Annotated in this window: 61 protein-coding genes, 2 tRNA genes and 1 pseudogene (2 of these 64 only partly in view); 50 read left to right on the forward strand and 14 right to left on the reverse strand. The window is 45.5% G+C overall.

Annotation, left to right across the window (positions count from 1 at the left end; genetic code table 11):
- The 3 genes from AHMF7616_RS16715 to AHMF7616_RS16725 form a co-directional block, all read left to right on the forward strand.
- Positions 1 to 400, forward strand: partial view of a hypothetical protein gene (locus tag AHMF7616_RS16715; protein WP_115373920.1) — the 3' portion only. Its footprint begins 206 nt before the window's first position; only the last 400 of its 606 coding nucleotides appear in the window; its start codon lies beyond the left edge, outside the window; it ends in the stop codon at positions 398 to 400.
- Between the two features lie 83 nt (positions 401 to 483).
- Positions 484 to 2412, forward strand: coding sequence for a peptidylprolyl isomerase (locus AHMF7616_RS16720; RefSeq protein ID WP_115373921.1), 1929 nt, complete (start codon positions 484 to 486; stop codon positions 2410 to 2412).
- A gap of 295 nt (positions 2413 to 2707) precedes the next feature.
- The gene (locus AHMF7616_RS16725) at positions 2708 to 3193 is read left to right on the forward strand and encodes a hypothetical protein (protein ID WP_115373922.1); all 486 of its coding nucleotides are present in this window, start codon (positions 2708 to 2710) and stop codon (positions 3191 to 3193) included.
- A gap of 64 nt (positions 3194 to 3257) precedes the next feature.
- On the opposite strand, the gene ltrA is transcribed toward AHMF7616_RS16725, so the two are convergent.
- A complete protein-coding gene (ltrA, locus tag AHMF7616_RS16730; RefSeq protein WP_115372869.1) occupies positions 3258 to 4574 on the reverse strand; it encodes a group II intron reverse transcriptase/maturase in 1317 nt (438 codons plus the stop codon).
- Between the two features lie 570 nt (positions 4575 to 5144).
- On the opposite strand from ltrA, the gene AHMF7616_RS16735 reads away from it, so the two are divergent.
- From AHMF7616_RS16735 to AHMF7616_RS16750, 4 genes are all read left to right on the forward strand, one after another.
- On the forward strand, positions 5145 to 5681 hold the full coding sequence (locus tag AHMF7616_RS16735; RefSeq protein ID WP_115373424.1) for a hypothetical protein: 537 nt from the start codon (positions 5145 to 5147) through the stop codon (positions 5679 to 5681).
- Positions 5682 to 5832: 151 nt separating this feature from the next.
- On the forward strand, positions 5833 to 6135 hold the full coding sequence (locus tag AHMF7616_RS16740; RefSeq protein WP_115373923.1) for a nucleotidyltransferase family protein: 303 nt from the start codon (positions 5833 to 5835) through the stop codon (positions 6133 to 6135).
- Entirely contained in the window at positions 6125 to 6457 is a 333-nt protein-coding gene (locus AHMF7616_RS16745; RefSeq protein WP_115373924.1) for a HepT-like ribonuclease domain-containing protein, read from the forward strand. Before AHMF7616_RS16740 ends, AHMF7616_RS16745 begins: the two co-directional genes overlap by 11 nt.
- A gap of 85 nt (positions 6458 to 6542) precedes the next feature.
- Complete coding sequence (locus AHMF7616_RS16750) at positions 6543 to 7208, forward strand: hypothetical protein (RefSeq protein WP_115373925.1); 666 nt, start codon at positions 6543 to 6545, stop codon at positions 7206 to 7208.
- A gap of 223 nt (positions 7209 to 7431) precedes the next feature.
- On the opposite strand, the gene AHMF7616_RS16755 is transcribed toward AHMF7616_RS16750, so the two are convergent.
- Both AHMF7616_RS16755 and AHMF7616_RS16760 read right to left on the reverse strand, forming a co-directional pair.
- Positions 7432 to 8082, reverse strand: a complete 651-nt coding sequence (locus AHMF7616_RS16755) for a YceI family protein (RefSeq protein WP_115373926.1) — start codon at positions 8080 to 8082, stop codon at positions 7432 to 7434.
- Between the two features lie 57 nt (positions 8083 to 8139).
- Positions 8140 to 8589, reverse strand: coding sequence for a MarR family winged helix-turn-helix transcriptional regulator (locus AHMF7616_RS16760; protein WP_115373927.1), 450 nt, complete (start codon positions 8587 to 8589; stop codon positions 8140 to 8142).
- A gap of 327 nt (positions 8590 to 8916) precedes the next feature.
- On the opposite strand from AHMF7616_RS16760, the gene AHMF7616_RS16765 reads away from it, so the two are divergent.
- From AHMF7616_RS16765 to AHMF7616_RS16775, 3 genes are all read left to right on the forward strand, one after another.
- Positions 8917 to 10065, forward strand: coding sequence for a low temperature requirement protein A (locus AHMF7616_RS16765; RefSeq protein ID WP_115373928.1), 1149 nt, complete (start codon positions 8917 to 8919; stop codon positions 10063 to 10065).
- A 283-nt stretch (positions 10066 to 10348) separates the two neighbouring features.
- On the forward strand, positions 10349 to 10654 hold the full coding sequence (locus AHMF7616_RS26195) for a hypothetical protein (RefSeq protein ID WP_147275710.1): 306 nt from the start codon (positions 10349 to 10351) through the stop codon (positions 10652 to 10654).
- 457 nt (positions 10655 to 11111) lie between these two features.
- The gene (locus AHMF7616_RS16775; protein WP_115373930.1) at positions 11112 to 11831 is read left to right on the forward strand and encodes a hypothetical protein; all 720 of its coding nucleotides are present in this window, start codon (positions 11112 to 11114) and stop codon (positions 11829 to 11831) included.
- 355 nt (positions 11832 to 12186) lie between these two features.
- On the opposite strand, the gene AHMF7616_RS16780 is transcribed toward AHMF7616_RS16775, so the two are convergent.
- On the reverse strand, positions 12187 to 13200 hold the full coding sequence (locus AHMF7616_RS16780; RefSeq protein ID WP_147275711.1) for a dipeptide epimerase: 1014 nt from the start codon (positions 13198 to 13200) through the stop codon (positions 12187 to 12189).
- Between the two features lie 367 nt (positions 13201 to 13567).
- Here AHMF7616_RS16780 and AHMF7616_RS16785 point away from each other — a divergent pair, with 367 nt between their 5' ends.
- The 3 genes from AHMF7616_RS16785 (at position 13568) to AHMF7616_RS16795 (ending at position 17419) form a co-directional block, all read left to right on the forward strand.
- A complete protein-coding gene (locus tag AHMF7616_RS16785; protein WP_233507614.1) occupies positions 13568 to 14845 on the forward strand; it encodes a dicarboxylate/amino acid:cation symporter in 1278 nt (425 codons plus the stop codon).
- 74 nt (positions 14846 to 14919) lie between these two features.
- Positions 14920 to 15444, forward strand: coding sequence for a hypothetical protein (locus tag AHMF7616_RS16790; protein ID WP_115373933.1), 525 nt, complete (start codon positions 14920 to 14922; stop codon positions 15442 to 15444).
- Between the two features lie 568 nt (positions 15445 to 16012).
- Positions 16013 to 17419: a serine hydrolase domain-containing protein gene (locus AHMF7616_RS16795; RefSeq protein WP_115373934.1), complete on the forward strand. Its 1407-nt coding sequence runs from the start codon at positions 16013 to 16015 to the stop codon at positions 17417 to 17419.
- Positions 17420 to 17577: 158 nt separating this feature from the next.
- On the opposite strand, the gene AHMF7616_RS16800 is transcribed toward AHMF7616_RS16795, so the two are convergent.
- Positions 17578 to 17664: transfer RNA gene (locus AHMF7616_RS16800), tRNA-Leu, on the reverse strand.
- A gap of 194 nt (positions 17665 to 17858) precedes the next feature.
- Between AHMF7616_RS16800 and thpR the strand changes: the two genes are divergently transcribed.
- Both thpR and AHMF7616_RS16810 read left to right on the forward strand, forming a co-directional pair.
- Complete coding sequence (gene thpR / locus AHMF7616_RS16805) at positions 17859 to 18446, forward strand: RNA 2',3'-cyclic phosphodiesterase (protein ID WP_233507615.1); 588 nt, start codon at positions 17859 to 17861, stop codon at positions 18444 to 18446.
- Between the two features lie 59 nt (positions 18447 to 18505).
- Positions 18506 to 19000 carry a CinA family protein gene (locus AHMF7616_RS16810; protein WP_115373935.1) on the forward strand — a complete coding sequence of 165 codons (495 nt, stop codon included), beginning with the start codon at positions 18506 to 18508 and terminating at the stop codon, positions 18998 to 19000.
- A gap of 213 nt (positions 19001 to 19213) precedes the next feature.
- Here the strand turns inward: AHMF7616_RS16810 and AHMF7616_RS16815 are convergent, their stop codons facing one another.
- The gene (locus AHMF7616_RS16815) at positions 19214 to 20101 is read right to left on the reverse strand and encodes a cytochrome c (protein ID WP_115373936.1); all 888 of its coding nucleotides are present in this window, start codon (positions 20099 to 20101) and stop codon (positions 19214 to 19216) included.
- A 114-nt stretch (positions 20102 to 20215) separates the two neighbouring features.
- Between AHMF7616_RS16815 and AHMF7616_RS16820 the strand changes: the two genes are divergently transcribed.
- From AHMF7616_RS16820 to AHMF7616_RS16840, 5 genes are all read left to right on the forward strand, one after another.
- Positions 20216 to 20881, forward strand: a complete 666-nt coding sequence (locus AHMF7616_RS16820) for a class I SAM-dependent methyltransferase (RefSeq protein ID WP_158546192.1) — start codon at positions 20216 to 20218, stop codon at positions 20879 to 20881.
- A gap of 208 nt (positions 20882 to 21089) precedes the next feature.
- Positions 21090 to 22916, forward strand: a complete 1827-nt coding sequence (locus tag AHMF7616_RS16825) for a M61 family metallopeptidase (protein ID WP_115373938.1) — start codon at positions 21090 to 21092, stop codon at positions 22914 to 22916.
- 46 nt (positions 22917 to 22962) lie between these two features.
- The gene (locus tag AHMF7616_RS16830) at positions 22963 to 23316 is read left to right on the forward strand and encodes a hypothetical protein (protein WP_158546193.1); all 354 of its coding nucleotides are present in this window, start codon (positions 22963 to 22965) and stop codon (positions 23314 to 23316) included.
- 249 nt (positions 23317 to 23565) lie between these two features.
- Positions 23566 to 24564: an MBL fold metallo-hydrolase gene (locus AHMF7616_RS16835; protein ID WP_115373940.1), complete on the forward strand. Its 999-nt coding sequence runs from the start codon at positions 23566 to 23568 to the stop codon at positions 24562 to 24564.
- A 427-nt stretch (positions 24565 to 24991) separates the two neighbouring features.
- Positions 24992 to 26458: a sodium:solute symporter gene (locus tag AHMF7616_RS16840; RefSeq protein ID WP_115373941.1), complete on the forward strand. Its 1467-nt coding sequence runs from the start codon at positions 24992 to 24994 to the stop codon at positions 26456 to 26458.
- Positions 26459 to 26510: 52 nt separating this feature from the next.
- On the opposite strand, the gene AHMF7616_RS16845 is transcribed toward AHMF7616_RS16840, so the two are convergent.
- Entirely contained in the window at positions 26511 to 27266 is a 756-nt protein-coding gene (locus AHMF7616_RS16845; RefSeq protein ID WP_115373942.1) for a hypothetical protein, read from the reverse strand.
- Between the two features lie 587 nt (positions 27267 to 27853).
- Here AHMF7616_RS16845 and AHMF7616_RS16850 point away from each other — a divergent pair.
- The 4 genes from AHMF7616_RS16850 to folK all read left to right on the forward strand — a co-directional run bounded on the left by AHMF7616_RS16850 (position 27854) and on the right by folK (position 34080).
- A complete protein-coding gene (locus tag AHMF7616_RS16850) occupies positions 27854 to 28705 on the forward strand; it encodes a hydroxypyruvate isomerase family protein (RefSeq protein ID WP_115373943.1) in 852 nt (283 codons plus the stop codon).
- Between the two features lie 46 nt (positions 28706 to 28751).
- Entirely contained in the window at positions 28752 to 31820 is a 3069-nt protein-coding gene (locus AHMF7616_RS16855; protein WP_115375662.1) for a PVC-type heme-binding CxxCH protein, read from the forward strand.
- A gap of 456 nt (positions 31821 to 32276) precedes the next feature.
- Entirely contained in the window at positions 32277 to 33128 is an 852-nt protein-coding gene (locus AHMF7616_RS16860; RefSeq protein ID WP_199474256.1) for an alpha/beta hydrolase family protein, read from the forward strand.
- Between the two features lie 466 nt (positions 33129 to 33594).
- Entirely contained in the window at positions 33595 to 34080 is a 486-nt protein-coding gene (folK, locus tag AHMF7616_RS16865) for a 2-amino-4-hydroxy-6-hydroxymethyldihydropteridine diphosphokinase (protein ID WP_115373944.1), read from the forward strand.
- Between the two features lie 153 nt (positions 34081 to 34233).
- On the opposite strand, the gene fabD is transcribed toward folK, so the two are convergent.
- The 5 genes from fabD to AHMF7616_RS16890 all read right to left on the reverse strand — a co-directional run bounded on the left by fabD (position 34234) and on the right by AHMF7616_RS16890 (position 41221).
- Positions 34234 to 35109: an ACP S-malonyltransferase gene (gene fabD / locus AHMF7616_RS16870; protein WP_115373945.1), complete on the reverse strand. Its 876-nt coding sequence runs from the start codon at positions 35107 to 35109 to the stop codon at positions 34234 to 34236.
- 275 nt (positions 35110 to 35384) lie between these two features.
- Positions 35385 to 36149 carry a T9SS type B sorting domain-containing protein gene (locus tag AHMF7616_RS16875; RefSeq protein ID WP_115373946.1) on the reverse strand — a complete coding sequence of 255 codons (765 nt, stop codon included), beginning with the start codon at positions 36147 to 36149 and terminating at the stop codon, positions 35385 to 35387.
- The gene (locus tag AHMF7616_RS16880) at positions 36113 to 37300 is read right to left on the reverse strand and encodes a fibronectin type III domain-containing protein (RefSeq protein ID WP_147275712.1); all 1188 of its coding nucleotides are present in this window, start codon (positions 37298 to 37300) and stop codon (positions 36113 to 36115) included. The genes AHMF7616_RS16875 and AHMF7616_RS16880 overlap by 37 nt, the downstream gene beginning before the upstream one ends.
- Before the next feature lie 95 nt (positions 37301 to 37395).
- The gene (locus AHMF7616_RS16885; RefSeq protein WP_147275713.1) at positions 37396 to 38130 is read right to left on the reverse strand and encodes a hypothetical protein; all 735 of its coding nucleotides are present in this window, start codon (positions 38128 to 38130) and stop codon (positions 37396 to 37398) included.
- 349 nt (positions 38131 to 38479) lie between these two features.
- Positions 38480 to 41221, reverse strand: coding sequence for a T9SS type B sorting domain-containing protein (locus tag AHMF7616_RS16890; RefSeq protein WP_115373949.1), 2742 nt, complete (start codon positions 41219 to 41221; stop codon positions 38480 to 38482).
- Positions 41222 to 41519: 298 nt separating this feature from the next.
- Here AHMF7616_RS16890 and AHMF7616_RS16895 point away from each other — a divergent pair, with 298 nt between their 5' ends.
- From AHMF7616_RS16895 to AHMF7616_RS16915, 5 genes are all read left to right on the forward strand, one after another.
- Positions 41520 to 42191, forward strand: a complete 672-nt coding sequence (locus AHMF7616_RS16895; protein ID WP_115373950.1) for a succinate dehydrogenase cytochrome b subunit — start codon at positions 41520 to 41522, stop codon at positions 42189 to 42191.
- Between the two features lie 18 nt (positions 42192 to 42209).
- A complete protein-coding gene (locus tag AHMF7616_RS16900) occupies positions 42210 to 44123 on the forward strand; it encodes a fumarate reductase/succinate dehydrogenase flavoprotein subunit (RefSeq protein WP_115373951.1) in 1914 nt (637 codons plus the stop codon).
- Between the two features lie 221 nt (positions 44124 to 44344).
- Positions 44345 to 45100: a succinate dehydrogenase/fumarate reductase iron-sulfur subunit gene (locus tag AHMF7616_RS16905; RefSeq protein ID WP_115375664.1), complete on the forward strand. Its 756-nt coding sequence runs from the start codon at positions 44345 to 44347 to the stop codon at positions 45098 to 45100.
- A gap of 163 nt (positions 45101 to 45263) precedes the next feature.
- Positions 45264 to 45788 (forward strand): NADPH-dependent FMN reductase, encoded by a 525-nt coding sequence (locus tag AHMF7616_RS16910; RefSeq protein ID WP_115373952.1) that lies wholly within the window; start codon positions 45264 to 45266, stop codon positions 45786 to 45788.
- 144 nt (positions 45789 to 45932) lie between these two features.
- Positions 45933 to 46376 carry a hypothetical protein gene (locus tag AHMF7616_RS16915; protein ID WP_115373953.1) on the forward strand — a complete coding sequence of 148 codons (444 nt, stop codon included), beginning with the start codon at positions 45933 to 45935 and terminating at the stop codon, positions 46374 to 46376.
- Between the two features lie 236 nt (positions 46377 to 46612).
- Here AHMF7616_RS16915 and htpG read toward each other — a convergent pair whose 3' ends face one another.
- The gene (htpG, locus tag AHMF7616_RS16920; RefSeq protein WP_115373954.1) at positions 46613 to 48436 is read right to left on the reverse strand and encodes a molecular chaperone HtpG; all 1824 of its coding nucleotides are present in this window, start codon (positions 48434 to 48436) and stop codon (positions 46613 to 46615) included.
- A gap of 375 nt (positions 48437 to 48811) precedes the next feature.
- Here htpG and AHMF7616_RS16925 point away from each other — a divergent pair, with 375 nt between their 5' ends.
- A complete protein-coding gene (locus AHMF7616_RS16925; protein ID WP_115373955.1) occupies positions 48812 to 51136 on the forward strand; it encodes a LysM peptidoglycan-binding domain-containing protein in 2325 nt (774 codons plus the stop codon).
- 508 nt (positions 51137 to 51644) lie between these two features.
- Here the strand turns inward: AHMF7616_RS16925 and AHMF7616_RS16930 are convergent.
- Positions 51645 to 52985: an MFS transporter gene (locus AHMF7616_RS16930; protein WP_115373956.1), complete on the reverse strand. Its 1341-nt coding sequence runs from the start codon at positions 52983 to 52985 to the stop codon at positions 51645 to 51647.
- A gap of 405 nt (positions 52986 to 53390) precedes the next feature.
- Between AHMF7616_RS16930 and dnaE the strand changes: the two are divergent.
- The 20 genes and pseudogenes from dnaE to AHMF7616_RS17025 form a co-directional block, all read left to right on the forward strand.
- A pseudogene (gene dnaE, locus AHMF7616_RS16935) lies at positions 53391 to 57025 on the forward strand (DNA polymerase III subunit alpha).
- 82 nt (positions 57026 to 57107) lie between these two features.
- A complete protein-coding gene (locus AHMF7616_RS16940; protein WP_115373957.1) occupies positions 57108 to 58088 on the forward strand; it encodes a hypothetical protein in 981 nt (326 codons plus the stop codon).
- 108 nt (positions 58089 to 58196) lie between these two features.
- Positions 58197 to 58291, forward strand: a tRNA-OTHER gene (locus AHMF7616_RS26470).
- Positions 58292 to 58606: 315 nt separating this feature from the next.
- A complete protein-coding gene (locus AHMF7616_RS16945; RefSeq protein ID WP_115373958.1) occupies positions 58607 to 58810 on the forward strand; it encodes a hypothetical protein in 204 nt (67 codons plus the stop codon).
- Between the two features lie 65 nt (positions 58811 to 58875).
- Complete coding sequence (locus AHMF7616_RS16950; protein ID WP_115373959.1) at positions 58876 to 59250, forward strand: PIN domain-containing protein; 375 nt, start codon at positions 58876 to 58878, stop codon at positions 59248 to 59250.
- A 27-nt stretch (positions 59251 to 59277) separates the two neighbouring features.
- Positions 59278 to 60351, forward strand: a complete 1074-nt coding sequence (locus tag AHMF7616_RS16955; RefSeq protein ID WP_115373960.1) for a hypothetical protein — start codon at positions 59278 to 59280, stop codon at positions 60349 to 60351.
- A gap of 282 nt (positions 60352 to 60633) precedes the next feature.
- Entirely contained in the window at positions 60634 to 60873 is a 240-nt protein-coding gene (locus AHMF7616_RS16960; protein WP_115373961.1) for a hypothetical protein, read from the forward strand.
- Between the two features lie 669 nt (positions 60874 to 61542).
- A complete protein-coding gene (locus AHMF7616_RS16965) occupies positions 61543 to 64563 on the forward strand; it encodes a T9SS type A sorting domain-containing protein (protein ID WP_115373962.1) in 3021 nt (1006 codons plus the stop codon).
- 283 nt (positions 64564 to 64846) lie between these two features.
- Complete coding sequence (locus AHMF7616_RS16970) at positions 64847 to 69382, forward strand: T9SS type A sorting domain-containing protein (protein WP_115373963.1); 4536 nt, start codon at positions 64847 to 64849, stop codon at positions 69380 to 69382.
- A gap of 1023 nt (positions 69383 to 70405) precedes the next feature.
- On the forward strand, positions 70406 to 74932 hold the full coding sequence (locus AHMF7616_RS16975) for a T9SS type A sorting domain-containing protein (RefSeq protein ID WP_115373964.1): 4527 nt from the start codon (positions 70406 to 70408) through the stop codon (positions 74930 to 74932).
- 262 nt (positions 74933 to 75194) lie between these two features.
- A complete protein-coding gene (locus AHMF7616_RS16980) occupies positions 75195 to 79841 on the forward strand; it encodes a T9SS type A sorting domain-containing protein (RefSeq protein WP_115373965.1) in 4647 nt (1548 codons plus the stop codon).
- Between the two features lie 462 nt (positions 79842 to 80303).
- Entirely contained in the window at positions 80304 to 86303 is a 6000-nt protein-coding gene (locus AHMF7616_RS16985; protein WP_115373966.1) for a T9SS type A sorting domain-containing protein, read from the forward strand.
- Positions 86304 to 86603: 300 nt separating this feature from the next.
- Positions 86604 to 91079 (forward strand): T9SS type A sorting domain-containing protein, encoded by a 4476-nt coding sequence (locus AHMF7616_RS16990; RefSeq protein WP_115373967.1) that lies wholly within the window; start codon positions 86604 to 86606, stop codon positions 91077 to 91079.
- 396 nt (positions 91080 to 91475) lie between these two features.
- A complete protein-coding gene (locus AHMF7616_RS16995) occupies positions 91476 to 92672 on the forward strand; it encodes a hypothetical protein (RefSeq protein WP_147275714.1) in 1197 nt (398 codons plus the stop codon).
- Positions 92673 to 92767: 95 nt separating this feature from the next.
- Positions 92768 to 96034, forward strand: a complete 3267-nt coding sequence (locus tag AHMF7616_RS17000) for a T9SS type A sorting domain-containing protein (protein WP_115373969.1) — start codon at positions 92768 to 92770, stop codon at positions 96032 to 96034.
- 308 nt (positions 96035 to 96342) lie between these two features.
- A complete protein-coding gene (locus AHMF7616_RS17005; protein ID WP_115373970.1) occupies positions 96343 to 96963 on the forward strand; it encodes a hypothetical protein in 621 nt (206 codons plus the stop codon).
- Between the two features lie 108 nt (positions 96964 to 97071).
- On the forward strand, positions 97072 to 100935 hold the full coding sequence (locus AHMF7616_RS17010) for a T9SS type A sorting domain-containing protein (protein WP_115373971.1): 3864 nt from the start codon (positions 97072 to 97074) through the stop codon (positions 100933 to 100935).
- Positions 100936 to 101189: 254 nt separating this feature from the next.
- Positions 101190 to 105803 carry a T9SS type A sorting domain-containing protein gene (locus AHMF7616_RS17015; RefSeq protein WP_115373972.1) on the forward strand — a complete coding sequence of 1538 codons (4614 nt, stop codon included), beginning with the start codon at positions 101190 to 101192 and terminating at the stop codon, positions 105801 to 105803.
- 310 nt (positions 105804 to 106113) lie between these two features.
- Positions 106114 to 110703, forward strand: coding sequence for a T9SS type A sorting domain-containing protein (locus AHMF7616_RS17020; protein ID WP_115373973.1), 4590 nt, complete (start codon positions 106114 to 106116; stop codon positions 110701 to 110703).
- A 348-nt stretch (positions 110704 to 111051) separates the two neighbouring features.
- Positions 111052 to 115343, forward strand: the 5' portion of a protein-coding gene (locus AHMF7616_RS17025; protein WP_115373974.1) for a T9SS type A sorting domain-containing protein. 292 nt of this gene lie beyond the right edge of the window; 4292 of the gene's 4584 nt are visible here — the first part of the coding sequence; its start codon is at positions 111052 to 111054; its stop codon lies off the right edge, out of view.

Consider the following 115343-nt stretch of genomic DNA (forward strand, 5'->3'; position numbering starts at 1 on the left):
TATTCTTTTTACCTGTTATTTCAGCATCGACCAGGATTATTTTATTGATTTAGAAAACCGGATTATCGCCGAAATCTGGGAACAAACCACCGACCAAATCTGGCTGGCCGGTAAAACCACTTTGCTAAACCACGGTACTCTAACGGTGGGCCCTTGCCAGATCAGCCGCCAAGGAATTCTTGTAACCAAAGGCAATGCTCTCCCGATAAAACAACAGCAAATAGCTTGGGCCGATTTACAGTACCAGGTACTTCATGACCGGCTGGTATTAAACAACCAGAACGATTACGCGGTATATACCAACCTGTACTTTAAAAATACCTGGAATATTGATGTTTTAATTGCCTTACTGGATTGGATTACCCAGGAAAATGGACTAGGAAACCTGCCCGCTACCTGAGCCTTTGGAAATAAAGAAACTGCTTCTGCCGGGTCTGCATATTTGCGGCGTTTTCTGTATCTTCCTACCCGAGAGTTATTCCTATGAGATACTTATACTTGCTGTTAGTTTACTTATTGGCTATAAGTTGCCAGGTTGCCGGCCGGCAAAAGGCCTTTACGTTAGGTAACAAATTTAACGATTCTACTATTCGCATTATTTACACCGCCCAAGACGAGCGGCAAACCGATAAGCTTTTACCTTTTTTAACAGACACCAATGCGCGTTACCGTCAGGAAGCGGCTATGGCCTTGGCATCGGTGCAGGATTCGCTGGCTTTTAAGCCGTTGGTATCTTTACTCTCCGATCCCGAATTTGTGGTACGGCAGGCCGCCGCTTACGCCTTGGGGCAAACGGGTAAAGCAACCTCCCAAGAAACTATACTGCAAGCCATTGAAAAAGAAGAAAACAACACTGTTAGCGCCGAACTTTTAGAAGCCTTAGGCAAATGCGCCACCCAACAAGGTCTTGATGCTTTAATTAAATTTGATTTTTCCGAACCCGAAGTGCAAGCGGGCCAGGCCTGGGGTATTTACCGGACGCATGCCCGGCAGTTAAATTACGACTCAGCCATTCTTAAAATGGTTACTTTCTTAACGGCTCCCAACCCGGAAATTCGACTGGCGGCCGCTCACTTTCTGGCCCGTACGCCCCAACTCGATCTTTCGGCGTATACTGCTGCTTTGGCCAACACGGCCCAGATTGATCCCAGTGTAGAGGTGCGCATGGCCGCTGCCCAGGCGCTTACCAAAGCAAAATCACCCGGCTTAGCCAATGAACTGACCGGCATTCTGGAAACAGAACCGGATTACCGCGTACGTTTAAGTGCCCTACGCGCCACCGCTAACCTGGAATACACCGTAGCTAAACCTATTTTGTGGCGGGGACTGGCCGATAAAAATAGCAACACGGCCCTAACGGCCGCCGAAATAATTGCTACTAAAGTTACTCCCGACCAAGCCGACGAGCTATTACAAAAAGCCGGGCAAACGTTGCGATGGCGCATCCGGGCGACGTTGCTGGGAGCGGCCCTTAAACAACACCCGAATAAAAAAGAAGTATTAACCACCATTCAGGAAAGATACGCCCAAAGTAATAACGACTACGAAAAAGCCGCTTTACTCACAGCCGCCGCCCAAGATATAGCCGGAGCTGAATTTATAGAGAAAGAATTCTTTGCTACGCAAACACCAGTTATCCGGACATACGGCATTGAAGCTTTAACGCAAATCCGCAACGATAAAAATCTGCCGACTAGCCAGAAAAAGCACTTTGCCGATTTGTTTAAAAAAGCTATTGCTTCCGGCGACTTAGCCGTAGTGGGCATTACCGCGGGGCTGCTTCGCCAGCCGGAACTTAACTTTAAAACCGAATACACAGACCTAACTTTTTTAAAAAACGCCTTAGCCAAACTGGTTTTACCCCGCGACAACGAAGCTTACCAGGAAGTAGTGAAAACCATTGCTTTTCTGGAAGGCCACCCCGAGCCACCTCCCCCGAAGAACCCGTTTTCGCACCCGATAGATTGGATTTTAATTCAGAGTTTACGGGCAAAGCAAGAAGTAAGCATCCAAACCAATCGGGGAGAAATTATCTTGCAATTGTTCGTGGAAGAAGCGCCCGGTACGGTGGCCAACTTTGTGCAATTAGCCCGTAGTGGCTTTTTTAACGGCAAAAACTTTCACCGGGTGGTACCCAATTTTGTAGTACAAGGCGGCGACCCCCGCGGCGATGGCTGGGGCGGCACCGATTACTCTATCCGCTCCGAACTCCCCGATTTGCATTACCGCGAAGGCTATCTGGGCATGGCTTCGGCGGGCAAAGATACCGAAAGCTGCCAATGGTTTATCACCCACTCCCCCACTCCTCACTTAGACGGTCGCTATTCTATTTTCGCGCGGGCTACGACAGGCCTGGAAGTTTTGCCTTTACTGGAAATAGGTGATAAAATCCAGGAAGTGCGTTTGCGGTAATTTTTTTAAATTTTTATTTCGGGCCGGCTTTTATGTAAGTCTACTTCCAATCTTCTTTTTCAGCCAGGCACAAATTTGCGAATTAATAAAAGATGAAGTGGCTAATTGCAATAAGGCAATTTTCGTATATTAGCCAATAGCTGTAACGTTACCTGTACCTTTACTTACTTGTTATAAGTTGTTAAACTTCCAGTTATAGTGCAGATAACCGGAACAACTCCGTTTATCCAGTAGTTATGCCATATTGTAAAATAATCAAAAGAGAATCGTAGTGAACGTCTTATTTCATTTAACAGTGGGAATCGGTATTGCTACTATATTGACGGACACTAAAAAAACTAGCCCAGAGGCAAAGCTGACAGACACGTTAAAGATTGAAATTAGCGCTTTTATTGTCGGCATTATTTCCCACGGCGCATTAGATTATATACCTCATTGTTATCCAATAAATTCAAGGGTCGATGTAATACTCGGATTAGCTTTTATTATTGTTCTTACTTTGTTAGCAAACAATAAATATAAAGGAATAATTGGCCTTACCTTAATTGGTTGTATTTTCCCTGACTTAGTTGACCTTTCACCAGCTATTATTAATAAAAATTTAGGATTTAATTTACCAATTCTTGACAAAGTATTCCCTTGGCATTGGCATGTATACTCTGGTTCAATTTATAATTATAGTTGTGGTGTGTCAACAATTAATCACCTATTAGTAATAGTAGCAGTTGGTATCGTATGTTGGTATAGGCGAGCAGACTTTAGTAATTTATTTTTAAATTGAGAAGAAACAACCAGGCATAATCGAGTAGACGGCCCCACCAGTGTTGGCTGATGGGGAGCGCCTCTCACACCACTGTACGTACGGGTCTCGTATACAGCGGTTCGTTAAGTTGGGGGGCTACTTGTTTGTAGTAATCGAACAACGATTCATAACCTTTCTTGACCAACCGTTTCAGCGTGATAGTGGTCACCAGGATGGGGCTTTGCGCTACTGCCCAGCCCCCTTTCCGGGTCTGGCTCCAGGCATAGGCTTCCCCTTTTGAGACGCCTAATCGGATCAGGTTCTTTCTTTTCCGCTCGGGTTTCTTCCAGTCATGCCAGATGCAATGGCGCAGCCGGTTTCTGAGCCAACTATCCACTTGCTTTAACTTCCCCTGAATGCTGGCTAGACGAAAGTAGTTTACCCAGCCTCGCTGCACTTCCTTGAGTTGCTGAACGCGCTGCTCAAAGGCACTGGGCGTGGTCTTGCGGGTAATCCCTTTCAGGTTCTGCTTCAGCCTGGCCCAAGCCTTTTCTGCTACCACCAACTGGTATTTACCTTTCTCCCCTTTCCGGTAAGTGGGTACAAACCGGTAGCCTAGTATCTGAAAATCTACGGGTCGTCTAATGCCGCTCTTTTCCCGGTTGATGGGTAGCCTTAGCTTATTCTTCAGGAACAGGAAAAGGTTGTTGCCCACCTGCCGGGCCTCCGACTCACTTTTGGTATAAACACTAAAGTCATCGGCATAGCGCACGTACCGCAAGCCTTGCTTTTCCAACTCTTTATCCAGCTCGTGAAGCAGAATATTGGAGAGCAGCGGACTCAACGGACTGCCCTGTGGTACCCCTTTCCGGCGTTTGGTTAACTTTCCCCCAATAAGGATAGGGGCCCGAAGCCATTTGCGGATCAGGCGCAGCGTGAGCGGGCATTTTACTTTCTGGTATACCAGTTGCAGGAGCAGGCAGTGCTCTACTTCATCAAAGAAGCTTTTCAGGTCCATATCGACAATATGCTGATAGCCTTCATTAATGTTCTTCTGGGCTTGCCACACCGCCTGATGGGCGTTGCGGTTGGGCCGGAAGCCGTAGCTGTACTCTTTGAACTCCAGCTCGAAAAGCGGGGCTATGGCTTGGTTGACTGCTTGTTGTAGCAGCCGGTCGGTTACGGTAGGAATGCCTAACCGGCGCTTCTGGCCGTTGCTCTTAGGTATTTCTACCCCTAAGATGGGTAGAGGAAAGTACTGGCTGCTCCGGATAGCCGTAACTAAGGCCTCCTGATTTACTTGCAGATGCCCAGCTAGTTCAAGTACGGACATACCGTCTACGCCGGCTGCCCCTTGGTTAGCCTGCACTTGCCGGTAGGCTAGCAGCAGGTTGCCCCGGTGCAATACTTTCTCAATCATCCTACTTTCTACTTTATCTGTAATCCCTGTTCCGCTTACGCTAAGGCTGGCCAGGCCTCCTTACCACATTTGGAACAACTTCACGTTCGGCCCTTCGTCATCTTGTGAGACCTCCGCAGCGCTTACGGCTCGTTTCCTGATGGCTACTATGGCTTCTGCTGACTTCTCTCTTACCAACCCGTGGCCGAGAGACCTCCCCAGGTAAGAGCATATTCCTTCCTCCGATTCCTGGAACATCTACCCACTAGTACTTGTTGGTCAGGGGCTTTGCAAAGAGGTGCTTGCTTACCCGCACTAATGGGCCTCTTATGTACTTTCTGTTCGTCAGTACCGGATTTTGTAGTCCCGCTTTCTTCCCTGCTTATCTCACGATAAACCAGCTTGCGGCTTACTAACAGGCTGCACCAACTCGCCTGTAAGGGTCTTGCACCCTCTGGAATAATTTGGTACCTTTCAGTACCAGATGCCCATACTGGGCGCACACCACACCTATACGGCAGCTGTGCCGCCGCATAGCAAAGAACGTTGGGCGGAATATTTAAGAATGAAAGAAGTTTACACTAAAAGAATGTGAAGAGAAAACTCGTGAAGCAAGCAGTAATATTTGTGCTAGCGTTTGCTATAATCTCATGCACAGACCCAAAATCACACAAAGTAAGGGAAACAGCTCCTGCTGTTCCAACAACAGTTCAAAAGCAAGTTGAAAAAGAACCAGTAATTATAACCGAAGAAAGAGAACCTGCCGAAACTCCCAATGTTTCAAAATTGGAATTAGAAACATTCACTTCATATCCGGATGAATTTAGCGGATGCGGTTGCTCCCTCTTCCTTACCGAGCAAGACAAACAAGAGCAGAAATACATTTATCTTGATGCGGGTGACATTGCCATGATAAAGCTGAATGAGGAGGTCCACACATTCGAGTATAAAGGAAAGGTTAAAGGAAACACTCTTTATACTAGTAACTCGATGCAAATTGAGGTGAATATAACAAAGACCGTAGAAAATACTGAAATGGAAGAGACATCAGATGTTGAGGGGACTTTTACTGTTACTAAAGGAAATGAAAAGTTAGTGCAAAAATTTATTGGATACTGCGGTTGCTAAATTAGAAATTAATAAAAAAGACACTTCGCCCAACAAAGTGCATAAGCCATGCTTTGGCTGATAGCCTCGCACACCTCATGCACAAGCCGGTAGGCAAAATGCAAAGAAGAAAAAAACAGGTTACCAATAAAAATCGTAATTTAAAATTGTTATGAAAGTAATTAGCGACCATATAGGGCAAATTCGAAACCTCTGTGACCTGCACAGTGTAAGAAGCCTCTTTGCATTTGGATCGGTTACGAACGATAGATTTAAAGCCGATAGTGATATTGACTTAGTTGTTGATATTGACACGTCCGATCCAATCGAATATACAGACCATTATTTTGAATTAAAGTTTCAATTAGAGCAAATTCTACAAAGAGAAATTGACCTATTAGAACAAAAAGCAATCAGGAACCCATTCCTCAAACAAGAAATAGACCGAACCAAAGTTCTTGTTTATGGAAAATGACCTAAAATTATGGTTAGCTGACATAAAAAAGTCTATAGTTGAAGTTTACGATTTCCTACCAGAAGAAAAGAGTTTTCCTGTCTTCCAAAAAGACCTAAAGACCAGGAAAGCAGTGGAGCGAAATCTTGAAATTATTGGAGAAGCATTAAACAGAATATTACGCATACATCCAGACATAAATATTACAAACGCCCGTCGGATTGTAAATACAAGAAACAGAATTATTCACGGATACGACACGGTGTCAGAAGACATAATTTGGGCTATTGTTATGAAAGAGCTTCCAAAACTTGAAGAAGAAATAGACCGGCTGCTTTTGTAAAAATGTACCCTGCCCAACAATAGCGATAAAGCATTTAGACACTTTTTAGCTCAACCTTTACTTACCAACTAATACTAATTACTCCATGGTACGCGTTATTCTGATACTGTTATTATGTAGTCTAATTACCTCCTGTGAAAAGGAATGTGGTGGTAATTGTGCCGAAATAACCATTGTGGGGCAAGTTGTGAGTGCTTCTACTAATCAAGGAATAGAGAAAGTGCCCATTGCCGTTTATTGGCAATCCAGTGGCTTTGGCTTTTTCAACGCAACCCTTAAAGTAGCTAAAACAAAAACGAATAAACGCGGCGAATTCAAAATTTCCAAAACAATTGATAAAGCCCGTTTCCAAAATTATTATTTAAAAGTAGAAACCAGTATGCCGGGAGGGTTTATTGATAACTATGGGCAAAAAGAAAAACTCACTGAATACATTAATCAATACCAACCCGTTGCTGATTTAAGAATGATGGTATACCCGGAAGCGAAGCTCTTGATAAAACTGGTAAAAAATCAAACTGATAATTTTAATTCTTTCGACGTTAGTTATTCGTATCACCGACCATACAGTGGGAGTGGATTTGCATCAAACAGCCGTTTAAGAGATACCATTTTAATTGTAAAAACAGCGGCCGATGTGTACACCCGGATAACCTGGAGCAAAAACTATGGTCCGGGGCAAAATACATCTTTTACCGATTCTATTCGCTGCTTTTCTTCCAAGGATAATGTTTTCGTGATCAACTATTGAGTAAAAAGGTTTCCGTGCAAGTTATAAACGTTTGTATTTTTAAAATTTTAAATTTCGTAGAGCATAAGAGGTTATTCAAAAAATTTTGCTCACGATTTACGTATGAGTCACTACTGTAAAAACAAAAAAGCTGGCCTGGGCCAGCTTCTTTGTTTTTACAGGTAATTTAATTTCGGCTGGGTAATACCCCAGCGCAGTACGGAATGGGTGAGAATTGTAAAAATTACTGCTTGGCTACTAAATTAAATTTAACGGTAAAGTCGTCGTAAATCGCTTTGTCGGCAATATTCGGGAAAAAGCTTTTGGAATTGTATTTAATATCCCACTGCGTACGATCTAAAGTGGCGGTACCATTAGCCGAAGCTACGCCGTCTTTTACGCTAACCGTAGCCGGGAAAGAAATAGGTTTGGTAATGCCTTTTAAAGTTAAATCGCCTTTTACGGTGTAATTAGCAGCACCGGCTTGGGCACCTTTAATCGGGCTTAGGCTCGTAATTTTAAAAGTACCGGTCGGGTGTTTTTCCGCCGAGAAGAAATCGTCGGATTTTAAGTGACCCAGTAATTTTTGCTTGTAGCTATCGTCGGTAAGGTCTTTGTTGGTGATCGAGTTCATATCAATTAATACATTACCACCCACAATTTTATTTCCGTTTACTAAAATATCACCTTTCGAGATCGCAATGTTGCCGGTATGTTCGCCGGTAACTTTTTTACCGTTCCACTCCAGGTTACTTTGCGACGTTTCTACTTTATAGGCCGTAGCCGCGGTGGCTACTTTTTTAATTTTAGTGGCCGATGCCAATGTTTGTGCAGAGCTGGTATTAGCCACTAATAAGCTGGCTACAACGGCAGCCGATAAAAAAAACTTTTTCATAAAAATGGAATTGATTGAGATTTTATATTTTAAAATTTTGGTAATACTGAATTTGATTTATTCCCGCATTTTATCGAGTAAGCGGCTAAGTTCTTCTGCCTCCAAAGCGCTTATATTTTGTAAGCCCTTAATCTGGGTGCCTTCGGCCTCGTCAATCTGCTGGAGCAAGGCCAATCCTTTGTCGGTAATTAAAATATCTACCGTGCGGCGGTCCTTGGGGCATTGGTGCCGGGTTACTAACTCTTTCGCTTCTAACTTATCAACAATGCGCGAGGCGTTCGACGTTTTATCGAGCATGCGCTCAATGAGTAAATTTACCGTAGCGGGTTTAGGATGCTGCCCCCGTAAGATGCGTAAAATATTAAACTGAGGTAAGGTAAGGCCATATTTTTTAAAAATAACCGCTTGTTGTTCCTGCAACCACCCCGAAGTAAATATCAGGTTGATGTATACTTTATGGTACACATCTTTAAATGTTCGTTGTTTAATTTCTTCCTCTATTTTCATAACCTTAACTACGATACAAATATATGTACCTACATTTAATGTTGCAACATATTTCTACTTTATTTTTGCTTTCTCATTTGTATATGGCTCCTTGAAACCATCGAGCTATGTACCCGTACTTTCTATTGTTCTATTTTGCGAGGCCTAATAATTTGTTTATCAGTTGATCTTTCTTTATGAAACATAAAAAAATCAAAAACGGGTTATTTATTACATTCTAAATTATGACCTATTACCTTTTCTACCTTTAAAAATACAGACCGTCTATTACCTCGTATTCTACGCTATTAAACTGGGGATAGTCGCCTAATACACGACCCAAAACGGATGGATGATGCTCCCAAAACCGGTTCTACCCAAAACGAGGACCGCCACGCTACCTGGTTAGAACTTTTTTACGATTTAATATTTGTAATTGCCATTTCGCAACTTACTACGTTTTTTTCCAAAGACTTAACTTTGGTAAGTTTATGGCAGTTTGTGTTGCTGTTTTTTCCAATTTGGTGGGCCTGGACTGGTCACACGATGTACGCCAACCGCTTCGAAATAGAGGACTCAGGTCACCGGGTGCTTACTTTAACGCAAGTGTTAGGCTCGCTTTTTATAGCTGTTTTTATTCAGGAAGCATTGCTCGAAGAATCTTATTTATTTGCCTGCGCTTACCTGTTTATTCGGCTGATACTATTGGTAATGTACCTTCGCATTTACTTTAAACATACTGATTCCCGCGGCATTATTGTGCACTTTATTGTTGGGTTTTCCATAGGAGCAGCTATCTGGCTTGTTTCTATTTTTACTCCTCGCCCTATCCGTTTTTATCTCTGGGGACTGAGCTGGCTCATAGAGGTAATCACTCCCTGGACAAACCATAAAAGATTAAAAGTTGTGCCTATTCATAGCACGCATTTACCGGAACGTTTTGGCTTATTCGTGATTATCGTGCTGGGCGAGAGTATTCTCCGGATAACGAAAGCGGTATCTAACCTGGAACTATGGCAGTTTTTTAGTGGGGCCAACGCTATTTGCAGCTTTATCCTAATTGTGCTCATCTGGTGGATTTACTTTGATTACATTGAGGAGTATGTAACCGGTAAAATAACCGGCACGGGTTTAGTCTATACGTACCTGCACTTTTTTATTTATTTAGGGATTGTTATTACAGGCGTAGGTTTAGAATATAGCATTTTAAGTCATATTAGTACGTTGGCCAACGTCGCGAATTTTTTAATAATTATTGGCATTGCACTTTTTATTTTACCGCTTGGCATTATTCAGGGAGTTAGCTTAAAACAAGTACCTACCCGCCGGTTTATCATGAGCAGTGTAGTTCTAATAATCGCGATGGTTATTATTTATATTCTAGAATATAATTTAAAAACCTTTTACTTTCTGCCGGTTTTAACGCTGGTAGTTCTGGCCTATATGCTTTACCAGCGGCGCGAGTATGCCCGAATTTCTGAGGCACCACCCGTTTAATTTTAAAAATTCAATTATAGCGCCTTGCTTTTTGCTCATTACAGTTTAATTAACACAGAAATTTTAAATTGGCTCGTTCCAAAATGGAGCCTATTCGTGTTTGTAATTTTATATAAGCTTGAATAACCGGTATAAACCACAAAGGTGCTCTGTAACGTACCGACAGAAAAATTTAAAATTTTTAATTACCAAACCCGCCGGTATTAAGAATGAACCCGAAAAATTAACCTAAAAGCCAAGGAATGCGTTAAATAAATCTAAAAGACTTACTAAAAAACTTATTATGAAAAGTATAAAAATTAATTTGATCACGGCAACTGTTGCTTTAAGCAGTTGGTCGGCCTTGGCGCAAACCACCAACCCCGCTTCTAGTAAACCTAACCAAAATACTGCACCAACTACCAGCACAAATTCTAATACCGACAAAAGTATTTCTACTAATACAAATAACGCAACTCCTACACGCACTGATTCGGTAGTTACTATTCCGAAAGAAGGTACTAGTATTACCACTGCACCTGGTACTAAAAAGGAAAAAACAACTCCTAAATCTAGCTCGGCCAAAAACAAGAAAACTAATCCCCGGTAAATTAGCTCGGTAATAAACCTTTTAAATGGAGGTAGCAGGTACTATAATGTACAAGAAATTTAGCTGGGCATGCCGCACTATAATTTAATTATTTACTAAAAAAGTACAAAATTTAAAAGTATTCTTTATTAATTTCCATCCAGTGCTTTCCCAGAAGCAACTTAGCCCATCTCTCCCAAAATTGTATTTTATCTTTTATAAATGCTATCCAGCAGTAATTTTACGTATTTATCAGACTAAAATTAAGTATTTAATTTTTAGTTGCTATCGGTAAACCAGCGTAAAAGGAATGTGTACTTTAAATCAATAATAAATTTAAAATAAAAAAGTACAACAATTAAAAATTACTTAGAGTATGAGGGTATAAGTAAAACTGTTGGTACATGGTTGTTTATTTTTTACGACAATCAGCCAATAGCCCTTAACACATTTTAAGTTTAAATTAAATAACAAAGTTATGACGAACAAATTAAAGTTATTACCAGCAGTGGCCTTAGTTTTTGCCAGCTATCTAGCTAACGCACAAACTACCAGTGGTGGAACTACTTCCGGAACTGGTTCAACTACCGGATCAACCAGTGGAACAACAGCAGGCTCAACTACTTCCGGCAGTACAGCCGGTACAACTTCTGGTACCATGAGAAGTGGTACTACCGGTACTACCTCTGGTTCCATCAGCACTACTTCTGGTACAACCAGTGGATCTACTTCGGGCACGCTTGGAACTACTTCGGGCACAACAACTGGTGCAAGTACTACTTCAGGAACTACCAGTGGTACAACCGCGGGTGGAACTACAGTAGGTACTACCAGTGGGACTACCTCCGGAACCACTGTAGGTACTACTAGCGGCACTACTACTGGCAGATCCGGCAGAACCACCAGAGGTACCACGTCTGGTACAGGTACTACTTCTGGAACTACCAGAGGAATGGGAACTACTTCCGGAACTACAACTGGCAGTGGCAATACAACAGGCAGTGGCACAACTTCCGGCGGTACCACTTCCGGGTTAGGTACTACTAGCGGCACTACTACAGGTAGCACAACTTCTGGCGGAACCACTGCTGGTGGTACTACCTCAGGAGGCGGTACAACATCTGGTGGTGGCACCACTGCGGGTGGCTCTACTTCCGGATCAACTGGCGGTTCCGGCACTACTACCGGAGGCCAATAATAGTAGTTAAAAAATTTTTAAGAATAAGATTTTATAGTTTTTTCATAATAGGCGCTAAAAAGCTAACTGACTTTGTCAGTTAGCTTTTTTTATGTCGCAGTTATAGCAGCCGTTAGCTAGAGTAATTTGATTTAGCGTAGATGAAAGATAAAAATTAAAAAAAACAAAGCTTCTGGTATTAGCAGGCATTGCTAAGCACAGGAAAACCTAAATAGCAAAAAGCAATTGTTTGTTGTTTTACTTATACATCTCAGCAAACTGGTCAATTATAATTAACGGTAGCTTAAACTAGTGTGGCCGAAATGATTCTTAGCTAAATAGCGCGTTCTTATTAATAGGCAAAAAGTAAATTATGTTAAAGATGCTTAACCATAAAATAATCGGAAGCAATTAGATCACCATCTTGTTCTCTGACTAAACCCATCGGCTCTTCTTTTAAAATCAGAAATCCGTCTAAATCGGCGTACCGGATTCCGGCGCATAACTGCATGGCCGACCAAATACCCAGCGAAGTTTCTACCATACAGCCAATCATGGGCAACAGTCCTTGTGCTTGGGTTTCTTGCAAAATGCGTAACCCGTTTAAGTAACCTCCGGCTTTCATTAATTTCATGTTTACACCGTGAAACTGGTCGCGGAGCATTGAAAAGTCAGGTTGATCGGTTACGGATTCATCGGCAAATACGGGATAAGGGCTGTGTTTTTTTAGATACCGGTATTCGTCGGTTTTATAGGCGGGTAAAGGTTGTTCTATAAAAACTACCGGCAAACCTTTTAATTGGTGCAGAAACACCAGCACTTCCTCCGGATTGTTCCAAGCTTCGTTGCCATCAATTATTAACGGCCGAGTGCTAACCGCCGCGGTAGCCTGCACCAGAGCCAAAGCATCGGTTTGATTTACTTTTACTTTTAAAGTTTGAAACCGATTTAAGTTATTTTCCCGGATAAAGTTCGTAATTAACGTGGGTGCCATAATAGGCAAAGTAAAAATAGTAGGCACCCGTGCTGTAAACCTTATCCCCAGAAATTGACTAACCGATATATTTTGCTGCGCACAAAGCAAATGCACGTACGCCGACTCTACCGCAAACCGCAGCGAATTAGCCACTGGGTAAAATTTTAAAAAATCCTGTAATTCCGCCAAAGACTGCACGTGGGTTAAACCCTGGCGGAGTAAATCCTGAAATTGTTTTTGCAACACCTCCGGGGTTTCTTGGTAACGAATGTTGGGCGCCGCTTCGCCCATCCCCCAAAGCAGTTCCTCCGACACGCGTACAAACAAATTTATTTTACTATCCGACGCATTCCGCGCAATTTTCCAAGTGTAGCGTAAATGCAGTTCTCTGGATTCGAGGTGCCAGCTGAGCATATAAAAGAGCGTTAAAATAAACCGAGGTAAGATATAAATTACCCGCAACTATTACGTTAATTAAAAGTAGAAGCCTTATCCCGTTTTGCTTACCAGATACGGCCTACCGGCCGGGAGAAAGTCCGGTATCCGCTGAAATCAAAAATAAATAATATATTTGTTACTAACGGAACCCAACATTACTACTGGTTGGCCCATGCTCGAACCAGAATTTTAAAAATTTAAAAATTCGTGGGCTTACTGGTTAATTCTTCTTTTTATGCGCAACTCCCGCTTTGTCATTCTCCTGCTTCTTTCGCTTGCTATTGCCTTGGGTCTTTCTTTATTTGCTGAATACAATTATTTGTCAATTTCGCCCAGGGTACTTATGAGTATCCGGTGGGCGGTTATTGCTTTGCTGGTTTTTTACGCTTACCGTAAACGCTCCCTTACCACCTGGATTTTGGTGAGCATGGCCATCGGGGCCGAAATTGGTTATGATTTTCCGGCTTTTGCGCAAAATTTAAATGTACTCAGCAAGATTTTTCTAAAGTTGGTAAAAACCATTATTGCGCCTTTGCTTTTTGGTACCTTGGTAGTGGGCATTGCCGGCCATTCGAACTTAAAACAAGTGGGCAGCATGGGCATAAAAGCTTTAATTTACTTTGAAGTAGTTACCACCCTGGCTTTATTCATTGGCTTAGCGGCCATCAACCTGAGTAAAGCCGGCGAAGGCATTCAACTAAAAGCACCGGTATCCAACGAAATTAAAAAACCAGCACCGCAAACGGTTTCGGATATTATTCTGCACATTTTTCCGGAAAACATTGCCAAATCAGTAGCGGAAGGCGACGTGTTGCAGATTGTGGTATTTAGTATTTTGTTTGGGATTGCCTTGGCGATGCTCAGCGAAAGCAAACGGCGTCCCATGCTGGATTTTGCCGAAAGCCTTTCGGAAACCATGTTTAAGTTTACCAACATCATCATGTTGTTTGCGCCTATTGCGGTGGGAGCCGCCATTGCTTACACCGTGGGGCACATGGGCTTTGGTATTTTGGTAAACTTATTTAAGCTTTTAGCAACGCTTTACGTATCGCTGGTGGCCTTTATATTGCTGGTATTGCTGCCGGTGGCGTATTTTTTCCGGATACCTATTAAAAAGTTTGCGGCCGCGGTAGCCGAACCGGTTTCCATTGCTTTTGCCACCACCAGTTCCGAAGCCGCTTTACCCCGGGCCATGGAAGCCATGGAAAGTATTGGCGTACCCCGCAAAATTATTGCTTTTGTCATGCCCATGGGGTATTCCTTTAACCTCGACGGTACTACTTTGTACTTGTCATTAGCTTCTATTTTTGTGGCGCAGGCAGCGGGTATTGATATGCCGTGGGGCCAGCAATTACTTATGGTATTTACTTTAATGCTTACCAGCAAAGGCGTAGCCGGGGTTCCGCGGGCATCTTTGGTAATTTTACTGGGTACCGCCGCCTCGTTTAATCTCCCCATTGAGCCGATTTTTATTATTCTGGGGATTGATGAACTCATGGACATGGCCCGCACCGCCGTAAACGTTACGGGCAATTGTTTGGCTTCGGCGGTAATTGCCCGCTGGGAAGGCGAGTTTATTGATAATCCTACCCCGGAACAAGTGCTGGTAGAAGAAGTTTAGCTACTCTTTAAACAACCCCTTACCCCTCCGGTTACCGCCTTTTATTTAACCTGCTATTTTCTAAAATTTAAAAAATGGATGCTGTACTTGCCCGTTTAGCCATGGCCGGACCTACCTATCCTGAACAGGCAAAGCTATTGGTGCAGGAAACCGGCAACGACCCGGAAAAATTTAAAATTTTCATCCGGGCCATGCTGCACCCTAATACGGAAGCTCACGTAGCCCGACACGCCGCCAGCATTACCGAGAAAGTGGCCCGGCGGTATCCTTATTTAGTACTGCCTTACCAACCCGACCTACTGGCGGCTCTTCCCAACAGGCAAACCTCTCCTATGCGCTGGCACGTAGGTTTGCTCTTATCTTATTTACGGCTTGCGGATGATTCTTTAGCCCTAGTATTAGATTACCTTTATGACTGGCTTCAAAACGATCCGAACAAATTTATGAAGGTGCACTGTTTGCAGGCTTTAGCAAACTTTTCCACCCGACATGATTGGTTAAGAGCAGAAACCATTCAGTTAGTAAAAGTGGAAATGGCTAAAGGGGGCGCCGCGGCGAATGCCAAAGGCCGCAAATTACTCCAGCAACTTCAAGCCTAAGGTAAAACCAGCGGGCGCTTTCCATCTTTTAAAGCCACAATTCCTTTACTATTCAGGTAACATCTGCCATTTTCAATCTACTTATCTGTAGCTAGCAGCAAATAAAGCAACAAAGCCTTTTTGGTACTTTCCCCGGAACAGAAACATTTGACCAATGGTAGTATTAAATTATTAAAAACCAGCCTTTTAAACACAACTTTTGAGCAACAAACCTAAACTAAGTATTTCGTCCAATGTCTTTTTTTAAAATTTAAGGAGTTTTGCTATTGCGGAGCAAACCCATATAGTAAAACAACATTTATAATTTTCCCGGCTACAGCTACTTTGTATTTAAAAGCTTCTATTCTATCGTTATATTAGAATAGTTAAAATTTACGTATTTCATTTTAGCTCATTATAATCTAGTTTTGCCTATCAAAAAATGGTTTAACTACTTAAAAATGCTTATCGGATTAACACTTTTACCTCATCTTTTCCATTCCTACTCTTCTAGTATAACAAAAGGACATGAATTTACCAATTGGGGCACTTATTTAAATAATACTATAGCTTTTGCTTCTTCTTGTAAATGAAAGCAGGAAGATTATTGGTTTTGGCAATTGCATTATTTTTAGCGAGTTGCCAAAAAGAAGACGGCGACTTGGTAGCACCAAGCCCGAGTTTGTCGCAAAATTATTTAACCGCGTTTAAGTTTTTAAAAGTTGTAAATCCGCAGTTGCCGCAGGATTTAGTAGGCCAGGTATCCAGTAAAAACATAAGCCTGCAAGTACCCGCCGGAGTAGCTTTTAACAAGCTTATTGCTTCTTTCACGAACACCCAGGAAACCAAAGTTTACGTGAACAACACGGAACAGGTAAGTGGCGAAACGGAAAACGATTTTTCTAATCCGATAGTTTACAAAGTTATTGCCCCGAATGGCTCTGCCCATTATATTAACGTGGCGTTAAATTCCAGGTTCCCGGAAATGGATCAGGCCATGGAGGAACTGCGTCAGAAATACCAAATTCCCGGCTTAACCCTGGCAATCGTAAAAAATGAGAAACTGGTGTTTGCCAAAGGCTACGGCTACGCGAATGTAAAAACTAATTTACCCGTTGATAATCAAAGCTTATTCCGGATTGCCAGTATTTCCAAGCCCATTACGGTGGTGGCTATTTTAAAACTGGTACAAGCCGGCCAATTAAAATTAACCGACAAAGTTTTTGGTACAAATGCTATTTTGGGCCAGGAATATGGGGCTGTGCCGGTTCACTCCAATGTTGCCGCTATTACGGTACAAAACTTAATAGAACATAAATCCGGCTGGACCAACCAACCGAACGATCCCATAGTGGCTCATCCGGATTACACCCATAAGCAATTAATTACCGAAGTAGTACAGAACCGGCCGTTAACTTACGCTCCCGGCACCGAATTTTATTATTCTAACTTTGGCTATTGCGTGCTGGGCCGTATTATTGAAAAAATAAGTGGTAAATCGTACGCTGCCTTTGTGCAAACCGAGGTTCTGCAACCTATGGGCATTATTGATATGCAAATTGCCGGCAACTCTCCGCAGCAAAGTGCCTTAAACGAAGTAACGTATTACCAAGCCGATGATAATCCTTACGCGTATAATATCAGCCGCATGGATGCTAACGGCGGCTGGTTGGCCACCGCTGCTGATTTAATGCGTTTTATGGTGCACATTGATCGGAACAGTAAAAAAGGGGATTTGATTACAAGCGATTTACTAAACCAAACGTACATGGGGTACTACAATTGGAGCCATACGGGTTCTTTACCAGGCACTTCCACGCTGCTTACCCGTTTAGATGATGAGTATAGCTTTGCTGTATTAGCCAATACCCGCAACAATTCCCAACCGTTTCAAATAACCGAAGCGTTTAGTGACACAATAAAAAATCAAATTTTGTTAAAAACGGATTGGCCAGAACTGGATTTGTTTACCAGCAACCTGGCTGGTACGCAGTAAGGCCTCTTTGCAGGCGAACTGCTTCCGGCTTTTTAAATATGGAAAATGTTTGCAGCCGGTTTTAAGGTGAAATTTTAAATACAAGAGTTTGCATGCAGCTAACCGATTCCAATCAAAAAAGAACATAAAAAAGCCGGCTAATTAGCCGGCTTTTGCATTGGTGCGCACGGGGAGACTCGAACTCCCACGGGACAACTCCCACAGGCTTCTGAGACCTGCACGTCTACCAGTTCCGCCACGTGCGCTCATTTTTGAGAGGGCAAATGTAAAATAAATATTCTATTATCTGCTTATAGCCGTTAATATTTTTAAATTTTTGATTTGTTTACTCCTAACCTTCATTACCAGGTTTGTTTACCCAATCTAGCGAACCCCAGTAAAGCGTTCGGTAAACCTTAATTGTTTTAATAGAAAGCAAATCTACTGAAAACTCTTTGGGATGAACACCAGTATCTTTCCGGAACAGGCCCCTGCATTTATGATATTAACCCAACGTTTATTTATAGCGGTACCTGTACCGGACAACCTGAAATTATTCTTTCAGGAGCAACTACTCCACTATACCAGCCATGCCATCCGGTTGGTACCATGGGATAATCTGCACCTGACCGTTCATTTTTTAGGAGAAACGCCCGCTGATAATTTAGAAAGCATCGTTACCATTTTGCAAACAGTGGCTGCCCGTACGGAGGCTTTTACCTTGCATTTAGAATGCCTGGAACCAGGACCGAAACCTAATTCACCACGGCTCATCTGGGCCCGTTTTGCTGCTCATCCGGCTTTTACGGCCTTGTGCACCGCGATTACCACGCAACTTGGGGTAAAACCTGGCAGTCAGGATTACATACCCCACATTACCCTGGCCCGCTTCCGGAAAGATGTGGCCAAACCCACGGCATTACCTATTAAAAATTTAAAAAATCAGCAGATAAGTTTGCCGGTAAATTCCCTGGCTTTGTGGCAATCGGAGTTAAAAAGTCCGCACCCCGAATACCGCATCTTGGTTAGGCACCCTTTAGCGCCGTAAAAGAGTAAACCTAATCTGTTTAAAAGCAGTATAGGGGTGGCTACCTTACTGCTTTTTTTATGAATGCAACAGACTTAACCCGAATTGTTACGAAGCTCCGCGACAAAAAATTAACCATTGCATTTGCCGAAAGTGTAACCGGCGGCATGTTGATCTCAGAATTTGTAAAAGCCAAAGGCGCCAGCGACGTGTTGCTGGGCAGTATTGTAACGTACGCCGAAGAAGTAAAGCAAAAAGTGTTGGGGGTAAAAAAACAAACCTTAAAGCTCTACACCGCCGAATCGCAGCAAGTAACCAACGAAATGGTACTGGGCTTATATAAACTGCTAAATGCCGAAATGTGCGTAGCCGTAACGGGCTTAAGTGGCCAGGGCGCTTCTGAAACCAGCGAAAAACCCGTAGGTACCGTTTTCTTCTCGATTTACTGCAAGAGCCGGGTAGAAGAGTTCCGGCAAGAGTTTGCCCAAGAAAACGGGGATATCCGGAAACAAGCCGCCGAATTTATCTTTGAAAAAATTGAAACGACCATCGACCGCCACTTTGAGCGGGAATAGATTTAATCCTGAATCCATCTGCCTTGTTGCTTGTACTGCAGCAAGGCACATCGAAACCGGGAATACCGGTGGATAATGATGCCGGTAAAAAGCCTCGGCCACTTCATTTAAAAATTTAAAAACTGATTGTACAGTGGAAGCAATAAAAAAGCCCGTCATTTTTAAAAATGGCAGGCTTTTGCACGGTTAGCGGATATTCTATTATTACATTTCTTACCCTTCGGCCGGCAAGTTTTTTAAAAATAAGTAAACCGATTTTATTTCGGTATCGCTGAATTCTTTGGTCATGGTCCAGGGCATGTTTCGGGGGTCCATTTGCTTTCCTTCGGGAGTTTTACCGGTGCGTAAGGTATTAATAAATTCGGCTTCGGTCCATTTACCAATATTGCCTGTTTTGGTGATATTAGGCACCACCGGCGATCCGGGCACTAAGGGTTCTCCCCCCTTGTAATTCTCGCGATGGCAGCCAACGCAACCTACGGCGATGTACTGACCATAATTAGCCGATATCTCGGAATTAACCGTTTGCAGGCTTTGCTTCCGATGGTCTATTTTTTCGGCGGGTAATAATGGAAACTTATCAAAGGCGGTTAAAACGCGTAATAAAGGTTTAATTTCATGTTTAGGTAATTCCCGGTCTATGGGTCGCAAACTTTTAATATAAGACATTAATGCTCCTAAATCCTCCACCGTAAGCGAGTTGTATTCGTAGGATGGCATAAGCAAAGCTGATTTACCATCTTTTCGTACGCCGTGCTTTAAAGCCCGGGTTAAGTCGGCTTTAGTGTACTCGCGCATAATACCACCTTTGCCTTGCGTTAGATTAGCGGCCACAATCCGGCCTAACTGCGGATCATCAAGAAAAACTTTGCCGCCTAAATCAGCGCCGTGGCAATCGCGGCAACCTTTAATTTGCACCAGGTGGGCCCCTTGCACTAAAGCGGCAGAATCCTGGGTGACGGCAATTTTCTGCACCGCTACCGTATACCGTTTATTTATCCGGCTTTCGGTTTTAAAATAAATAAACGCGTAAGCTACTAACAATAATAAAACGAAGGAACCAATGCTAATTCCCAGCCATTTAAGTACTTTCTTTGCCATGTAATTTTTGGAAGATTAATTGTAAGATCAGGAGTATATAAAAACAAATATTAAAAACAAACGCCTACTTGTCAATTAATTACAACTAAATTTTAAATTTTTAAAACAAATTACGTGGAACTACGTAACCCCGCCGCTTTCAACCGATCGGTATGGTTTTATGATAAGCTGGCTCACTTTATTTTCCGGGGCGCCATCCGGCAATCCCAGGTTGGGCTGCTTTCTTTTATACCGGCCCAAGCCTCGGTTTTACTGATAGGGGGAGGTACCGGCTGGATTCTGCAGGACCTGGCGCAGCTTCAGTTGCCTTTAGAAATTACCTACCTGGAAGCCTCGCCGGGTATGCTGGCCCAGGCCCGCCGGGTAGCCGAACAGCTGCCAACCCATTTTTTAAAAATTTACTTTCGGCCAGGCACCGAAGCTACCTTAAAACCCGATGAAAGCTTTGAAGTAATTTTTACCCCCTTCGTGCTGGATCTTTACCCCGAGGAGCAGGTCTGGCGAATGATCCAACAATTATACGCTTATTTAAAGCCGGGTGGTTTATGGTTATTGGCTGATTTTATGATAGCGCCCGAGCAAAAAGGTTGGTCTAGGTGGTGGCAGTTAAAACTCGCGCACCTGATGTACACTTTCTTTGGTTGGGTAGAAGGCCTTACTACCACCCGTTTACCCGACCTCCGGCGTTTATTCCGGCACTTACCCGTAACATGGCAACACCGCCAGACTTATTATAAAAATTTTATTCAAAGCCACGTTTTTCAAAAACCCCGGACTTAATCAAAGATAGTTGCATGGGATATTTGTTTTGGATTAACAAAAATATCCGTTCTTTTAAGTTAAAATCTAAATGTTCGGGCAAACCCGTATCAGGATGCGGGTAGTCTGGCATGCGATTGAACGCCAAGAGAGGAATAGCATGGGTAATAAGTAACTGCTCTGGCAGCCTGTATCGGCCTAATAACGAACCACGAATTACTACTTTTATATGCGCACGCTTTGTATTTGGATTTTTTTAAATTTTTGGTTTGCCGGGAGCCTCTGGGCGCAATCGGAAGTTAATTATACCCTGGCTTTTCCGAACGCGGTGCACCACGAAGCCGAAGTAACGGCAGCGTTCCGCAACGTAAAAACGCCTGTTCTGGAAGTACGCATGAGTCGTTCCTCGCCGGGCCGCTATGCCCTCCACGAATTTGCCAAAAACGTGTACAACGTAAAAGCGGTAAACGGACAAGGTAAGCCCCTTAGCATAACCCGTCCTAATCCGCACCAATGGAACGTAAGCAACCACGATGGTACCGTAAAAATTACCTACACCTTATTCGGCGACCGGGCCGACGGCACCTACAACGGCATCGACGAACAGCACGCGCATTTAAATATGCCCGCTACCGTAATGTACGCCTCTGGCTTTGAAACCAGTCCGGTCACGGTAAATTTTAGTATCCCGGCCGGTAAAAACTGGACCATCGCCACGCAGTTAAAATCGGTAAACGAAACTACATTTACAGCTCCTGATCTACAGTATTTAATGGATAGCCCGACAGAGCTCAGTAATTTTGTCTGGCACCAGTGGCCAGTAAACAGTAAAGGCAAAACTAAAACTATCCGCATAGCGCTGCACCACGCCGGTACCGAAGCCGAAGCCAACCATTACACCGAAGCCACCCAGCGCATCGTCGCGCAGGCCCAAGCCGTTTACGGCGAGTTACCCGATTACGATTACGGCACCTACACGTTTATTGCCTGCTACATGCCCCAAGCCGTGGGCGACGGCATGGAACACCGCAACTCCACCATTGTTACCAGCACGCATCCGTTAGCTACCCATTCTCGGGATCACCTGGCCACGGTTTCGCATGAATATTTTCATTCCTGGAACGTGGAGCGCATCCGGCCCAAAAGTCTGGAACCTTTTAATTATGCCGAAGCCAACATGAGCGGCGAACTCTGGCTGGCCGAAGGATTTACCAGTTACTACGGCGACTTACTTTTGCACCGCAGCAAAAACAGCACCCTGGACGAAGTTTTAGCCAGCTTTGGCAACGAACTAAACTTTGTATTAAACGCTCCGGGTAAAAATTATTTTTCGCCGGTAGAAATGAGCATGCAAGCGCCCTTTGTAGATGCTGCCCAGTCCATTGATCCGGTAAACCGCCCGAATACCTACATTTCGTACTATACCTACGGCAGCGTTATTGCTTTGGCTTTAGACCTGGAACTACGGCAAAAATTTAAAAATTTAACTCTGGACAGCTACCTGCAAGCCTTGTGGCAAGCGTACGGTATACCCGAAAAGCCTTATGTGCTAACGGATTTACAAACCACCCTGGCGAGCTTAACGAAGAACGAAACTTTTGCCCGCAACTTCTTTCAGGAACATGTTTATGGCAAAACCCTGGCCGATTACAAAAACCCGTTAACCGCAGCGGGCTTGGTATTACGTAAAAGCCAGCCCAACAAAGCCAGTTTGGGTTTGGTGCCTTTAACTTTTCAGGACAGCCAGGCCGTCATTACGAACTATACCTTTGTGGGTAGCCCTTTGTACCAGATCGGACTGGATAAGCAGGATGTTATTTTGAGCCTGGATAATCAGCCGATAAAATCCTGGGAAGATTTAGCCGCCGTATTAGTTAAACACCAACCCGCCGACCAAATTACAATTGCGTATAAGCACCTCGGCGAATCCAGAAAAAGCATTGTAACCTTGATCGAAAATCCGTATTGGGAAATAGTAACGGTCGAAAAAGCCGCCGGTAAACCCACCAAAGCTCAGCAAACCTTCCGGGATAGCTGGCTGGGCAGTAAGTTGTAAACAGTGTGTTGCTACCCCTTTCCTAAAGTTGCTTGCCATTTTAAATATGCGAATACTGTTGGTGCTTCTCTTATTATTAATGACAATTAGCGTATCGTACAGCCAGGAAAAAACCATTCCCACAACCGACAACTTTAACAAGAACTATTATCCGGATATCACCTTTTTATCGGAAGGAGAAAGCCATAGGGCAACGACTAAAAACAGGGCAGAAATAGAAACTGCCTTCCGGGTGATTATTACTACTTCGGAAATATACGATAACCTGGTGGTGGGAAAAGCTACGTATGGAGCCGAGGGAGGCCATAAGACCTTAACGCATATAAAGAAAATCGAACTGGAAGCTGTTTGGGAGGCTTACAAATTAACCGGGGAAACCGCAGGACTGGAATTTATTTGAACTAAAGATACAGAACAAAAAATACGTAATAAAGAATATAGACGCCGCGACAGTTAAAATTATACCGAGATAACTGTTGCCCATTACCACCTTTATAAAGCAGCATTATTATCGTATAGCTCGTAAATTCAGGCAAAGACCTAAACGCTTATTTTTTTAAATTTTTAGCTAGATCACACTGAATAACTTTTTAACCTTACAACTTTACAACTTTCAACCTGTAACCTGCAACTTTTAACCTAGCAAACCTTGACAACCATCCGCTACCAGCGCAACGAGCACCTGAAAACCGTTAAACCAGATTACCCGGGCAATAAAGTAATAGACGGCCAGTTTGCGAACGGCGACGACTTGTACACGCCTTCTTTTAAAACCGTACTCAAATGGCAGCTTTCCCGGAATCCACAAAAAGCAGAAAAAGAAAAAGACAAGTATATACCAACGGTTATCCCGGATGCGCAGGCCTTTAACGCCAATAACGATTTACTCATGTGGCTGGGGCACGCTTCGTTTTTACTGCAACTAAACGGCGTATCGTTTCTGCTGGACCCGGTTTTAATCGACTCGCCATTTCTCCACCGGCGGCATCCCTTGCCTTGTTCCATTAACGACATTCGCCACATCGATTACTTGGCCTTGTCGCACGGCCACCGCGACCACTTCGACGAAAAATCCGTTAAGGCGGTTGTTAAAAATAATCCGCAAATCAAAGCCCTTATTCCGCTGGCCATGGGGCCGTTGCTGCACCAGATGGTACCGGGCATTACTTACCAGGAAGCCGGCTGGTACCAGCAATATAACTTGCCCGAAAACGCCGGCATCGGCGTGTATTACTTACCGGCCGCCCATTGGCATCGCCGGGGCTTAAACGATATGAACAAAGTGTTATGGGGCAGTTTACTTTTTCAAACGGCTACCCAGCTTATTTACTTTGGCGGCGACAGCGCGTACGAGCAACACTTTGCCGAGATTAAAGAATTATTCGGCGCGCCGGATGTCGCCATTTTACCCATTGGGGCCTACAAACCGCCTTACATGATGCAACTCAGCCACATGAATCCGCCGGAAGCCGTTAAAGCCAGCAACGATCTGGACGCTAAAACCTTTATTCCCATGCATTACGGCACCTTCGATCTTTCCGACGAACCCGCCGGCGAACCCGTCCGCTGGATGCAGGAACTAGCCGCCGCCGGCCAGCTCCACGCCCGCCTGCAAATTCCCGCCGTTGGCGAAAGGGTGCTTTTGTAGTTGCAGGTTACAGGTTGCAGGTTGCAGGTTGATTTAGTTGGAAGGTTAGAAAGTTGGAAGGTTAGAAAGTTGGAAGGTTAGAAAGTTTAAATATTTAAGAATTACAGCTGGAAGCTATTGTTTCTGGAAAACGGCTGGGTCTTGCAATGGTAAGGCTAATGATACTGGAACTGCCATAATTACATTTTTTTAAAAAATAGTTGGTAAGAAAGCCCCGGAAGTAACTTCCGCACCAGCAAAAAAATAGCGAGGCTTTAAACTCTTCAACATTGCAACCTTTTAACCTTTCAACCTTCCAACCTTAAAACTTTCCAACCTTTCAACTAAATCAACCTGCAACCTGCAACTCCCAAAATAACTTGCAACCTGTAACTTGTAACCTGCAACCTTTTAGAATAACTTGCAACCTGCAACTTCCAACTAACTTATGTCGCCTATAACCATTATCAGCATTATTGCGGCTTACTTTTGCATATTAATTCTGATCTCGTTTCTTACCAGCAGCAAAACGGATAACACCGATTCTTTTTTTCTGGCTAACCGCAAGTCGCCGTGGTTTGTGGTGGCTTTTGGCATGATTGGCACTTCCTTGTCGGGCGTTACTTTTATTTCCATACCGGGCATGGTAAATAAGGCCGAGTTTTCGTACCTGCAGTTTGTGTTTGGTTACTTGCTGGGCTACTTGGTTATAGCTACTATTCTCATGCCCTTGTACTACCGTTTAAATTTAATTTCTATTTACGCCTACCTGGAGCAACGCTTTGGGTATTGGTCGTACAAAACCGGGGCTTTTTTCTTTTTACTGGCCCGTACTATTGGGGCGGCTTTACGTTTGTACGTGGTAGCCGGCGTGCTGCAATTAGCGGTTTTCGAAGCCTTGGGCGTACCGTTTTACGTGTCGGTTTTTATTACCATTGCCCTGATTTGGGTATATACGTTCCGGGGCGGCATGAAAACCATTATCTGGACCGATACTTTTCAGACCCTGGCCATGCTCATCTGCGTGGGTACCAGCATTGTTTTAATTTCCGATGAGTTGAATTTATCGTTTCAAGGGTTAGTAAAAACCGTGGAAGAAAGCAGCTTTTCGAAAGTATTTTTCTGGGATGTAAAAGACAGCCGCTATTTTATGAAGCAATTCTTCTCGGGCGCTTTTATTACCATTGTCATGACCGGCCTGGATCAGGACATGATGCAGAAAAATTTGAGCTGCAAAAACCTCGGCGAAGCCCAAAAAAATATGTTCACCTTCAGCATTATTCTGGTGCTGGTAAACATCTTGTTTTTGTCTTTAGGCGCGTTGCTGTACATTTTCGCCCAAGCCAAAGGCATTACTTTACCTACCAAAGGCGACGATGTATTTCCGTTTTTAGCGCTGAACTACTTCCCGGCTTTCGCGGCCATTGCTTTTATTCTGGGCATTGTGGCCATTACCTACGCCAGCGCCGACTCGGCCCTTACCGCGTTAACCACGTCGTTCTGCGTCGATTTTCTCGATTTTAAAAACCGGCCCGAAACGGAACGCCAAAACCTCAAATTTTACGTGCACATTGGTTTCTCGCTCTTGCTGATGCTGGTGATCATTATTTTTAAATTAATTAACGACGAAAGCGTGGTAACCGCGGTTTTTAAAATTGCCGGTTATACTTATGGCCCTTTGCTGGGTTTGTACGCGTTTGGTTTATTTATCCGCCGGGATTTACAAGACAAGCTGGTGCCCGCGGTGTGCTTTGTCGCCCCGATTCTTACCTACATCATCAACCTGAATTCCAAGGCGTGGTTCTGGGGCTACGAGTTTGGCTTCGAAATTTTAATGCTGAACGGTTTTATCACCATTTTGGGTTTGCTGGCGATCTCCCGGCCCTCGGCCAATGCCCTGCCGGCCACGGCTTAAATACCAGTATTCCTTTTAAATCAAAAGCGCGCAACCGCTAATCAGCATCTATTTATCTGCCTAAATTCCGGCCACCGATATTCACGACTAAACCCAAACTAAACACCGAGTATCCGGCGGTTAAAGCTTTCCGGTTTTTCAGGCCAATGTTACCGCCGCTGGTGTATTGCAACTGTACCGCTGGCGTAATCGCCAACCGGGTGTAAAAGATAGGTTCTAAAAAGATATTATCTTCGGTAGTTTGTATTTCGCCGTTACGCACGTGCCGGAACATATCTACGTAGCTCATGCGCAGGGCCGTACCATAATTTAAAGGAAAATAACTGCCAAACAGGCGTAAGTCTTTTTTGCGTTTGGAGGTAAAATTAACCTGCAAGAAATACTTATCGAAATTACCCGAAACCCGGTCGCTGATAACGGTAGATTCGGCAGTAACGTCTTTTTCGGTACGGTTGCTGCTACCCCGCCCGATGCCAGCATAAGCTTCTAAAATACGGTTTTTATTAGCGCCGAAAGTAGTAAAATACCCCCCACCTACTTCGAACAAGCTGTGCCGGAAATTTTCTTTTTCGCGTTGGTTATTTAAATGCGAGGCGTTCATCATCACCCCAAAATGATCCGAAACAGCGTATGCCCCGTTAAAACTAAAATTTCCTTTTAAGGTAACGTGGCCGCCCGCGCTAATTTCGCCTTGCTGGGTAAACATAGGCGTATTGGGCACATTGGGCATGTACACCGAAGAACAACCGGCCAGCAGCCCGGTAGAACAAGCTACTAATAAGCCTAAAAAGTATTGAATATGTCGCATAGCTAAAACAAATTTAACGGTTCTATCACCATGCGAACTTGCAATTTAAATAGCAACTAAGCCTTATGCCGCAGCTCCTATTTATACAATTTTTATACAACTTTTATCCACCGGTTTACAAACATTCCGGGCGGTTAATATTGTTATAGCAATCTATAGCCATCCTCCATCATAAGTGAAGCAAGCAGCACTAATTTTGTGGCTGATTACAACAAATAGCTCCAAGGTTATTCGGGAAAGGTGTTAAAAAACAAGGAGGCCTATTTAATTTTAAAAAAATCACTGGCCTACGCAAAAGCAATCCAGTTAATTTGGTTATTAAGCAGGTGTGCCCCGTACCAGTTTTCCTGCTTTCTGGTTACCTCGTTGTTCGCTAGTGGTTGGGTACCACCCTAACCTCTTAGTCTAGGTAATTGTACAAATTACATTTAACTATTGCATTCTCCGGTAATTTTCAGTAACATTAATGTTTCTTTTTTAACAATAATAGCTAATTCAAAAGCTTAAATCTTACCTGTATCTTCATTCATCTTATTAACAACTAACCCTGTGAATACAAATAATTCGCGCCGGAAAGCGCTTCAAAAATGGCTGGGTCGGTGGCGGCTGTTACGCTGGGTACTTCGCTCACCAACCGCCTGGTTGCCGCGGATGCTGGCCTGGACGAGAAATTAAAAGGAAAAATAAACCACTCGGTTTGCCGCTGGTGCTACGATAAAATCTCTTTAGATGATTTGTGCAAAGCCGCCACCAAAATAGGTTTAACTTCTATAGAATTAGTAGGTCCTGAGGAATGGCCCACGCTTAAAAAATACGGCTTAACGTCGGCTTTGCCCTGGGGAGCGGGCATGGGTATAGAAAAAGGTTTTAACGATCCGCAATACCACGATGCCTTAATAAAAAGCTACGAAGAAGTTATCCCGAAGGTAGCCGCCGCCGGGTTTAAGCAGATTATTTGTTTTTCGGGCAACCGTAAGGGTATGGCGGATGAGCAAGGACTTAAAAATTGTGCCGTGGGTTTAAAACGCCTGATGCCGACCGCCGAAAAGTACAAAGTAACGATGGTGATGGAGTTGCTCAACAGCAAGGTAAACCATAAAGATTATATGTGCGACCGGACACCTTGGGGAGCAGCGCTAGCTGACCAGGTTGGTTCCGACCGTTTTAAACTGCTCTACGATATTTACCACATGCAGATTATGGAAGGCGACGTAATTGCCACCATTAATAAGTACCAGCAATATATTTCGCATTACCACACGGGCGGCGTACCCGGCCGCAACGAAATTGACGAGACTCAGGAACTAAACTACCCGGCCATTATGAAAGCGATTGTGGCTACCGGCTATAAAGGCTTTGTTGCCCAGGAGTTTATTCCGAAACGCGAAGACAAGCTGGCCTCTTTAAAACAAGGCGTTCAGATTTGTGATATCGCTTAAAAATTTAAAAAATTACCTAAAAACAAAAACAGGCACCCTGATGATCATGAAAAACTTACCGCGTTCGCTCCAATCCGTAAGGCAGCACCGGTTATTTCGGCCCGGCGCCGGCTTGGTTCTGGCTTCTTTGCTCAGCGCCAGCCTGGCTTTTAACCTGAATAAGGCTAAACTTTTTCTGGCCGATTCGGAAACCGATGGCTTAGAAACTGCCGCTGGTCTGGAAACCAAAACTTTTGCTACGGCCCCCATGACCCTGAACTTAACCAACATGGACATTGATGTCAAAGGCCGGGTGTGGGTTACCGAAGCCATCAACTACCGCCTGCAACACAACCCAGAAAACAAAGCCCGTCCCGAAGGCGATCGCATTCTGATACTGGAAGACCAGGACGGCGATGGCAAAGCCGATAAGCAAAAAGTATTTTACCAAGGCAAAGACGTGGATGCAGCTTTAGGCATAGCCGTAATGGGCAACCGGGTAATTGTATCGGCTTCGCCCAACGTGTTTGTGTTTACCGATACCGACGGCGACGATAAAGCCGATAAGAAAGATTTGCTGTTTACCGGTATTGGCGGCGTGCAGCACGACCACGGCATGCACACGTTTACCTTTGGCCCCGATGGTAAATTGTATTTTAATTTCGGCAACGAAGGCAAACAAATTAAAGATAAAAACGGTCAACCGATCGTGGATCAGGCGGGCAACGTGGTAGCTGATAACGGCAAACCGTATCGCCAGGGCATGGTGTTCCGGTGCAACCCCGACGGCAGCGAATTTGAGGTACTGGCGCATAATTTCCGGAACAACTACGAAGTAGCTGTGGATTCTTACGGTACCTTATGGCAATCCGATAACGACGACGATGGCAACCGGGGCGTACGCATTAATTACGTGCTGCCTTACGGCAACTACGGCTACCAGGATGAGAAAACCGGCGCTGGCTGGAGCGCTTACCGCACTGGTCTGGAAACCGAAATTCCGTTGCGCCATTGGCATTTAAACGACCCGGGCACGGTACCTAACTTGTTACAAACCGGGGCCGGCTCCCCTACCGGTATGTTAATCTACGAAGGCAAATTATTACCTAGCCAATTTCAAGGCCAAATGATTCATTCCGATGCCGGGCCAAATGTGGTACGATCTTACCCGGTTACGCCCGATGGGGCGGGTTATAAAGCCGAAATCGTAAACATTGTAAAAGGCGTGAAAGACCAGTGGTTCCGGCCATCGGATGTAACGGTAGCGCCGGATGGTTCTTTGTTTATCTCGGATTGGTACGACCCGGGCGTAGGTGGCCACCAGCAAGGCGAAACCCAGAAAGGGCGCGTGTTCCGGGTAGCGCCGGCTAATACACCGTACACGGTCCCTAAAATGGATCTGAGCTCGGCCAATGGTGCCGTAAAAGCTTTGCAAAGTCCGAACCTCGATACCCGGTACCAAGCTTATACCGCCTTGCAGCAAATGGGCCGAAAAGGTGAAAAAGCCTTAGCGAAACTCTGGAAAACCGGCGAATCGCGGCAGCGGGCCCGGGCTTTGTGGTTGTTAAGTAAAATAAACGGCCGCGGCGAAAAATATTTAAAACAAGCTTATCAAGATAAAGACGACAACATCCGGATAACCGGCTTACGCGCCGCGCAGGAATTAAAACTTGATATCATTCCTATTTTAAAAGCCTGGGCGAATGACCCGAACGCGCAAGTTCGCCGGGAAGTAGCCATTGCTTTACGCTACAGCAAATCGCCGGAAGCCCCGGCTATCTGGGCCGATCTGGCCCGGCAGTACGACGGCAAAGACCGCTGGTACCTGGAAGCTTTAGGCATTAGTTCCGATTTGCAAGCCGATGCATTCTTTACCGCCTGGACCAGTAAAGGAGGTGGCGATATCACCAAAGCTACCGATCAGGATATTATTTGGCGGTCTCGCTCCGCCCAAGCTTTACCCAAACTGGCCCAGATAATTCAAAAAACGAGCAACGCCGCGGAACTGCCGCATTATTTCCGGGCTTTCGATTTTCACGCTAATTCGCCGGAAAAACAACAAGCTTTAGCCAGCTTGCTCGACGGCAACAGCCCGGCGCAAAATCAAATTACTACTTTAGCCTTACAAGCCAGCGATCAGTCGGCGCAAAAAGATGCCAAGTTTCAGGCGGCTCTGCGCCGGACCATTGAGGCGTCACGCGGTACCAAGCAATTTGTGATGTTGCTGGAACAATATGGTTTGCCCGAATTTAACCAGGATTTACAAGCCCTGGCCCTTACCAACCCCGAAAGCGAAATGGCCCGTGATGCGGCCCGTGCTTTAGTAAAAGCACCCGGCGGAATAGATGCGGTAGCAAAAGCATTCAACAGCAAAGATCCGCAAGTTACGCAGGGCATGTTAACTGCCGTGGGCAATTACGAAAGCAACCAGGTAAAAGACTTGCTGCAAGCCGTAATGCTGGACACGAAACGTCCGCTGGAAATCCGGCAATTAGCTTTACGCAAACTAGGCTCCGGTGGCAGCGGCGAAGACCGACTGGTAGAGTTAGTGAAAAACAAGAAAATCCCAACGGAACTGGAAGAAACAGCGGGTACCATCTTGTTACGGGCCTGGCGACCGGATATTAAAGAGGTAGCTGCTATTTATTTTAAAAAACCTAGTCGCGAAGGCAAACCTTTGCCTCCAATAGCGCAGTTAGCCACCATGTCCGGCGACCCCGTGAATGGCAAAGCCGTATTTGCGCAATCGTGCTCCGTTTGTCACAAAGTTAATAACGAAGGTGCCTGGTTTGGTCCGGAGTTATCGGAGATTGGCGGTAAACTACCCAAACAAGCCTTGTATACCGCTATTTTGCACCCCGATGCCGGGATTAGTTTCGGCTACGAAGGCTATACCATTAAGCTGAAAGACGGCAACCAGGTGGTAGGCATTGTATCCAGCCAAACCGAAGATAAAATGGATGTGCGCTTACCCGGCGGGCAAGTCATGAGCTATGCCATCAAAGACGTGGTATCTAAAAAACAAATGGATAAATCGCTGATGCCGGCCAATTTACAGCAAGGCATTTCGGAAAAAGAACTGGTGAACCTGGTAGAATATTTAAGTTCTTTAAAGAAAGCCACCGCTAAAAATTAATTTTTTAAAAATTAGGTCTGCCGCCCAGATCAGCAACGCTAAAATCCCGGTTACAACAACGTAACCGGGATTTTTTATGGTCTATGAAAACTTAATGGGGTTAAAGCAGGTATTCATTTTCAAAAAAGAATGTACGCAACCTTATAATGCTGAATTTAACAGAAAGACAGTAGCTACAAGTAAACTACATCAGTTTGGCTCAGGACGACCTTCTGGGTTCTGCGAACCTTTGGTTCTGGTGCGGAGGCACGAGGCATTGTGAGATAATGTAGGAACGTGCCGCGGCACGTTCCTACCAGCCCGGAAGAGCCAAACGGGGCCTGCCGGCCAGGAGGCAAACTCAGCCTTGTCAAGTTAGATAGCACCAACGCCTGGAGGCGGGAACCGGCTCCAACGATAAAAAGGCGAATACATCTTTCTAAAAATGCGGTTTAAACATTATAAAAAATTTAAAAAATGACCTTGATCCAAAAAATAGATTTTGTGTTAACCCCGCCACACGGCCGTGCTTTCCGCGTTGATGCCCGTTTTATTCCTGATCAGCAAGCCAAGCCAGTAGTCATTTTTGTGCACGGGTTTAAAGGATTCAAAGATTGGGGTCATTTTAATCTAATTGCGGACTACTTTGCGCAACAAGGCTTTGTATTTATAAAACTTAACTTATCGCACAACGGCACTACCCTCGACAGCGAAGATTTAACGGACATGGAGGCTTTCGGGCAGAATAATTTTTCCATTGAACTCGATGACCTGGACACTTTACTCAATTACTTGTTCAGTCTTCCGGAGAACCTGCCAAAGGCCGAACTAAACCTGGATAAAGTATCTTTAATTGGTCATAGTCGCGGTGGTGGCTTAGTAATTCTAAAAGCAGCCGAAGAAGAGCGGGTAAAAGCAGTAGTGGGTTGGGCACCCATTAGCGACCTGCTCATGCGCTGGCCCGAAGAAGTACTCACCAACTGGCAGAAAACGGGCGTGCATTACATCTATAATTCCCGCATTAATCAGGATATGCCCTTGTATTACCAGCTCGTCGAGGATTTTAAAGCGAACCAGGAACGCCTGGATATCCCAGCGGTAGTTAAAAATTTAAAAAAACCATTTCTCATTATTCACGCCGAAGACGACGAAACTTTACCCGTAAGCATGGCCGACGAACTAAAAGCAAATCAACCCCAGGCCGAAGTAATAATTTTACCGGCAGGCGGACACACTTTTGGCGGCAAGCACCCTTTCCCGGATACTAATTTGCCACCTTCCGCGCAAACAGTAGCGGAGCGCACCGTAGAATTTTTAAAAAAATTATAAAAAAGAAAAATTACAGAAGACCAAAGCAGAAGTATTTGATTTCCGGATTAACGCAAAAAGTTTTTAAAGCTGGTTGTGCAGACACAACCAACGGCGTATGCCCATTAACACTGTCTTTGCTGAATATTAAGAACATTGCACGGTTATGGGGAGAGTTCGCGTCAGCGGTCTCTATCCATTTAACGACAGCCAATCTCTGATTGGCGTTTACTTAAATTCCCCGCTACGCCAATCAGAGATTGGCTGTCCAAAAGTACTTAGAGCGCTTTGCTAACTCTAAGCACAATTATGAGATCTAATTACTGCTGCTTTTTTCAAAAAGATCGTTTAAGTACTTGGACAGAATTAACCGAAAGAAAAGAGTAAATTAAGCACTTGATTTTAAAAAATTAATAGGCTAGCAACGAATAACTAATCACGATTAACTACTACTATGGTCTATCGACCATGGACTATCGACTAAAACATGCCTACCACTTATTTATTATTAGGCAGTAACTTGGGTAACCGCCTGGATTTACTGAAACAAGCCCGCGATCTGATTGCGGGTCGCTTGGGAGCTATTTCGCAACTTTCCGGTATTTACGAAACCGCCGCCTGGGGCCTGGAAAATCAACAAGCTTTTTTAAACCAGGTACTGGCCGTTGAAACTACTTTAATGCCCGAAGAACTTTTGCGCCAAATAAACAACCTGGAAGCGGAGTTAGGCCGGGTGCGGCTGGAACGTTGGGGTGCCCGGGTGATTGATATTGATATTTTATACTATGATCAATTAGTTCTGCAAACGCAACGGCTTACTGTTCCGCATCCCGAACTGCAAAATCGCCGCTTTACTTTGGTACCCCTCGTGCAAATTGTCCCTGATTTTGTTCATCCTGCATTACAACAAAGCAATTTACAACTTCTGGAACAATGTCCTGATCAACTACCCGTTACGCTACTTAAATTGTAAAATCGTCTTTTTATTAAGTATATAAACTTCGTGGAAGGTTATTCTGGAGGAACCAATAAAACTACGCAGCAGAATAGGTTCCTCCGGAATAACTAGAGATTAGATATTCAAAGGTTAAGCAAAAATTTAAAAAATTTACTTTTTGAACCAGGCTTATAACGCCGAACTTACCTCAGCTTCTTTATTGATTTTTTTAACTAAACCCTGCAATACTTTACCCGGACCACACTCTACAAATAAAGTTGCGCCATCGGCAATCATATTTTGTACGGTTTGGGTCCAGCGGACGGGTGCCGTTAATTGCTTAATTAAATTTTGTTTTATTTGTTCCGGGTCGGTGTAGGGCTTAGCATCTACGTTTTGGTAAACCGGGCAAATAGCCGCATTAAATCTGGTATTTTGAATAGCTTCGGCCAACTCGGCTTCGGCGGGCTGCATCAACGGCGAATGAAAAGCCCCTCCTACCGGCAAAGGTAAAGCGCGTTTGGCCCCAGCCGCTTTTAGTTGCTCACAAGCCAAAGCTACTCCCTGGTTACTCCCCGAAATTACCAACTGGCCGGGGCAATTATAATTTGCAGCTACTACCACTTCTTCGATTTGCGCACATATTTCTTCTACTACGCTGTCTTCCAAACCCAGAATAGCCGCCATGGCCGAGGGGTTTGCTTCGCAGGCTTTCTGCATGGCCTGTGCTCTTTTAGAAACCAGCAATAAAGCATCTTCAAAAGCCAGTACTTTGTTCGCTACCAAGGCCGAAAATTCGCCTAAGGAATGCCCCGCCACCATTTCGGGTTTAAAATCCGGCGCTACTGCCGCCATGGCTACCGAATGTAAAAAAATAGCCGGTTGCGTTACACTGGTTTGTTTTAATTCTTCGTCGGAGCCCGCGAACATAATCTGGGAAAGGTTGAACCCCAGTAAGGCATCTGCCTGATGAAACAGGGCTTTTGCCCCCGGATATTGTTCATACAAATCGCGCCCCATACCGGAAAACTGCGAACCCTGTCCCGGAAAAATATATGCTTTCATGTGGTAGTTTTTTTGTTGAAAAGTTGGAAGGTTGAAAAGTTAGAAAGTTGAAAGGTTAGTAGGTTTTAAAGTTAAAAATTTAAAAAAATTCTTGTGTATCCTGCATATTTCAGAAATACGTGTTACGTATTTAACGAAGCAAAATAACGCATAATCCGGTAAAACAGAAAGGGCCGGCAAATTTGCCGGCCCTTTCTGTTTGCTTACCAAGGAAAAAAATCAACTTTCCAACCTACTAACCTTTCAACTTTCCAACTTTCCCACCTTCCCACCAACTATCTAACAATCTCCACCCAGCCTTTGTAGGTTTTGCGAGCATTCTGCGGATCCAGGGTAAAGAATTCTACTTCGGCCTGGTAGTAGTAAATGCCATCCGGTACCCGGCTGCCGCCTTTATCTACTCCGCTCCAATTAATCTGCGGATCAGCACTGCTTTCGTAGAGTTTGGCTCCCCAGCGATTAAATACCGTAAACCGGGTGGCTTTAATAAAGCTCGGCCGCTTGTCGTCGGGTTTAAACACGTCGTTCTTGCCATCGCCGTTCGGGGTAAAGATGTTAGGCAAGCTAAAGTAAAAACAATTGTCTTTAAACACTTCATTGCTTACCGGGCTCTCATTTCCAGCCGCATCGGTAGCTGTTACCACGTAATAACCCGCAAACGACTGCAGGTTTTGGTGGGTATAAGTGGTAACATTGCCAGCTGTAAAAGCAATGGAATCATACTCCACGGTTGGTGAGGATTTGTAGTAAATGGTATAATAAGCGATATCGGGGCTGCACGGTGGGGTTACGTTCGGTACCCAGCTTAATACGTTTTGGATAGGCGTTTGCGCCGTGAGTAGTTCGCAGTTAATTTCGTTAAGGCTCAGAACCGGCGGACACGGCGCGGTTACGTCTTCAAACATCGCACACGAAATCTGGCTGTCGTTGAGCAACAAGTACGGAATTCGGGGATTGGAGTAACGGCCTTTGGTAACTACATAGTAACAGTATTCCTGATTTTCTACCAGTGGTTGGTTGTTAAAAGTACCCCGGTCCACGTATGTCCCCCGTTAATGGTCGCGTCTACGCTGTCGATCAAAACAAAGGCATTACCGATTTGCCGGTAGATCAAATGCTTGCGGGCGGTGTTGTTCCAAGGCACTCGGTACGTCCAGTTTAAAGTAATGGCTCTATTTTCCGAAGCCGTTGTTAAACGCACGCTCGAACCCGGCGAAGCCGTGTCTACCAAAGCCGCCGTGCCATTCGGCGAATGAAACAATTCTATTTTGTACGTATAAGCCAGTTCCTCAGTGTTCAGACTGTTGTCGGTAAAGGTAGTGTCGTTTAAGTTGTTCGACTGGAAAACCGGGGCAAAAGCCGCTACCGGACCTACCTGGCCTTCGGAGCGGTATAAACGATACTGCAAGGGCGGAGTTAAACCATCCACACCTTCGCGCGGTTGGGTCCATTTTACCAGAATCTTACCGGTAGTGGTTGCTGTTTCGGTAACGCTTACATTGGTAAGCATAGGTACATTATCCGGCAGAATTACGCAAGATGGCAGAGCCGCCAAGCTTTCGCCGTTGCCCGGAGCAGGCCAGGCCGCGTAAATAGTATAGCAATACGTTTGGCCGCGCTTTAAACCACCGGCAATGCCGTTATCGTAAAAAGTAACCTGGTCTTTATTCACTTCCCCGATGCGTACAAAGCCCGTGGAAGCGGGTACTCCTGTCACGCACACTTCCGGCACAAAATTCGACTCGCCTTCTTTGCGGTAGATGTACAACTTCTCGGCGCCCTGGCACTGGTAACTTTCCCAGTTCAACCGAATCCCACCGCCTTCAATCTTGGCAGTAAAGCCCGTCGGAGAAGGACCAATTACCCGGATATTCCAGGGTTTAATATCTGAAAGTGGAACAGCGGCATTGTCAAAGGCTCGAAAAATTACTTGGTAAGGCCTTTCCCGGACATCTGTACAATTGGTTTGCCAGCTAAATTGGCCATTGTTATTATTAATTTGGCTAAAGGTAGCCTGGTTTTTGGAGGTAGGAGGCAAAATACCACTGTAGGCTTCTAAAGTAATAATATTGCCCGGATCGGGATCAGTTACGGTTACAATTTCTTGAATGGCCGTGCCCGCAATCACGCATAATTCTTTTTCAGCCAACCGGGGTGGTTGATTATCGGAAGGTAAAACACGGATTTGCATATCCCGGAGTACTTCTCCAATCTTGCGGCCATCGCGCCATTCTTCTACAAAAAAGGCTACGTTATAATCGCCTAAGCGTCCGGGTGTGTTCCAGGTTAATTGGCCCGTTCTGGCATCAATGGTAAACGTAGGTGGCCCCCCGGCGGATTAGGCAAAGCTGTACCGCCAAAGTTGTTTGGGTATTGAAAACCAAATACATCGGCTATCTGAGGTTTATCCCGGTCATCGGTTAAGTTTTGTTGGGAGGGAAATAAGCGAAAAGCTAAGCTATCACCATCCGCATCAAAGGCACCTGGGTTATGTACAAAAAGTTGCCCGGAAGTGGCTACATCAATGGGAGGAACCAACAACTGCGGCGTATGATTAATCGGCTCAAAAACATCAATCGTGATAAAAGTAGTTAACACAAAATCCTGCTGATCCGACTGGGTCATGTTTACTACGTTTTTGCTGCGGTTTACCTCGTAATAAACAAGCCTATACGTGTCGCCTCCGGTATAAATATGTTCAAAATAGTACACATTTCGCCAGGTATCCGGGGTAATTTTCTTATGATCAGCCCGCTCCACTTCTTGTGATGTACCATCACCAAAACTTAATATAGCCGTTGGGTTATCCGCCGCAGAGTTTACGTCGGCGTATTGCACCATTTTAAAAAAATAACGAAGCGGGTTGCGATTAGCGACAGGTAAGGTGGTATCGCTTTGCGCTGTAATTTCGCCGGCCCGGATGTGCGTGGCCTGCACCGTGGTAGAAAAGCCCAAACACCAAACCAGCACCCACACGCAGAAAAACGATATTGCTGTTTTAGAGGGTAAGTTTATTCGCATAGAAAAAGCATTTTAACAATAGAACGTAGGTGCGCGTGAATTTGATATTATTTCGCGAAATAATTTACTTTAATAAACCTATCATTATTCAACAATAAAACAAAAATAAATTGATTAGTTGAATAGTTAGAAGGTTAGAAAGTTGAAAGGTTGAGAAGTTGAAAAGCTAGAAGGTTGAAAGGTTAAAAATTTAAAAATATTGCCATTCACAGCCTATAAGTTAACCTTACGTCTTACGCACTTGCCCTGGTAAAATAACGCATATTCCGGCAAACAGAAAAGGCCGGCAACTTTGCCGGCCTTCTAATTTTAAAAACGAAATATTAACTTCAACCTTCTAACTTTCCAACTACCGAATAATCTCCACCCAGCCTTTGTAAGTTTTGCGGGCATTCTGTGGATCTAAGGCGTAGAATTCTACTTCGGCCTGGTAGTAATATACCCCATCCGGTACCCGGCTGCCGTCCTTGTCTACTCCTGCCCAATTTATGCGCGGATCGGCGTTGCTCTCGTAGAGCTTGGCCCCCCAGCGGTTAAACACCGCAAACTTCGTTGCTTTTATAAAACTCGGCCGTTTTTCGTCGGGTTTAAACACGTCGTTTTTGTTATCACCGTTCGGGGTAAAAATATTGGGTAAACTAAAGTAAAAACAGCTGTTTTCTTTACAAACTTCGTTACTTACCACACTCTCGTTGCCCGAAGCATCCGTAGCCGTAACTACGTAGCACCCCGCAAACGAAAGCAAGTTTTGGTGCGTAAAGGTGGTAATTTCCGGGGTCGTGAAACCGATAGAATCGTACTCGCTTAGGAGCGAAGCTTTGTAATAAATAGTGTAATAAGCTATATCGGGACTGCAAGGCGGGGTTACGTTCGGTACCCAGGTTAACAAATTCTGAATAGGCGCTTCGTCTGTTAACTGGTCGCAATTTAATTCATTTAAACTAAGTACCGGTGGACACGGTGCGGTTACATCCTCGAATAGCACGCAAGAAATTTGGCTGTTGTTAGGCAATAAATTTGGGAGCCTTGGGTTGGAGTAGCGACCTTTGGTAATAACATAGTAACAATACTCTTGATTTTCTACCAGCGGCTGGTTATTATAGGTACCCCGGTCCACGTAGGTTCCGCTGTTAACAGTCGCATCCACGCTGTCAATCAGGATAAAAGCGTTACCAACCTGACGGTAGATTAAATGCTTGCGGGCGGTATTATCCCAAGGTACCCGATAGGTCCAGTTTAATGTTATGGCCTTACTTTCCGAAGAAGTGCTTAGCCGTACACTCGACCCCGGCGAAGCGGTATCCACCAAAGCAGCCGTACCACCCGGCGAATGAAACAACTCTATTTTGTAGGTATAAGCCAGTTCTTCGGTATTCAAATTAGTATCGGTAAATGTAAGTTCATCCAGATTATTGGTCTGAAATACGGGTGTATAAGCAGCAATGGTCCCTACCTGTCCTTCGGCGCGGGAAAGCCGATATTGCAAGGGAGAAGTTAACCCTGTAACTTCGCTTGGTTTAGTCCATTCTACTAAAATTTTACCGGTAGTAGTGGAGGTTTCGGTTACACTAACTTTGGTTAATAAAGGCACATCGTCCGGCAGTATTACACAGGCCGGTACAGCGGCCAAGCTTTCGCCTTTACCCGGAGCAGGCCAGGCCGCGTAAACCGTGTAGCAATAAGTCTGGCCCCGCTTTAATCCGCCGGCAATGCCGTTGTCGTAAAAAGTAACCTGGTCTTTATTCACTTCCCCGATGCGTACAAATCCCGTGGAAGCCGGCACCCCCGTCACGCATACTTCCGGTACAAAGTTCGACTCGCCTTCTTTGCGGTAGATGTACAACTTCTCGGCCCCTTGGCACTGGTATCTGTCCCAATTCAGCCGGATGCCGCCGCCTTCAATCTGGGCCGTAAAGCCGGTCGGCGAAGGACCAATTACCCGGATGTTCCAAGGCTTTAAATCTGCCAAGGGAACAGCCGCGTTATCCACTGCTCTGAAAACAACCTGGTAAGGCTTGGCCCGTACGTCCGTGCAAGTGGTCTGCCAGCTAAACAGGCCGTTGTTGTTATTGATTTGACTAAACAGAGCGGGCGGTAAAAAGCCACCAAAGGCTTCAATTTTTAAAATATTTCCCGGATCGGGGTCAGTTGCCGTAATGGTTTCGCTAATCGTGGTGCCGGCAATAACGCACAGATCTTTTTGGTTAAGTACCGGTGGCCGATTATCTGTAGGTAAAACCCGGATCTGCATATCGCGGAGTACCTCCCCCAGCTTACGGCCATCGCGCCATTCTTCTACGTAAAATGCCACATTATAATCACCGGCTCGCCCAGGCGAATTCCAGGTTAACTGCCCCGTTTGGGCATCAATGGTAAAGGTGGGCGGACCTCCTGGCGGATTAGGCAAGGCCGTACCGCCATAGTTATTCGGGTATTGAAAACCAAATACATCTCTTATAACGGGGTTTTCTAACTCATCATTTAGGTTTTGCTGAGAAGGAGATAACCGAAAAGCCAAGCTATCGCCATCAGCATCAAAAGCCCCCGGATTATGCACAAAAATTTGCCCAATGGTGGCAAAGTCTAAGGGAGGAACCGGGAGTTGTGGGGTATGATTAATCGGCTCGAATAAATCAATAGTAATAGTGGTTTTTAAAACAAAATCCTGCTCCTGAGAATTAGTCATATTTATCACGTTGGTACTCCGGTTTACTTCAAAATAAACGAGGGTATAAGGACCAGGGCCGGAATAAATATGTTCAAAATAATACACATTGCGGTAAGTATCGGGTCTGATTAAATCTTTATGCACCCGTTTAGCCCCTGGCTCTGCTGTAAAGGTGCCATCGCCAAAGCTCACCATTGCGAATTCATTATCGGCGGGAGATCTAGAATCTGCGTATTGTACTAATTTAAAAAAATACCGCAGTGGATTCCGGTTTGCAACCGGCAAAGTAGTGTCGCTTTTAGCGGTAATTTCCCCGGCCCGGATGTGAGTAGCCTGTACATGGATAGGAAAGGATAAGCAACAAACGAGTAACAAAAAGCAAAAAACTGCTATTACCGTTTTGGAGGGTAAGTTTGTTTGCATAGATGAAGCTTTATAGCAACAAAACGAAAGTGCAAGTAGAAATAATATTAATTTGTAAAAATATTTAATCCACTAAAGCAATCATTATCACGCAACAAAACCCAAGAACTAATTGTTATAATTACAGTTTGAAATGCGGAAAAGGCAGGGGTGAGGAACCGCAAAAAAGGCTGGTATAAGCTTTAATTTAGATTTATTCAAAATAGGTTTTTGTTTTGGTTTATAAACCACCCGCCATTACCTTTGAAAACGTAATAAACTAATTTTTTAACTTATCACTTAAACATTACCCACATAAATGAGTTGGCTCACGAAAACATTCTCCAGTACCATTGGCCGGAAAGTGATTATGTCCCTAACCGGGCTGTTTCTCTGTTCTTTCCTGGTGGTACACTTAATCGGCAACTTACAATTATTTAAAAATGACGGCGGCGAGGCGTTCAACGTTTATTCCGAGTTTATGGGGCATAACCCCGTTATCCGGACCTTGGAAATTGTGCTTTTGCTGGGTTTCGCTTTTCACATCTACGACGCTTTGGTGCTCACCCGGCGTAATCAAAGCGCTCGTTCGGTAAAATACGCCGTGAATCATTTAGATCAGAACAGTAACTGGTCGTCGCGGAACATGGGCCTTTTAGGCACGGTTATCCTGGTTTTTCTGCTGGTACATTTGTATAACTTTTTCTGGCGCGCCCGCTTCGGCGATATACCCGCTGACCCGCGGGGCAACGAAGATTTATATGGCGTAGTAGTCGAGTCGTTTCAGATCTGGTGGTACGTGTTATTATACGTTATTGCGCAGGCGGCTTTATGTTTCCACTTAATTCACGGCTTTGCGAGTGCTTTCCAGACCTTAGGTTTAAACCACCGCAAGTATACCCCGGCCATTAAAGCGGTGAGCTACGGCTTTTCTATTTTGGTTTGCCTAGGCTTTGCCGCCATGCCGCTTTACTTTTTCTTTCAGAGTTAATTTAATTCATCTGCTTATATGACATTAGATGCTAGAATCCCCGAAGGCCCTTTAGCCGCCAAGTGGGAACAACATAAATTTAACGTGAAGCTGGTAAACCCGGCTAACAAACGAAAATACGATATAATTGTAGTGGGTACCGGTTTGGCGGGTGCTTCGGCCGCGGCCACCCTGGCCGAGTTAGGTTACAACGTAAAAGCTTTTTGCTACCAGGATAGCGCCCGTCGGGCGCACAGTATTGCGGCGCAGGGTGGTATTAACGCGGCCAAAAATTACCAAAACGACGGTGACAGCGTGTACCGTTTGTTTTACGATACCATTAAAGGCGGTGACTACCGCGCCCGCGAAGCCAACGTGTACCGGCTGGCGCAGGTTTCGGTAAATATTATTGACCAGTGCGTGGCGCAAGGTGTACCGTTTGCCCGCGAGTACGGTGGCTTACTGGCTAACCGCTCGTTTGGGGGGGCGCAGGTTTCGCGTACGTTCTACGCCCGGGGCCAAACCGGTCAGCAGTTGTTATTAGGGGCGTATAGCGCGCTTAACCGGCAAATTGCCTACGGTAAAGTAAAAATGTACCCGCGTACCGAAATGTTGGATTTAGTAATGGTGGACGGCAAGGCCCGCGGCATTATTACCCGTCATTTAATTACCGGTAAAATAGAAAGACATAGCGCCCACGCGGTTATTCTGGCTACGGGTGGTTACGGCAACGTATTCTACTTGTCAACCAACGCCATGGGTTCCAATACCACGGCTATCTGGCGGGCCCATAAAAAAGGCGCTTACTTTGCCAATCCGTGCTTTACCCAAATTCACCCCACCTGTATTCCGGTTTCCGGCGAGTATCAGTCTAAATTAACTTTAATGTCGGAATCGTTGCGGAACGATGGCCGGGTGTGGGTACCGAAAGCCGTAGGTGACAAGCGGGCGCCGCAGGACATTTCGGAAGAAGAACGCGATTACTTCCTGGAACGCAAATACCCTTCGTTTGGTAACCTGGTGCCGCGCGACGTGGCATCCCGGAACGCCAAACAAGCCTGCGACGAAGGCCGGGGCGTAGGTTCTACGGGCTTAGCCGTTTACCTTGATTTCGCCGATGCGATTCAGCGCGACGGTCTGGATAAGGTAAGCCAGAAATATGGTAACCTGTTTGATATGTACGCCAAGATCACCGGCGAAAATCCGTACGAATCGCCGATGCGTATCTATCCGGCAGTGCATTATACCATGGGTGGCTTGTGGGTGGATTATAACTTAATGACTTCCATTCCGGGCTTATACGCTACGGGTGAGTGTAACTTCTCCGACCACGGCGCTAACCGCTTAGGAGCTTCGGCTCTGATGCAAGGTTTGGCGGATGGCTATTTTGTAATTCCGTACACCATCGGTGATTACTTGGCCCAGATGAAAACCGAGAAAGTACCAACAGATCATCCGGCCTTTAACCAAGCGGAACAAGAAGTAGTAAGCCGGGTAAACCGGTTTCTGAACACTAAGGGTACCAAAACCGTGGATCAATACCACAAAGAATTAGGTTTACTCATGTGGGATTACTGCGGCATGGCCCGGAATGCGGAAGGTTTACGATTTGCCAAGCAAAAAATTAGCGAGTTAAAAGCTGATTTTTGGCAGAACGTGCGGGTGTTAGGTGCTAACGAAGAGTTAAACATGACCCTGGAAAAAGCGGGTCGCGTAGCTGACTTTATTGAACTGGGCGAGTTGATGGTGGACGATGCTTTGCACCGGAACGAATCCTGCGGTGGTCACTTCCGGGAAGAATACCAAACGCCGGAAAACGAGGCTTTGCGCGACGATGAGAATTTTGCCTACGTTGCGGCATGGGAATATACCGGCGATAACCAACCGGAAAACCTGCACAAAGAGGCCTTAAATTTCGAAAATGTGAAGCTGACGCAGCGGAGCTATAAGTAAGTTGCAGGTTACAAGTTGCAGGTTATTTAAATTTTGAAATAACTGATACTTACCCTACTTGCAAAAATTTAAAAATTGAAAGTAAATTTATAAAATCTGTTATATAAAGTTCTGAATTAGATTTCTATGAATTGTTTCTTTTATGAGCAATTTCTAATTCATAATTTTTAATTCATAATTTGAAATAGAAAATGGCTGGTAACAATCCTAATGCAAAGCCCATGAACCTGACGCTTCGGGTGTGGCGCCAAAAAAATGCAAATTCGCCAGGTCAACTGGTTACTTATAATGCCAATAACATTTCTCCCGATATGTCTTTCCTGGAAATGATCGACGTGGTAAACGAAGATCTAACTATTAAAGGCGAAGACCCGATTGCTTTTGACCACGACTGTCGTGAAGGTATTTGCGGCATGTGCAGCATGTACATCAATGGCAGGGCCCATGGCCCCGAAAAGGGGACTACTACCTGCCAGTTGCACATGCGTAAATTTAACGATGGCGAAACCATTACCATTGAGCCGTGGCGCGCTAATGCTTTCACCATTAACAAAGATTTAAGTACCGACAGATCGGCGTTAGATCGAATCCAGCAGGCGGGCGGTTACATCTCAGTTAACACCGGTGGGGTACCCGATGCGAACGAAATTCCGATTCCGAAAAATATTGCCGATAAAGCTTTTGATGCGGCTACTTGTATCCAGTGCGGTGCTTGCGTGGCAGCTTGTAAAAACGCTTCGGCTATGTTATTCGTGAGCGCCAAAGTATCGCAGTTAGCTTTATTACCGCAAGGTAAAGTAGAGCGCAAAACCCGCGTCGAAAATATGCTGGCCCAGCACGATGCCGAAGGTTTTGGTGCCTGCTCCAACATTGGTTCCTGCGCCGCCGAGTGTCCAGTAGGTATTTCCCTGGAAAATATTGCTATCCTGAACCGGGAATACCTGGGAGCTAAATTAACTTCCGAAAACGTAGGTTAATACTTGTTTGAATTTTTAAAAAAGCGAGCCCTTCAGCTCGCTTTTTTTATGGACTGTTAAAAGTGGATTCTGGTTTATCACTGGTATAAAATTTAGTTTTAAAACAAAAAGGTACTTTTAATGGTAGCAGATACAAAACATTCTATTTTTTAAATTTCTGTTCATGATCACCATTATATCCGGCACCAATCGTCCTCGTTCCAACGCCCGCGTAATTTCAGATATTTATGCCCGCTTGCTGGATCAACGCCAAATGCCCAACCAGATTCTGGATCTAATGGATTTACCGGCTGATTTTGTATTTACGGCCTTATACCACAATGCCGGCAAAAACGACCAGTATAATGAGTTAAATAAATTAATTGAAAGTACCGATAAGTTTGTTTTTGTAGTACCGGAGTACAATGCGTCTTTTCCGGGCGTGTTAAAAGCCTTTATTGATGGGTTAAGTTACCCGGACAGTTTCAAAAACAAAAAAGCCGCTTTAGTAGGAATATCCACCGGTTCGCAGGGAGGTGCTTTGGCACTCAGTCATCTCACGGATATTCTGCATTACATGGGCATGCACGTACTGGCCGCCAAGCCCCGGTTAAATTACATTTCCAAAAGCCTAGCCAACGGCGAACTCACCAACCCTTTATACGAAAGCTTATTACTCGAGCAAATCGATTCTTTTATCAATTTTTAGACAGAAGTAAGCACGCAAACCAATGTGAGACAGACTACTTTGTCATTTTCCAACTATAATGCGTAAGTTACTTCTGCGCCATAATTGGAAAAGACCATCTAGTTTGAAGAAACTGTCAAGCCGTCGGTACAAATTAAAAAAACAATGAGGAATTTACTTATATCTTTCCTGCTGTGGGCCTTGATTTCTTGTAAGCCTGATGATAAAAAAATTAAAAAGGATAAAATACAAGTTATTGATTCTCATTCAATAAAAATTGATTCAAGCTCAATTGTTTTTAAACAAATTTTAGGGAAATGGGGAATTTACGAAAGAATCAATAAAGGCTTAATAGTTAATTGTTATGCTTGTCCTAAAATGATTTTTAAAAGTGACTCAACTGGAGAAATAATCAACCCTTCAAAAGAAAGAGAAGTTATAAAATGGGCTACGGACGGAAGCACCTTGACAATAAAGAACTTAAAAGCTATACCAAATAGAACATTTCCAGATGGTAAATATGCAATAACCTTTACGCCTAAAAAGAAATATGCTGACTTAAAACTAACTTACCTATTGACAGGCGAAACTTACATCTTGAGTAAATAAAATACCTTGCAACAACAAAGTATATACTAAACCCTTGGTTCACTTTAGGATTCGCATATATTCAAAATGATATATGGAAGCAAAAGCCGATGAAACTTGTATGCAATTAAGTTCGGCAAGTCACGGAAGTAACTTCCGCGACATATTGGGACATAGTGGATATTACAACTATGACGTCTAAAACAAAAAGGCCGGAACTGCTCCGACCTTTTTGTTTTCATAGAAAATTTAAAAAATTAGTCCTTCTCGATCAACTCCACGCTGCGTTTCACGAAAGCCGTTAAAGCCGGACCAGTCAGCATGTTTTGCGATAAAAGAGCCAGGTCAAAGGCTTGTTTGGCAATTTTTTCTTTGCTGTCGTCCTGGGCACTTAAAATCCGGTTGTTGATGGCATGATTCGCGTTAACACTTACGTTGTAAGTATCCGGCATATTGCCCATAAATAGCATCCCGCCCCCACCGGTTTTGCTCATATCTTTCATGCGGCGCATAAACTCCGGTAAAGTAATTACCACCGGTTGGTCTTGCGGCGAAAGCGGCTCAATGGAAACGTGCATGTTGGTGTTGTTGATGGCCTTTTCGTAGATTTCTTTCAGCTGGGTTTTCTCGTCTTCGCTCAACACCGATTCTTTGGTTTCATCTTTTTCAATGAGCTTATCAATCGTATCGGAATCCACGCGTTTCAAGGTTACTTTTTCCAGCTTCTGCTCCAGCATGCCGATGAAGTGGCTATCGATCATGGAGTCCAGCTTTAAAACGTCGTAGCTGCGGTCCTTCGCTGATTCCACGAAAGCGTGCTGCTTTTCTTCGTCGGAAGTATACAAAATCACCAGGTTGTCGCTTTTATCTTTCTGGTTGGCCTGGATGTATTCTTTATACTCCTCAATGGTGAAGTACTTGCTATCGGTATTTTGCAATAAGGCAAAATCTTTAGCTTTTTCGTAGAACTTATCGTCGCTCAACATGCCGTATTTCACGAACACGTTGATGTCGTTCCATTTTTCCTGGAAGTTTTCGCGCTCTTTTTTGAAAATATCAGCCAGCTTATCGGCTACCTTTTTGGTGATGTAAGTATTAATCTTCTTCACGTTCGAGTCGGCCTGTAAGAAGCTCCGGGAAACGTTCAACGGAATATCCGGAGAGTCGATAACGCCGTGGAGCAACATCAAGAACTCCGGCACTACGTCTTTTACTTCGTCGGTAATAAATACCTGCCGGCTGTAAAGTTGTATTTTGTTTTTCTGGAACTCAAACTCGTTTTTCAGTTTCGGGAAATACAGAATACCGGTTAAGTTAAACGGATAATCTACGTTTAAATGAATCCAGAACAGCGGGTCTTCGGAGAACGGATACAGTTCTTTGTAGAAGGTTTTGTAATCTTCGTCGGTTAAATCCGACGGTGATTTGGTCCAGATGGGGTTGGGATTGTTGATAACCTCACCTTTAAACTCTACCGGTACCGGTAAGAATTTGCAGTATTTATTCAGAATCGTCTGGATGCGGGCTTCTTCTAAAAACTCATCCGAATCGGCCGCAATGTTCAACACAACGTCGGTACCACGCTCGGCCCGTTCGGTATCGGTAATGGTAAATTCCGTAGAACCGTCGCAAACCCAATGGGCAGCGGTAGTCCCTTCCTGATACGATTGCGTGATAATTTCCACGGTATCGGCTACCATAAAGGACGAGTAAAATCCTAAACCAAAATGACCGATAATCTGGTTGGCGTCGGGTTTGTCTTTGTATTTTTCAACGAACTCGGTAGCGCCGGAAAACGCAATCTGGTTAATGTATTTTTTAATTTCTTCGGCCGTCATCCCAATGCCGTTATCACTTACGGTAATAGTGCGGGCTTCTTTATCCACGGCTACTTTTACTTTTAAATCGCCGAGTTCGCCTTTGTACTCGCCAATCGCCGATAAACGTTTCAGTTTTTGCGAAGCATCTACGGCGTTAGAAACCAGCTCGCGCAAAAAGATTTCGTGATCGGAGTACAGGAATTTTTTAATGATCGGAAAAATATTTTCGGTGTGAATCGAAATATTACCTTTTTCTGCCATAATGATTGGTATAAGTTATATGTGGTCTGTTTTGCCTAACGTTGTACTGCAACAGGCAAACTTCAAAAGTTATTCCAGCTGCCTTAAATAAGTTAAAACGTGACAGCTTGACAGTTTTACAGGGTACCAAAATTGCAAAAATTTAAAAATTCCACTTTTCTGCTGGTTTAATTTGTGGATAAAGCCTGTGGAAAAAATGTAGAGAAGTAATCGCCTTAAAAATTTACAATTTGGTTGGAAATCGGGTACTTTGTCCCGATAGTATATTACGCACATTTAATATACGCTGTTCTAATCCACCGGCCTCAGGGGCGGCTCGTGTAATTTGTAATTTAATAAGTAAACCTACATTAATAGTACTTTTCGCTGAATACCATGAGGAATAATCTCTTACTGCTTCTGTTAAGTTTGTTTAGCCTGACCGCCCAGGCTCAAACGGTAATGGTGCCGGATAATATTTATTTCGCGGATCAACGATTAGTAATAAGCGACGATGCCCGCAAAGCTATTCAGAAACAGGTAGATGCTTTATTAAAGTACCCTTTGTATTTTCAGGCCAAAGTAGGTCGGGCCGATACGTACTTCCCGATTGTGTCGCGCCTTTTTGCCGAAGAAGGTTTACCCGACGATTTTAAATATTTAGCCTTACAGGAAAGCGGTTTGGTATCCGATGCCGTTTCAACTTCTAACGCTGTGGGATTCTGGCAATTTAAAAAAGAAGCCGCCGCTGATCATGGATTATTGATAACGCCCGACGTGGATGAACGCAAACACATTGTAAATTCCAGCCGCGGGGCCGCCAAATACTTTGTTAAAAACAACAAGGTTTATTATAAAAACTGGTACAACACCTTACTTTCGTACTATTTAGGTTTTACCGGCGCCAAAGCTTACGCCAAACCCGAGCATGTAGATAGCAAAGAAATGGAGGTAAACGGAAAAACCAACTGGTACATTATCACCTTTCTGGCCCACAAAATCGCTTTTGAAAACTTTATCGGTAAAAATCCGGCTCCTGAGGTAGTACTGCAGGAAGTTCCGGTGAGTGTGGGCCAAAGTTTAAGCGATGTGGCATTATCAACCCAAACCGATTACGCCGAAATTCAAAAATACAATAAATGGTTAAGCGGTAGCGTCGTGCCGGGCAACAAACCATACACGGTGCTGGTACCCATAACGAACCCGAACCAACAGCAAGCGATTTTAGCAGCTAACAGAGCGCAGGCTCCGGTAGCTGTTCCCGGCAGAAATCCTGCTGCTTCGGCGAGTCCGGCGGTAGTTACCACCAGTAATGGTTTAAAAGCGGTTATTGCCCGCACCGGCGACTCAGCGGATAAGCTGGCTAAAGCCGGTAAATTCAGCACGAAACGTTTCCGGCAATATAATGATATGGCCAGCCATGAAGGTGTGAAACCTGGCGGAACCTATTACTTAGAACGCAAAAATAGCAAGGCCAACACGGCTCATTACGCCGCTGCTCCGGGCGAGCAAACCTGGGACGTTGCCCAAAAATTTGGGGTAAAAGTAAAAAGCTTGTTGTGGTATAACCGTTTGCGGAAAAATGAAAATCTACTCGCGGGCCGGGTAATGTGGTTGCAGCAACGCCGCCCGAGCAATACGCCAATAGAGTATCAGGAGGCTCAACCAGAAACGCCGCAACCGCAAGAGGAGGAACAGCCGCTTATTATTGCTAATAATACCCCGGCCGTTCCGAAAACGCAACCCACTGCTACAAATACCACAAAGGCACCAGTTCCTAAAAAAACCGTAGAAGACAAGTTAGCCAATATATTCGGTGTAAAACCAAATCCGGAACTACCTGTGGCGGTTAAAACAGCTCCCGTGGAAGTAGACGAAAACCTGGCTGACGTAAACGAAACGGTTATTATTACCGAACCAGTTGCCACGGCCTCGGTAATTCCCAATGCACCATCCAAGGCCGAAACCGAAACGGACCCTACCATGCCTGCTGACGAGACAGAAACCACGCCGCCCGTAGTAGCCGAAGCCACCCCGGATAACGATTTAGAGGTAGAAACCATTAATGATACCACGCTAGCCAGTACCGAAGAACCAGTACTTGTTGTGGCCGAATCTGCTCCGGCAGCTAAACCCGGAAACTTGTACCCGATTAAAAAGAACCCAGTTCCTGCGCCAGTAGCGGATGCCAGCATTTTTAAACCGGAGCCAACAACTACAGCACCGCAAAAGCAACCGGTAGGATCATCCGATTCCATTAAAGCTCCAGCACCGGCTGGAAATGCCTACCCGGTTTCGGTTACCATTACCGAACACGTGGTTTCGAAAGGAGAAACTTTTTATAGCATTTCCCGGCTTTACGACATTCCGGTAAACCAACTGCAAACCTGGAACAACTTAACCAACCTGGGTTTAGCCATTGGGCAAACCCTGCGGCTTACGGCACCCGATGGCACTACGGTACAAAAACCAATTGTAGCAGCACCGGCTCCGGTTATTACCGCCGCGGCCATGTCGGCGGCGCCGGTTACAGAGCGCGCCCTGGTAGCGAATGCGGTAACCACCCAACACGTGGTATCTTCCGGCGAATCGATGTACCAGATTTCGCGCAAGTACGGCGTTACCATTAAGGAAATTATGGAATGGAACAAGAAAGCCGATTTCAGCGTATCGCCGGGCGAAAAGCTCACCATCAAACCCAAATCCAGCAGCCGGCGGTAGTTGCAAGTTACAGGTTACAGGTTGGAAGGTTTTAAAGTTGGAAGGTTGAGAGTTGCTGGTACAATTTAGAGTAATCAGGTAAGAACTTGCTCCATTTTAGTACTTAAATCCAGACAATTTAATTTTATCAGGGTCCTTCAGGAGGAATCTATTTGGCTACGTAGCGTAATAGGTTCCTCCTGAAGGACTCAATATTAATTAGAAGTAGTAACTTCTTTGATTTTTTAAATTTTTGCTCGCCTGCCATGCAACAAACAGCCTCAGCTAGGTGCAAGAGATGACGCTAAACTGTCTGAGCGTTCAGCGAGTTTTTAGCGTCTTGCGTTTTTTTGGTTCTTTTTGTATCAAGACAAAAAGAACAGAACCTGAGCAATGAAACAACTTCAATTAGAAACCAAAGCAACTCCGCTAGCTATGCGAACAAAAATCAATTAATAACTAAAGCAATAGTAGCCACTATGTGAACAAAAATTTTAAAACCCAAAGAATTTACTTACAACAAACCTCATTACCGCTGCTCCGGCGGCATCGTTAAATTAGTAGCGGTTTGTACACCCGTCGCCACCTGCGGTAAAATTCCTAACTGCTGATAGATTGGCCGCACCAACAACCGTAGTTTTGGCAATTGTAAGGCAAACGGAACTACTGCCAGTAAACTCAAGCAACCGGAAATTAACAAAGTATAGGGTACGCCAATACGATTGGCGACCGTACCGGCCAGCAAGGACCCAAACGGTGCCATCCCCAGAAAAGCCATGGAGTAAAAACTCATCACTCGGCCCCGTTTATCATCGTCCACGATGGTTTGCAAAATGGTATTGTTGGCGGCCATTTGCACAATCATCCCAAAACCGATTACCAATATACACAACAGCGACATCCACAAGACCCGCGTAAACGAAAAACAAATCAGGCCAATTCCTAACAAGATGGTAGCCACCACAATTACCCGACCCAACCCGAGCACCGTTGGGCGTCGGGCTAAAAACAAGGCCCCGGTTAATGCCCCAATGCCCGAAGCTCCCATTAAATAACCGAGCGTATTGGCGCCACCGTGCAAAATATCGCGGGCAAAAACCGGCATTAACACGCTAAAAGGCATCCCCACTAGGCTAATTAATCCAATCTGAATAATAATGGCCCGAATGGGTGGAAACCCAACAACGTAGTTAAAACCTTCGCGCAACGATTCCCAAACCTTGGTATCTTTATTAGCGGCAGTTGTTTTAACGAGTACTTTAATAGAGAATAGCGAAAACAATACGGCTACGTAGCTCAATGCATTAATGGCAAAACACATCCCCTCCCCTACTGCCGCAATTATCAACCCGGCTACCGAGGGACCCACTAAACGGGCCACGTTAAACATCGAAGAGTTTAGCGCAATGGCGTTACTTACATCTTCCCGCTTATCAATCAGGTTAATGACAAAGGATTGCCTGGTGGGCGTATCGAAGGCGTTTACCATGCCTAAAAAAATACTCAGACCCACAATCCAGTAAATCGTTACGGCTCCGGTAATTACCAGTATGGCCAAAACGGTAGCCTGCACCATCGCCAGCGATTGCGTTAGAATTAAAATGCGGTGTTTATTAAACCTATCCGATAGCACTCCGGCAAAAGGGCCTAATAAAAAAGCGGGAACCTGACCCGCAAAACCTAAAATACCCAATAAAAACACCGAATCGGTGAGCCGGTAAACGAGCCAGCTCATGGCCACTTGTTGCATCCAGGTACCAATTAACGATACGCCTTGCCCCATAAAAAAATAACGGTAGTTGGGGTACTGCAAAGCCCGAAACATTTCGGATAAGGTAACTTTGTTCTTAGGTTCTGCTGCCGCGGCCATGTACTTTTTTAAAAAATTTAAAATTTATCTGTCTGCTTTACGGAAAACCCAGGCCAAGCGCTTATTTATTTTCGGCGATAGCCGTTGGTAAAAATTTAAAGCTGCTCCAAACGACTCTACATTTTTTAAATTTTTATTCAGACAAAGCCTTCAGCACAGACTAATAATCGCTAAACGCCAATATTCCAGGAGTGGCCCATCAAACCAATTTAAGATAATAACACCCAAACAATTAAGAAATAAGACACCTCAGGAAGCAAACATTTACTTTCGGAACTGCTACTTTTTGCGTAATTTCAATGTTAAACTCAGAAGGCTATTATAGTTTTGGGTAGACATGCTAATCCCTCTTAGTTTTCTAATACAAACTCATAACTCTAAACTTTAAACTCTTAACTAAATACAGTGCCTGAATTCTCGCATTTACACTGCCATACGCAATATTCTTTACTCGACGGAGCGGCCAGCATTGGCGGCCTGATGAAAAAAGCCCAAGCCGACGGCATGAAAGCCGTAGCCATGACCGACCACGGCAACATGTTCGGGGCTTTTAACTTTGTGGCCGAAGCGAATAAGTACAACGTAAAACCCATTGTGGGCTGCGAATTTTATTTGGTACAAGACCGCCACCAAAAAGTTTTCACCAAAGAACAGCGCGATAACCGGTATCATCAATTACTGTTAGCCAAAGACCAGGACGGCTACAAAAACCTCTCGAAACTTTGCTCGATGAGCTACATCGAGGGTTTGTACAGCAAATGGCCCCGCATTGATAAAGATATTTTAAAAAATACGCCAAAGGCTTAATTGCTACCAGCTGCTGCATTGGCGCCGAAGTACCGCAGGCCATTCTATGGAAAAGCGAAGAAGAAGCGGAAAAAACTTTACTGTGGTGGCTCGATTTATTCGGCGAAGATTACTACATCGAGATTCAACGCCACGGCCTGCAAAACATTGATAATACGGGCAAAAGCCAGGAAGACGTAAACCAGGTGCTGCTCAAGTGGGCCAAAAAATACAACATAAAAGTAATCTGCACCAACGACTCGCACTACATCGAGCAAAACGACTGGAACGCCCACGACATTTTATTGTGCGTAAATACCGGCGAAGACGAAAGCATTCCGGTCGGTGATTTTCAGACGAAATACTTCCGCTTGCTCACCAACAAAGGGGATGTCGCTTACGACCATATCGATAACCTGCGGAAAAACCTGGGCAACGACGACGTAGCGCGCCGCATGCTGTACCGCATCGAAGAAGAAATGCAGAAGCCCCGGCCACAAAGCCGTTTTGGTTTTCCCAACGACGAATTCTACTTCAAGACGCAGGCGCAGATGAACCAGCTGTTCCGCGACGTGCCGGAATCAGTTGACAATACCAACGAAATCGTTGATAAAATTACGCCGCCCAAACTTCAGCGCGATATTCTTTTGCCCAACTTCCCCATTCCGCCGGAACACGCCGGACCGGATGCTTTTTTGCGCCATTTAACCTTTGAAGGGGCCAAAAAACGGTACAAAGAATTTACGCCCGAGGTAGAAGAACGCCTGAACTACGAACTGCAAATCATCGAAACCATGGGGTTTGCCGGTTACTTTTTAATTGTGCAGGACTTTATCAACCAAGGCCGTTCCATGGGCGTGGTGGTGGGCCCGGGCCGGGGTTCGGCCGCGGGTTCGGCGGTAGCCTACTGCGTAGGGATTACCAACATCGACCCGATTAAATACTCGCTGCTGTTTGAGCGTTTTTTAAATCCGGAACGGGTATCCATGCCCGATATTGATATTGACTTCGACGACGAAAACCGCCAGCGGGTAATCGACTACGTGGTCGAGAAATACGGCAAAACCCAGGTAGCCCAGATTATTACGTTTGGTACCATGGCGGCCAAATCGAGCATAAAAGACGTGGCCCGCGCTACCGAATTGCCTTTATCCGAAGCGAACGAACTGGCCAAAATGGTACCCGATACCCCCGGCACCACGCTCGCCCGTGCCTTTATTGAATCGCCGGAACTAGCCAGCATTCGCGCGGGCAACGACCACCGCGGTAAAGTCATGCAACTCGCCGAAAAGCTGGAAGGTTCGGTGCGCAATACCGGTATTCACGCGGCCGGGGTAATTATTGCCCCCGATGATATTACTAATTACATTCCGGTTTCTACTTCCAAAGACTCCGACCTGCTCGTAACGCAGTTCGACGGGAAAGTAATCGAAAGCGCCGGCATGCTCAAAATGGACTTTCTGGGTTTAAAAACCCTCACCATTATTCGGGATGCTTTAGAACTGATTAAAACCAACCACGGCGTAGCTATTGATATTGACGAGATTCCGCTGGAAGACGAAAAAACCTTTGCGCTCTACCAACGCGGCGATACCATTGGTACGTTCCAGTTTGAATCCGAAGGCATGCGGATGTATTTGAAAGATTTGCAGCCCACCAATATCGAAGATTTAATTGCCATGAACGCCTTGTACCGCCCTGGTCCGATGCAGTTCATCCCGAACTTTATTAACCGGAAACACGGTCGTGAACCGGTAGAATACCCGCACGAGTTGCTCGAACCCATCCTGAATTACTCTTACGGGATTATGGTATACCAGGAGCAGATTATGCAAACGGCCCAGATTCTAGCGGGCTACTCCTTGGGCGGTGCCGACTTGCTGCGCCGCGCCATGGGTAAAAAAGACATGGCCAAAATGGCCAAAGAGCGCGAAAAATTTATAAAAGGTGCCAAAGAACTCCACAAAATACCCGAGAAAAAAGCGTCGGAAGTGTTTGACGTAATGGAGAAATTTGCGCAGTACGGTTTTAACCGGTCGCACTCGGCGGCCTACTCGGTGGTTGCTTACCAAACCGGATACCTCAAAGCACATTACCCGGCGGAGTACATGGCGGCGGTGCTCACGCACAACATGAATGATATTAAAAAGGTAACGTTCTTTATCGAGGAAGCGCGTCGGCAACAAGTACCGGTTTTGGGTCCGGACGTGAACGAATCGATTTATAAGTTTAACGTAAACAAAGAAGGCGCGATTCGTTTTGGTTTGGGAGCGGTAAAAGGCACCGGCGAATCAGCGGTAGAGGCTATTCTGGAAGAACGCGAAAAGAAAGGGACGTACTCCGACATATTTGACTTTGCCAAAAGAGCCAATTTGCGGGCCGTTAACAAAAAAACCTTTGAAAGTTTAGCCCAAGCCGGCGCTTTTGATTCGTTTGAACGCTACCACCGGGCGCAGTACATTGAAATACCGGAAGGCGATAGCCAGAACCTACTCGAAAAAGCCATGCGCTTTGGCAACCAGCACCAGGCAGAACAAAGCTCCGCGCAGCAATCGTTATTTGGGGGTGGCAGCGCCGTACAAATTCCTTTACCCAAAGTACCGGATATTGCTCCCTGGAGCCAAACCGAAATGCTGCGTCGCGAAAAAGAAGTAGTCGGTTTCTACATTTCGGGCCACCCGCTCGACCAGTTTAAACTGGAGATAGATTCGTACTGCACCTGCCCGCTGGATCGTATTGCGGAGTACAAAAACCGCGATATTTCGGTAGCGGGCATTGTGAGTAATATTGTGATCCGCACCGGTAAAAACGGCAACCCATTTGCCTTGTTCACCCTGGAAGATTACGACTCTACGCTGGGTTTGGCCTTGTTCGGGGAAGATTACGTGAAGTTCTCGCCTTATTTAAAAGACGGCATGTTCTTGTTCGTAAAAGGCAAAGTAACCCTGCGTTACAAATCCGAAGATCAATGGGAACTGAAACCGACCAACATGCAATTACTCGGCGACGTAGCCGATAAACTGGCCCAAGGCGTGCGCCTGGACATTGATATCCGGACCTTAAACGCCTTGCAAATTGATAACATTGAACTGGCCGCCCAGGAATCGCCGGGCCAGAAAAAGCTGGAACTCCTGCTCTGCGAACCTAACGAACGCCTTACCGTGGAAATGTTCTCCCGCAAATACCGCATCGACCCCAAAACGTTTATTCAGAAGGTAAAAGAGAAAGAGTTGGGGCAGTATAAGTTGATATAGTTGTTTGATTAACAAATGACGATTAAAAGTTAATTGTAGTTTCAAACTAATAATCAAAATTCAAATAAGCATTTGTTTATACATGGATTTAAATTTATTAAAAAGAAATCAAGGCATTTCATTTGAACTGAAGAAAAAAGCAATTGAAAAGAGCCGTAAATGTTCTCTTTTTAACTGCACTACTCCTTCTATTTTATCACATACTATACAAAAGAGTAAATTGAAGGAAATCCTTGCTCCAGATGGACATGTTTATACTATTGATTCAACAGGCTTCATTGAAGTAGGTACGTTATCTAAATTTAAAAAAGTAGGCGTAGGTAATGCTCTTACATTTAAGGGGTTCTGTTCGGTACATGATAATCAAATTTTTCAACCAGTAGAGAGAATTAATGCTGATTTTACTACTTATGAAAGTTTCCTTTTATTTTCATTTAGAGCTGTAATGAATGAAATTCGAAAAAAAGAAATAATTATTGATTGGTTTGAATCATTATTAAATCATCCAAAACTTCATGTTAGTATCAATAAGGAGAATGTTAAAGCAGGGCTTAGAGGACAACTTTTAGGTATCCAAGATTTAAAGTACGTTGAAGATGAGATATTGAATGAAATTGCCAGATTACCGAATCATAATAGATCATTTGTTTATAAAGTCTTAATTTTACCATCTATTCCTGTTTGTGGTTCAGCAATTTATAATGAAGAATCTTTTGAAGATATGGCCTCGCATACGTACGGACCAAATGGCGAATCCCCTTTAAATAGTAGATTAATTCACATCATTCCAGATTTAAATTCGACATATTTAATTATAGGCTATCACTCAAGTTTTAACAACAAGAATAGCCAATTCTTCAGCGAACTAGAGCAAAGAGATAATTCTTCTCTATTAAGTTTAGCTAATGACTTGCTTGTTAAAAGAATCGAATCTTGGGCTTGCTCTACTCAATTTTACTTAGAAAAGGTGAGACCAGTAGAGGAAGAATTTTTAAGATTATTTTCACACCCAAATACTAAAAGATTTATGGAAAGTCAACTTGCAATTAATATTTTATCTTAAAAGATCATGCAGGAATACTTACTAGATAAATGGAAAGAAATAAAACTTTTCTGTTTAAGTAATTACGTTTTAATCTAAAAAAAATAACTATCTTTACATAACGATTACGGCCCATTCGTCTAGTGGTTAGGACAAAAGACATTTTGGGTAGAGAGTTAAAGACTTTTAATCTTTGAACGTGGGTTCGATTCCCACATGGGCTACAATTATAATATTGACTCTCTACTCCTTAAATGCCAGCATATGCTGGCATTTTTGTTTATAATAACTTATTATGTTAATTTTTTGAAAAGAATCGCCTAGTGCAAGTATTTAGCGCAGCGCTACTTGTACTTTACAGACTAGAGGAAGTCTCCTGACTTCCGTAGGAAAATAATGTGTTACCCACCAGTCCGGAAACTGGCATTTGTCTTCTAGGTCCAAGAGACGCTGCGCTTAACTCTTGAATCAACAGGTTGCAACTTAACTTATACCTGATAAACTGTTTTTATAAAATTCGTATATTTAACAAAAAAGCCATGATCATCGAGCGGACAGAAAATGAGGTAATTTTTAAATTTTCGGGCAATATCAACGTGGATGATCTGCAAGATATAGCGGATTTTTTGGAGTTCGCGGAATTAGCAAACAAATCAAAGGCGACTCAAAACGAGGTAGATGCATTAGTAAAAACTGTAAAAAAAGGCCGTTGGGATAAAACTAAGTCCAGATTGGGTTTATGAGAATTGTTGTGGATACCAACATTGCATTTAGTGCTATTCTTAATACCAATAGTAAAATTGCCTGAATATTTCTTCAGCCAAAATCACGTTTAAACTTCTACTCAACGGAACAGCTTTTAACAGAGATCGAGGAGCATAAAGGTAAACTTCAAAAAATTTCAAAATATTCTGATTCGGAACTAAATAGAGCTATTTTGTTGATTACTAACCGAATAAGATTTATAAACGTAAAGCTTATACCTAAAGAAATTTACCAAAAAGCGGTAAATTTAACTATAGATGTAGATATTGACGACACCGAATTTGTAGCCTTAACGGAACATATTAAAGCAAAACTATGGAGTGGTGACAAAGAATTGTTTCAAGGTTTGAGAAAGAAAAAGTGGAATAAAATAATCACCACGGATGAACTCTACAACCTTGCTTTCGGCAAACTTTAAAGAATCTTTTAACCTAGTTAACACCCCATGCAAGCAGGAGAAATTGTAACGAAAAAGAAAGTGGTTTACCCCATTTCCAAACGGCTTCGGAAGTACCTGCGTACCTACGACCGGGAAGCCAAGCTGCCCGTCCGGTACGAAGATCTACTGCATAACAGCGAGTCGTTTCCGTATTACGATAAGTCCGGGAAAGACACGCTTTGGGAAACCGTGTTGTACGAGCAAACCCGCCAGCAGGAACTAAGCGAAGGCCTCACCATGAACTATGCCTTACTCAAAACCGCCGGCGATATTTCGGTGATGGAACATTTGCGGGTATCGCGGATTGATTATTGTACTTTTGGCAACACCAACCCGTTCCGGGTGCAGATTAAAAACCAGCTCAACGATAACTACGATTATTTCTACGTGAAACGGGCCGATGCGTCGCGGGTATACGGCCTGGAACTGGAGCATATTTTATCGCCGAGCCGCATTAATTATCGGGTCGATGGCGAAACCTTGATTGAAGAACACATTGCCGGCATCCCCGGCGACGTATTTATCAAAGAATACCTGGACCGGCCCAACACCAACAAAGTGCGCATTGCCAAAGAATTTGTAAAATTTAACGAGCGTTGCTTTATCCGGCTGCTCGGCGACATGCGCTCTTATAATTACGTAATTGATGTAACCCCCGATTTTGAAGACGAACAATACCGCGTGCGCTCCATTGACTTTGACCAGCAATCGTACGAAGGGCGCCGCTCGAAGTACCTGCCCCAGTTTTTTAAAGACAACAACAAGGTAGTAGAACTGGTACTGCAATTGCTCAACCCCCAAACACTACAACAATACCAAAGCGAAGAACGCACTTTGCTGTACCAGCGGTTAAAGTTAGCCCGCTACCGTTTAAAAGATTTAATTGATGCCATGCGCGTTGATACACTTTCTACTCCCGATAAAATAGAACAATTAAAACAAGAGCTGGCGCAGTTTCATCAATCCGATGATTTTTTAAAATGCAACAACATGGGCGATTTGGTACGGCTTAATATCAAAACTATTCTTACCCGCGAGCCCCGCATTGTAGTTAACAAAACCAGACGTAAAACCAGTTAAGCGCACAATTGCCTTTTACCGCTAGTAGCTTTCCGTACGTAATGGTATATTCAGGCAAGAAGTTATTCGTTATTAGTGGTTTGTTAATCGCTCCACTGCTATAACTTTTAATACCAATTAACCTTAACCAACCTCGGTTAAAAGCCTGGTATTTTTACTCTTTTGCTCGTTTTTAAGAATAAAAATAACTCCGGTCGTTTGCTGCTGATAGAGGCCGCCGATTTTTACAAGTGCTGGTGGCTTTTTGTTCTACTGGAATAAAACCCACCTATTTAACCCCACGTGGCCCCTTACGCCAAATTTCACGACAGCATAACCATTGGGCTGGGCTCTAATCTGGTCGGAGCCAGCCTTTATTTGATGCAAAAGAAAACCGGTGCCCAAACCTGGCAGTTGCAATGGGGTTCCTTGTTGCCAACTTTTTTCTGGGTAGCCCAGGCCGCTTCTTTTGCTAGGCGCCAGAGGCTTACAGCAGATTTTCCGGATAAAAGTACCTCGATTAGGTTCCAGTTGGTTGAATGAAGCACCTACTTTGTTTATTAATGCACTCGGTATTAGGACTAGGTTACGTGTTAAGCAAAAAAATTCTTTTATTCCAACCAATACTCATCACCTATTCTGCCGCATAAAGTTGATGGTGAGTTACTTGTTACTAGTTAACTCACCATCAGCTAAATTTTAAAAAATTAATTATTCGAACCGCAAAAAAGCACCAAGTAACTTCGTAAAGGTCAAATGCCTCGTTGTAAGATTCAGTTAGATTTATAAATAACTAGTTGCGTTCATCCATTTAATAATTTGGTATTTACTCCGTACACACTATTACCTCCCGCTAAGTAGGGCCAAAACTATCTGGGTTTATTTCCGTTATTTTATAAGCTACATTCCTTTTACAAGAACTTTTATAACTATATCCTGTATTTCTGTTTTCTGTTTTCACTATGACTTAGGTTTACTACTTTCCGACTAAGGCTGCGGTATCTATTCCGTTTATCGGCTATTTGACCAAGCACCTTTATTTTTAACTCTTTTCTGCCCTGAATACGCCAAAATCTACTGGGTAAGGGTTATTAGGGTAGCAAATGCTATTGCTTTTGCTGTTTTTTTAAATTTTCTGCGGGCAGGTAGTATTTAATTCTGTGGTTTTGGTTTACTTCAATTCAAGAATTTACTTTTAAAAGCCTATTCTTTATGATTAAATTTTTATTTGTTGTGCGTAACGCTTTTTATTTCTTTCTGCCAAAGTGTTACCGGCTCCTTTTTACTTCAATCTTTTTTTGCCTGTTTACCGGTATAGTAGGCGCTCAAAATAGTATTATTAAAAAATGGGATAAAACCTTAGGGGGCAACGCCGATGACTTTATGAGTACCATGGTAGCTACTCCGGACGGCGGGTACTTACTGGGAGGAACTTCTTTTTCCACTAAAAGCGGCGATAAAACCGACGACAATCAAGGCGAATCGGATTGTAGCCACGGCTCTTGTTTCTTTACTTCCGAAGATTTTTGGTTGGTAAAAATAAACGCGCAAGGGCAGAAAGTATGGGACAAAACTCTGGGCGGCCGGGGCAGCGATCAACTAAAAGCCCTGGTGGCTTTACCCGAAGGCGGCTACTTAGTAGCGGGTATTTCTTACTCCAACGCCAGCGGCGATAAAAGTACCGATAGTAAAGGCTTCAGTGATTACTGGGTAGTAAAAATTGATTTGTACGGCAATAAAATATGGGACCACACGTACGGGGGCAGCAGTGCCGACGATTTAGCTAGTCTTGTAAGCACAACCGATGGCGGCTTTCTTTTAGGAGGTACTTCCTTTTCGGGTCAGGGAAACGATAAAACAGATCGGAACCGGGGCGAAAACAACTCGGATTACTGGTTAATTAAAATAAATAGCGAAGGCCATAAAGAATGGGATAAAACCTTTGGCGGCATTAACACCGATTACTTAACTTTCCTCACGGTTACGCCCGATAACCATTATTTAGTAGGCGGTTCTTCTAATTCCCGGGTAAGCGGCGACAAAACCGCCGCCAACAAGCAATCCGCTACGGCCCGAGCAGAAAACACGTACAACGGCTGGGTAGTAAAAATAGATAGCCGGGGCAATAAAAAATGGGACAAAACCTACGGCTATTCCGACCGCGACAATCACTTGACGGCCGTTTATTATGATGCCACTACCCACGGGTTCTTACTTGGCGGCTCCACCGCCGGCTTATCGCTGAACGACTACGATTATGATTATTTATTGGCGCGGATAGATGTAAATGGCAACCAGGCTTGGCTCAGCACTTACGGCGGCGAAAGCAATGATTTTCTGAGTGCGATTACGGTAGCTCCGGATGATAATATTTTATTGGGAGGCACTTCTACGTCGCAGGCCGGTAAAAACAAAAGCGAAAAAAACAAAGGATTCGAAGATTTCTGGTTATTACGCCTCGCTAACCGCCGGATCGTGTGGGATAAAACCATTGGGAGCGGCAACTCCGATCAACTCCGCACCATGCTTTTTACCCAGGATCAAAGTTATTTATTAGGAGGTACTTCAAACTCTGGCCGTAATCCGGATAAAAGTGAAAATAGCCGGAGTAGCCGCGACTATTGGGTGATGAAATGGCGGGAAGCGGTTCCCGCAACTGCCTCTACGGCTGATTTCCGCTTTGGTGGCGCCCAACACGATAACTTTACGCAATTGCTGAAAACCGGCGATAATGGATACCTGCTCGGCGGTTATTCCGAATCCGACAATACCGGCGACAAATCAGAAGTTGGGCGGGGAGGCTTTGACTATTGGGTAATAAAAACCGATGCCACGGGTAAAGAACTATGGAATAAACGATTTGGTGGGGTTAAAAACGATTTCCTGAACAGCATGCTGCAAACCCCAGACGGCGGTTACTTACTAGGTGGCAGTTCCGAATCGGGCGTTGGTGGCGATAAATCGGGCGTTAGCCGCGGCGACCGGGATTTTTGGGTAGTAAAAATTAGCAGCACCGGCGCTAAAGAATGGGACCGCACCTTTGGCGGCAGAGGTTTCGAAGATTTGCGCCAGCTCCGGCAGCTGGCTTCCGGTAATTATATTTTAGGCGGCTATAGCATTTCGCCGGCCGGCGACGATAAAAGTGAGGGCAGCCGGGGTGGCTACGACTACTGGGTGGTTACGCTCAATCCGCGGGGCAATAAAATCTCCGATCATCGGTTTGGCGGCAATGCCCACGATTACCTGCAAGATGTAATAGTAAATCCGGATGGCAGCTTATTGCTAGGCGGAACGTCGGTATCGGGGTTGAGCGGCGACAAAAGCCAGATAAGCCAGGGCAGCGCCGATTATTGGGTAATTAAAGTAGCGCCCGATGGCCGGGCGCTCTGGGATAAAAGTTTTGGCAGTACCGAGCAGGATTATTTACAGGCTTTAGCGGCCGTCGGCGACAACTACATTCTGGCTGGTTACAGCAACTCCCCCGGTAACGGCCACAAGAGCCAGAATAGCCAGGGAGGTCATGATTTTTGGTTTTTAAAAATAAATGCCAATGGGCAGAAAGTATGGGACAAAACTTACGGGGGAGCTGGCTACGAAGAATTACATTCTATATCGATAACTACTAATGGCAACTTACTACTGGGCGGCACTTCTTTTTCGGAAGCAAGTGGTGATAAAACGCAAAACAGCCGGGGCAGTAGCGATTACTGGATGGTTCAAACCAACAGTGCTGGCACCAAACAATGGGATAAGCGGTACGGTGGCCAAGGGAAAGACGAGTTACGCACCTTATTGCAAGACAGCGACGACAGCTACCTGCTCGCGGGCCGCTCTAACTCCGACATTAGCGGCGACCAGACCAATGCCAGCCAGGGAAACAATGATTACTGGCTCGTTAAAGTTAGCTTACCCGCTACCTCTACCTTTATCCGAAAAGCTACGCAGCCGGAAGCACCTGTTCATCCAACCGAAAGTACGCTGGTAAAAGCTTACCCTAACCCGTTTCAGGAGCAAGTTACCATTCGTTTTACGCTGCCCGAAACCCAACTTGCTACGGTAAAAATACTCGATAACCAGGGCAGAGAAGTTACTACTTTATTTCAGCAGGAAGCAAAAGCTCACTACACGTACCAACTGGAATGGCTAGGAAGTAAGCAATCCAATGGATTATATCTACTGCAGCTCCAAACCCCTACTGGGCAAAACACTCAAAAAATACTCCTCCACAAGTAAGTTTTTTAAATTTTTTTATTTTTCAAAGCCAATGGAAGTTACTCTTTAACCAACTTTTCTTATTTGTATTAAAAAATACAAGCAACTTTATATATAATATTACATATTTACCATAAATTTTTAAAGACTAGTAATAAATACCTAAGTTTAGGTATTGTGCCCAGAGGCAAGACCCTGTACCTTTAACTGATTTATGTAGCGGTGCTGCAAATTCTATAACTCCATCGGGTAGTTTTTGCCAGTAAACGCTTTTGCGTATTTACCTATTCAACCAATTTAATTAATGAAAAATTTTTCTACTCCTGTGTTCCGGCTTTTAACAACCCTGCCGGAGACGAACCCTTGGTGGTGCCGTTTAAGCACTACCTTCTGTTTTTGCCTTGGCCTCTCGGCCGCTACTTCGGCGCAGAACCAACTCTGGGATAAATACCTGAATAGCGGTTATAACGGCAAAACCATCGTACTCCCTACCACCGATGGCGGTTATATTGTGGGCGGCTCTTCTTCCAGTGGCATCAGTAAAGATAAAAGCCAGGCCAGCCGGGGTGGCAGCGACTACTGGATCATTAAACTGGATGCTGATCGCAATAAAGTTTGGGATAAAACTTTGGGGGGTACTGGCACGGAACAATTAACTGCCTTGCAACTTACCCAAGATGGTGGCTACATTCTGGGCGGTTTCTCCGATTCAAATAAAGGCGGCGATAAAACGCAAGTCAGTAAAGGAAAATCGGATTACTGGGTTGTAAAAATTACCGGCACAGGCGCGAAAGTATGGGACCAAACCCTGGGGGGCATAGAAGAAGACAGATTAGGGGCTCTGCAACAAACCCAAGATGGCGGTTTTATTCTGGGCGGCTCTTCTATTTCAGATAAAAGCGGGGATAAAACGCAGGAAAATTGGGGCGGCTTAAACCCGGATGGTGTGCCTTACAATGATTACTGGGTCGTAAAGCTCAACGCCAGCGGTGCTACAGTGTGGGATAAAACTTTGGGCGGCACTAGTACCGATAACTTCTCAGACTTGCAGCAAACGCAAGATGGGGGTTATATCCTAGGAGGAACTTCGTACTCCGGCATTAGCGGCGATAAAACAGAAGTTAGCCGGGATCTCCGGGGCGCAGATATTAAAGGGGATTACTGGGTTATAAAACTCGAAAGTGATGGCACTAAAGCCTGGGACAAAACAATTGGTGGTACCTATGGAGACCGGTTATTTGTTGTGCGGCAAACAAAAGATGGTGGCTACATTCTGGGCGGCACTTCTAATTCCTACACATCTGGTGATAAAACAGAATCTTTCCTAGGAGAGTATGATGGCTGGGATAATGGTGATTACTGGGTAGTAAAACTAGACGCCACGGGTAAAAAGATCTGGGATAAAACCCACGGGGGATCCGAGAACGAGGATCTAAACTCCCTGGAGCAAACCCAGGATGGCGGCTATATTCTGGCGGGTGAAACGAATGCATCGGGGGAAATCTTAAAATTAACGCCGAACGGCGATAAAGTATGGAATACGGGCCCCGATCTAAACGGAAATGATTACGAAAAACGATTAACCTCCATTGTGCAAACCAGCGATGGCGGTTATCTGGCCGGAGGAGAAGATACTTTCGAAGGAGGCGTTTATATCCTCAAGCTAGCCCAGAACAAAGCTCAAACGATCACCTTCACGCCTATTCCTACTAAATTATACGGCGTAACTCCTTTCACGGTATCGGCTAAGGCCAGCTCCGGTTTGCCCGTAACCTATGAAGTGCTATCCGGCTCGGTGGAACTCAAGGGTACTACCCTTACCCCCACCGGAGTGGGCACCGTAACCATAATAGCCTACCAGGCCGGTAACGAAACGTATGCACCTACCCAAGCGAAATACACTTTTAACCTTGTTTATCCATCTCAGGTAACTACTAATAAAGTAATTGGAGGTAGTGCCGAAGACAAGTTAGCGGTAATGCAAAAAACCAAGGATGGGGGCTATATTCTGGGCGGCTCTTCTAAATCCGGCGTTAGCGGCGATAAAACGCAAGCTAGTAAAGGAGAATTGGATTTTTGGATAGTTAAACTGAAGGCGGATGGCCGTATCGAGTGGAACAAGACGCTGGGTGGTAGTAAAAGCGATCAGTTAAAGGCGCTCCAACAAACCCAGGATGGCGGTTACATTCTCGGCGGCACTTCTTCTTCCAGTATCAGCGGCGATAAAAGCCAGGCTGGCAAAGGACAGGCGGATTACTGGGTTATTAAGTTAAACGCTGATGGCAGCAAAGCCTGGGATAAAACCTGGGGTGGTACCAGCCAAGATAGTTTATCGGCGCTGCAACAAACAAAGGATGGCGGTTATATCCTAGGTGGGTACTCCTACTCCAATAAAAGTGCCGATAAAGCGGTAGATAGTAAAGGAGCTGCTGACTTCTGGGTAGTAAAACTAAGCGCTACTGGCGCCAAGGAATGGGATAAAACTTTTGGCGGCAGCGGCCTTGATATCTTAACCTCGCTCCAGCAAACCAAGGACAACGGGTATATTTTGGGTGGTGCTTCCGCTTCCAACATCAGTGGCGATAAAACCCAGGTCAGTCGAGGGGGTTTGGATTATTGGATAGTAAAGCTCCAGGCCGATGGTAGTAAAGAATGGGACAGAACTGCGGGTGGCGATCAAAAGGATTATTTAACCGTGGTGCGTCAAACTGCCGATAATAATTATATTCTAGCCGGTAGCTCTAATTCTTCGGACATAGGCGGCGATAAGTCACAACCATCCAAGGGGAAAACAGATTATTGGATCGTAAAGGTAGATTCTTACGGAATAGACTGGAACAGCACCTACGGGGGTAACGAAGATGATTATTTAACTTCCATTCAGGAGCTAGACAATCAAAAATTTTTACTTGGCGGCTATTCCGCTTCCGGTGTTTCGGGTGATAAAACGGAACCCAATAGAGGCAATGCCGCTGAATCCGGAACATTAACCGCTGATTACTGGGTAGTAAAAGTGGAAAAAAGAGAAGGAATTTCCGGCACTTATAAAGTATGGGATAAAACCATCGGCGGGAACGGTCAGGAGGAGTTAATAGCGGCGCTACCCACCAGCAACGGAAACTATGTTTTAGGCGGCAGTTCCAACTCTGGTGTTAGCGGGGATAAAACGCAAGCCTCCAAAGGGTTTAGAGACTACTGGATAGTAGACTTAAATTTAAACGAAATGCCTACCGTCCCTTATTGGAACATGCGCTACGGCGGATATTTACCGGATAACTTTACTACCTTAATTAAAACAGCCGATGGCGGGTACTTATCCGGAGGGTACACTACTTCCCGAAACAGTGGCGATGTAGAATACGCGGAAGGAGTAGCAAAACAGAACTATTGGATAATTAAGACGGACCGGAATGGCAAGAAAGAATGGGATAAACTTTACGGCGGGCTGAACGATGATTATCTGAATCAGGTCATCCAGACCCAAGATGGCGGTTACTTGTTAGCCGGTTCTTCTTTTTCGGGCAACAGCATTAACAAAGGCCAGGCCAGCCGCGGTGGCCGGGACTACTGGATCGTGAAGATAGGCGCGCAGGGTACCCGGCAATGGGACAAACGTTTTGGGGGCACGGGCAACGATGAGCTCAAGAAAGTGATTCAATTAACCACTGGCGAATACGTGCTGGCCGGTTACAGCAACTCCCCGGCCAGTGGCGACAAGAGCCAGGGTAGCCAGGGCGGCAACGATTACTGGTTGATCAAACTTACCAAAACCGGGATAAAGCTGTGGGATAAACGCTACGGCGGCAACCAGAATGATGAACTGGAAAGCATTACCCTCACCGCTACCAATGGATTTATTCTGGGCGGCACCTCTGCTTCCGGGATCGGCGGCGACAAAACGCAGGCCAGCCAAGGCAGCCAGGACTTTTGGTTAGTACGGGTAGATGCGGATGGCAACAAGATCTGGGATAAACGCTACGGTGGCACCGGGAACGAGGTGTTAACCACCGTAGGCTGGAACCGGGAATATAGCCCGCAAACCAATGTAGACGGCGATTATTACCTGGCTGGTTACAGTACTTCTGGCATTAGTGGCGATAAAAAGCAGGCTAGCCAAGGGGGAAAGGATTTCTGGTTTTTGCAAATCAAGAGCAACGGCATTTTGTACCGGGAAAAAAGTTACGGCGGTAGCGGCGACGAGGAACTGCGGTCCGTGCTTCAGACAGAGGAAGGTGATTATTTGCTGGCGGGTTCTTCTAACTCCGGCGTAAGCGGCGATAAAAGCCAGGTCAGCAAAGGCAACAGCGATTACTGGTTAGTGCGAATCAATGCCACCGGGGCTAAGCAGTACGACCAAGCATATGGGGGCAGCGACAAAGAAGAACTACGGGCCATGGTGCTGGCCGAAGATGGAGGCATTGTGCTGGGCGGTAGATCTGATTCCCCAATAAGCGGAGATCGCAGTCAGCCTAGCCAGGGCCGTACCGATTACTGGTTAATCAAGATAGTCTCGGAAAAAAGCGGAATGGTAGTTAGCCGGGTAGCCAACGAACCCGAGCTAGCGATCGAACAATCAAGCAACGTACAGTTACTTGTTTACCCGAATCCGTTTCAAGAGAAAGTAACTATTAGCTTTACGCTGCCCGAAACTCAGCCCGCAACGGTTAGAGTACTTGATAGTCAGGGTTGCGAAATTACTACCTTATTCCAAAAGGAAGCACAAGCCAAACAGGCCTACCAAGTAGAATGGCAGGCGGGTAAACAAGCAGCCGGTATGTACTTGCTGCAATTACAAACGCCTACGGGACAAATCACCAAAAAAATACTTCGGAGCAGGTAATTTTTTTAAATTTTTTCTTTTCTCAAGCCAGCCAGAACACTTCTGGCTGGCTTTTTTATTCGATCTTTTTCAAATTCTCCGCATATTTTGTTTGCTTAGCGCTTTAATTTCTACTGGCCAGCATTGCGGCGTCTTATTGTTACAAAACCAAACTATAGCCAACGCAGCAGAATAATTAATGCTTTGCCCATGCTGCGAATAGTTTTAGTCTGCCGGCGTTTTAAGAAAAATGTAACTAAGATTCTATCCTGGCTTTAATAAAAGAGGTTCAGGTTAATTGCTTTGTTAAAATTTCAAATTTTTGAGTAATAATACTTAGCTAAATCGTTGGAAAATACTTACATTAAGGGGAAATAAGCAGCGTATTTATTTCTTTTATTAACCCGGCATCTCTTTTGGGCACCAAAGTTCAGCGCTTTCGGTTAGCAGTTCCTTTCACAATAGTTGTTATTTCTTGTTTAATTTTAATGTCTTCGTCTATGCAAACAAGAGTATTCCACTTGCACCAAAAATTTTAAATTTTAGCTTCGACTACCCTTTTACCAGTGTTTCAGAATAAACTTTAGGAGCCGCCGCTGCGCAAATTATAGCGGGTGTAAGATCTTAGCTGATTTTGGCAATAATTTACCATTCATGCTAGCGCATCGAAAGGAAGAGCTTCTGTTTTAAACTTAATCAGGATAAAACAGAAGCCCCTGGAGACCTAAAGAAGAAAGTTCAAGATTTTTCACCTCCATAGCAAATAGCAAAGCTAAAGAGTATCAATGCCAAAAAAAGGATACTAGCTGTTTTTCAAAAATAGCTACCATTTATTAATTTATCATTTACTGGTTGCCAAATTGCTGCTTGCTTTATTCGCGTCATCACTTGTTTTCAGTACATCAATTAACTCCGCAACCGACCTAAATTTTAAAAAAAATAAGGCCAGAAGCGTCTCCACCCTCGCGGCAACCCGGTTATAGAACTGACTGGGTTCTGGTTCTCCTGCTTCGTTTATTGCTCTTTTCCTTAAAACTTTATTTTATGAAAACCGCTTTTATTAGTACCAGTAGGTGTTTTAAATTTCCCTATTTTACCTATTGGGTCCGGGCAATTTGGTTGGTATGCCTGCCCATCTCTTTTAATTCTTTTGCGCAAAATAAAATTTGGGATCAAACGTACGGGGGCCCACTAACGGACAAACTCTCCGCGATGGTAGCTACGCCGGATGGCGGCTTTCTATTGGGGGGATCTTCCCTGTCCAATAAAGGAGCCGATAAAACCGAAGATTGCCGGGATGGGAATAAAGCTTACATCAGCGAACCGGTGGGTGATTATTGGATTATTAAATTAGATGCCAACGGCCAAAAAGTATGGGATAAAACCTACGGCGGAGATAACACCGATAACCTGAAAACTGTAATAGCTACCTCGGACGGCGGCTATTTACTGGGTGGTTTTTCCTTGTCGGGTATCAGTGGCGACAAGAGTGAAAAAAACAGGGCCACTTTTGATCAAAATAAGCAAATTACGCCGGATTATTGGGTGGTAAAAATTGATGCTAACGGAGAAAAAATTTGGGATAAAACTTTCGGGGGCAAAAATAGTGATATTTTAACCTCCCAGGTAACAACTGCCGATGGGGGCTTTTTACTCGGTGGTTATTCTGATTCCGGAAAAGAAGGTGATAAAACGCAAGCAAATAAATGCAACCAAGATTACTGCGGCAGTGATTACTGGATAGTAAAGCTAAAAGCCGACGGCAGTAAAGAATGGGATAAAACTTTCGGCGGCGATTATAACGAAAGCCTGGCCACCGTACTAGTAACCAATGATGGGGGCTACCTGCTGGGGGGGTCTTCTGAATCCGGCAAAAGCGGGGATAAAAGTGTGGCACCAACCGGAAACTGGTTATTAAAGCTGGATGTTACCGGCAAAAAAATCTGGGATAAAGTGTACGGTACCGGTGGTCTGCGGGCAATGGCAACTACAACCCAGGGAGGATATTTGCTGGGCAATGCCGACTATAGAATTACCAAACTAAACGCCGCTGGCAGCAAAGAATGGGAAAAGAATTACCGCAGTAGCACCCAAGATATACTCGGAACGGTGCTTGTTAGCCCCGATGGCAGCTACTTATTAGGCGGCATATCCCTCCGGGGTAAAGGCGGACATAAAAGTGAAGAAAAAAAAGGCTACTGGGTAGTAAAGGTAAACAAAAACGGCGATAAGATATGGGAAAGAACTTTTGGCAGCGACGACTTTTCCTTTAACTGGCCCGCTACTTTCGATCTGGATGTAATAATCACCCCCGATAAAAATTTCCTGCTGGGTGGTACGGCCGCCTCGGGTATCCGCGGCGATAAAAGTGAAGCCAGCCGTGGTTCTAACGACTATTGGGTCGTAAAAGTAGGTAATACCGATAAGCAAGTTCAAAACATCACCTTCCCTACGCCACTCCTTACCAGAACACTGGGCGATGCGCCTGTTATTCTTAAAGCCCAAGCTAGTTCGGGGTTACCCGTTACTTTTTCGGTGATTTCGGGCCCGGCTACCCTTACTCAAAATTTACTCACTTTTACGGGAATAGGGAGAATTATCATACAAGCTTCCCAAACCGGTAATGCTATCTTTGCCCCGGCATCTGCGATAAACCAGGTTATCATCGTGGACCCACCTGGCCCGGTTACTAAACTTTGGGATAAGCGTATTGGCGGCAAACGCAACGATCAGCTAATAACCATGGTTGCCGCTCCCGATGGCGGCTATCTGCTGGCCGGCAACTCTAATTCAGATAAAGGGGGCGATAAAAGTAGTTCTAAAAATGGTTATTGGCTCGTGAAGATAGATCCGGATGGAAAAAAACTCTGGGACATTACTATAGCTGCCTTTGGCGATTTGGGCGACCGGTTCACAAGTCTGATAAGCACCACCGATGGCGGCTATTTATTAGGCAGCACTTCTTCTTTTGATTTTAGTGATCTGTACCGGGTAGTTAAAATCAGTAGTAGTGGTACAAAGCAATGGGAAAAAGCTATAGGAGGATTTAACGAAGCCGGGAACTCCCTGGATGCGTTATTGGCTACCCCGGATGGAGGCTATTTATTGGGTGGGTCCTCTAACGCCGACATTGGCGGGGATAAAAGTGAACCCAGCCGGGGAGAACAAGATTACTGGCTGGTAAAGCTGGATGCAAACGGCAATAAGCTGTGGGATAAAACTTTAGGCGGTACGCAAAGCGAAGAGCTCACCTCACTGGTGGCAACCCCCGATGGCGGCTATCTGGCAGGTGGTTATTCTGGCTCCGGTAAAAATGGCGATAAGAGTGAAAATAACAAAGGAATTCCGGATGTATATGGCTATTTATCGGTGGATTATTGGATAGTAAAAATAGATGCAACCGGTAAGAAACTGTGGGATAAAACCTGGGGGGGAGATAAGAATGATTTTTTAAAAAGTATGGTAGCCACCCCGGATGGAGGGTATTTAGTAGGTGGTTCTTCCTTTTCGGATAAGAGCGGCGACAAAAGCGAAATCAACCAGGGCCTACCGGATGCTAATGGCAGCTTAACCTCGGATTACTGGCTGGTAAAGATTGATGCCCAAGGCACCAAAATATGGGATGAAACCATAGGCGGATCTAACTACGATCATCTGGCAACAATCGCGGCTACACCGGACGGAGATTATCTGCTGGGAGGAACTTCTACTTCCGGGATCGAGAAAGATAAAAGTGGCGAGGTTCGGGGAATAGATCAGGTTTATGGAGACTATTGGATCGTGAAGATAGATAAAGATGGCAAGAAGGTTTGGGATAAGATCTTAGGAGGAGAAAAAGGCGATGAGCTCACAACCATGGTGGCTTCCCCAAATGGTACCGGTTACATACTAGGAGGAAGTTCCGCTTCGGATGCTAATGGTGACAAGACTGAACCTAACTGGGGTGTATACGATTTTTGGTTAGTAAAGCTAAAAGAAGACCAACCGCTTGCAGCATCCTGGAACAGGCGCTACGGTGGCAGTGGCAGCGATAACCTGACTTCTACCATTAAGACCCAAGATGGGGGTTACTTAAGTGGCGGTTACACCAACTCCGGGGTAAGTGGCGATAAAAGCCTAAACAGTCAGGGCCAGAACGACTACTGGATTGTCAAGAGTGATAAAAACGGCAAAAAACTCTGGGACAAACGTTATGGTGGTTCAGGTGACGATTATCTCCACCGCGTGATCCAGACTGCTGACGGTGGTTACTTACTAGCGGGCTCTTCTTTCTCGAACAAGAGCGGCGACAAGTCCCAGGCCAGTAAAGGTAACCGTGACTACTGGCTGGTGAAAACCGATCAGCTGGGCAATAAGGAATGGGATAAAACCTACGGCGGCTCCGGCAAAGAGGAACTCGTTAAAGTCATTCAACTGCGTACTGGCGAGTACGTGTTGGGCGGACATAGCAACTCTCCCGTAAGTGGCGATAAAAGCCAAGCTAGTCAAGGTAGTTCAGATTACTGGATTTTAAAAATAAGCAGCACGGGCACTATTATTTGGGATAAACGCTATGGTGGCAGCTTAGCAGAAACACTCGGCAGCTTTGTTCAAACCCCGGATGGCGGCTACTTACTCGGAGGATCTTCCTTGTCCGGGAAAACCGGGGATAAAACGCAAAGTAGCCAAGGAGCGAGTGATTACTGGGTCGTGAAAACGGATCAACAAGGTAAGATCGTCTGGGAGAAAACCTATGGCGGCAGTAAAGCGGATCAAGTTTACTCGGTAGCTATGAACTCCGCTAAGAACTACTTTATTTCCGGAACGAGCAGTTCGGGTAAGAGTGGCGACAAGACACAAGCCAGTCAAGGAGGCCAAGATTACTGGTTAGTTACTTTAGATGAGAATGGCAATAAGCTGTGGGATCGTACATTCGGCGGCAGTAAAGATGATGAACTGCGGGCCAGCACGATTACCAGTAAAGGACATTACATACTGGCGGGTCACTCCTCCTCCGATGCAAGCGGCGATAAAACCCAGGACAGCCAGGGCGACAGTGATTACTGGGTCGTAGCCGTAGACGAGCAAGGCAATAAAGTACAAGATTTACGCTACGGAGGCAGCGAAGCGGAAGTACTCCGCACCGTGACCCCGACCAAAGACGGCGGCTTGCTGCTAGCCGGCAGATCTGCTTCGGGCGTGAGTGGGGATCGTACCCAGCCCAGTCAGGGCAGTACCGATTACTGGCTCGTGAAAGTAGCTCCCACCACTAATTCCCTGTTAGCTACTAGACAAGTAACTCTAGCCGAAGAACCAGTTAGTAAAACCGAAGGCTTTCAATTTCAAGCTTACCCCAATCCTTTCCGGGAGAAAGTTACTATAAGCTTTATGCTATCCCAGACTCAGTTTGCTCAGGTAAAAGTATCTGACAGCCAGGGTAGAGAAATAACTACTTTGTTTAAGGGAAGGGCCCAAGCCAACCAAACCTATCAGGTAGAGTGGCAAGGACACAACAAAGTTGCCGGCATGTACCTAGTGCACCTAAATACTTCGGCCAGGAATGTTACAGCTAAAATCTTACTTAGCCCTTGAATGAATTATTGCGGGTTTCCGTAACAAGAAAGATTAAATACGAGAAGAATTTCTTTGTTATCCTGCCTTTTGCCTTGTGGGCTTAGCGAGATTTGAATAGATATATCTAAACTTTCTTACGGGAAATTTTAGTTGTTTCGTTGCCCGAGTCTTTAAAATATAGTAAAATTTCTATCCTTTTCAGTAGACAGGCTTAGCCGCTCATTGCTTTCTAATTTTCTGATGCTTCATTAGTGTCTCCTCTCTTTAAAACCCGATCGATATGAAAACAACTTTTTCAATTGGAAATGCGCATTTTCTTTTCTTCTATCCTACCTGCTGGGAGCAAGGCTTTCTTTTGCTGGCTGGCCTGCTGGTTTCCTTCTCCTCCCTAGCTCAAACAAAGCTCTGGGATAAAACCTTAATCGGTGGAAATTCATTTGTAGTAGTACACCAAACGAGTGACAATGGCTACATTCTGGGCGGTAACTCTTCCGAAGGCATTGGTCACGATAAAACCGAAGCCAATAGAGGCGAAGTAGATTATTGGGTAGTAAAGTTAAACGCCGATGGTACCAAAGCCTGGGACAAAACTTTTGGCGGAAACTCCTCTGACAACTTAACTAATCTGCTACAGACACCTGATGGAGGCTATATCTTAGGAGGATATTCCAACTCCGGAAAAAGCGGGGATAAAACGGAAGCAAATAAAGGCGGAGCAAACGTGTACGGTGAAATTACCAATGATTACTGGCTCCTTAAAATTAATGCAAATGGTACGAAACAATGGGATAAAACTTTTGGAGGCAATAACCACGATTATCTGAAAGCCCTGCAACTAACAAGCGATGGCGGTTACATACTAGGTGGGGTTTCCCGTTCCGGTAAGAGCGGTGATAAGAGTGAAGTTAATGTAGGGCCTAAAGATGAATACGGTGACTATTCTTTTGACTGTTGGATCATAAAGATTGATGCGACCGGTAAGAAGGTTTGGGATAAAACTTTGGGCGAAAAACGTGATGATGGGCTTGTTAATTTGGAGGTTGCGCCCGATGGCGGCTTTCTGCTGAGCGGTTTTATAGGTAATAATTTTAAAATATTTAAAATAGCAGAAGATGGCACTAAAACTTCAGAAAACAAGATCAGCGTTAATAACATCAGGTCTTTTCAAACTACCACCGATGGTGGCTTTATTGTGAGTTATAGTCCAGTCTCTACTTGGAATTTTGGTCTAGTAAAGTTTAAAGCCGATGGCACGAAAGAATGGAATAAAATATTTGGCGGAAAGGATGTGGACCGGCTGGAAACGCTCCAGCAAACGCACGATGGAGGTTTTATTCTGGGTAGCACTTCAAATTCCGGCTTGGGCAACGATAAGACGGAAGCCAGTAAAGGATTTGATGATTATTGGGTAGTAAAGCTGAGCGCTAATGGAACAAAAGTTTGGGATAGAACCTTTGGCGGTAATGGCGGCGAATGGTTACAATCACTCCAACAAACCCGGGATGAGGGTTATATTTTGGGCGGCACCTCTGGTTCCGACAAAAGCGGTGATAAATCAGAAGAAGGACGTGGCTTTTGGATTGTAAAGCTAGATAATAAAATTCGTCAAAATCAAAACATCACCTTTGAACCTATATTGCTCAACAAAGCAGTAGGCGATGCTCCCTTCGCGCTTGTGGCTCAAGCTAGTTCCGGATTGCCGGTTAATTTTAAAATACTATCTGGGCCGGCTACAGTCAGCGGCAATATGGTTACGCTTACCGGGGTTGGTACGGTAAAAATTCAGGCTTATCAAGCAGGTAACGCTACTTATAATTTCGCAGAAGTTACCCATAGCTTTGTGGTAGAAGAAAAAAAAATTGTTAAAACAGAATGGGATAAAACGCTCGGTGGCTTTAACCTGGACCATCTTACCGCCATGGTGGCTACTCCGGATGGTGGTTACTTAGTAGGCGGCTATTCGGTTTCGGGAAAAACCGGAGATAAAAGTGAAAATAATAAAGGAACACCGAACCAACCAGGATACTATTTGGCTGATTATTGGGTGGTGAAACTTAACCACCAGGGAGCGAAATTGTGGGATAAAGCTTATGGCGGCACGGAAGCAGATAAACTTACAACTATTATTGTTACTCCGGATGGTGGTTATCTGCTAGGTGGTACTTCTGCCTCAAGTCAGTCCGGCGATAAGAGTCAGGAAGGTAAAGGAAAAACCGACTTTTGGCTCGTAAAATTAGACGCCACTGGCCAGAAGATCTGGGATCAAACCTACGGGGGCAGCGAAGCAGATAATCTGAGTACTTTATTGGCTACGCCCGATGGGGGGTACTTGCTAGGAGGAAGCTCCGAATCGGGTAAAAGCGGGGATAAAAGTCAAGTTAGTAAAGGCAACAGTGATTATTGGCTTATCAAAATAGATGCCCAAGGCACAAAAATTTGGGACAAGACTTACGGAGGAAGCGAAGCTGATAAGCTGAACGCCATAGTAGTTTCGGCGAATGGAGGCTACCTGATTGGCGGTTCTTCAGCCTCGGGTAAAAGCGGGGATAAAAGTCAGGAAAGCCGAGGTATTGAAGATTACTGGATTCTTTGCCTGCAAGAAGATGGTACCAAGCTGTGGGATAAAACATACGGCGGCTTAAAAGAAACCTATTATCCGGAAGATTGTACTGCCGATCCTCCGGACCAATGCTTACACGATGCAGGTAGTTCCATCTTAACTACTTTACTTACTACTCCAGATGGGGGTTATTTGTTAGGTGGTTATTCGAGTGCTGAAAAAGGAGCAGAAAAGAGTGATAACAACCTGAATGTAATTTATGATGCAGGATTAAGCGACTATTGGGTAGTAAAAATAGATAGTATGGGCACTAAAGTTTGGGATAAAACGTATGGCGGCATTAACACAGAGATAAATTTTTTTGTTTTTACAGGTAACTCTGAACTTAAAAATATCATCCCTACTCCGGATGGCAATTATCTGCTGGCGGGTACTTCTAATTCAAAAAAAGGAGGCGAGAAAAGTGAAGACAACCGGGGTGGGGCAATTATTGAATATCCATTGGGGGAAGGGTCATATAGGATATATACTTTAGGAGCAGAAGATTATTGGCTGGTTAAGATTGATGGAGAAGGCACCCAAAAGTGGGATAAAACCATTGGTAGCTTAGATTATGATGGGCTTGCCGCAGTAGTGCCTGTTACGAACGGTGATTATGTAATAGCCGGTACTTCGGCGGCATACGGGATTGGGGGAGATAAAACAGCAGCGTCCCAGGATACTAACTTTATTTACCATTATAAGGAAGATTACTGGGTAGTAAAAGTGAAAGAAGACACTCCCGTTCAATCAGCCTGGAACAGGCGCTACGGTGGCAGTGGTACGGATAACCTTACCTCCACCATTAAGACCCAAGATGGCGGCTACTTAAGCGGCGGCTACACCAACTCCGGCATAAGCGGCGATAAGTCGCAGAACTCGCAAGGTAAGAACGATTACTGGCTTGTGAAATCCGACAAAAATGGCAAGAAACTCTGGGATAAACGTTATGGCGGCTCGGGCGACGATTACCTGAACCGGGTGATCCAAACAGCTGACGGTGGTTACTTACTAGCGGGCTCTTCTTTTTCGGGTAAAAGCGGCGACAAGTCTCAGGCCAGTAAAGGTAACCTGGATTACTGGCTGGTGAAAACCGATCAGCTGGGCAACAAAGAATGGGATAAAACCTACGGCGGCTCCGGCGAAGAGGAACTCGTCAAAGTCATTCAACTGCGTACTGGCGAGTACGTGTTGGGCGGCTTCAGCAACTCTCCCGTAAGTGGGGATAAAACCCAAGCTGCTCAAGGTGGAAGGGATTACTGGCTCGTCAAAATTTCCAAAAACGGTACTATCCTCTGGGATCAACGCTATGGTGGTTCTATGGAGGAAATGCTAGGGAGCTTTATCGAGACTCCCGATGGCGGCTACTTACTCGGAGGATCTTCCTTGTCCGGGAAAAACGGGGATAAAACGCAAAGCAGCCAAGGAGTTAGTGATTACTGGGTCGTGAAAACGGATAAACAAGGCACCTTAGTCTGGGAGAAAACCTTGGGTGGTAATCAGCAGGATGAAGGCTACTCGGTGGGTATGAACTCCGCTAAGAACTACTTTATTTCCGGCACGAGTTCTTCGGGTAAGAGCGGCGATAAGAGCCAAGAGAGCAAAGGAGGCAAAGATTACTGGCTGGTTACCTTGGATCAGAATGGCAATAAGCTGTGGGAGCGTACATTCGGCGGCAGTAAAGATGATGAACTCCGGGCCAGTACTTTCACCAGCCAAGGCCACTATGTTTTAGCGGGTCATTCCTCCTCCGAGGTCAGCGGCGATAAAACCCAGGCTAGTCAGGGCGAGAGCGACTACTGGATCGTAGAAGTTGACCAGCAAGGCAACCAAGTACAAGACTTACGTTATGGTGGCAGCGGTACGGAAGAGTTAAGAACGGTAACGCAAACCAAAGACGGCGGCTTACTTTTAGGTGGCAGATCTAACTCGGGGGTAAGTGGCGACCGTACCCAGCCGAGTCAAGGTAGTACCGATTACTGGCTCGTGAAAGTAGCCCCGCAAACCAGTCCCATGGTCGCTGAAAGAACAGCTACTCTAGCCCAAGAACCAGCAACTCCAACGGAATTCCCTGCTATAAAGGCTTATCCTAATCCTTTCCAAAACCAAGTATCTATAAGCTTTACCTTACCCGAAACGCAACCTACTACTATAAAAATTTATGATCTTCAAGGTCGGGAAGTAGCCACTTTATTTAAACAAGAAGCAAAAGCCCACTACTTCTATTCCCTGAAGTGGCAAGCCAGCAATAAAACTGCAGGAATGTATTTCCTACAATTACAAACCCCTGACAAACATTATCAAGTAAAATTACTCCTGACTAAGTAACACATGTAAGTAATATTTATAATCAGTCGGAGTAAGCACTTTCCGGCCACATTACACATTAAATTTTAATACAGTTGGCTTATCAATCCAGTACCGGCCTGCATAAAAGTTTTTTTAAATTATTTTTAAAAAAACGCAAATCTCTCCTTCTGTTTTAGGAGTTCTGGGCTCGTATTTTTTATTTCGGGATGAGTACGGGCCTGTTTAGTTACATAAAACCTTATTCCTAACTTTTGCTTTTAACGCCTTACAATAGCTTATTTTTCAAGATATCGATCACCTGTACTTTATCATTTATTTAAGCAAAATCTACTGGAGTCATTTTAGAAAAATGCTTAACTTATAAGGCCGTTTTATAAGCTTCTCGCATTTACCGCCCCTACTTTCTGGTTGTAATTTTTTTTGATCAGTGATTGCGCGTAGTCAAGTTTCCTTTTATACTATTTTAAAAAGCCCAAACCTATGAAAACACCCTTACTTGCTTTTTATAAAAATGCCCCAATTTTTAAGCTTTGGGGGCACCGCCTGGTATGGCTGCTAGTTTTTTTAAATATTTACATTCTCCGGTTACACGCCCAAGGCATCCAATGGGATAAAACTTTGGGCGGAGACAAATCTGATCAATTTTCAGCTTTAGTAATCACCACTGACGGGGGATCCCTGATCGGCGGTACTTCTTCTTCCAATAAAAGCGCCGATAAATCGGAAGATTCAAAAGGAGGTGATGATTATTGGATAGTAAAACTCCGGTCTGATGGCACCCAGGAATGGGATAAAACCATTGGGGGTAGTTATACGGATAACCTAACTACGATGCAGAAGACTCAGGATGGGGGCTATATTTTGGGTGGTTGGTCCTACTCTGATGCAAGCGGTGATAAAAGCGAAAACAATAAACAAACTCTCTATTCTTCTCCCGATTACTGGGTGGTAAAACTAAATGCCAATGGTAGCAAAGAATGGGATAAAACTATTGGGGGTAATGGCGGTGATGAACTACGTTTTTTGCAGCAAACCCGTGATGGCGGGTATATTTTGGGAGGTACTTCTAATTCCGACAAGGGTGATGATAAATCAGAAGATTCGAAAGCTGTTGATGAATCTCCGGATTATTGGGTAGTGAAGCTAAATGCCGACGGCAGTAAGGCCTGGGATAAAACGCTGGGCGGTAATGATAACGACGACTTGCAAACCTTGCTGCAAACCCCGGACGGCGGTTATCTTTTAGGCGGTTTTTCTTCTTCCCATAAAAGTGGCGACAAATCGGATAATGCTAAAGGAGCGGATGATTACTGGATCGTGAAACTACTACCCGATGGCACCAAAGCCTGGGATAAAACCATTGGTTCGGGTGGTGTTGACCAGTTAACCTCTCTTCAACAAACCCCCGATGGTGGTTATATGTTGGGGGGCTACTCTAATTCCGGTAAGGGCGAAGATAAAACCGTAGATAGTAGAGATTATGATTTCTGGTTAGTGAAGTTGCAGGCCAATGGCACCCAGGAATGGGATAAAACCATTGGCGGCACCCAAGGCGACTACTTACGCATTATGCAATCCACCAGCGATGGCGGTTTTCTACTGGCTGGTTTCTCGGAATCTGGGAAAGACGGGGATAAAACCGGGGACAATAAAGGTTCTTATGGCTATGACTACTGGATAGTGAAGGTAGCGGCCAATGGCACCCAGGAATGGGACAAAACCATTGGGGGTTATACAAACGATATATTGCAATCTTTTCAGTTTGCGCCGGATGGCGGCTATATGCTGGGAGGCTACTCTAATTCCCAAATCGGCGGGGATAAAACCGAAGAATACCTTGGGGGAGAATGGGATTATTGGGTAGTAAAAGTAAAAGAAAAGGGTACCAAAGAGCAAATCATCACTTTCGATCCGATTCCAAATAAAACGCTAGTCGATAGGCCCTTCGCCCTTTCGGCCCGGGCCAGTTCGGGCCTTCCGGTTACCCTTAAGGTTATTTCGGGTCCGGCTACTATACAAGATAGTATCGTTACCATAACCGGCATGGGCGAAGTTATTATTAAAGCAACCCAGGCGGGAGATGCTATCTATCTTTCGGCACAGGATGTTACCCGGACTTTTCAGGTGGAAGGAGAGAATCCGGTTCCGAAACAATGGGACAAAATCCTGGGTGGTAACGGACGTGATGTACTTACAACAATGGCTACTTCCTCTGACGGCGGCTACTTATTAGGCGGCTACTCTGCCTCGGGAATAACGGGCGATAAAAGCCAGACCAACCGGGGAGGCACCGATTATTGGATTGTTAAAATAAACAGCAACGGTTCTAAAACATGGGATAAAACCTTCGGGGGCAGCCAGGATGATAATCTCTCTGCCATTATTCCTACTCCGGATGGGGGCTATTTGCTGGGCGGCACTTCCGCTTCCAATGCCAACAACGATAAGAGTGAAGCCAATAAAGGCCGGAGCGACTACTGGGTAGTAAAGATAGATGCACAGGGGGTGAAACAATGGGATAAAACCTTTGGGGGCTCGGACTTAGATTTCCTTCAAAGTATTGTTCCTACTTCCGATGGCGGCTACTTACTGGGAGGTTACTCTTATTCAGATGTTGGCGGCGATAAAAGTAATGCCAATAAGGGCGATTGGGGAGCCGATTACTGGGTAGTAAAAATAGATCAACAAGGTCAAAAAACGTGGGATAAAACCTTCGGCGGTTCAACCGATGACATACTTAGCGATGTGGTTGCTAGATCAGATAACGGGTACTTATTAGGAGGATATTCTTCATCGGGCAAATCCGGGGATAAAAGCCAGAATTTTAAAGGAGGTTATGATTACTGGGTAATAAAAATAGATAGTAATGGCAAAAAACTTTGGGATAAAACAGTTGGCGGCGATTCAGATGACCGCCTGGGTTCCTTAACTATTGGATCCGATGGAAGTTATTTGCTGGGCGGTTATTCCGAATCTCATAAAAGCTCCGATAAAAGTGAAGATGGTCGCGGCAGTAATGATTATTGGCTGGTAAAATTAGATGCCACTGGCAAAAAAATTTGGGATAAAACTCTGGGCGGTGAATCGGATGATCGCTTAAGTTCCCTACTACCGCGCGCAGATGGGAGTTGCCTGCTGGGCGGTTCTTCGGCATCAGATAAAACAGGTGATAAAAGCCAGGTTAGCCGGGGAAGCTACGATTATTGGTTAGTTAAAGTAGATACGAACGGTAAAAAACTTTGGGATCGGGCGTACGGCGGCAACAGTAGCGATTTTTTAAATTTTCTTGTGCCAACGGCCGATGGTTATGTCGCGGGAGGTTGGTCCCAGTCCGATAAAAATGGCGACCAGAGCGAAGCCAATAACGGAGACCTGGATTACTGGATTTTAAATGTAAAGGATAATGGTAAAAAAGAGCAAACAATTGCGTTCGACGTAGTCTTAAATAAAACAGTAAAGGATAAACCTTTTTTGCTTTCGGCGCAATCTACTTCTGGGTTGCCGGTACAATATGGGATTGTTTCGGGGCCAGCTAAAATAAAAGATTATACGGTTACTCTTACGGGTACCGGACAGGTTACCGTTAAAGCAACGCAGGCCGGAAACGCAAACTACCTGGCCCAGGAGGTTATGCAAGATTTCCTGGTAGAACCAGCCAATCCTGTTACCAAGATTTGGGAAAAAGCCTTTGGTGGCAGCGCCGGAGAAATTTTTACCAACATCATTCCCACACCAGATGGTGGTTACTTGCTAGGTGGCACTTCTAGTTCAGGTAAGAACGGCGATAAATCTACGCCTGGTAAAGGGAGTGAAGACTACTGGATAGTAAAAATTGATAATAATGGTACCAAAATCTGGGATAAAACTTTTGGGGGTACAAGCATTGATGAACTTCAAGACTTAATTGCTACTCCGGATGGCGGTTACTTGTTAGGCGGTACTTCTAGTTCAGGCATTAGCGGCGACAAAACCGAGGCAAGTCGTGGTAGTGCCGACTACTGGTTAGTAAAAATAGATGCCCAGGGCAAAAAACAATGGGATAAAACCTTTGGCGGTAATCAATACGAATACTTCCGAACTTTAGTAAATGCCCCAGGGGGCGGCTACCTTCTGGGTGGTGTTTCCGAATCCGGTAAAAGCGGGGATAAAAGCCAGGCCCTAACGGGTACGTGGTTAGTTAAAATGGATGCCAATGGAAATAGAATATGGGATAAAAGCCCGGGGCATAATATTGATCTTCGGGATATGGTAGCCACTCTGGATAGCGGTTACCTTCTGGCTGGTATAGGATACTCTATCGTCAAAATAGATGGCACCGGAAAAGAAGAATGGCATAGAAATTTTAGAGGCGGCGAACAGCTACGTTCCTTAATTGCTACTATGGATGGAGGTTATCTGTTGGGTGGGATTTCTCAATTAGACAAAGGAGGCGATAAGACGGAAAATAATCGGGGTATTAATGATTACTGGGTAGTAAAGGTAAATGCTACTGGTAATAAAGAATGGGATAAAACCATTGGTGGCGCGGGCCGCGATGAACTTTTTTCGCTACTAGCTACTTCCGATGGCGGTTATTTACTGGGTGGTTATTCTGCTTCCAACATCAGCGGAGAAAAGAGCCAGGTACACCGCGGTTCCTGCGGCAATGATATTGTTAACTGCGGGCCAGATTACTGGGTGGTAAAAATTACGAACACCGGACAAAAAGTTTGGGATAAAACCATTGGGGGTAAGGACGCCAGTATACTGGATGAAACAATAACTGCCATGGTAACTACACCTGATGGCGGCTATCTTCTGGCTGGTTACTCTAACTCAGATAGAGGGGGTGATAAGAGTGAATCGACTAGAGGTTTTCTAGATTATTGGGTAGTGAAGATAAAAGAAGAACAACCTAATATAACTGCCTGGAATATGCGCTATGGGGGTACAGGTCAAGATAATCTTACTTCGGTTATCAAAACCTACGATGGGGGCTACTTATCGGGAGGCTACACCAACTCGGGTGCAAGCGGTGATAAAACCCAGCCTAGCCAAGGCCAGAACGACTACTGGATCGTGAAATCGGATAAGAACGGCCAGCAGATTTGGGATAAACGCTATGGGGGCAGCGAAGATGATTACCTGAACCGCGTCATTCAAACGCAAGATGGCGGCTACTTACTGGCGGGTTCTTCCTTGTCGGGTAAAAGCGGCGACAAGTCTCAGGCCAGTAAAGGTAACCTGGATTACTGGCTCGTAAAAACGGACGCTCAGGGCAACAAAGAATGGGATAAAACCTACGGCGGCTCCGGCGAAGAGGAACTCGTCAAAGTTATTCAACTGCGTACTGGTGAGTACGTGCTGGGCGGACACAGCAATTCCCCAATCAGCGGGGATAAAACCCAAGCTGCTCAAGGTGGAAGGGATTACTGGCTCATCAAAATTTCAAAAAATGGCACGCTGATCTGGGATCAACGCTATGGTGGTTCTATGGAAGAAAAGCTAGGGAGCTTTATCGAGACTCCAGATGGCGGCTACTTACTCGGAGGATCTTCCTTGTCCGGGAAAACCGGGGATAAAAGCCAAGTAAGTCAAGGAGCGAGTGATTACTGGGTCGTGAAAACCGATAAAAACGGAAAATTAGTCTGGGAGAAAACCTTTGGTGGTAATCAACAGGATCAAGTTTACTCGGTGGGTATGAACTCCGCTAAGAATTACTTTATTTCCGGAACGAGCAGTTCGGGTAAGAGTGGTAATAAAACCCAGGCAAGTCAAGGTGGTAAAGATTACTGGTTAGTTACTTTAGATGAGAAAGGTACAAAGTTATGGGATAGAACCTTCGGCGGCAGTAAAGATGACGAACTGCGGGCCAGTACTTTCACCAGCCAAGGGCATTATGTTTTAGCGGGTCACTCCTCCTCCGAGGTCAGCGGCGATAAAACCCAGGCTAGTCAGGGCGAGAGCGACTACTGGATCGTAGAAGTTGACCAGCAAGGCAACCAAGTACAAGACCTACGCTACGGCGGCAGCGGTACGGAAGAACTCCGCACCGTGACCCCGACCAAAGACGGCGGCTTACTGCTGGCCGGCAGATCCAACTCGGGCGTGAGTGGCGACCGGACGCAAACCAGTCAAGGCAGCACCGATTACTGGCTCGTGAAAGTAGCCCCGCAAACCAGTCCCATGGTCGCTGAAAGAACAGCTACTCTAGCCGAAGAACTACAGGTAAAATCCAAAGCTTTCATCCTGCAAGCTTACCCCAATCCTTTCCAAGGCCAAATAACCATCCGCTTTTCGGTAGAAACTACTCAACCCGTTAACTTAACAGCATACGACAGTGAAGGCAGAAAAGTAGTAACCTTGTTTCAGGGAGAAGCACAAGCTAAGCACGTGCAGCAGGTAGAATGGCAAGCTAAAAATCAGGTTGGCGGCTTGTACTTCCTGCGCTTACAGACTGATGGTAAAGTACAATACCACAAAGTACTCCTGACCAGGTAAGTTTTTTAAATTTTTTACATTCTTAAAGCCGGCTAAGCTAATACCAGCCGGCTTTTTTAATTTTATAAGGTCCTGTTCGTAGAATTATTCACATCATCCCAACATCTTAATTTTATGCAATTAAAACTTAGCGCAGCAATAAATAATTCAACATCAATCATCTTAAAATACCTAAACTTAGGTATTGCAGCTACTCAGCCGTAAGCTTACATTTATACCACATACCAATACGCTGGAGCAAACCAACAGCTGCCAACTTATTCCGGTAAGTGCTACTAATTTTAAAATTTCTACTAATTTATGAAAACAAAATTTACTTCCCCTGTTCGCTGTTTGGCCAAACGGACGTGGCGGGCAAGTTGGCCCCAACTAGCCAGCTGCTTAATACTATTACTCGGCTTCCGCTACTCTACCCTGCAAGCCCAAACCAAACAATGGGATAAAACCTTGGGCGGTAGCAAAAATGATCAACTAAGTATTTCCCAACCTACTCTGGACGGCGGCTATATTTTGGGCGGCACTTCGGAATCTAACCAAAGCGGGGACAAGTCGCAAAATAGTAAGGGCAGTCAGGATTACTGGATCGTAAAACTCGATGCTACCGGCAACAAACAATGGAATAAAACCTTCGGTGGTACAGATTATGATCAGCTAGGAGCCTTGCAGCAAACTGCTGATGGGGGCTATATCTTGGGCGGTTCTTCTCGATCAAATAAGAGCGGGGATAAATCCGCTAACCGGAAAGGCGGTACAGACTACTGGATAATAAAACTAGATGCATCCGGTACTAAACTCTGGGATAAAACTTTGGGGGGCAGCAGCGGAGAAGGATTAACAGCCCTACAACAAACCGCGGATGGCGGCTATATTCTGGGCGGCTATTCCTTATCATCAGCTGGTCAGGATAAATCTGAGAATAATAGAGGTGGTATTGACTCCGATTTCATTGATTACTGGATTATAAAACTAGATGGTTCCGGCACTAAACAATGGGACAAAACCTTTGGCGGTACTTACGACGATGGCTTAACGTCCCTACAGCAAACCCCGGATGGCGGTTATCTGCTGGGTGGGCAATCTGCTTCAAATAAAAGTATTGATAAAAGTGAAGACAGCCGGAATCCAAACAATATTTTCAGTTACGATGGTTGGGTAATTAAGATTAACGGCCAGGGACAAAAAGAATGGGATAAAACACTGGGGGGTACGAGCGACGAGGCTATAACCACCCTGGAAACTACTTCCGATGGCGGCTATATGTTAGGTGGTTGGTCGGCTTCCGGAATTAATTTCGATAAATCTGGAGCCAATAAAGGACAATCCGATTATTGGCTGATTAAGTTAACTGCCACGGGCCAGAAAGTTTGGGATAAAACCCTGGGTGGTAACGATACCGACACGATGACTTCCCTGGAACAGGTAAGCGATGGAAGTTATATATTGGGCGGCTCTTCTTACTCGAACACGGGCGGTGACAAATCCGAAGACAGCAAAGGTGAAGGGGATTACTGGGTAGTAAAAGTAGATGCGAAGGGCAGTAAAATATGGGACAAAACCATTGGCAGTGCCGGAAAAGATGAATTAAGATCGATTCGCCAAACGAAAGACGGCAACTATATTTTAGGGGGCACTTCTGGCGCTAATAAAAGTGGCGATAAATCTGAAATCAGCAAAGGCCTTGACGATTATTGGGTTGTAAAGTTAACGGCTGCTAATATTCAATCCCAAACCATTACTTTCGAGGCTATCCCCAATAAAACTATTTTTGATAAAACTTTTGCCCTGAAAGCTACGTCTAGTTCGGGTTTACCGGTTAGTTTTCGGGTAGTATCGGGGCCAGCTACCGTTCAGGGCAATCTGGTTACGATTACCAGTACAGGCACGGTTACCATCGAAGCTTCGCAGCCGGGAAATGCAACTTATAAACCAGCTTCCAAAGTAACGCAAACCTTTGTGGTGGAAGCACCCATCACCAAGCAATGGGATAAAACATTAGGTGGCAGCGAGGCTGATTTTCTTTACGCTATGGTGCCAACTGCGGATGGCGGTTATTTGTTGGGGGGTTCTTCTTCCTCGCCGCAAAGCGGAGACAAAAGCCAACCCAGTCAGGGCGGTTCCGACTACTGGATTGTAAAAGTAGATAACACCGGCAAAAAACGCTGGGATAAAACCTTTGGCGGAAATGGCAACGACCAAATGCAAGCCATAGTTGCTACTCCCGATGGCGGCTACTTACTGGGGGGTACCTCTGCCTCGGGTAAGAGCGAAGACAAAAGCCAGGAGAGCAAAGGAAAAGAAGATTTCTGGCTAGTAAAAATAGATGGCAACGGCCAAAAACTTTGGGACAAAACCTACGGCAGCGATTCGACGGATGCTTTAATTTCCTTGATTACTACCACCGATGGTGGTTTTTTGCTCGGAGGTTACACGATTGGCGGTAAGAGCGAAGATAAGAGCCAGCCGAGCCGCGACACTTCTACAGACCCGAATGACTCCTACTACCGGGGTGATTACTGGGTAATTAAAATTAACAGCCAAGGTCAGAAAATATGGGACAAAACTTTGGGTGGCAGCAAAGGCGACCGCATAGGCAGTATTGCTGTTACTACCGGCGGTTATATAGTATCGGGTGGCTCTAATTCAACTATTAGCGGCGACCGCACCGTCTCCAATAGTTACGATGGTGAGCCTAACGCTGGCTTTCTGGCAAACGATATTTGGCTGGTGAAGCTGGGCGAAAACGGGCAAGTTATCTGGGACAAAAGTTTAGATGCCGGTTCTCGTTACGACCATTTCAGTGCGGAAATTTTAGCTACCTCCGACGGCAATTTCGTGGTGAGTGGCGAAACCTATTACGACCACGACACAGTTTTATATACCGTATTTAAGGTAAATAAAGAAGGGCAGCCCATTTGGTTTAAATTCTTTACAAGTGGAACAGGCAGTTACCGGGGAGCAATTATTCAAACGCCTGATGGCGGTTACTTGCTGGGCGGAGAGTTAACCAAAATAGATGCTAACGGCGAAATAGTATATACCTACCCGCTCTTTGCTGAAACTTTATTCAACACGCCGGATGGGGGCTACTTACTAGGTAACAGTTCGGCAGCAAATAAAACTGTTGTTAAGAGCGAAGATAGCCGCGGCAGTTATGATTACTGGGTGGTTAAAATTAAAGAAGATAGCCCTAATGCCTTAGCCTGGAACCTGCGTTACGGGGGTACCGGCAACGAAGGCTTACTGGCCGTACAAAAAACAGCCGACGGCGGCTACTTAGCCGCCGGGTACACCAACTCCGGGGTGAGCGGCGATAAAACCCAGCCCAGCCGCGGTAAGAACGACTACTGGCTGGTAAAAACCAACGCCGCCGGTCAGAAACAATGGGACAAGCGCTTCGGCGGCTCCGACCACGACTACTTGAACCGGGTCATCCAAACCCCGGATGGCAGTTTTCTCTTAGCCGGTTCTTCTTTCTCGGGCCAGGGCGGGGACAAAAGCCAGCCTTCCCGCGGTGGTCGTGACTATTGGATCATTAAAATTTCCAGCGCTGGCGTAAAGCTTTGGGATATGCGCTTTGGCGGCAGCGGCGACGATGAACTCAAGAAAGTGGTGCAGCTGGCCACGGGCGAATACATCCTGGCCGGCTACAGCAACTCCCCCGCCGATGGCGATAAGAGCCAAGGCAGCCGGGGCGGTACCGACTACTGGCTGGTAAAAGTAAGCAGCACGGGCACCAAAATATGGGACAAACGCTATGGCGGCAGCTTAAACGACGAACTCAGCGGTTTGGTAGAAACAGCCAACGGCGGCTTCTTGCTGGCGGGTAGTTCTTTGTCGGGCAAAGGCGGCGAGAAAAGCCAGGTCAGCCGGGGCGGCCAAGACTTCTGGCTGGTGCAAACCGATAGAAACGGCAATAAGCTATGGGATCAGACGTACGGCGGCAGCGGCGAAGACGAAGCCTACGCCTTAAGCCGGGCCGGGAACATGTACTGGGTAGCCGGTCAGAGCAACTCGCCGCAAAGTGGCGAGCAAACGCAAGCTAGCTTTGGCGGGACAGACTTCTGGCTCCTGCAAGTAAGCAGCACGGGCGCAAAAATGTGGGATAAACGTTATGGCGGCAACCAGGACGAAGAACTACGGGCCGGTATTGTCACCCAAGACGGCGGCTACTTATTAGCGGGTCGCTCCTACTCAGGACGGAGTGGCACTAAAACCCAGGCCAGCCAAGGCGTAAGTGATTACTGGATCGTGAAAGTAGATCCGCAAGGTACTTACCAGTGGGATCAGGCGTTTGGCGGTAGCGACGTGGAAGAACTCCGGGCCGTAACCCAGGCTACGGATGGCAACTACGTACTGGCGGGCCGTTCGTACTCGGGCGTAAGTGGCGACAGAACCCAGCCCAGCCAGGGCGGTAGTGATTACTGGCTGGTAAAAGTAAATGCTCCCCAAACTTCCTCCCTGGTAGCTACTCGGGTTAGTAACCTCGTACCAGAAGAAGTAGCGGTAAAAACCGAAGCTTTAAACTTACAAGCTTACCCCAACCCGTTCCAGGAGAAAGTAACCGTAAGCTTCGCGGTAGAAACTACCCAGCCCGTGAGTTTGCAGGCGTACGATAGCCAGGGCCGCAAAGTAGCGACCCTCTTCCAAGGTCAGGCGCAAGCTAAGCAGCCGTACGAAGTAGAATGGCAAGCTAAAAACCAGGCTACCGGCTTGTACTTTTTACGCCTGCAAACTGCCGGTAAAGTACAACACCAGAAAGTACTGCTGACCAGGTAATTTTTTAAATTTTTACTTTTCCCGAAAGCCGGCCGGAGCATCTCTAGCCGGCTTTTGTATTTTCTTAAGAAAACCTGCTAAAAGTGGCTTCAGTAATAGCTATAAGCAATGACTAGAACGTAAAAACGCAATAACAGAAAGTACTGTGCTCCTTCGGTAAACTTAAAATTTAAAAAATTACTTTAACCAGCTACTCAGTAGCTGGCTGAGGCGCTTTATAGACTTGGCAAGCGGTAAAAATACCTAACCTTAGGTATTGCTTACTGTATCATATAACCATAATATTGTCAGAGAGGTATCCTAAGCAACCGGTACATAACTACTGTTATCCTCCAAAGCAAGCGGCTTCCGTTGTTGCGTACTTTCTACTAAAAACATTCTTCTACATATCCTGCTATGAAAACATTTTTTACCCGTGCTATTTCCTTCTTACAACAACATGGGCTTCGCCAAAGCTGGCAAAAAGCCATGGGGCTATATCTACTTCTCCAGTGTCTGATGCCGGCGGCACAAGCCCAGAAAATACAATGGGATAAAACCCTGGGCGGCAAAGCCGAAGAAACGTTAAGATCCGTTCAGCAAACCCGCGATGGCGGCTACATTGTTGGCGGCTATTCGGAGTCGGGCAAAGGAGGCGATAAATCTGAAAAAAACCGGGGAAATCATTTTGCTCCGCAAGACTATTGGGTCGTTAAGTTAAAGGTCGACGGCACCAAAGCCTGGGATAAAACCTTTGGTGGCAAAGACAGTGATCGGTTAACGGCCATTCAGCAAACAAGTGATAACGGCTATATTCTGGGTGGTTATTCCGATTCCGGCAAAAACAATGATAAATCCGAAGATCGGATAGGGGTTAACGATTACTGGCTCGTAAAACTAGATGCCGCGGGTAATAAGGAATGGGATAAGACTTTGGGTGGTGATCAGGCCGACTATTTAACGGCTATAGTTCAAACTCCCGACGGGGGTTATGTAGCGGGTGGTTATTCCGATTCCGGTAAAAGCGCCGATAAAAGTCAAAGCAGCAAAGGCAGCACCGATTATTGGCTTATAAAAATAAATGCCCAAGGTCAAAAAGTGTGGGATGTAACTGTTGGCGGCAATGGTCAGGATAATTTAATATCGTTGCAATTAACCCAGGATGGTGGTTTTATTCTGGGAGGTAGCTCGCAATCCGGCATTAGTGGTGATAAAACAGAGACGAACAAAGGCGGAGAAGATTATTGGGTAGTAAAACTAAACGCTACCGGGCAAAAAGAATGGGATAAAACCCTGGGTGGTGCCCGAAATGATTATTTTGCGGTTGTTCAGCCAACGCCAGACCAGGGCTATATGGTGGGGGGATCCTCTGAATCGGATAGCAGTAGTGATAAAAGTGAAAATAACCGCGGCGTAATGGACGAAGATGGGTATATCTCGGCAGATTATTGGGTTGTAAAATTAAATGCGGCAGGCGCAAAAGTTTGGGACAAAACCATTGGCGGAAATTCTGACGACGCTTTAAGTGCCATTCAACAGGTAAGCGATGGCAGTTATGTGCTGGGAGGCTCTTCTTTTTCAGGGGTACGGGGGATAAATCAGAAGAAAATATAAGTGATTATGACTACTGGTTTTTAAAAATTGATAGTTCGGGCAAGAAAATCTGGGATAAAACCATCGGCGGCGATAGGAATGATTATTTACAATCTTTGAAACAAACCCAGGATGGCGGCTATATTCTGGGCGGTAGTTCTAGTTCCGGTAAAGGCGGCTATAAGAGCGAAAGCAACCGCGGTACCAACGGCTATAGCCTGGATTATTGGGTTGTAAAAACGGATAGCACCTACAAAAAAGCCCAAACCATTACCTTCGATCCCATACCGGACCAGATTATTAGTGAAACCCCTTTAACCCTTACGGCCAAAGCCAGTTCCGGATTACCCATTACCTACACCTTGGGCGGTTTTCCGGAAACAGGCGCTACTTTAATAAATAATAGACTTATTTTTAAAAATCCGGGTGGCATTTGGGTTACTGCTTCCCAAGCCGGCAATGCTGAATATGGCCCGGCGGTGCGTGTTTTCCAGTTTTTTAAAGTAATTGCTCCGGTAACCAAAAACTGGGACCGTACCTTGGGAGGTAACAAAGAAGATAGATTAAGTACTTCCTTAGCCACTCCGGATGGGGGTTACCTGCTGGGTGGTTCTTCTATCTCGGATCAGAGCAACGACAAAAGTCAAACCAATACGGGCGGTCAGGATTTTTGGGTGGTAAAAACCGATAGCCTTGGTCAGAAAGTGTGGGATAAAACCTACGGTGGGCTCGCTAACGAAGAGCTGAAAGCCCTGGTGGCTACTCCGGACGGCGGCTACCTGCTGGCCGGCACTACTTTTGCCGGCACCCTCGACGATCTAAACCTTACCCGCCGACCGACTGCCGATTACTGGGTAGTAAAAATTACAACCGATGGCACCCAACTCTGGGAGAAAACCTTTGGAGGCAGTCTCGGCGATGCCCTGGCGGCCGTAACCGCTACCCCGGACGGCGGTTTCTTGTTGGGTGGCACCTCCGTATCGGGTACCAGCCGCGACAAAACCGAAGCCAGCCGCGATCTAAGTCCGGCTAAAGATTACACGTACCAAGGCGATTACTGGCTCGTCAAAATAAACAGCCAGGGCCAAAAGCTCTGGGATATAACCTTAGGCGGCCCGGCCGCCGATAACTTATCCGAGATACTCGCTACCCCGGATGGCAACTACCTGTTAGCCGGCTATTCTAACTCCAGTACCGGCGGCGATAAAACAGCACCCAATGCAAGTACAGCCAGTAGCGGTAACCAGGATTTCTGGATTTTAAAAATAAATGCCCAAGGCCAAAAAATCTGGGACAAAGGCTTTGGCGATACCGCTCTGGATTATTACGTGCCTACAATTATAGCCACTACCGATGGCAACTACCTGCTGGGCGGTCGAGCAACCACTGGTAAAAAATCCTATCAAAGTGTATTTAAATTAGATCCCCAAGGAAATAAAATCTGGCAGCAACAGTACGATTTTGGCGGCGGAGTCTGGAATAACCTGCGGTCCCGGTTAGCCATGATTAACACCCCCGATGGCCGCTACCTGCTCGCCGGCTCCAGCAATCCCTACGCTACCTTTACCCAATACCGCCTCCAGAAAATAGATGCCAACGGTATTGAACTGTGGGGGAAGCAATTCGGCAGCGACAATAGTTACCTCGACAGCTACGTGGCCGATTTAAAAATTACCCCGGATGGCGGCTATTTACTAAGCGGCTGGTCTAACTCCGACTCTACCGAAGATAAAAGCGCGGCCAGTAAAGGCGGGTTTGATTACTGGGTTATAAAATTAAAAGACCTGGAACCACCGGTATTAGCCGCCTGGGATTACCGCTACGGCAGCGCCGCAGCCGATAACTTTACCACGGTAATTAAAACCAACGATGGTGGCTATTTGGCCGGTGGGTATTCGGCGGGGAGTGTGGGCGGCGATAAAACCCAGTTTGGCCAGGGAAGCACGGATTTCTGGATTGTGAAGACCAACGCGGCCGGCAAAAAGCTGTGGGATAAACGCTACGGCGGCACCGGCCACGATTACCTGAACCGCCTGATTGCCACTAAGGACGGCGGTTATTTACTCGGCGGCAGTTCGTTTTCGGGTAATAGCGGTGATAAAACACAAGGCAGTCGCGGCGATCGCGATTACTGGGTTGTGAAAATAGATGCGGCGGGCAACAAACAATGGGACAAACGTTTCGGTGGGTCGGGCTCCGACGAATTAAAAAAAGTAATGCAACTTACTACGGGCGAATACGTGCTGGGTGGCTACAGTAACTCTCCGGTAAGCGGCGACAAAACCCAAACCAGCCAGGGCGGCACGGATTACTGGCTCGTCAAAATTAGCAGTACCGGGGATAAAATATGGGATAAACGCTACGGCGGCGCTTTAAACGAAACCCTGAGTGGTTTTGTGCAAACCTGGGATGGCGGCTTTTTACTAGGCGGTAGTTCTTTATCGGGTGTGGGCGGCGACAAAACCCAGGCGAGCCAGGGCGAAAGCGACTTCTGGCTCGTGCAAATAGATAAAAACGGCACCAAACGTTGGGATAAACGATTTGGGGGCAGCGGCCAGGACCAGGTATTTGCCGTAGGCCAGGTAGAAAACGATTTCTTTATCTCGGGGCAAAGTAACTCGCCGGCCAATGGCGACAAAACCCAAACCAGCCAGGGCGGTCAGGATTTCTGGCTGGTAAAAGTAAGCGCCACCGGCGGCAAACTCTGGGATAAACGTTACGGCGGCGATAAAGACGATGAGTTACGGGCCGCCATTCAGCAACCCCAAGGAGGGTTTGTATTAGCGGGTACTTCTTACTCCGGCGTAAGCGGCGATAAAACCCAAGCCAGCCAGGGCAACAGCGATTATTGGCTGGTACAGGTAGATGCCAACGGCCACTTGCAAAAAGATTTTCGCTACGGTGGCACTGGCGCCGAAGATTTGCGCACCGTGTTGCCAACCACCGACGGCGGTTACTTGTTAGGGGGTCGTTCCGATTCCGGCATCAGCGGCGATAGAAACCAGTCCAATCAAGGCCTTACGGATTACTGGCTCGTGAAAGTAGCCCCGGATTCCAGTTCTACCGGTATAATCGCCAGTCGGGCGGCAACTGTTTTCGATCCGGTAGTTGCCCCGGAGCAAACCAGTATACTTGCTCACCCCAACCCTTTCGGGGAACAAGTAGTTATCCGCTTTATCCTGGCCCAAACCCAACTGGTAAGTTTGCAAGCCTACGACAGCCAGGGCCGGCCAGTAGCTACCATTTACCAGGGACAAATTACCGCCAATAAAACAACCGAACAAACCTGGCAACCCGCTCCCACGCTGGCCAACGGCGTGTATCTCTTGCGCCTGCAAACCCAAAGTAAAGTTATGTACCACAAAGTCCTGCTTTCCCGCTAAATTTTTCCTTTGGTCTGCTTGCGGGCAAGCAGACCAAAGGAAAATTTAAAAAAAATGCACTTGATCCAAATTGGAAAGAAGCATACCAAGGTTCTTTCTCCTTTATTTAAAAATTAAGTGATCTTAAATATAAGTAACAGGACAAAATTAATTTGATAAAAACCTAAGTTTAAGTACTTGATTATTAATTTATTAACGAACGAACAACTAAAAACGAACAACTACTTACACCGTCTGTTTTTTTAAATTTTTACTTTTTTCTCCAGCGGTTTTTAAACTTTATCCCGCATTTTCTTCCACTACCAGATATGAAAACATCTTTTACATTCCGCTCCTTTCCGTTTCGTTTACCAGTAACCTGGCTCCCAATAGCGAGCTTTTTCCTGCTGGGCCTAAGCTTCGCTAATCCAGCCCTGGCCCAAACCATCCAGTGGGATAAAACGCTCGGTGGCTTCCATGACGACATACTAACGGCGATGCAGCCCACGAGCGATGGCGGTTATATTGTGGGGGGCTCCTCCTCCTCGGGAATAGGTGGCGATAAAAGTGAACCTAACCGAGAAAACTCGTTTAATTCTAACGACTACTCTGATTATTGGATAGTAAAAACGGATGCGAAAGGTCAAAAAGTATGGGATAGAACTTTTGGCGGTGATTATTATGAATTTTTAAGTACTGTGCAGCAGACTAAAGATGGAGGTTATATTTTGGCTGGCACTTCGCATTCTAATATAAGTGGGGATAAAACCGAAAACAGTAAAGGCCAAGCAGATTTTTGGGTAGTGAAGGTAGACGCGACTGGTAATAAACAATGGGATAAAACCATCGGGGGAAAGTTAGATGATCAGTTAAGTTCTGTTCTGCAAACAAGCGATGGTGGTTATATTTTGTACGGAGGATCTGAATCCAATACAAGTGGGGATAAATAAGAAGAAAGCAAAGGAAGCCATGACTATTGGCTAGTAAAGATAGATGCCACTGGTAAAAAAGAATGGGATAAAACCTGGGGAGGCAATAATTACGATTTTTTAAGTGAATTGCGACAAACTGCGGACGGGGGTTATATTCTGGGAGGTAGTTCCAGTTCTGATAAAAGCGGGGATAAATCGGAACCCAACCGAGAAAATAAAGCCCTGTATCGGGGAACTAGCGATTATTGGATCATAAAATTAAACGCCACCGGCCAAAAACAATGGGATAGAACATTTGGCGGGGCAGTAAGTGATTACTTAGCTTCTCTGCAACAAACCAGCGATGGGGGCTATATCCTGGGTGGGTCATCTAACTCGGGCAAAAGTGGCGATAAAAGCGAAGCGCTCCGCAGTAGTTGCGCCGATACTTATTGCAATGATGACTACTGGGTAGTAAAGCTCAATGCCACGGGCCAGAAAGAATGGGACAAAACAATCGGTGGGAATAATAGTGATGCGCTAACCAACCTGCTACTAACCCAGGAGGACGGGTATATGCTGGGCGGGTATTCCAATTCCGATATAGGCGGCGATAAATCGGATGGTAGAAAAGCGAAGAGTACAGATTATTGGGTAGTAAGGCTGGATGCGCTGGGCAATAAACTGGCGGATAAAACCATTGGCGGCAACAAACAAGATCAACTTACGGCTTTAGTTAATACGCCCGATAATGGTTTTCTCCTGGGCGGGTACTCTTATTCTGGCCGTAACGGCGATAAAACGGAACCGAACCGAGACCCAAATATTGAACTCTACAGCGAAACGTATGATTATTGGCTCGTTAAAATAGACAACAGCCTCAAGAAAGATCAAACTATTGCTATGGATTCCATTCACTATAAATCGCGTCTGGATTCGCCTTTCGCTCTTTCCGCCAAAGCCAGTACCGGCCTGCCCATTACCTATAGTATTGTATCAGGACCGGCCACCGTGAAAGGCAATGTAGTTACATTAACCGGTAAAAATGGTTTAGTTACCGTAAAAGCTACCCAGGCCGGCAATGCCACCTACAATCCGGTTACTATCACGAAATCTTTCCAGGTGTATTTACCCGCCCCTATTACCAAACAATGGGATCGGTTCCTGGGTGGCCAGGGCGGAGATAACCTGGAAGTCATGGTAGCCACCCCGGATGGGGGCTACTTACTGGGGGGTAGTAGTTCCGGTTCCGGCATCTCGGGGAACAAAAGCGAGTCCAACCGGGGAAAATACGATTACTGGGTTATCAAAGTAGATGTAAATGGATATAAAGTTTGGGACAAAACCTTTGGTGGCTCCCAATACGATTTCCTGAAAGCTTTGGTGGCTACCCCCGACGGCGGTTACCTGCTGGGCGGCACTTCGCAATCGGGTATAAGCAAGGATAAAACCGAAGCCAACAAAGGCGAACCCGATAAATACGGGAGCCCGGATACGGATTACTGGGTTGTAAAAATTGATGCTAACGGTAACAAACTTTGGGATAAAACCATCGGCGGCGACTTCCAGGAGAGCTTAACTTCTTTAGCCGCGGCTCCCGACGGGAGCTACTTGCTAAGTGGCCTTTCGTTGTCTGGTATTAGCGATGACAAAACCGAAGACCGGAAAGGCTGCGACGAGGAATATCCGGATTATTGCTTTACCGATGTCTGGGTAGTAAAGTTAGACCATGACGGGAACAAACTCTGGGACCGTACTTTAGGTTATCAAGGATCTAGCGACTATCCAACCTCGCTGGTAGCTACACCCGATAATCAGTTTCTGTTGGGTGGTACTTACAATGGTTATTGGTTACTTAAGCTCGACACCAACGGCCAGCAGGTTTGGGAAAAGTCTTTTGAGTATGGTACTTTACAAAAGCTCATTGCTACTTCTGATAGTGGGTATTTACTGGGTGGTACGTCTAATTCAGGCATTACCAAAGATAAAAGCGAACCCCCTATTAAAACCCCCGACCTGTATACCACTACCGATTACTGGCTAATAAAAGTAGATGCTAATGGTAACAAAGTGTGGGATAAAACGCTAGGTAGTACTAGCGAAGACGAATTAGCATCCCTGGCCGAAACCCCTGATGGTGGCTTTTTGGTGGGCGGCACGTCGGGCGGGAACTTAGGCGCCGATAAAAGCGAAGATTCTCAGTCTTCCGATATGTGGTTGGTTAAAATCAACGGCACCACGGGACAGAAGGAGTGGGATAAAACCTTTAGCTTTGAAGGTCCGAATAATTTAAAAGATGTAATTGTTTCCCGCACGGGGGATTATTTGGTGGGCGGTAGCTTCGACCCGAAATATGTAAAATCTGAAGACTGGAAAGGTAGTTCTGACTATTGGGTAATTAAATTAAGAGAGTTTCAAACTTCTTCACTAGCCTCTTCCTGGGAAATGCGCTACGGCGGCAACGGTACCGATAACCTTACCTCTACCATTAAAACTACCGATGGCGGCTACTTAAGCGGCGGTTACACCAACTCGGGCGTAAGCGGCGACAAGAGCCAAACCGCTCACGGTAAAAACGACTACTGGATTGTAAAATCCGACAAGAACGGCAAGAAAATCTGGGATAAACGCTATGGTGGTAGTGGTGAAGATTACCTGAACCGCGTGATACAAACGGCTGACGGTGGTTTCTTACTAGCGGGTTCTTCGTTCTCAGGCAAGAGCGGCGACAAGTCCGAAGCTAGTAAAGGCAACCGCGACTACTGGCTGGTAAAAACCGATGTGCAGGGCAATAAACAGTGGGATAAGACTTACGGCGGTTCCGGGGAAGAGGAACTCGTGAAAGTTATTCAACTGAGTACGGGCGAGTACGTACTGGGCGGGTATAGCAACTCGCCAACCAGCGGCGATAAAACCCAAGTAACACAAGGAGGAACGGATTACTGGCTCGTCAAAATTTCAAAAAATGGCACTTTACTCTGGGATCAACGCTACGGGGGCAACTTAGCCGAAACGCTCGGCAGCTTTGTTCAAACTCCCGATGGCGGCTACTTACTCGGAGGCAGTTCCTTGTCGGGTAAGTCCGGGGATAAAAGCCTGGTCAGCCAGGGAGCGAGTGATTACTGGGTGGTGAAAACGGATAAACAAGGCAAGATCGTCTGGGAGAAAACCTTGGGTGGCAATCAGCAGGATGAAGTCTACTCGGTGGGTATGAACTCCGCTAAAAACTACTTTATCGCCGGCACAAGTTCTTCCGGCAAAAGCGGCGACAAAAGCCAAGCAAATCAAGGAGGCAAAGATTACTGGTTAATCACCCTGGATCAGAATGGCAATAAACTGTGGGATCGTACTTTTGACGGCAGTAAAGATGATGAACTTCGGGCTAGCACGTTTACCAGTAAAGGCCACTACGTACTGGCCGGTCATTCCTCCTCCGAGGTAAGCGGCGATAAAACCCAGGACAGCCAAGGCGACAATGATTACTGGGTAGTAACCGTAGACCAGCAAGGAAATAAAGTACAAGACTTGCGTTATGGCGGCAGCGGTACGGAAGAACTCCGCACCGTGACCCAAACCAAAGATGGCGGTCTGCTCTTAGCCGGTAGATCTGCTTCGGGCGTAAGTGGAGATAGAACGCAACCTAGTCAAGGCGGCACGGATTACTGGCTCGTGAAAGTAGCTCCCCAAACTAGTCCAGCAGTAGCCGCCAGACAAGCTAACTTGGTAGCAGAACCCGTAACGCAACCGGTATTCATCAACCTGCAAGCTTATCCCAACCCGTTCCAAGAGAAAGTTACCATCCGCTTTTCGGTAGAAACTACCCAGACCGTGAGTTTGCAAGCCTACGATAGTCAGGGCAGAAAAGTAGCTACTCTTTACCAGAACCAAGCTCAAGCGCAACAAGTATATCAGGTAGAATGGCAAGCTACTTCACAACCCACTGGTCTGTACTTTTTACGTCTGCAAACGCAAGACAAAGTACAAACCCTGAAAGTACTCTTAACTAAGTAAGTTACTTCTAGTAGTAGCCAACAACCAGCACACGATTATGCTGGTTATTGGCTATTAATTACCGATTGAGTTACCCCAAAATACCTGAATCAGGTGTTTTCCCATGCGGCATTTAAAACTAACTTGTGTTCCAACGCTGATTGCTGATTCAGGGATAAGAAATTAAAAATACTTATTACGAAACACTTACTTGGGTCAATCCCAATCGGTTAGCCAATACCAAAACCTATAAAAATCTCATTAATTCTACTCTTATGAAAACAAGCTTTACTCCCTCCGTTTTCTGGCTTCCAGCATTTTATTTTTTTAGAAATTTAGCCCAAATCCTAATTCTTCTGCTTTTCTGCTTATGCCTCTCTCCTTTTGCACAAGCCCAAACCATTGAATGGGATAAAACCTTCGGTGGTTCAGGGAATGATAAATTATCCACGGTGCAACCAACGAGCGATGGTGGCTATATTCTGGGCGGAAGTTCTTCGTCGGGTATCAGTGGTGAAAAATCCGAACCTAATAGAGGAGGGAATGATTATTGGATGGTGAAAACAGATGCCCAAGGTCAAAAAATATGGGATAAAACATTCGGTAGCGCAGGAGATGATTTCCTGAACGTTGTGCAGCAAACCCAAGATGGTGGCTATATCTTGGGTGGTTATTCCAGTTCGGATAAAAGTGGGGATAAGTCTCAGGATGGTAATGGCGGGGCTGATGAGTGGGGGCTGATTGCCAATGATTTTTGGATTATTAAGGTAAATAGCCAAGGCAGTAAAGAATGGGATAAAACCATTGGCGGCATTGGCGAAGATCAGTTACAAACCATCTACCAAACCAAGGATGGCGGTTACCTGTTAGGAGGAACTTCCTTTGCTGGTATTAGCGGCGACAAGAGCCAAAGTAGCAAAGGTAACAGCGATTATTGGATTGTAAAGATAAACGCATCTGGCCAAAAAGAATGGGATCAAGCCTTTGGGGGTGATCGTTTTGAATACCTAGCCGAATTACAGCCAACTGCCGATGGCGGTTATATCTTAGGCGGTAACTCTAGTTCCGATAAAGGAGGAGATAAATCGGAACCCAATAGAATAAACCGGGAAAAATACAAAGAAACCCACGATTACTGGATAGTTAAATTGTCTGCTACCGGCCAAAAAGAATGGGACAGAACTTACGGCGGCGAAGTAAGCGAATTCTTAACCGCCCTCCAACCAACCCGGGATGGCGGCTACATATTAGGTGGAACCTCTAACTCTGGTAAAACCGGCGATAAAAGCGAAGGCGTTAAAAGTACTTGCCGCTATAGTTATTGTAAGCTCAATTATTGGGTAGTAAAGCTCAACTCCACAGGCAATAAGGAATGGGACAAGACTTTAGGGGGCAATTATTCTGAATATTTAACCGCCTTACAGCAAACAAGCTCTGGTGGTTATTTAATAGGTGGTTACTCCGAATCCGATCAGGGAGGCGACAAATCGGATTCAAATAAAATCGGGAATAAGGGATATAATTACAACGATTACTGGGTAGTGACCTTAGATGCCCAAGGTAACAAACTAGCGGATAAAACCATTGGCGGTACCAACTACGACGAACTAGCTGCTATTATTAATACTCCAGATGGCGGTTTTTTATTGGGCGGATATTCGCATTCGGGTATTAGCGGCGATAAAACCGAACCCAATCGGGATCCGGATTTTACTACTAATACTAATGCCTATGATTATTGGATTGTTAAAATCGATAATGGTATTAAGAAAGACCAAAACCTGGTTTTTGATACTATATCCTACAAAACGCACCTGGATTCGCCTTTTACGCTTTCAGCCAAAGCCAGTACCGGCCTGCCCGTTACCTTTAGCATTGTGTCGGGGCCGGCCACGGTAAAAAACAATGTAGTTACTTTAACCGGTAAAAACGGCCTGGTTACCGTTAAAGCTACCCAAACGGGAAATACCACCTACAACTCCGTTTCTATTACCCAAACTTTTTATGTGTATTTGCCCGCCCCTATTACGAAACAATGGGACCAATTTCTGGGTGGCAGTGCCGATGATGGCTTGGCAACTTTAATAGCTACCCCGGATGGCGGTTATTTGTTAGGCGGCAATTCCAGTTCCGGCATTTCGGGCACCAAAAGCGAACCTAACCGGGGCCGCAGCGATTACTGGATTATAAAAGTAGATGTAAATGGCCAGAAAGTTTGGGATAAAACCTTTGGCGGAGCGGATAGCGAATACCTGAAAGCTTTAGTCGCCACTCCGGATGGTGGTTATTTGCTGGGCGGCACGTCGGAATCCGGTATTAGCGGCGATAAAACCGAAGACCGCAAAGGCGAACCCGATGAGTTTGGATACCCTGATTCGGATTACTGGGTAATAAAAATAGATGCCAAGGGTAACAAAATCTGGGATAAAACCCTTGGGGGTGATTTTGGAGAGAGTTTAACTTCTGTTGCCGCCGCGCCGGATGGGAGTTTGCTGCTAAGCGGGCTTTCTTATTCGGGCATCAGCGATGATAAAACCGAAGACCGGCAAGGCTGCAACCCGGAATATCCGGATTATATTTGTTATAATGATGTGTGGGTAGTAAAGTTAGACCGCGACGGCAATAAACTCTGGGACCGTACTTTGGGTTATAAAGAAGGTGATGACAATCCAACTTTTCTGTTAGCCACGCCCGATAACCAGTTTCTGTTGGGCGGTACTTACAATGGTTATTGGTTACTCAAGCTCGATACCAACGGCCAGCAAGTTTGGGAGAAAAGGTATTTCGCAGGGATTTTACAAAAAGTAATTACCACATTTGATGGAGGCTTTTTGCTGGGTGGGTGGTCAGGCCATAGCATCACCCAAGACAAAAGTGAACCGGTTATCGGCGATCCTTTTTGGGAATATCCAGACTACTGGGTAGTAAAAATAGATGTTAATGGTAATAAAATTTGGGATAAAACCTTGGGTGGTACCAGCGAAGACGTCTTAATTTCCATGGCCGAAACGCCCGACCACGGCTTTTTATTGGGTGGTACATCAAGCTCGAAACGCGGTGCGGATAAGAGTGAAGATTCAAACTATGAAGACATGTGGCTGATTAAAATTAACGGCACCAATGGGCAGAAAGAATGGGATAAGACTTTTGTTAACGGAGGTAAGTATGCATTTAGAGATGTAATCGTTACCCGCGAAGGCGATTATCTCATAGGAGGCGCCTTCATTCCCCAACAGCCAACGAATGAGATTGAAAAAGGCTCTAATTACTGGATTATTAAATTAAAAGAATTCCAGACATCTTCATTAGCTTCCTTCTGGAACCTGCGCTATGGCGGCAATGGCACCGATAATCTTACCTCTACGATCAAAACCCAAGATGGTGGTTATCTTTCCGGTGGCTACACCAACTCCGGCATAAGCGGTGATAAAACGCAAATTAGCCAAGGTAAAAACGATTACTGGATTGTAAAATGCGATAAAAATGGCAAAAAGCTTTGGGACAAACGCTATGGTGGTTCCAATGATGATTACCTGAACCGCGTCCTCCAAACGCAAGACGGCGGCTACTTACTAGCGGGTTCCTCGCTATCGGGTAAAAGTGGTGATAAAACAGAAGTGAGTAAAGGTGACCGCGACTACTGGATCATTAAAACCGATGCACAAGGTAACAAGCAGTGGGACAAAACTTTTGGCGGTTCCGGCGAAGAAGAACTTGTGAAAGTAATTCAGCTAAGTACCGGAGAATACGTGCTGGGTGGTTACAGCAACTCGCCGGTAAGCGGCGACAAAACGCAAGCCTCTCAAGGCAGCTCGGATTACTGGATTTTAAAAATAAGTAGTACCGGTACCCTGATCTGGGATCAACGCTACGGCGGGGGCGCAGCAGAAACGCTGGGCAGTTTCATCCAAACAACTGATGGGGGTTTCTTACTTGGGGGTAGTTCCTTATCCGGAAAGTCAGGTGATAAAAGTCAAGTAAGCCAAGGTGGCAGTGATTACTGGGTGGTAAAAACCGATAAACAAGGCACCTTAGTTTGGGAGAAAACCTTCGGTGGCAACAGTGCTGATGAGGCTTACTCCGTGGGCATGAACTCCGATAACAACTACTTCATCTCCGGCACCAGTAGTTCGGGCAAAAGCGGCAATAAAACGCAAGCGAGTCAAGGCGGTAAAGATTTCTGGTTAGTTACTTTAGATGAGAAAGGTACAAAGTTATGGGATAGAACCTTCGGGGGTAGTAAAGATGATGAACTGCGGGCTAGCACTTACACCCACCAAGGCCACTACGTACTGGCGGGTCACTCCTACTCGGATATCAGTGGCGATAAAACCCAGGACAGTCAGGGCGAAAGCGACTACTGGGCAGTAGTAGTAGACGAAAACGGTAATAAAGTACAAGACCTACGCTTTGGTGGCAGCGGTAAAGAAGAACTCAGAACCGTTACCCAGACCAAAGATGGCGGCATACTCTTAGCAGGAAGATCCAGCTCGGGCGTAAGTGGGGATCGTACCCAGCCGAGTCAAGGTAGCACCGATTATTGGCTGGTGAAAGTAGCTCCTCAAACCAGCCCGATCCTCGCTGCCCGGCAAGCTACTGTAACGGCAGAACCCGTAAGTAAAACGGCATTTTTAAACCTGCAAGCTTATCCCAATCCTTTCCAGGAGAAAGTAACCATCAGCTTTACCCTACCCGACACGCAAATGGTTACAGTTAAAGTACTCGATAGCCAGGGTAAGGCAATTGCTACGCTGTTCCAAGAAGATGCTAACGCCAACCAAACCTACCAGGTAGAGTGGCAAGCGGGTAAACAAGAAAGTGGCTTGTACTTTTTACGCCTGCAAACTGCCGGAAAAGTACAACATCAAAAAGTACTCCTCACCAAGTAGTTTTTTAAATTTTTACTTTTCCCGAAAGCCAGCCCGAGCATCTCTGGCCGGCTTTCGTATTTTCTTAAGTGAAAGTACCAAGCAGAACCTGGGTTACCTATCCCCTATCAATCGCTAGCTTTAAAGTTATAAAATCAGCCCGGCTATCTGTATTAAAATACCTAAACTTAGGTATTGCCTGCTGCCTAATACAACCATAATATTGTAAGCGCGGTATATTTCTAAGCTACAACTAATTACCGTTGAATCTCATTTTCCGGCTGCCCTTAGTTGTGGATTACCTGCTATTAAAAATATTTTACTCTTTTGTATGAAAACACGCGCTACTTATTTCACCTTTTCCCTCCCGGAATTACTTTTTTTTAAAAAATGGCGAAACTTAATGCCCTTCCTGGTGCTTTGGCTAAGCCTTTCTTCCATTGTTCAGGCGCAAACCATTGAATGGGATAAAACCTTCGGTGGAGACCGAGATGAGTATCTTAATATTGTTCAGCAAACCCAAGATGGCGGCTATATTCTGGGTGGCGGTTCTTCCTCCGGCAACAATGGCGACAAGAGCCAAACTAATAAAGGAGAATGTTATCCGTGGTACTGTTCATATGATTACTGGATCGTAAAGTTAGATACTAAAGGCAATAAGCAATGGGATAAAACTATTGGTGGTAGTTCCAGCGATTTTCTTACTTCCATGCAGCAAACCAAAGACGGAGGTTATATTCTGGGTGGCAATTCAAATTCCAACAGAAGCGGCGATAAATCAGAAAACAATAGAAATAGTAATGATTATTGGGTCGTAAAATTAGATGGCAATGGCAATAAACAATGGGATAAAACTTTAGGAGGAAGTGAAACAGATTACTTAACTACGTTACAACAAACCCAGGACGGCGGCTATATTCTAGGAGGTGATTCCTGGTCCGATGACCTCGATAAAAGCGAGGTTTCTAAAGGCCGTAGAGATTTCTGGATAATAAAATTAAACGCCGATGGTACTAAAATATGGGATAAAACCATTGGCGGAAATAGTGAGGATAGAATAACCGCCTTACAACAGACCCAAGACGCAGGGTATATTCTGGGGGGCTACTCCAGCTCCAGTATAACCGGCGACAAATCGGAAGCCCGTAGAGGTGGAGAAGATTATTGGGTGGTTAAGTTGGATGGCAACGGTAACAAAGTGTGGGATAAAACCCTGGGGGGTAATAGTAAAGATTTACTATACTCCTTACAACAAACCAATGATGGCGGCTATATCCTGGGCGGCACTTCTTTCTCTTCTAAAAGCAGCGACAAATCCGAAAATAATACGGCCAATAATTCTTACGACACTGATTACTGGCTGGTAAAAATAGATGCCTCCGGGAAAAAAGAATGGGACCAAACCCTCGGGGGAAACGGCGGGGATGATTTGCGATCGGTACAGCAAATCAATGATGGCGGCTATATCTTGGGCGGCTTTTCGCGATCCGATAAAAAAGGCGATAAATCCGAAGAAAATAAAGGAGACCATCACGATTATTGGATTATAAAAGTAGATGCGGCTGGTAACAAACAATGGGATCAAACCATTGGCGGTAATAAAAACGATGAGCTTAGATCCCTGCAGCAAACCCATGATGGCGGCTTTATTGTGGGCGGCTTTTCGCAATCGGGTAAGAGCGGCGATAAGAGCGAAGCCAACAAAACTATTAATGGATCTTATGAATACGGTGATCCGACAAACGATTACTGGGTAGTTAAGTTAAAAGCCACTGGTAATAAAACGCAAAACATTGTTTTCAATCCCATTCCGGATAAAACTATTTTTGATAAATCGTTTACCCTGCAGGCTACCGCTACTTCCGGATTACCCGTGCTGTTTCGGGTGGTTGCCAGAGCCGCTACGGTTAAAGGCAATGTAGTAACGCTTACCAACAACAAAAAACAAGACCAAGTTACGATTGAAGCCTATCAGCCCGGAGACGACAACTTCCGGGCCGCTCCCAAAGTTACGCGTACTTTTAACGTAGAAATTGCTTTTACCGAACTTTGGGAGCGAACTATTAAAGGAGACGCCCAACTCAGTGCCATCGTACCTACTCCGGAAGGGGGTTACCTGCTGGGCGGCTCTACTTTTTCGGGCAAAGCCTGGTATAAGAGCCAACCCAGCCAAGGAGCATCGGATTATTGGATAGTAAAGGTAGATAGCAGCGGCCATAAACTCTGGGACAAACGCTTTGGGGGCAGCAGTTTCGATTACCTGAAAGCCCTGGTAGCGGCACCGGATGGCGGCTATTTACTGGGGGGCTCGTCGGCTTCGGGCATAAGCGGGGATAAAACCGAAGCCCGCCGCGACACCGTTACCAACGATGATTACTGGGACTACCACAGTGATTATTGGGTAGTAAAAATTGACCGCAACGGCAACAAGCTGTGGGATAAAACTTTTGGCAGTGATGCCAAAGATGAGTTTACGTGTTTAACTACTACGCCTACCGGCGGCTTTCTGCTGGGAGGTTATACTTCTGGCAGCAACACCGGCGACAAAACAGATCCCCGCCGCGATTCTGTCGCTTATTCTGCCGACTACTGGGTGGTAAAAATAGACGGTAAGGGAAACAAAATTTGGGATAAAACCTTCGGCGGAAACTATTACGAGAGACTAACCGGGATACTAACGGCCCCAGATGGCTATGTACTGGCTGGCTACTCCACATCGGTGCTGTACGACGACGGCACGGTTACCAAGCCAACCAAAAATGATTACTGGGTGATAAAGCTGCATGAAAATGGACAGCTTATCTGGGACAAAAGTTATGCGCAACCCGGCAGTGCCCACTCTATCGCCAGTATTCTGGCTACTACCGATGGTAATTACCTGGTGGGTGGCCCCTCACGAGATAATTCAAATTATCTAAATTACTTTGCCCTTATTAAAATTAACCAGGATGGTAAGGCTTTGTGGTCTAAAAAGTATACCGGGGGCGCTCAAACCAGCCCCTTATTGTTGATGAACACGCCAGAAGGAGGTTACCAGCTAGCCGGCAACGTAGATGGCCGGGACCGGAATTATCTAATTAAGTTAGATGCCGATGGTAATCAGATTTACTCCCATCGCCGGGGTACGTATCCGCTGCGGGTTATGCTCCCTACCGCTGATAAAGGCTTTTTACTGGGCGAAGATGGTTACCGCATCTACCGGCTCAAAGAAGCCGATGCGGCACCACCCGCGCTTGCCTGGAACTACCGCTATGGCGGTACTCTCAACGATAAACTCACGGTTACCATTCCAACTTTCGACCACGGCTTTTTGGTGGGAGGTTACTCCCGCTCCGCCAAAAACGGCGATAAATCGCAACAGCGCCACGGGCACGAAGATTATTGGCTGGTAAAAACCGATAAGCAAGGTAAAAAGCTCTGGGATAAACGATTTGGGGGTCCGCGCCACGACTTTCTTAACTCCGTGGTACAAACCATTGATGGCGGCTATTTACTGGGGGGCAGTTCCGACTCTGGCATTGGTGGCGACAAAACCCAAGCCAGCCAGGGTGGGCGCGATTACTGGATCGTCCGGTTGGATGAAAATGGCACTAAACTTTGGGATAAACGCTATGGCGGTTCGGGGTACGATGAATTGCGCCAGATGCAGGTACTTTCTAACGGCGACTTCCTGCTGGTTGGATACAGCGATTCGCCCCAAAGCGGCGACAAGAGCCAGGACAGTAGAGGCAGCTTGGATTACTGGATTATAAAAATTGATAGTAAAGGCAACAAACGCTGGGATAAACGTTACGGGGGCTCGGCTAATGACTACCTGCAAAACGTAGTAACTATCAATAGCTCTAGTATTACGGAACAAGGCTATTGGAATTTTTCAGAAAATGGATTTATGCTGGCCGGCAGTTCCGATTCCGGACAGGGCGGTGATAAAACCCAACCCAGCCGGGGAGGCCGGGATTACTGGATTGTAAAAATAGACAGCACTGGTAATAAGCTGGCCGACTTCCGCTTCGGTGGGTCGGGCCAGGACGAACTCTACGGGCTTACCGCCTACAACGAAAGCGATTTTGTATTAGCCGGCCACAGCGATTCTCCCAAAGGGGGTGATAAAAGTCAGGGTAGTTTAGGCCAGACCGATTTTTGGGCGTTGTACATCCGAATAGACGCTAATGCCGATAGAATTAGTGCTGGTAAAATCTGGGATAGGCGTTATGGCGGTAAAGGGCGGGAAGAATTACGCTCCCTCACCTACATCGCTGATCATGAATACCTAAGTAAAAATGAAGGTTTTTTATTGGGTGGCACTACTCACTTGGATAAGAGTGGCCATGTAAGTCAGAATAGCCGGGGCGGCACTGATTACTGGATAGTACGGATCAATGTATCAACAGGCCGACCGCTCAGCGACCAACGCCTGGGGGGCAACGGCTTAGACGAACTGCGGAGCGTGGTTCGCACGGGCGAGAATGAGTTTTTGCTGGCCGGCCGATCGGAGTCCGGGGTAAGCGGCAACCGGACCCAGCCCAGCCAGGGCCAAATGGATTACTGGCTTATTCAGACTACCCTCGGCATTGAACCACTCGCTACCGAAAAAGCTGCTGCTTTAATAGCTCTTTCAGAAACTACTATAGATTCTTCTGCTTCAGTAGTTTTAAAACTAGAACAAAATTTAACTGCTTATCCTAATCCGTTCCAGGAGAAAGTAACTATAAGCTTTACTTTACCCGAAACCCAAGCGGTTACCGTGCGGGTACTCGATAGCCAAGGCAGGGAAATTAAAACTTTATTCCAGCAGGAAGCCAAAGCCAACCAAACCTATCAGGTAGAGTGGCAAGCGGGTAAACAAGCAACTGGCATGTACTTGCTGCAATTACAAACCCCTACCCAGCAAAAAACCCAAAAAATACTCTTAACCAGGTAATTTTTTAAATTTTTGCCTTTCCCCAAAACCGGCAGGAGCTAATCCTGTCGGTTTTCGTTTTTTTTTAAGCCTAAACCCGTAAAACTACCCGAGTTTAAACATCAGCCAGATACGCATTCCTACCGGATAATTTCTATATATCATCTGCTGTAAAAACTTAACTCTAGTAATATTTTTTAAATTTTATCCGGAAATAATTTACTTTAGGATAGAATATTAATTTACAACGTTCTGTATCCTCGCCTGTTATCTTTTCAGCAGCGAGAAACCTACCTGATTACCTCAGTTTCTCTGATCAACAACTTGTATGAAGCATTCATACCGGAATCAAAACGAAATCTTACCTTGATGAAAATATCTTCATATTATTTCTGGCAAGTTCAAAATCTCCGGGTAACGGCTTCCGAGTGGCGCTTTATCGGCATCATTCTAGTTTTATATGCCGGATTAGCAACCAGAGTTTTTGCTCAAAATAAGCTATGGGATAAGACCTTAGGCGGAGCATCGACTGATCACTTAACGGTAGTGCAACAAACCACCGATGGCGGATCTATCGTGGGTGGTTTTTCATCTTCCGGCATGAGCGGCGACAAATCAGCGGCCAGCAAAGGTCAACATGATTATTGGATAATTAAATTAAAAGCCGATGGTACCAAAGAATGGGATAAAGCCTACGGCGGAAAAGAAAACGATGAATTAACCTCTCTCCAACAAACCAAAGATGGCGGCTACATTCTGGGCGGCTATTCTGGGTCGGGTAAAAGCGGGGATAAAACGCAGAACAGTAAAGGTAGCTACGATTATTGGCTCGTAAAAATAGATGCAAAAGGCAACAAGGACTGGGATAAAACCATTGGCGGCAAGGCTTATGATGTGCTGGTCTCGGTGCAGCAAACCAGCGATGGCGGCTATCTCTTGGGTGGTTATTCGGAGTCGGGTAAAAGCGGCGATAAATCAACGGCTAACCAAGGAAATTGCGATGAATTTTATTGTTCTGTCGATTATTGGGTAGTAAAGTTAAAAGCCGATGGCACGAAAGAATGGGATAAAACTTTTGGGGGCACGTGGGACGAACGCTTAGCTTCCTTGCAGCAAACCCCAGATGGCGGGTATATTGTAGGAGGCACTTCCGATTCCGGAATTAGCGGTAATAAAACCGAAGCTTGTAAGGGTGGCAACGATTATTGGATCGTCAAGTTAAAGGCCGATGGCAGCAAAATTTGGGATAAAACCATAGGAGGCATGCATGATGATGGTTTAGGCGCATTGCAGCAAACTCCCGATGGCGGCTATATTCTGGGCGGTTCTTCTGCTTCCGGCATTGGTGAGGACAAAACCGAAACCAGCAAAGACGGCAATGTTTATGCAGATTATTGGGTAGTAAAGTTAAAGGCCGATGGTAGCAAAGAATGGGATAAAACCCTGGGCAGCGCGAGTAGCGACCGGTTAAAATCACTCCGGCAAACCAAAGATGGCGGTTACATTCTGGGCGGCGACTCGGAATCGGAAACTGGTAGCGATAAAACCGAAGCCTCGAAGGGGGGGATTGATTTCTGGATTGTAAAGCTAAAGCCTGATGGAACAAAAGTATGGGATAAAACGATTGGCAGCAATGATAATGATGAGTTTATGTCGCTGCACCAAACTACTCAAGGCGACTTTATTTTGGGAGGAAGATCTTACGCCGGCATAAGCGGCGATAAATCGGAACCCAATAGAGGAGCATCGTTTAGTAATGATTACTGGGTCGTAAAATTAGATAATAGCAATACCAACGTTAGTCAATACGTTACTTTTGCTCCTATTTCTTTCCAGATTTTGGGAGCCGTGCCTTTTAAATTGCAGGCTACTGCCACATCGGGTTTGCCCATTACCTTTAGTGTAGTGTCAGGCCCGGCTACCGTAAAAGGCCATCTCATCACTCTTACTGGCCGGGGTACTGTTATCGTAAAAGCTCGCCAACCCGGTAATGCCACTTACCAATCCACCGAAGCTACGCAAACCTTTGTGGTGGGGTCAGCACCCGTGGTAAAAAAAGAATGGGATAAAACCTTGGGCGGAGAGTATTCTGATCAGTTAATTGTAGTACAGCAAACGAGTGATGGCGGCTATATCTTGGGGGGGGATTCTAATTCGGGTATTAGTGGCGATAAGACCGCATATAGTAACGGTTATGGTAGCTTTTGGGTAGTAAAACTAAAGGCTGATGGCAGCAAAGAATGGGATAAAACTTTTATTGATTCTAATGCTAACGGACCGGAATATTTTGCCACTGTACAACAGACGAAAGACGGAGGGTATATCATAGGCCGTAGCCAGGAAGACAAGAGTTATTCCTGTGCTTATGAAGACGGAGTTCCTTGTATTCTTGATTACTGGCTGATAAAATTAAATCCGGACGGCACCACTGCTTGGGATAAAGTTTATAAGGCCAATGGTAATAATCTATTAACTACTCTCCAACAAACCACAGATGGCGGCTACATCTTGGGCGGTAACTCTAATTCTAACCAAAGTGGAGATAAAAGCGAGGACCGTCGTAATGCTTGTTCTGATGCACCTTATTGCGACAAAGATTATTGGGTAATTAAAGTAGATGCCGATGGTAAGAAAGAATGGGATAAAACCTTTGGGGGAGATAAGAATGATGAGCTGGTAGCAATCAAGCAAACCCCTGATGGCGGGTATATTCTGGGCGGTAACTCTAATTCTAACCAAAGTGGAGATAAGAGCGAAGCATCAAAAGGTAAAAAATGCCAAAACTTATATGGTTGCCCAAGTGATTATTGGATAATAAAAATACGCGCCAATGGCACCAAAGAATGGGATAAAACCATTGGCGGGGAGAGTGATGAAGCGTTAACGGCCCTGCAACAAACTCCCGATGGCGGCTATATACTAGGCGGTAAAAACAATGGTTTCCAGGTTCTGAATGATTATAGAGTAGTGCGGTTGAATGCTCAGGGAAAAATGGAATGGGAGACGACTATTGGCGGTAGTGGGAATGATTATTTAAGTTCTATCCAGCTAACTCCCGATGGCGGCTACTTGCTGGGAGGATCTTCTGCCTCTGATGCCGGCGGGGATAAGTCAGAACCTAGCCGCGGCAGTTCTGACTTTTGGCTGGTAAAAATTAAAGCGAACGGCACAAAGGAATGGGACAAAATTTTCGGGGGAGATGATGCCGATCATTTGGCTGTTATCCAAAATACGCAGGATGGTGGCTACATCCTGGGGGGAACTTCTAACTCTAACCAGAGCAACGACAAATCGGAAGCTGGTAAAGGACAAGAAGATTACTGGATCGTAAAAATAAGCGAAGAACAATTGCTTACCGCACAGTGGAATAGGCGTTACGGTGGAAAAAGCACGGATAATTTTACCGCGATGATCCGGACGAAAGATGGCGGGTACTTAGCCGGGGGTTACACCAACTCCGGGCTAAGCGGCGATAAAACCCAACCTGGCCGAGAAAAAAACGACTACTGGATTGTGAAAACCGACAAAAACGGGCAAAAACTTTGGGATAAACGCTACGGCGGCAGCAACCACGATTACCTGAACCACGTCATTCAAACCCAGGATGGGGGCTACTTGCTGGCGGGTTCGTCCCTATCGGAGAAAAGTGGCGATAAGAGTGCCGGCAGCCGTGGCGACCGGGATTACTGGATCGTGAAAACCAATGCCCAGGGGAATATAGAATGGGATAAAACCTTTGGCGGTAGCGGTTACGATGAACTCAAGAAAGTAGCCCAACTTAGCACCGGGCAATACCTACTGGGCGGTTACAGCCGTTCCCCACAGAGTGGTGATAAAAGCGAAAGCAGCCAGGGTGGCACCGATTATTGGGTCGTAAAACTCAGTTACACGGGCACCAAGTTGTGGGATAAACGATACGGCGGGGCTCAGGATGAAATCCTGGGTAGCTTTAGCGTGCTACCCGACGGGGGCTTGCTGCTGGGCGGTTCTTCGCGCTCGGGCGTAAGCGGCGATAAAACCCAGCCCAGCCAAGGCGGTAGCGACTTTTGGCTGGTGCGACTCGATATTCGCGGAAATAAGATCTGGGATAAGCGCTTCGGCGGGGCCGGCGACGAAGAATTATACTCCATGGGACTTAATCAATTTGAGAGCGAGCAAGCTACCTACGCCGGCGACTATTTTGTGGGCGGTACGAGTACTTCGGGCATTGGCGGCAACAAAACGCAGGCCAGACAGGGCGGTAAAGATTTCTGGCTGGTGCAACTGCACCGCAATGGCAACCTGGTACGCGACTTAACTTACGGCGGGGATCAGGACGAGGAGTTGCGCTCCGTAATCCAAACCTCAAACGGCGATTACTTGCTAGCGGGTACTTCCTCTTCGGGCCAGAGCGGCGATATAAGCCAGGCCAGCAAAGGCCAGGGTGATTACTGGATAGTCCATAGCGATGCTTTTGGCAACAAGTACTACGACCAGCGTTACGGCGGCAGCGGTACAGAAGAGCTACGCTACTTGCAACGCACCCCCGACGGCGGCTTTGTGCTGGGCGGCCGATCCGACTCGGGGGTAAGTGGTGATCGTACGCAGCCCAGCCAGGGCGGTACCGATTACTGGCTCGTGAAAGTGGCTCCTCACACTAGCCCAGCAGTAGCCAGCCGCGA

The organism is Adhaeribacter pallidiroseus (assembly GCF_003340495.1).
Lineage (GTDB): Bacteria > Bacteroidota > Bacteroidia > Cytophagales > Hymenobacteraceae > Adhaeribacter > Adhaeribacter pallidiroseus.

Excerpts from the sequence above, each read along its gene's own strand:
- AHMF7616_RS16765 (WP_115373928.1), top strand. The coding sequence starts at position 8,917 with ATGGATGATGCTCCCAAAACCGGTTCTACCCAAAACGAGGACCGCCAC.
- AHMF7616_RS16830 (WP_158546193.1), top strand. The coding sequence starts at position 22,963 with ATGCGAATACTGTTGGTGCTTCTCTTATTATTAATGACAATTAGCGTA.
- AHMF7616_RS16785 (WP_233507614.1), top strand. The coding sequence starts at position 13,568 with ATGAGTATCCGGTGGGCGGTTATTGCTTTGCTGGTTTTTTACGCTTAC.
- AHMF7616_RS16975 (WP_115373964.1), top strand. The coding sequence starts at position 70,406 with ATGAAAACCGCTTTTATTAGTACCAGTAGGTGTTTTAAATTTCCCTAT.
- AHMF7616_RS16900 (WP_115373951.1), top strand. The coding sequence starts at position 42,210 with ATGACATTAGATGCTAGAATCCCCGAAGGCCCTTTAGCCGCCAAGTGG.
- AHMF7616_RS16955 (WP_115373960.1), top strand. The coding sequence starts at position 59,278 with ATGCAAGCAGGAGAAATTGTAACGAAAAAGAAAGTGGTTTACCCCATT.
- AHMF7616_RS16930 (WP_115373956.1), bottom strand. The coding sequence starts at position 52,985 with ATGGCCGCGGCAGCAGAACCTAAGAACAAAGTTACCTTATCCGAAATG.
- AHMF7616_RS16910 (WP_115373952.1), top strand. The coding sequence starts at position 45,264 with ATGATCACCATTATATCCGGCACCAATCGTCCTCGTTCCAACGCCCGC.
- AHMF7616_RS16980 (WP_115373965.1), top strand. The coding sequence starts at position 75,195 with ATGAAAACAACTTTTTCAATTGGAAATGCGCATTTTCTTTTCTTCTAT.
- ltrA (WP_115372869.1), bottom strand. The coding sequence starts at position 4,574 with ATGATTGAGAAAGTATTGCACCGGGGCAACCTGCTGCTAGCCTACCGG.
- AHMF7616_RS16850 (WP_115373943.1), top strand. The coding sequence starts at position 27,854 with ATGGCTGGGTCGGTGGCGGCTGTTACGCTGGGTACTTCGCTCACCAAC.
- AHMF7616_RS17020 (WP_115373973.1), top strand. The coding sequence starts at position 106,114 with ATGAAAACACGCGCTACTTATTTCACCTTTTCCCTCCCGGAATTACTT.
- AHMF7616_RS16895 (WP_115373950.1), top strand. The coding sequence starts at position 41,520 with ATGAGTTGGCTCACGAAAACATTCTCCAGTACCATTGGCCGGAAAGTG.
- AHMF7616_RS16810 (WP_115373935.1), top strand. The coding sequence starts at position 18,506 with ATGAATGCAACAGACTTAACCCGAATTGTTACGAAGCTCCGCGACAAA.
- AHMF7616_RS16750 (WP_115373925.1), top strand. The coding sequence starts at position 6,543 with ATGGTACGCGTTATTCTGATACTGTTATTATGTAGTCTAATTACCTCC.
- AHMF7616_RS16740 (WP_115373923.1), top strand. The coding sequence starts at position 5,833 with ATGAAAGTAATTAGCGACCATATAGGGCAAATTCGAAACCTCTGTGAC.
- htpG (WP_115373954.1), bottom strand. The coding sequence starts at position 48,436 with ATGGCAGAAAAAGGTAATATTTCGATTCACACCGAAAATATTTTTCCG.
- AHMF7616_RS16780 (WP_147275711.1), bottom strand. The coding sequence starts at position 13,200 with ATGCTCAGCTGGCACCTCGAATCCAGAGAACTGCATTTACGCTACACT.
- AHMF7616_RS26195 (WP_147275710.1), top strand. The coding sequence starts at position 10,349 with ATGAAAAGTATAAAAATTAATTTGATCACGGCAACTGTTGCTTTAAGC.
- AHMF7616_RS16995 (WP_147275714.1), top strand. The coding sequence starts at position 91,476 with ATGAAAACATTTTTTACCCGTGCTATTTCCTTCTTACAACAACATGGG.
- AHMF7616_RS16905 (WP_115375664.1), top strand. The coding sequence starts at position 44,345 with ATGAACCTGACGCTTCGGGTGTGGCGCCAAAAAAATGCAAATTCGCCA.
- AHMF7616_RS16720 (WP_115373921.1), top strand. The coding sequence starts at position 484 with ATGAGATACTTATACTTGCTGTTAGTTTACTTATTGGCTATAAGTTGC.
- AHMF7616_RS17005 (WP_115373970.1), top strand. The coding sequence starts at position 96,343 with ATGAAAACATCTTTTACATTCCGCTCCTTTCCGTTTCGTTTACCAGTA.
- AHMF7616_RS16795 (WP_115373934.1), top strand. The coding sequence starts at position 16,013 with ATGAAAGCAGGAAGATTATTGGTTTTGGCAATTGCATTATTTTTAGCG.
- AHMF7616_RS16985 (WP_115373966.1), top strand. The coding sequence starts at position 80,304 with ATGAAAACACCCTTACTTGCTTTTTATAAAAATGCCCCAATTTTTAAG.
- AHMF7616_RS16915 (WP_115373953.1), top strand. The coding sequence starts at position 45,933 with ATGAGGAATTTACTTATATCTTTCCTGCTGTGGGCCTTGATTTCTTGT.
- AHMF7616_RS16990 (WP_115373967.1), top strand. The coding sequence starts at position 86,604 with ATGAAAACAAAATTTACTTCCCCTGTTCGCTGTTTGGCCAAACGGACG.
- AHMF7616_RS16775 (WP_115373930.1), top strand. The coding sequence starts at position 11,112 with ATGACGAACAAATTAAAGTTATTACCAGCAGTGGCCTTAGTTTTTGCC.
- AHMF7616_RS16925 (WP_115373955.1), top strand. The coding sequence starts at position 48,812 with ATGAGGAATAATCTCTTACTGCTTCTGTTAAGTTTGTTTAGCCTGACC.
- AHMF7616_RS16940 (WP_115373957.1), top strand. The coding sequence starts at position 57,108 with ATGGATTTAAATTTATTAAAAAGAAATCAAGGCATTTCATTTGAACTG.
- AHMF7616_RS16945 (WP_115373958.1), top strand. The coding sequence starts at position 58,607 with ATGATCATCGAGCGGACAGAAAATGAGGTAATTTTTAAATTTTCGGGC.
- AHMF7616_RS16845 (WP_115373942.1), bottom strand. The coding sequence starts at position 27,266 with ATGCGACATATTCAATACTTTTTAGGCTTATTAGTAGCTTGTTCTACC.
- thpR (WP_233507615.1), top strand. The coding sequence starts at position 17,859 with ATGAACACCAGTATCTTTCCGGAACAGGCCCCTGCATTTATGATATTA.
- AHMF7616_RS16825 (WP_115373938.1), top strand. The coding sequence starts at position 21,090 with ATGCGCACGCTTTGTATTTGGATTTTTTTAAATTTTTGGTTTGCCGGG.
- AHMF7616_RS16965 (WP_115373962.1), top strand. The coding sequence starts at position 61,543 with ATGATTAAATTTTTATTTGTTGTGCGTAACGCTTTTTATTTCTTTCTG.
- AHMF7616_RS16815 (WP_115373936.1), bottom strand. The coding sequence starts at position 20,101 with ATGGCAAAGAAAGTACTTAAATGGCTGGGAATTAGCATTGGTTCCTTC.
- AHMF7616_RS16890 (WP_115373949.1), bottom strand. The coding sequence starts at position 41,221 with ATGCAAACAAACTTACCCTCCAAAACGGTAATAGCAGTTTTTTGCTTT.
- AHMF7616_RS16760 (WP_115373927.1), bottom strand. The coding sequence starts at position 8,589 with ATGAAAATAGAGGAAGAAATTAAACAACGAACATTTAAAGATGTGTAC.
- AHMF7616_RS16755 (WP_115373926.1), bottom strand. The coding sequence starts at position 8,082 with ATGAAAAAGTTTTTTTTATCGGCTGCCGTTGTAGCCAGCTTATTAGTG.
- AHMF7616_RS16790 (WP_115373933.1), top strand. The coding sequence starts at position 14,920 with ATGGATGCTGTACTTGCCCGTTTAGCCATGGCCGGACCTACCTATCCT.
- AHMF7616_RS16970 (WP_115373963.1), top strand. The coding sequence starts at position 64,847 with ATGAAAAATTTTTCTACTCCTGTGTTCCGGCTTTTAACAACCCTGCCG.
- AHMF7616_RS16860 (WP_199474256.1), top strand. The coding sequence starts at position 32,277 with ATGACCTTGATCCAAAAAATAGATTTTGTGTTAACCCCGCCACACGGC.
- folK (WP_115373944.1), top strand. The coding sequence starts at position 33,595 with ATGCCTACCACTTATTTATTATTAGGCAGTAACTTGGGTAACCGCCTG.
- AHMF7616_RS16855 (WP_115375662.1), top strand. The coding sequence starts at position 28,752 with ATGAAAAACTTACCGCGTTCGCTCCAATCCGTAAGGCAGCACCGGTTA.
- AHMF7616_RS16880 (WP_147275712.1), bottom strand. The coding sequence starts at position 37,300 with ATGCAAATCCGTGTTTTACCTTCCGATAATCAACCACCCCGGTTGGCT.
- AHMF7616_RS16885 (WP_147275713.1), bottom strand. The coding sequence starts at position 38,130 with ATGCGAATAAACTTACCCTCTAAAACAGCAATATCGTTTTTCTGCGTG.
- AHMF7616_RS17015 (WP_115373972.1), top strand. The coding sequence starts at position 101,190 with ATGAAAACAAGCTTTACTCCCTCCGTTTTCTGGCTTCCAGCATTTTAT.
- fabD (WP_115373945.1), bottom strand. The coding sequence starts at position 35,109 with ATGAAAGCATATATTTTTCCGGGACAGGGTTCGCAGTTTTCCGGTATG.
- AHMF7616_RS16840 (WP_115373941.1), top strand. The coding sequence starts at position 24,992 with ATGTCGCCTATAACCATTATCAGCATTATTGCGGCTTACTTTTGCATA.
- AHMF7616_RS16745 (WP_115373924.1), top strand. The coding sequence starts at position 6,125 with ATGGAAAATGACCTAAAATTATGGTTAGCTGACATAAAAAAGTCTATA.